Below are 115,343 nucleotides of genomic sequence, written 5' to 3' on the forward strand. Positions count from 1 at the left end.
CACGAAACAGCGACATCGCGGCATGTGTGTGGGTATTGATCAGGCCTGGAATGATGACTTTGCCGGTCGCATCGATAATGCGTTTAGGCCGCGTATTTTGCTCGACGATCCGCCGAGTACCGATGAGATCGATCTTGCCGTTCGTGATCGCGATCGCCCCGTTCTCAATAACCTCACGCTCGGCGTTCATCTTAACGATCGTGCCGCCCACGATCAAAATATCAACGACAACCGCCCGCGACTTTTCAGAAGCGGTAACCGCCAAACCGGAAATTGGTATCGAAATGAGAAGGAGAATCGAGAAGAAAACTTTCAGCTTATCCATAGCTGAGGTTACTACAAATTCGTAAGAATTTGCAAAATACCAGCTACTTTAAAAACTTAGAATCGAACGCTCTCGGCAGGAGCTCGCTCATCATTATCTTCTCGGTTTTTCCAGCTAGATTCGACAAGATGACAGGCACATCTCCGCAGAATTCCCAGATGATCTGGCGGCAGACTCCGCAGGGTGGGGTGAGGTCTTCGGTGTCGACGACGACGGCAATCTGAGCGAAGCGTTTTTCACCGCAGGAGATGCCTTTCCAGATGGCGACGCGTTCGGCGCAGACGGTCAGGCCGTAGCTGGCCGATTCGACATTGCAGCCGATGTAAATGTCGCCATTCTCAGATTCGACCGCGGCTCCGACCTGAAAATTCGAATATGGCGCGTATGCCCTTTCCCTTGCCATTGTGGCCGCGTCGATCAGTTTTTGTTCTTTGTCTTGCATTGTCATTTTGCCGCTGCGGTTTGATCAGCGAGCTTCTCGCGCACCAGGCTGCAGAGGAATGTGATGCCGATGTCCTGCTGGCCGCCTTCGGGAATGATGATGTCGGCGTGGCGCTTCGACGGCTCGACAAATTCGATATGCATCGGCCGTACCGAGCGGTAATATTGTGCTATGACCGACTCGGTCGTCCGTCCGCGTTCCGCGATATCTCGCTGAAGCCGCCGAATAAACCTGACATCGTCGGGCGTATCGACGTAAACTCTCACATCAAGCAGATCGAGAACGCGCGGCTCGGCGAATATCAGAATGCCTTCGACGATCACAACCGGCTTTGGCTCGATCAATTCGATCTTATCGCTGCGAGTATGCGATTTGAAATCATACAACGGCATCTCGACCGTCAAATTCTGCTTGAGCCGCCGCAGATGATTGACCAGCATGTCGCTATCGATCGAATCCGGATGGTCAAAGTTCGCCTGATGGCGCTCGTCAAGCGGCATGTCGGCAAGATTCCGATAGTACGAATCCTGCTCGACCAGCACCACCTTTTCCGCGCCAACCGCTCCAACGATCGCACGCGCTATCGTCGTCTTACCCGAACCAGTTCCGCCGCAAATTCCTATGATCATTTAATCCTCAAAATAATCCTGCTCAACAATTCCTTGAATACTTCGGCCACTTTTGCACCGGTTTCCATAACCTCTTCGTGGTTTATCGGATCGCTGCTCATGCCGGCGGCGAGGTTGGTGATGCAGGAAATGCCAAGGACGCGAAGTCCCATGTGTTTTGCGGCGATCGCTTCCGGGACAGTCGACATTCCGACGGCGTCGGCGCCGAGTTGGCGGTACATATGTATCTCAGCCGGCGTTTCGTAGGTCGGGCCTGAAAGCGCACAATAGACGCCGGCGTTGAGAAAATCTATCGGCTTTTCGTCGACTCCTTTTTCAAAACGCTCGTGCGATATCGCGGCCGCTTCTTCGAGAGCGATCGCACGGAATTCGCGGTCGTAAACTTCCGTCATATCCGGAAATCGCGGGCCGAATCTCTTATCGTTCGGTCCACGCAGCGGATTAACGCCTAGGCAGTTGAGATGATCGGCGATCAGCATCAGGCTCCCCGGAAGCATGTCAGAATTCAGGCTTCCGGCAGCGTTTGTGAGTATCACATTCTTGATCCCAAGCAGACCGAACGCACGCACGGGCACCATCACCTGCTGCATGTCGTAGCCTTCGTAATAATGAAACCGGCCTTGCTGAACCGCAACCGCGACCCCGCCGATCTTACCTAAAACGAGCTGCCCCGCGTGGCCCTCGACGGTTGAACGAGCAAATCCCGGAATCTCTTCGTACGGAATTCGAACCACATCCTGGAGATCGTCTGCAAAAGCACCTAGCCCGCTGCCGAGAACGATGGCCGTCTGCAATTCGCCCGGGTACTTAGATCTAATAAATTCAGCCGCCGTGGCGGCCTGTTCGTATGACATAAATGGACTGACAGGTTATCACAAACCACCCGTATTCCGTCGAACCGTGATTTTAAAATTGGCACGATCCGGACTCTTGAAGCCTGATCATTTGTTGGATTAGTTTTCCTTGCGGTACGGAATTCCGAGTGCTTTTGGAGCTCGAGACAATCCGATAAACCCGGCGAGTACGATGATCGTCAGGACGTACGGGATCATTTGGATGAACTGTACGGGAACGTCTTCGCCCGACGGCATCTTGATGACGCCCTGCATCTGGATCGACAGCGCCTCGGTGAATCCAAAGAAAAGGCATGCAAAAAGAACGGGGATCGGCTTCCATTTGGCGAGGATAAGTGCGGCGAGAGCGATGTAGCCACGACCAGCGGTCATCCCGCGGGTAAAAAGCGATGATTGGCCGATCGAGAGATAGGCACCGCCCGCTGCGGCCAGGCAACCAGAAAGAACAACGGCGATGTAACGCAGGCCGAGAACATTTATTCCTGCGGCGTCAGCAGCTTCCGGATTTTCGCCTGCGGCCCTTATACGAAGCCCGAACGGAGTTTTATAAAGTACGTACCAACAAACTGGAACCAACGCGAAAGCGAGGAGCGATGCGAGCGAAATGCGGTTGAAATAGTCGGGAAGCAAGAATTCCTTAGCGATCTGCTGCGTCGAACCCGCCGAATCATAGATGCGCGAGCTGATCACCGCCGGGAGCCCGAGCATCAGCAAACTAACCGCAAATCCCGTCACAACCTGATCCGCTTCGAATTTAATGACCGCGACTGCGAAGATCAGAGCCACAAATCCGCCGACCGCAACACCGCTCAAAAAACCGATGTAAGGATTCTGCATCTCGTAGGTAACGACCGCTGCGGTGAACGCACCCGCGAGCATCAGCCCTTCGAGCGCGATATTGATCACACCCGATCGCTCCGAAAACATTCCGCCGAGTGCCGCAAATATAAGCGGTGTCGCCGAACGTATCATCGAGAAGAACAGGATGAGTAAAAATGATGTTGTGAATATCTCGCTCATTCTATTTCTTGATAAATCGCTGGAACGAAGCCACAAAGATGATAATGATCGCCTGCAAAACTTCTACAAGGTCTTTTGAAACGTATTTGGTTTCGATATCAACAAAGATCTCGCCGCGTTTCAGCACAGCGAAGAAGATCGCGGCAATAAAAATACCCAACGGATGGTTTCGTCCAAGCAAAGCGACTGCGATGCCGAGGAAACCCCAACCATCTGAGAAACCGTCGTAATAACGATACCTGTAACCCAGAACCTCGCCGATCGCGACCATTCCGGCTAAGCCGCCTGAAATGCTCATGGCGATGATGATCTGTTTTTTCGGCGAGATGCCGCCGTATTCTGCGGCTGATGGATTCTCGCCAACTGCTCGCAGTTCATAGCCCCATTTCGTTTTCCAGAGGAAAACGTACACGAGCACGCACATTAATATCGCGAGCAAAAATGCCACACTCAGCGGCACGAAATCCGGCATTCCCGGGATGTACTGGCTAATGCGCGGAATGTGTGCATTCTTGCCGATCTCAGCAGTTTGCAGGATCGGATCGCCCGGGATTTTGAAATAATATTGTGTGAAATAGCTGACAAGCGATATGCCAATGAAGTTCAGCATGATCGTGTTGATCACTTCATGTGAACCAAATCTTGCCTTCAGTATTCCCGGGATCGCACCCCAAATGCCGCCCCCGACGACCGCCGTTACCACGCAGACCAGAACCAATAAAACCGCCGGCAAACTGAACCACGACCAATTTTCTTCCTTACCGAAGATATTGACCATCGTCCCGCCAAATTTGATGCCCACCCACGCGGTCGCAAAAGCGGCGACGTAAAGCTGGCCTTCCGCACCAATATTCAGCAGTCCGCAGCGGAATGCGACCGCAACCGCGAGACCGGTAAAGATCAGCGGAGTCGCTATAAAAAGCGTGTAGCCGAGATCATTCAGCGAGCCGAACGAGTTCCCGATCAACTGATAAAAGGTTTGGAATGGGTTGTCGCCGATCAGCAGGACAATTATCCCGCCAACGACAAATGCCGCAAAAACTGCTGCCAGCGGCCATAGAACTTCACGAAAAATCTTCATTCTCAGTTTGCGGCGCGTAAATCCAGGGATTCGCGAAGCATATTCGACAGTTCAACTTATGAGGAAAGGTGCGTCAACAAATATAACCGACAACCCGAAGAGTGTCACCTGAAAAGGGCCAAAAATACGAGAAAAATAATTTGCGTGGAAATATGAAAGATACTTGACAATACTACACTCATATTTTATTATCCTTTTAGACTAACTAATTAGTCATTAACCTAAGATCTTTGGAGGAATGTGATTATGAACGTAGTTAAATATGACCCATTTCGCGAATTACGCAGCCTGCAGGATGAGATGACACGCCTTTTCACCGGTGTCGTTCCGGCAAATGTCAGCCGCGAGGATATGTTGAACGGCTCATGGAGTCCGAGAGTGGATATCTTTGAGAACAAGGATCATCTTGTGCTCGAAGCCGAACTCCCGGGCATGAATAAGGATGATTTCGAACTCTCGTTCGAAAATAACGTACTCACTCTTAGCGGCGAACGTAAGTTTGAGAAAAAAACGGAAGGCGAGAATTATCATCGTGTCGAGCGTGCATACGGTTCATTCACCCGTTCGTTCACACTACCGCAGACCCTAACCGCCGAGGGCGCACAGGCGGAGTTCAACAACGGAATTTTGAGCGTTAGCCTGCCGAAGCGCGAGGATACAAAAGCAAGAAAGATCGAGGTGATCGGCTCGGCCGGTACGCCAAAAACGATCGACACCGACAATAAAGCAAAGACCGCGGGTGCATGATTTGCACGTCGGTTACACTCAAGCGGTGGATGGTGAGCATTCGCCATCCACCGCTTATCATTTAGGAAGGGAATATGAGATTCGACAGATTTACGATCCGCGGCCAGGAGGCCGTGCAGGAAGCGATCACGATCGCGGAAAAGGGCCAAAATCAGCAGGTCGAGCCGGAACACATTCTGGCCGCAATGCTCGAGCAGAAAGAGGGTGTTGTAAAACCGATCTTAGGCAAGATCGGAGCGACCGCCCAGACGATAACCAGCGAGATCGAAGCGGCGATCGCTAAATTCCCAAAGGTTAGCGGCGGGCAGCAGTATTTCAGCTCGCGAACCAATACGCTTTTCCAGAATGCTCAGAAAGAAGCGGAAAAGATGCAGGACGAATACCTTTCGACCGAGCATCTGCTGATGTCGATCGCTGATGAAAAAGAGGGCGACGCCGGCCGCATCCTGCGTTCGAACGGCATCACTCGCGAGGACCTTGAAAAAGTGATCACCGACATGCGCGGCGGTTCACGCATCACTGACAAGAATGCCGAGGAAAACTTTCAAGCCCTCGACAAATACGCTCAGGATCTGACCGAGCTTGCCCGCAAAGGCAAACTCGATCCGGTGATCGGCCGCGACGATGAGATCCGCCGTGCGATCCAGATACTGTCGCGTCGAACCAAGAACAATCCTGTACTGATCGGTGAACCGGGCGTTGGCAAAACCGCAATTGTCGAAGGTTTGGCCCAGCGCATCGTCTCGGGCGATGTTCCGGAAGGCTTAAAGAACAAACGTCTCGTCTCACTCGACCTCGGGGCAATGCTCGCCGGTGCGAAATACCGAGGCGAGTTCGAAGATCGCTTGAAAGCTGTACTCAATGAGATCGAAAAAGCGGAAGGGCAAATAATTCTGTTTATCGACGAGCTGCACACGCTCGTCGGAGCCGGAGCAAGCGAAGGCGCGATCGATGCATCGAACATGCTCAAACCGGCACTCGCACGCGGAACTCTGCGTTCGGTCGGCGCGACTACGCTTGCGGAATATCAGAAATATATCGAGAAGGACAAGGCACTGGAGCGGCGTTTCCAGCAGGTTTACGTCGGTGAGCCTAACGTTGAGGACACGATCGCGATCCTGCGCGGTTTGAAAGAAAGATACGAAGTTCACCACGGTGTCCGCATCAAGGATGCCGCGATCGTGGCGGCGGCGACGCTGTCGAATCGGTATATCACCGACAGGTTTTTGCCGGACAAGGCGATCGATCTGATCGATGAAGCTGCTTCGAGAATTCGTATCGAGATCGATTCCCTGCCGCAGGAGATCGACGTTTTGGAGCGTGAAATTCTCCAGCTCGAGATCGAGCGCCAGGCTCTGACGCGTGAAACTGACGACAAATCCAAAGCCCGGCTCGAAGACATCGAAAAACGTATCGCCGATCTCAACGAAAAATCTTCCGCGATGAAAGCCCAGTGGCAGTCTGAGAAAGACGAGATCCAGAAAATGCGTGAGGGCAAAGAGCAACTCGAACAGGCTAAGCTCGAACTCGAACAAGCTCGCCAGGCTGGCGACCTTAACAAAGCCGCAGAGATCCAGTACGGGCGAATTCCGCAGCTTGAAAAATCGCTTGAAACCGAACAGGCACGTCTCGGCGAACTGCAAAAAGAAGGTGTTTTTCTAAAGGAAGAGGTCGATGAAGAGGACGTTGCCGAGATCGTCGCCAAATGGACGGGCGTTCCGGTCTCGAAAATGCTCGAAGGCGAGATGCAAAAGCTCGTCAATATGGAAGCGGGCCTCCGTAAACGCGTCATCGGCCAGGACGAAGCCCTTGAAGCCGTGGCTAATGCCGTTCGTCGTGCCCGTGCCGGCCTTCAGGATCCGAATCGCCCGGTCGGTTCATTCATTTTCCTCGGACCGACAGGTGTCGGTAAGACCGAGACAGCTAGGGCTCTCGCCGAATTTATGTTCGACGACGAACGTGCGATGGTTCGGCTCGACATGTCCGAGTACATGGAAAAACATGCCGTCGCCCGTATGATCGGAGCTCCTCCGGGATATGTCGGCTATGACGAAGGCGGGCAGTTGACCGAGGCAGTTCGTCGGCGACCTTATTCAGTGATCCTTTTCGACGAGATCGAAAAAGCTCATCCGGACGTTTTTAACGTTTTGCTGCAGATCCTCGACGACGGACGTCTGACCGACAGCAAAGGGCGCGTGGTCGATTTTAAGAACACGGTCCTGATCATGACCTCGAATCTCGGTTCGCGTGAGATCCAGACGGCGGCGGAAAATCCATTGGCCGACCGCGATATCAAGACGGACGTTTTGCAGGTGCTGCGTGATCATTTCAAGCCGGAATTCCTGAATCGTATCGATGACATCGTCGTCTTCGGACAGCTCGGACGCGATCAGATCGCGACTATCATTGACGTGCAGCTTGAGAAACTTCGCAAGAATCTCGAGGAACGCGGCATCACGATCGAACTAGACGACACTGCGAGAGAACTTATTATCGAAGAGGGTTACGATCCGGTTTACGGAGCAAGACCGCTTAGACGTGCGATCCAGAATCTGGTCCAGAACCCACTGGCAGTCAGTCTGCTCAAGGGCGAGATCGCCAGCGGGAATACGGTTCGGGTTTCGGCGGTCGATGGAGCGATGAGGTTTACGCCGGTTGAGACGAGTGCAGAAGCTCGGGCTTAAGGGGCGGAACCGGGAACTGTAGCGACTGGGTTCTTCGCCTCGTCGTTTGCGAACCGAGTCGCTATTGCTCCCGGTTATGACTCGGCCGCTTCCGCAAGATATGCGAAAAGGCTTACAATTGAGTTACACATGTTTGGAAAAAAGAAAATGAACGAGAAAGAAGTGGAAATTGAGGAATTTGACGATCTTAACGGCGAAAAAATACCGGTCTTTGACAAACGCCGGTTCAACGCCGACGGCGAAGCTAAAGCCGATGAAGGCCCGAAAGAACCGGTGAGATCGCCAAAGGAGATCGCCCTCGAAGCAGATCTAAAGGCCGAGATCGAACGCCGTGAGGCCGCCGAATCGAAACTCGTCGGCGTTCAGGCGAAATTTGAGGAGGCAAAAAGCAATCTCGAACGCGAAACCGCCGAGATGCGGACGCGGCTGATGAAAACGCTCGAGGATCGCAGCAAACAGGCCCAGTTCAGCTTTTTAACAACTCTACTCCCGGTACTCGATAACTTAAATCTCGCCGTTTCAGCCAGCGAAAACGATGCTTCGATCGATAACCTTCGCAGCGGCGTTATCGGCACTGCTCGAAGTTTTGAGAGGGCGTTGATCGATGTAGGCGTTGAATCGATTGCGGCAGTTGGAGTCGCTTTCGACCCGGAGGTACATCAGGCGATCGACATGAAGGAAGTCGATGCCGAACTAGATGGAACGATCACTGCGGAATATTCACGCGGATACAAATTTGGCAACCAGCTCTTGAGGCCGGCGAAGGTTCAGGTTGGAAGAGCAGGGGCGGCTTCGGTCGGAGAGTGATTTCCGCTTGAGACTACTGTCGCGTTCGCCCGGAAAAAACTTTCGGGCGAACGCGACAAAGTGTTATTATTTAGGGGTAGGTAACAAGCTTCCTTCCGGCTGCATCCTAGTCTTCAGGTTTTACAGGTTTTATTTATGGCAGACATCGACGCATACAAGGATAAATTCAGCGAAAGCGGGCAGCGGATATTAGAGACAGCTCTGAGCGAATCCAAAAAACGCGATCAAAATTACGTTTCGATCGAGCATATTTTGCACGCGATCGCATTCGAAGAGGACGATCTTTTCTCCTCCACGATGCGCGACCTTTCGGTCGACCCGCGTTCGGTCAAAATGCTGATCGAAAAACGGATGGAAGACGGCCGTCAGCATAGCGGCAAAGGCTTTCGCATCGCTCCGGAAACGACCGAGCTGTTCAAACGGGCGATGGACCGGGCACGTTCTCAAGGCCGGCGGGTGATCGATGGAAGTGACATTTTTTACGTTCTCTCAAATGACGAACGCAGCATCCTGAACGAGGTTTTGCAGAATCTGGGTGTACCTTCGGACGAAGTCGCAACGACCGCACGCACACGAATTCGTAAGAGAGAAAAAGAAGAGGAAAGAACGCGGCAGAAATATGAGTTGCCATCATTCCTTCGCCATTTCGGCGTCTCAATGAACAAGCTTGCCCGACAGGACAAGATCGCCCCGACGATCGGCCGCGAACGCGAGATACTCCAGATGATCGAGATCTTGTCCCATCGCGAAAGGTCCAATTCTCCGATGCTGGTCGGTGAACCCGGTGTCGGCAAAACCGCCGTTGTCGAGGGTCTCGCAAGAATGATCGAGCTCGAGCCGGAAAAGGTTCCGGCGAGACTCAGAGATGCACATATAGTCCAGCTTCAGATGGGCGGTCTCGTGGCCGGAACGATGCTCCGCGGAATGTTCGAGGAGCGGATCAAGGGCATTATCGACGAGGTCAAAGAAAAAGATCACATCATCCTTTTCATTGACGAAGCACACTCGATCATCGGCGCAGGAGCCGCCATGGGAACGACCTCTGACGCGGCAAATATGTTCAAATCGGCTCTCGCCCGGGGCGAACTGCGAATCATCGGAGCGACAACGATCACCGAATATAAAGAGTACATTGCCGACGACGAAGCTCTCGCCCGCCGGTTCCGCCTCGTTAAGGTTGACGAGCCAAGCATTGCCGAGACCAAGGAGATACTTCTCGGCGTTCGTCCGCGTCTCGAAAAGAATTATTCGGTCACGATTTCGGACGAAGCCATCAATATGGCTCTCGAAATGTCACCGAAATACATTCGCAATCTACACTTGCCGGACAAAGCGATCGGCTGGCTCGACACGGCCTCGGTCAAAGTCGAGATCAACGAGCCGACTGAGATGATAGTTCGGCCCGAGCATATTATCGATGTAATTTCGCAGGAATCCCGGATTCCCAAGGACATGATCTACCGAGACACGTCCGATCGTTTTTCCGCAATGGAAGCCGATCTCGCGGGTCGCGTCATCGGCCAGAAAGACGCGGTTCGTGCTGTCGCTGAGCGTTTACGCCTCAACAAAGGCCCGCTGAAGGAGAATCATTACGCACCGGATGGTGTGTTGCTCTTTCTCGGACCGACCGGAGTTGGAAAGACCGAACTTGCCAAGGCGGTCGCCGAATTCATGTTCGGTGACGAAAGCAAAATGGTTCGCATCGACATGAGCGAGTATGGCGACGGAACCGTCGGCATCGAAAAACTCATCGGCATGCCGCGAGGCATCGTCGGTTCGGAACGCGGTGGTTTGCTTACCGAACAGCTTCGCGACAATCCTTACACCGTTTTGCTGCTCGACGAAGTCGAAAAAGCCTCGCCGTATCTGATGAACATCTTTCTCCAGGCTTTTGACGAAGGCTGGATCACAGATGGCCGCGGCAAGAAGGTTTATCTGTCGGATGCTATCGTCATCATGACGTCGAATCTGGGCTCCGAGAACTTTAAGAAGTACGAAAAGCCGCTCGGATTTGGTCAGAAATCGCAGGGCGAGATGAAGAACATTCGTCAGGATGTGATGAAGGCGGCGGAAACTCGCTTTACGCCGGAATTTCGCAACAGAATTGACGAGATCGTCATCTTTTCGCCTCTCGTAATGGACGAAGTTCGCGAGATCGCTAAGCTTTATCTTGCCAAGATCCAGAAGAATATGGAACGTCAGGGAAAGAAGGTCGAGATCACCGAGGCTGCTCTTAACCTGTTGACAGAAAAAGGATTTAGTCCAGCCTATGGGGCTCGTTTCCTAAAGCGTCACATTGACCAGAAAGTCAAGCTTCCGATCACTAACGAATGGAAGATGGCGATCAAGTTTACTGTCGATGCCGTCGATGGTGAGATCACCGTTGTTCCCGGCGAAGTTTTCAGCCTGAACTAAACCCGGATATTATTTCCCGCATCAAAGGCTTCGATGATAGTATTTTCATCGAAGCCTTTTGCTATAACCGCATGAAAAAAAGCTCCATTTCCCTACTGTTCGTTCTGTTCCTAACCGTTATCGCGGTTGGTCAGGATACACGTCTAAAAATAATCGAGCAGCCCCGCCCTGAACTGCCAGTTAAGCACGGCACGCTTGATATTCAGGGCACGATCGTTCTAAGGGTCCAGTTTCTTGAATTTGGTGAAATCGGCGAGGTGCTCCCCGTCAAAGAACTCCCTGCAGGCCTGACGCAAAATGCTATAGCCGCCGCACGGCGGATCAAGTTTGAGCCCGAGAGAAAGGATGGAAAGCCGGTGACGGTCTATCGTGAGGTCCAGTATTCATATAGCTGGAACGGTGGTTGGCTGGATGCCCAGAACAAAAGTAGCGATGCTTCAACGACCGTAAACGATCCGGTGAAAGCCGCCGGGATCATCGCCAAAGCAGTTGAAAATCTGGGCGGTGATCGTTACCTGCAGGTAAAAACACAGGTCGGCAAGGGCAAGTTTAGTGTTCTGAGAGAATCAACGGTCGCGTCTTTTCAGGCGTTTTTCGACGTCATTGTATTTCCTGATAAGGAACGCACCGAGTTCAAAGGCAGCGGTTCGCGGACGGTCCAAGTTAATACCGGTTCGACCGGCTGGATCTTCGATGGCGACCAGGAGCTAATTAAGATCCAGAATGCGGGCCAGATCGACAATTTCAAACAGGGCATTCGCACGAGCCTGGATAACCTGCTTCGCGGCGGTTGGAAGGGTGAGGCCGAACTCGCTTATGTCGGACGACGCCCGGCGACTCTTGGCAAGCGGAATGATGTTGTAAAACTTACCTACAAGGACGGCTTCGCCGTCGAATTCGAGTTTGCAGCCGATGATGGAATGCCACAAAAAGCTGTTTACAAGCGAACGAACGATGACGGAGAAGAGATCAAAGAAGAGGACCGCTATGCTCAATTCATAGATGTGAACGGGATCAAGGCTCCATTTATCATCGACCGGTTCACAAACGGTAAAGCCACATCCCGGATCAATTTCGAGACGATCGATTTCAATAAAACGATCCCGGATTCTATCTTTGCCAAGCCGGCAACGCCGAAAGAGGCAAAAAAAGACATTAAGCTATAAAACAATTCCGCCACTCTTTCGAGCCTGAAAGAGTGGCGGAACAATTTCTCAAAACAACCTTCGCTATTTAACCCAATCTGCAAGGAAAACGTTCGTATCGCCTTCCTTAGCGGAATTACGGTTCGATGCGAACACCAACTTCTTACCATCCGGGGAAAACATCGGAAAACCGTCGAACGTCTCGTTGTAAGTCACACGCTCGATCCCCGTGCCGTCAAGATTGATCAGTGCGAGGTCAAAGTTGCGCTTACGCGGATCGCTCGCGAAGTAATTTGTACAAAAAATTATCTTCTTTCCATCCGGCGTAAAATATGGTGCGAAACTGCCTGCACCGAGATTCGTGACCTGACGCTTATTCGACCCGTCTACGTTCATCACCCAGATCTCGAATGTTGTAGGAACGATCAAATGCCGGGCTAGCAGGCTTTTGTACCGCTCGGTCTCAGCGGCATCTTTTGGAGTAGAACGTCGATAGACAATGGTCTTGCTGTCCGGCGAGAAAAATGCGCCGCCGTCGTAGCCGACCGCATCAGTAAGACGCTTAACATTCTTTCCGTCAAGGTCCATTGAATAGAGGTCAAGATCGCCGTCCCGTTCGCTGGTGAAGATTATCTTCTTACCATCGGGCGAGATCGTCGCTTCGGCGTCGTAGCCGGGTGTATTCGTCAGTTTCTTTATATCCTTTCCGTCGGGTGTTGAGGTGTAGATATCGTAATCGGAATAGACCGCCCAGACATATCCCTGCGTAAAATCCGGATTTGGCGGACATTCCTTTGCTCCGCCGTGGGTCGACGCATACAGAACGCGTTTGCCGCCTTTAAAAAAGTACGAGCATGTCGTCCGCCCCTCGCCGTTCGAAACCTGCTTCACATTCGAGCCGTCGATATTCATGCGGTAGATCCGGTCGCATGCATGGCCGTCGCGCTTTGACTGAAAGATCAATTGCTTTCCATCAGATGAGAAGTAGGCTTCGGCATTCTCGCCGCCGAAAGTCAATTGTTTGATGTTCTTCAGACGCCTCTCTCCGTCGAAGGCGAGAGGCTTCTGCTGCGCAAATGAGGTTGACAATAGGGTTATAATTACGACAACAGCAAAATACAACTTTTTCATATTTTCGATTATATTATCAAGACGCCAGTTTTGCGTATCCGACTATAGCGGTTTTTGGTAAGAATGGGTTAGAGACAACTTTAAGCGCTCGCAAGTTTTGCAGGTTTATTCGGTATATGAACTTTGAGACAAATAAAGATGTACTTGATTGGTACGAGCGGCAGGAACGGTCGCTAACTCCCGAATTTATCAACGCTATTCCGTGGAATGAAGTCAAAGACCATTCGCTCGACGAAAGATTTGTGCCCGTTCTTCTTTATATGCGGGACGTCGAAACGCTCACTGACATGTATCATCGAGAGTTACTTCGAACGCCGACCGGCAAAGATCCCCATATCAGCAAATTCATGGAACGCTGGGGAATCGAGGAGATCACGCACGGTGAAGTCCTGAACAGATTCCTTAACGAGGCCGGCTACGAAACCGATCACAACTGGCAGGAGCAGGTCCGCCGCGATGTTTCAGCGAGTTATAACGCGACCGCCTATTTGATGACAATAATCACGAATCTGGTAGGGAAAAAGTTTACGGCAACGCACATGGCCTTTGGTACGATCCATGAACTGGAAGCTGCTCAGGGCTATCGAAGACTAATTGCGTTGGCAGATCATCCTATTTTGACGCACATCGTAAACGGCATCGTCCGAGAAGAAGCGATCCACGCTCAATTCTACCGGAGCGTCGCCCGTATCGAACTGCGGAAAAATGAGTTTTCTCAGAAAATGGCTCGCTGGATAATCGATAGGTTCTGGGCTCCGGTTGGGCAGGGCTCGCTTGCGAAAAGCCGAACGAAATATACAATCGAGACATTATTCGGCTGCGAGGATGCCATCGAGGGCCTCGACAAGACCGTAACCCAACGTGTCCGCGGCCTGCCCGGCTTTGACGGCATTACAAAAATAACGGATGTGATCGCAGACATGGCAGAAAAGCCGAAGATGAAAATGGAGACGGCTTGATGGCGAGCGGAATTTATTAGGCCAACCCTCGATAATATTCAACACCACCGCTAAACTCGACCGCGACCTTACCGTGAGATTCGGCGTAGTCTAGATGTGCGATCGCCTCAGAGATCGCAAGGAAGCGATGCACATCATGATCGAACGATGAAGGGAATAGCTGCCGTGCAACTTCGAAAGCCGTCGTCCCACTGCCTTTCGCCAGAGCGATGACGCGGTTTTGCCTTTCATCTATCGCTCGCACATAGCGGTGAAAGATCTCCTCGAAATCGGTAACAGGCTCACCGTGCCCGCCATAAGCTAATGTCGGTGCAAGGCTCCTTAGCCTCGCGAGACTTACAAGGTACTCGGCAAGCGATCTGAACCTCTTGCCGGGATCTACCGGATCAGGCGCCAGCATCGGATTTGGTGTAATTCTCTTGAGAACGCAGTCGCCGCATATTAGAGTTCGGTTTGCTTCGCGATGAAAGGAGCACGATCCTGGCGTATGGCCCGGCGTATGAAGTACGCGTAAAGACCCGTTCTCAAACTCAAGTTCCATCTCATCTCGCAAAGAACTGAATTCACCGTCCTCCAGTGAATCTGTCAACAAACTCACTTCTTCATAAAGCTGGTGCATGTCTAAAACCACGCTGTCCGGAACACCAGAGCGAAGTAGGAGCTGCCGATGTTCATCGTTCGCAAGCCTGCCAAAAAGATGGCCGGTCTCCCAATCATGGATCAACACTTCCGCATTTTTCGCTTCATCTCGAACCTGTTTTGCCAGTCCGCAATGATCTTCGTGTGCATGGGTTAGAACGATACGCTTGATGTCAGAAAATTGGAGTCCGTTCGCCGACAGCTGCTGGCGAAGTGACGCCGCTGCCTCTCTGGTTTTCGGGCCTATATCTATTAGCGTGATCGGATCTTCCTTTATGAGGTAGACATTCACATCGCCAACATAGAATGGGGTCGGAATTGATAGTTGTACGATGTTCATAAATAACGTTGACGCGAATCCTTATCTTAGCAAATCGAGTCCTTTTGCTACGCGAACTAAGGCAGCTTTTGGGGTGAATTCAGTAGGAAAAGATCCATGGATTTAGCCTGATAACAATTTTTAATTGGTAAACCCAATTTCATAACCTTAGAAAATGTAAAATTGCTGTGTTTTTGCTTGCCTTAATCCTAAATTTGGGTTACAAAATTCAAAGCAATTCAATTCTGTTTAAATATCTGTCGGATAAATACCTTAGGTTTTCTTTAGCTATCAAAATTCGCGCGAAAACGCTTAGAAACGTTTCCAGGCCCCGAATGGATTTCCGGGTACGCGAGTGGTATCGACAGGACAGTGCTTTCCAACGTATCCAAGGAGAACGAAAAATGAAATTTATTTTTACTGAAGTGCCCGCCAGGGCCGCAAAGCTGGCAATGTTCCTGATAGTGCTGATGAGCCTCGCGGGCGCTGCGATCGCACAGTCACAAGCCGCAGCAGCCGACCTTAGCGGCACGGTAACGGACCCGACTGGAGCCGTTGTCGCAGGAGCAACCGTTTCCGCAAAAGGTGTCGGAACCGGCATAAACCGCACGGTTACCAGCGATGCCGAGGGGAATTTCAAATTCATCAGCCTGCCTCCGGGCGACTATGAAGTCACCGCTGATGCTAAGAATTTCAAGAAGAGCGTTCTCTCGGGCATCAAACTCACCGTCGGCCAGACCGCTCAGCTTACTATCAAGCTCGAGATTGGTGCTGAAGGCGCCGTTGTCAACGTAACGGGCGACGATGTTCAGCTCATCGAAACAACCAAAACGAACATCTCAACCACGATCGAGCAGGTCCGCATCAATAGCCTGCCGATCAACGAAAGAAGTGCGACCGGATTTGCCTTGACAATATCGACCGTTGGACGTGACAACGGTCGACCGGTGGGCCCTGCACCTACATCAGGACTCAACATCGGCGGCCAGCGTGGACGTTCGACTCTCGTTCAGGTGGATGGAGCGGATTTTACCGATAACTCGATCAATGCCGCCCGCTCGACCGTTTCGCAGGAAGCTGTGCAGGAATATCAGGTGACGACCAACTCGTACATGCCGGAATTCGGCCGTGCGACCGGCGGTATAGTTAACGTCGTGACCAAGCGTGGTACGGACAACTTCAACGGAAATATGTTCGGCTTCATTCGCCACAAGAGTATTCAGTCGCGAAACGCCTTCGCTCCGATCATTGACGGTGACCCCAACAAAAAACCCGGCTATACCCGTGCCCAGTACGGTATGACCCTCGGCGGACCGATCAAAAAAGACAAAACATTCTTTTTCGGCTCGTTCGAACAGCGTCGTCGTCAGGAATCAGGATTTTTTACCGGTGACATCATCGGCGGAGCAACGTCGAGCGTTACGATCCCGGTAATCGCGGGCCTCAATCCGACCGCCCGTACCTTTACCGGTTTGACGGCCGCTCAGGCAACTTATGTAAACACTCTGCTCGGTGCAGGAACCGCCGCAGCCGTATGTACGGCTCGTACCTATGCTTTCTTTGCATCCAGCGGCACACAGACGGCACTGAACGGCACGAATACGCTGTTCAGCCCGAATGACGGCAGCGGCTGCCCGGCGATATCACCGATCCTGCCGAGCGCAAGCCCGATCGGCCCGCGATTCATTCTTTCCGGAGCTCCGGTTCCGCTGACGCGTCGTTCGGATGGCCAATATGTTGCGTTCCGTCCGCTCAATGAGCTCGCACGAATTTACCCGATCGCGGACGCTACTACATACTTTTCGTTCCGCGTGGATCATACATTCAACTCGAATAATCAATTCAGTGTTCGATTTGGTTACAACCCAAGCAAAATCAACGGTATCCAGGACGAATCGCAGAACCAGACACTGGGCCAGAACGATTATTCACGAACGGGCATCCAGGACCTGAAAGATACGTCCTTCGGCACGTCGCTCACGAGCATTCTGCCGCGTAATATGGTCAACGAGATCTATTACAACTTCGGCCGCCGCAAAGCGAAATTTGATTCGCAGGTTCCGAGCGTTGCTCACCAGATCGCAGGTACCGGCTTTATCGGATCGAATCCATTCTCGCCGGTCGACCGCCTTGAGAATCGCCACCAGCTTCGCGACAATTTGAGCTGGGTCAAGGGCGATCATACGATGAAATTCGGCGTCGACCTTAACTCGGTCAGCGGAAACGCAAGCTTTGAGTTGAACTTCCCTGCCCTTTTCAATTTCAGCCAGCAGTCCTGCAGTTCACTTATCACTGGCTGCACGGGTCCGGCTTTCACGGCGATCCAGACCTATGGACTGGGCTTCCCGAGCGTTTTCATTCAGGGCTTTGGCGAACCGAACAGTACGCTCAAAAATAAGCCAATTGCCTTCTTTGGACAGGACACCTGGAAGATCAACAAACGCTTCACGCTTAACTTTGGCGTCCGTTACGACTATGAGTTTACTGAAGAGTTTGCCCCTTCATCCTTCCGCGACCCGCTGACGGGTATTACGTTGAGCGCATCGGACGTGCAAACCGCCCAGGATGCGTTGAACGTTACGCAGGGCTTCCCGCGTGATAAAAACAACATTGCTCCGCGACTCGGTTTTGCATGGGATCTAGCCGGCGACGGTAAAACAGTGATAAGAGCAGCGGTTGGACGCTTCTTCGATCACCCGCTTCTCGTTGTTTCTTTCAACTCGAATATCGCTGACGGCTCACAGCAGCAGCAGGCGACCCTTTTGCCGATCGGCGGCCCTTCGCCAACTGGTCTGTTCAATGCCTTCCAGGTTTTCCATGGAACTATCTGCGGTGTTGGCGGTTCAAGCTCGGCTATCTGCGGATCAGCAGTAACGCCGGGGATCGCGGCAAGCTCGCAGTATCAGTTTGGATACCAGCGGTTCAATTCGGCTAACTTCACCGGTTTCGGCCCGATCCTTCCGTTCACGCTGCACGTTTCGAAGGATTTCCAATATCCGGATGCCATGCAGGCAAACCTGTCGGTCGAACGCATGATCGGTAAGAACATGTCGCTCTCGGCCAGCTATATCGCGGTAAACGCAAAACATCTCGGCCACCCGCAAGATGTCAACACGGTAAATCTGACGTCTCTTGTAGACAACTTCAGGCGCTACACCGCAAATAACCCACAAGCATGCGGAGCAGTAGCCTGCGGCCCCACAGGACGTGCCCCGACAAGCCTCAGCGAAGCCGCGTTCTTCTCGATGCCGACAACCAGCAATGCACTTTACACGGTGGTGGTACCGGGCTTCATCGCTGTGAACAACACGACCGGGCAAAAAATAGTCAGCCCGATCGCTGCTGATTTCTTCCGTAAACTTGGACCTAACTACTTCTTCGTGCAGGCTCTTACCGGCCTCAATAAGACAACCTTTGACTCATTGTTATCCGGCACCTTACGTGCACCCGGCCCGATCAACCCGTATGCGGATGTGAACGCACAGATGTCGGACGGTAACTCGTACTACAACGCCTTGAACCTCGAACTGAAAAAACGCTTCTCAAACAGCGTTCAGTTCTTTGCGACCTATACTTGGTCACATTCGATCGATGATTCGTCTGACCTTCAGACGCTTCTGAAACCACAGGACAACCTGAACTTCCGTGCTGAAAAATCGGATTCGTTGTTTGACCAGCGACACCGTTTCGTTTTCAGCGGCGTGCTCGGCTCGCCGGATTCCTGGAAATCAGGCAGCGGACTGCAGAAGTTCATGTCCGGATTCACTTTCTCTCCGATCGTTGAGATCAGCTCGGGCCGTCCGTTCAACATTCTTGCAGTTGGCGATAACAATGGTGACTTCCAGAGCACGAATGAACGTCCTTCGGTTCGCTCGGATGGATCGCTCTGTGCTACCGGCGTCGATACGAACTGCTTCCAGGGGATCTTCCCACTGAGTGGCAATCTGGGACGTAATATGGGTATGACCCATAGTTATGTCTCGCTTGATGCTCGTCTTACTCGCCGGATCGACATTGGTGAGAGGTTCAAGATCGACCTGATCGCCGAAGGCTTTAATCTTTTCAACCGATTCAACGAAGCCGCCGGCAATCCGTTCTATCAGGTTGTGAACTCATTCGGCCAGCGGTCAGGCGGCAAGTACTACAGCCAGCCAACGTCGGCATTTGATCCGAGACAGTTCCAGTTTGGTGCCAAGATCACCTTCTAAGGCTATCCTGGAACACGTAACTAAAGCCGGATGGTTTAGCCATCCGGCTTTTTTATTGGATAATGTATCGATGTCGTCGCTCTCGCAGAATATAAAACAGAAGGCCGCATTGATCGGATTTTCCGGGGTTGGGATCGTCCGGGCCGACGCGCTGGATGACGAAGCAAAGCATTTCCGCGAATGGCTCGCGAATGGCTATCACGGCACGATGGCATGGCTCGAACGCGAACCTGAGAAGCGCAGCGACCCGCGGATTCTTTTTCCCGGGGCCAGATCCGTCATCGTCCTGATGCTGAATTACTACACTGATCACGAACATGCCGATGACCCCGAACGCGGTAAGATCTCCCGTTACGCTTGGGGCGACGATTACCACGATGTGATGCGGGAAAAGTTAAACGAGCTTCTCGTCTGGATAAAAACCGAAGTTCCCGAAGCCGAAGGTAAGGTATGCGTCGACACAGCTCCGATGATGGATAAGGCTTGGGCCGTCCGTGCCGGACTCGGTTGGCTTGGAAAACATTCAAATCTGATCACGACAGAAGTCGGCTCCTGGGTATTCATAGGCGAGATCATTCTTAACGTCGAGCTCGAATACGATTCCGAGGTCGTCGCGGATCACTGCGGCAGTTGCAGCGCCTGCCTCGACGCGTGTCCGACAAATGCGATCGTCGAGCCGTATGTGGTCGATGCCCGCAAATGCATTTCGTACGCAACGATCGAACTCCGCGACGAAAATTTGCCCGCAGAAATATCAGAAAATCTCGAAGGCTGGTTCTACGGTTGCGACATCTGTCAGGACGTGTGCCCGTGGAATCGTTTCGAGAAGGCAACCGAAGAAACCCGGTTCGAACCACGAAAGGGCGAGAGTTCGTTGAATATTGACGGTATCATCTCTATGACAAACGACGAATATATCGAAAGATTTCGCCGCTCGGCTATAAAACGGGCGAAAATCGGCGGTCTCAAGCGTAATGCAAGCGCTCTAAAATAGTACGTTCTAGTGATAGACAAAATGAGATCAAACAAGTCATATCTGGTAACAATATTATTGAGTACGGTATCGACTCTCCTTCTGATCGGCAACGGCACCGCTCAGAGTTCGCCATCGGCCGCTGCGGCTAAGGAGTATAAACGTCTTGTGAATCTGCAGACAGCCTTGGTTAAGATCCCGATGGCTAGGCAGGACAAGGAGCCACACCGGTCTTTTCTCAAACGGAACGACAGAGACATCGTTTACAGCGATCCTGCGGGTGAATGGTATGTCCGCTCAAGGCGATTTTGGGATCTTGCTGCCAAGTATCGCGAACTTCCCATCGCAGACAAGATCGCGTGGAGCGCTGCGGAGAATCAACTGCCGGGCGAATGTGAGGGCTATGTCCCGTGTTACCTCTCGGTGATCCGAATCACCTATGGCGAGTATCTGACACGCTTTCCTAAAGGAGCGTACAGAAAACGCGCGATGCAGGAAATGACAATTTCTTTTACCCGCATTGCTGATGATGCCGCTTCTACTAAAAGAAACTACGACGGGCCGACCGAAAGCGGCGACCAGGCAGAATTTCTAAAAGCAGTTCGCGAACTTCGGAACATCCTCACCAAGGTTCCCAAACCTGATGCCGCAAAAGCTCTTTCTAAGCTAAAGCTGCTCGAAGGCTCTTACAGATAGCCCGAAAACGCGGAGTTTCTTGTATCATTAGATAATGCTACGCGATGCTCACAACCGGACAATCCGTGATCTGCGAATATCGCTGACCGATCGCTGTAATTTCCGCTGTTTCTACTGCCTGCCCAACGGCGAGCCGCCGCTCGCCCGAAAAGACACGATCCTGACATTCGAGGAGATCGCCTATCTCGCTGACATCTTTGTCGGACTCGGCATCGAGAAGATCCGTCTGACGGGCGGTGAGCCCTTGATCAGAAAAGACGTTCCGAAACTCGTCGAAAAGCTCGCAACCCTAAAACCACGGCTTCATGATCTCGCTCTGACCACCAACGGCTTCGATTTCCCGCGTCACGCAAAATCTCTAAAAGACGCCGGCCTCGACCGCGTCACGCTCAGCCTTGACAGCCTCGACCGCGAGAAATTTGTCGACATCACCGGCGTAGATGCCCTCGACAAAGTCTACGCATCGATCGAAGCGGCAAAAGAATTTGGTTTTGAGCCGGTGAAGGTCAATGCATGTATCGTTCGCGGCCGTAACGATGACGAGCTGGTCGATTTCGCCCGATTCGCCCGCGAGACCGATGTGAGTTTCAGATTTATCGAGTTCATGCCGCTCGACAGCGGTCACGAATGGAGCCGCGAGATGGTGGTTTCGGGCAAGGAAATTCATGCCGCCATTAACGACGCCTATCCGCTCAAACTAAAGGAAACCTCACGCGGCAGCGAAACGTCGTGGAAATACTCATTTGCCGACGGTTCACCCGGCGAGATCGGCATCATCGCTCCGGTCACCGAAATGTTCTGCGGCGCCTGCTCCCGCATCCGCCTAACCGCCGACGGCCAGATCCGCACGTGTCTGTTTTCAACGACCGAGCACAACCTACGTGATTTACTCCGCAGCGGAGCCAGCCGCGAAGAGATAGTCCAGTTCATCGAGGACGTCGTCATGAAAAAAGAACCGCGTCACTACATCAATGACGCGGAGTTCAAGCCTGCGAGTAGGACGATGAGTTTTATCGGGGGCTAGCCTTAGCTTTGTTTCCTTCCCATCATATCTAGCCCAACTGCCGCGACGAGGATCGAGCCCTTGATGATGTCCTGCATAAAATCGCGGACATTGAGCAGGGACATTCCGTTGTCGAGGCTCGCCATGATCAATGCTCCGAGGCAGGCTCCGAAGATGGTGCCGCGGCCGCCCATCAGGCTCGCTCCGCCGATGACGCAGGCGGCGATGGCGTCGAGTTCCTTGAGAACGCCGGCGTCCGGTGCGGCACTGCCAACGCGGGCCGTGAAGATGAGCGAAGCAACGCCGGTTAAAGCCCCGAGAAGAGCGTAGACCTTCAAGATATTGCGTTTGTTATTGATGCCGGAGAGCCGGGCTGCATCCGCGTTTCCGCCGATCGCATAGAGATAGCGGCCAAATGTCGTGGAGTTTGTTAGGAACGCTCCAAAAAGAGCGACGATGACCAGGATCAAGACCGGGATCGGTACGCCTTGATAAGCGTTCATCACGATAATGAACGCGATGATGCCGCCGATCGGAATGATCGATTTGAGTAATTCGCCAGTGTAATTAGCTTCGCCGAGCCCGTAATCTTTGACCGAGCGGGCATTTCGATAGGCCATGAATAGGACAAATGCAATGGCCACTGCTGCGAGAATCCAGCCGAAGGTCATCGGCAGATTTTCATTGCCTATCGCCTTAAAAGTCTCGTTCGATATCGGAATAGTGTTCCCGCCGAGCAGCCATTTCACCGCTCCCCGCCACGCTAAGAGGCCTCCGAGCGTGACAATAAAAGCCGGAATATTCAGGTACGCCGTCAAGGCTCCGTGAAAGATCCCGATCGCAACACCAACGGTTATCGACGCAATGATCGCTACCGGCAGTCCGTATTCCATTACCGTCACAGCGTAGGCCGCGATGCCGCCGGCGAAGCCAAGCACCGAACCGACCGATAGATCGATGTTCCCCGAAACGATCAGCATGAGCATGCCGACCGCGAGTATCGCGGTAACAGACATCTGCGTCATCAGGTTTGAAAGATTCCTCGGCGTAAGAAAGATCGAGTCGGTCGCATAGTGAAAATACGCCCAGATCATGCCGAGAACGGCGATCATTATGTACGCTCTGAGCGTGGTAGCATTAAATCGTGAAGTTTTCGGTTCGTCCATTTTGTTTAATGATTGCCGGTCGCTGCCGCCATAACTTTTTCAGGAGTCGCTTCGTCGCGGGTAAATTCGCCGGTCACTTTGCCCTCATGCAGCACGATCACGCGATCGGATAGGCCGAGCACCTCGGGAAGTTCCGACGAGACGAGTACGATCGCGAGACCGGTTTTGGCGAGCTTATTGATCTCAGCGTAGATTTCCTGTTTCGCTCCGACATCAATGCCGCGGGTTGGCTCGTCGAGGAAAAGCACCTTCGGATTGGTCAGGAGCCATTTGCCGAGCACGACCTTTTGCTGATTGCCGCCCGAGAGTGTGCCAGTGACGGTAAGCGGTGAATTCGCTTTGATATGCAGCGACTGCATAGGGCCTTTCGCCGCCTTGGTTTCGCGGGTTCGGTTCGTTACAAATTTGCCTGAGATCGACCGCAGCCCCGCGAGCGTCATGTTATCGAGAATTGTCTGGTCGAGGATCAGGCCGAAACGTTTGCGATCCTCGGTAACAAACCCGACGCCTTTCGCGATCGCATCGCCCGGCGAATCGATCGTACTCGGTTTACCCTCGATCTCGATCTCACGGCTGAGCTGTCCCTGCCACGCTCCGAAGATCGACATCAGCAGCTCAGTTCGTCCTGCTCCCATCAGCCCCGCGATGCCGAGAACCTCGCCCTTTCGAACGTGGAAGGAAACGCCGTCAACCAACTTCTTGCCCGGAATATCTGGCGAATAAGTTGTCAAATTCTTGATACTGAGCGCAACCTCACCGTAATTGTGATCAGGCGTCGGAAAAATATCCCCGACCTCACGCCCGACCATCGCCGCGATGACGCCATTCTTGTCGATCTCAGCCGCGGTATGCGTCGAGACGGTCTTGCCATCGCGCAAGACCGTGATCCGGTCGCTCATTTCAAATACTTCATCGAGCTTGTGCGAAATGTAGATCATTCCGACGCCGCGAGCTAGCAGGTCTCTGAGAATACCGAAGAGCGTTTTTACTTCCGACTCGGTCAATGCTGCGGTCGGTTCATCGAGCACTAAGATCTTGGCGTCCTGCGACAAAGCTTTCGCGATCTCGACAAGCTGCTGCTGGCCAATGCCGAGACTCCCGACCTTTACCCGCGGATCGATCGGAAGCCGCAGCTCGCGGAGCAGATTTGAGGCTTTGTGATAAAGTTCGGACCAATTGATAACGCCGAATCGTGACGGTTCCTTGCCCAGAAAGATGTTCTCGCCGACCGTTAATTCTTTAACGAGCGAGAGTTCCTGAAAGATGATCGCGATGCCCGCCGCTTCCGAATCGCGGATCCCTTTGAAATGCCGCGGCTGATCCTCAACCAGAATATCGCCCTCGAACGTGCCCTCCGGATAAACACCCGATAGAACTTTCATCAGCGTTGATTTTCCCGCACCGTTCTCGCCAACGAGCGAGTGAAATCCCCCGGCCTCAAGCGTAAAACTCACGCCATCGAGCGCACGGACACCCGGGAATTCCTTGACGATGTTTTTCATCTCAAGCAGCGGCATAATTATCGTTTCTCGTCTAAAAAAAGCTTGTGGTGACTATAATTTAGCACATTTATGGTCAGGAAATATATGCCTGGGCCATTGCCCTTCGGATCTCGTCATTCTGCATGAACCAGTACCAAACTTTGCCGCTTCGCAGGTTTTCGATGCTTAGCAGAGTAATGCCGAGGTCGATGCCTAAAACATCTTTGTCAACCCAGCCATTGTGCGGGTTAAAGGCATCGACGAAACCATATTTTCCGTAAATATCCTTACCGTAAACGGCCTTCATTTCTTTCAAAGCAGGCAGTGTGATGTCCGGTGTGAACATCAGCGAACCCGCCGCCGCACACGGCACCACCGAGCCGTCGGTGTCGGGATGACGCGGCGGTCCGCCCCACGCGGTGTAGCCCTTCTTGAAGTCCGACGCCGTCATTCCCCACATATTCGGGCCGTATTTTGGAAATTCTTTGCTCAGGTCTTTAATAAAAAACTCGTGTTGGGCCCGCGTTGCCTGCACCGAATTTTCAAAATAATCCACAAAAGGCGTCCGTTTCTCGCGTTTGCCGCGAAAATCTACCCAGGCATGCGAGAACTGATGTATGAAAAGCGGTGATACCGCTGCGAGATATCGATAATTCCCGTATTCCTGCCACGTTCGCTCACGCGCGTACCAAGCCTGCGCCGGGATCGGTTTCGTTTTTGACCCGATCGCCAATAAATAAAGCGAGGAATCCTCGCTATAATCTCGCCAACGGCTTTGTATCCAGCCCGACTCCGGCCGCCAACCGTGAGAAAGCAAATAGGGATCACCGTTCAGCATCCATTGAAAATCCACCCGGTCATAGATCTTGTCCGCAAGAGCAACGATCTCCTTGTCCTCTGCAAAACACTTGCGGGCCGTCAGCACGCCGCCCAGCAAAAGTGCCGTATCTATCGACGAAACCTCGGTTCGCCAACGTCGCTCGCCCGTTTTCTGATCGACAAAATGATAGAACCAGCCATTCTTGTTCTCCTGTCTATTGGCAAAAAAATCGAGCGTGTTCCGCGTGCGTTCCATCGCCTGATCCTTCGTCACCCAGCCGCGATCCGCGGCGATGCAGTAACCGCTGAGAGCAAACCCCGTTGCCGCGATCGTCGCGACATTATAGTGGCTTGTACCTTCAGCGGGCGGCGTGCCGTCGGTTCGCGTTCGGTCAAGAGTGAGGCCGGTCTTGGGGTCGGAATGATCCCAGAAATACTGAAACGTCCGCTTTTGCAGATCTTCGAGGAAAGCTTCGTCTTCCTTACTGACCGGTGCGGTCGGTATCGGTGCAGCCGGTGCCGGAGCGACAGTCTCGTTATCGCTCGCCGCGACCCCCGCAGGCTTTGCTGATATCTTGTCCACGACAGAGAATGTCGTCTGCAGATTGTTTTCGCTGCTCGTTCCGACATAAACGATAAATTCGCCCGGCTCGAGCACTGGTTTTAGATCCCGGCCCAGGAATTCAAGCTCTTTCTTGCCGAGCGTGAATTCGACGATCTGTTTCTGCCCGGCCTTTAAGTTGATCCGCTTAAAGCCTTTCAGCTCCTTGATCGGACGTGTCACGCTCGCCGCGACGTCGCTGATGTAAAGCTGGACGACCTCGTCGCCATCCATCTTGCCCGTGTTTTCGACCTCGACACTGGCTTTGACGGCACCGTTCGGCAGAATTTCCGGTTTATCAACCCGCAGATCGCGGTAGCGAAACGTCGTATAGCTCAGTCCATAACCAAACGGATACAGCGGCGTGTTCGGGATATCGAGGTATTTCGAAGTGTATTTATTCTCGGCCTGGAAAGGACGGCCCGTGCGTTTCTGGTTGTAGAATAGCGGGATCTGGCCAACCGAACGCGGAAATGTTACCGGCAGTTTTCCACCCGGATTCGAATCGCCGAACAACGTGTCAATTATCGCGGGGCCAGCCATCGTTCCCGGGAACCACGCCTCGAGGATCGCGGGCGAATTTTCTGCAAGCCAATTTATAGTCAACGGACGCCCGTTGATCAGGACGACTGCGTAGGGTTTGCCTGTCGCATGAACGGCCTTGATCAGATCGAGCTGTTTGCCCGGCAGATCGATGTTACTCCGCGACGAAGCCTCACCGCTCATCGCTCCGGATTCGCCGACAACGAGAATGCTAAAATCCGAATCTTTCGCCGCATCAACGGCTTTCGAGAAACCTGTATCGGTCTCACATTTCGGATCGCAGCCCGGCTCGTAGCGTAATTTTTTGTTCGGGAATTTAGCCTTGAATGCCTCGACAACCGAGATCGGATCCTGAGCCCGCCCGTCGCCTGCCCAATTGCTGTTCATCTCAGCTTTGTCGTTTGCGAGCGAACCGATGATCGCGACCTTTTCGACGTTCTTATTGATCGGCAGCGTTTTGTTCTCGTTTCTCAGCAGTACGAATGAACGCTCAGCGGCGCGTTTGGCGGCGTCAAGATTCGCCTGTTTGAAAACCTCGCGTTTTTCGAGTTCTTCGCTTGCAAAGGGATTGTCGAAAAGCCCGAGACGGAACTTAACCCGCAGAATGTTCCGCACAGAATTATCGATCGTCGCCATCGAGATCTTTTTGTCTTTGAGCAGTTTTTCGCCGTGCTTGTTGTACAGCTTGCTGACCATTTCCATGTCGGTTCCAGCGTTGAGGGCGTACATTGCTGCGTCAGCTTCGTCCTTAGCAAGGCCGTGGAACATCAACTCCATCACCGCCGTGTAATCGCTGACGACGAGGCCGTCGAATTTCCATTCGTCTCGCAGGATCTTCTTAAGCACAAACGGATTCGCCGTTGCCGGAATGCCGTCAATGTCATTGAACGAGGTCATGAACGAACCGACGCCGGCATCAACAGCTGATTTGAATGGCGGAAAATACGTCTCTCGAAGCGAGCGTTCCGAGAGGTCCGTGGTGTTGTAATCACGGCCGCCCTGGGCTGCTCCGTAGCCTACCCAATGCTTTGCCGTCGCGAGTATTTTATTATTCGCACTGTAATCTGTTCCCTGAAAGCCGCGAACGCGGGCATCCGCGACGAGCGAGCCAAGAAAAACATCCTCGCCCGCACCTTCGATTATCCTGCCCCAACGCGGATCGTGGGCAATATCGACCATCGGGGCAAACGTCCAGTGAACTCCGGCTGCCCGCGATTCTGCCGCCGCGATCGAAGCACTCTGCTCCATCAGCGCCAGATCCCAGCTCGCTGTTTCACCGAGCGGCACAGGAAATATCGTGCGATAGCCGTGAATAACGTCAAAGCCCAACAGGATCGGGATCTTGAGCCGCGATTCGAGTGCAGCTCGCTGCAGTTCGTTCGTCATCGCTGCGCCGCGAACGTTGAGCGTCGAACCGAGCAGACCCTTTCGTGCCATTTCCAGATGTTCGGGGCGGAATTTGCCGTTGGCCTCGCCGTCGAGCTGCTGGAGTTGGCCGAGTTTTTCGGCGAGCGTCATCTTTGCAATGAGCTGATTTATCCGCCGCTCGACCTCCGGGCCGCTTCGCTGAGCAAGCGAGAACGACGTGAGCATTAGCAGAACTGCGAAACCTGAAATTAAACGTTTTATAGAAGATCGCATGATTATTTAGGGAATAAGTATCTCAGCCAGCACAGGCAGATGGTCTGACGCCCACAGCCCGTCCCAGCGGTCAGAAAGTGCTGCGTGCTCAAAAACCTTAATGCCGTCGCGAACAAAAATGTAGTCGATGGTGCGGCCGGGCTCGAGTTCCTTAAAGGCGTTGAAGGTCGAATTGCCGCCAAAATGCCCGTTGATGCTGGCGTAGCGCGTGTCCGCGACCTTGATCACCGACGTTCCCGCCATGATCGTTTTATATGCGCCGCTGTCTTGCGTCACGTTAAAATCGCCGGTCACGACGAACGGCCCCTTGCCGTGGATCTCGCCCGCCTTTTTCAGAATAAGCGACGAGCTCTCGGCCCTCGCTTTTTCACCTACGTGGTCAAAATGTGTGTTGAAATGTACGAATGTCTTGCCCGAAACGCGGTCTTTGAACTTAGCCCACGTGACAATGCGTGGGAGAGCCGCGTCCCAGCCCTTCTCTCCGACCTTGCCGGTCTCGTTGAGCCAGAATGTATCGGTTTGGATGAGCTGAAACCGTAATTTCTTATAAAGGATCGCCGAATATTCGCCGCTTTCCTTGCCATCCGTTCGGCCGACACCGCACCAGGCAAGATCGGGCAGCAGCTTTTCGAGATCACGCAACTGCGACAGCAACGCTTCCTGTACGCCGACGAGGTCAGCCTTGTGAAAGCGAATGACATCCGCAACCTTCTGCTTACGGTTCGGCCACGCGTTGACGCCGTCGCGGGGTTCGTCGTAGCGGATGTTGAAGGTCATTACCCGCAGGCTTCCCTTTGGAGCTTGAGCCGCGGCACTATCGGTTATGAACGCCGCCGCGATGAGCAGAAACAGAACCGAGTACAACTGCCGAAATTTGAGGGGTTTTAGCATTTGAACCTAAAGAAAAGCTCGATAAAAAAGGCGTGGAAAGTAACCACGATCCACGCCCATTCCAGTTTTCATAAACTAGCTCAGCTAGAAGCTGAATCTCGCCTGGAATTCTCCAACCCGACCGGCCAAAGCCGCCGTCGGAACACCAAACTGAGCGTTATCCGCACGCGTGCTGTTCGTATTGTAGTTGAAGCTCGCGAAGTTCAGGTTGTTCAAAAGGTTAAAGAAGTTGAAACGAATGTCGAGTTTCGCTCTCTCGCCGAGGATGCTGTTGACAGCAGCCAGGCTCGAGATGTTAAAGCTCTTTGCGATCGACATATCGACGTTAAAGTAACGCGGCCCGCGGAACACGTTTCGGCCAATTCCCGGACGGTTATCCGCCGGGTTCGTGCCGTTTACTGTCGTCAGAAAGTAACGGCTGCATCCGGCCGGCGTCGTTGTAATATTATTACAAGCCGCTCCGGGAATGAGGCCGCCCGGGAACTGTCCACCGGCTTCGAAATCGGAGTTCGAATTACCGAGTGGTGCCGTTCCAAACCATTGACGCGGACGGATCACACCGATCGAGGTCGTTTCAGTCGACAGACGAATACCGCCGTTGATGACCGGAGTCCACGGGAAACCACCGCGCCACGTTACGATCGGGCTAAACGACCAGCCTGAAAGCAGATCGCCGAAAATATCCTTGCGACCTTTGAAGAACGACGGCTCCCACGTACCCGACGCGTTGAAATAATGGGTCACGTCAAAGTCTGACGGCCCTTTCTCCTCACCGTTGTCGTAAGAGTAGGTCTGGTTCGTACAAGCACACGGAGCTTCGACCGAGACGGTATCAAGACTCTTCGAGAACTTGTAATTGATGTTCACGTTGAACGACTTGCTGAAATTACGCCGCAGTCCCGTGACAAGAGCATTGTACGACGTGTTTACATCCGGGCTCGCAAAATAGACGAGGCGGAATGTCGGAGCTGCGGTCGATGACAATATCTGGTGAAGCGGCAGGATACGAACAAATCTGCTGCCTTTACTTCCCTGATAACCAGCGGTCGCAACAAACTTCCACGGCAGTTCATACTGAATTTCCGTCGAGTAGCGTGCAACCCACGCGGTTGGCAGATCAGCATACGTGCTGTAGATCTCGACCTGACCAAAGTTCGGACCGCCGTTCGCCGCAAAACCACCGCCGAGCGTTGGATTACGGGGATAGCCGGTGATCGTTCCATCGGCACTGCGGACGAACTGGATCGTTCCTGTTGTAGCACCAGTTACTCCGTTGTTACCGCTGTTACCGCAGCAAATGCTGTAACGAGCTGCATTCGGCGGAGCGAATCGAGCGTTGCTAAAGAGAGCACTTGCGAGACGGTCATAACCAACACCGCCGCCGCCCCGGATCACCATTTTCTCAGCAAACTTCTTCGGGCTCCAGGCAAAGCCTAGCTGCGGGGCGAAGTTGTTGTAATCGGGGTCAGTAAAGGTCGTGACCTTCTCGATGACCGCGTCGTTCAAACCATTCGTACCCAACTTAAGCCGCCCAAGCTGATTACCGCCGGTAACCTTGATCGGGGCGAGGTATTCCCAGCGAAGGCCGAGATTCAATGTCAGGTTTGGGCGGAATTTCCAGTTATCCTGGAAAAAAGCACCGATGTTCGACGTGTTGAACGGAACTTCATTAGCCCTAGGTGTGCCGGTCGCGTCGGCATTGATAGCTTCAAATACCGGCGTGCCGTTGGCGAAATTCCACATTCTCGTGAACGAATAGAGTGGACGTGCACCGCCCGGGGCCGCCGAGTTGTTGACCTCACGGCGGTATTCACCACCGATCTTGAACGTGTGGTTCGAGTAGATCTTGGTCAGGATATCGCGGAAATCGTATTGACGCTGGTTGAAAACACCCGGCGTCGTTTCCGCACGGGGAGCTCCATATCGAAGGCGGTCGCCGAAGACAGCCTCGATCTCGACTCTCGGCAGGCCAAAATCGACGTTTGGATTCGCAGCGACCTCATTGTATCCCCACTTGGTCGTGTTAAAGCGGAATTCGTTGATCATCGTGCTCGAGATCGTACGCGTGTAGATACCGCCGAGAAGGTACGTAAGCCGGTCAGACGTAAGGTCAGCCTGCGGACGGTTTTGTGCTGCCCCGTTGGTACCGAACGATATCAGCGGTGTCGCATTCGACATGAAAGTGATGCGATCCTTGTCAGAAGCCTGATAGTCGAGACGGAAAGTATACTGGTTACCCTTAAATGTGCTGTAGTTGTTGAGCGTAACGTACTGCAGATCAGCAATGCCATCGAGTCCGCCGCCAATTGTGTTGGTCGCATCTGGAACGTATGTGCCATATGTGCCGGTGATCGAGCCGACATCGAGGCCCGTTCCAACGACCTGGCAGTTCGGGCCGCCTGCATTGTATGGCGAATTCAAAAGACTGCACACCGGCGTCAGGATCTGAGCGATCCGCGGTTCGGCTGAGGCACCGCTTACGAGTGCGGCCGGAATGGTACCGGCCCTAAGCGAACCGATCTGCTGTCTGAATGTTGAGGTATCGACCCAGGTCGGGCCCGAGATGCTGTTGGTCGAGTTTTTGGTACCCTCGTACGAGAAGAAATAGAACAGCTTGTCGCGAACGATCTTGCCGCCGAAGCTGCCGCCGTACGTTTTGAAGCGATCATTGACTCGCGTCGGGTTAAGGCCCGTCAGGCCCGTGACACCCGCGATACCGCGAAAACCGTTATAAGCATTGAGCCCAGGATTGTTGATCTTAACGAAAGCGCTGCCGCTGTAGGAGTTCGTGCCGTATTTGGTGATGACCTTGACCTGAGCTCCCGAGTTGCGGCCGTCTTCTGCCGAGTAGGTGCTCGACGTGACCTGAACTTCCGAGATGCTTTCCTGGGAAGGTGTGATAACTGCGGCTCCGCCCCATGTCTGGCTGTTGACGCTGACGCCATCAATCTCAAAATTGTTCGAGGTCACACGCTGGCCGTTGGCCGAGACCTGAACCTGATTCTCGACCGCGAAGATACCATTGTTCGATCCGCCCGGGCCGGTTTGGCTCGAGTTACCGAGACGAGCTGCTCCGCCGCTTGCCGAACGAGCGCCGTCGCCAAAAACACCCGGTGCAAGCCGCACCAGATTGTAAGGATCGCGGCCAACCATCGGCAGTTCGAGGATCTCTTTATTTGTGATATTGCGGCTGAGGTTTGGAGATTCCGTTTCAAGCGTTACCGCGCTCGAACCATCAACGGTCACTTCAGCGGAAACATCTCCGGGTTCGAGAGCAACGTCGTAACGTGCGCTTGATTCGGCTGCGAGCGCAGCATTCTCAACGAGCTTTTTCTTGAAACCGCTTTTGGAAACCGTTATCCGATAGTTTCCCGGCGGCAGATTGTTAAAGCGGTAGAGCCCGCTGTCGTTCGTCTGCGTCTCGAGAGTCGCATTCGTCGCCGGATTTACCAGCGTGACACTTGCTCCCGGAACAACTGATCCGGTACTGTCCACCACGATCCCGGAAATTCCGGATCCAAATTGTGCATTCGCAATAGTTGCAAAAATGGCAACAACCGCAAACAGACAAAAACTCTTCAAAAGGCTGAACATTGCTCGCCGCATAGATTCCCTCCAAACTTAAACAACTCTGATTAGTTACTATTTTTTGATTTCCCGTAACGATTTGAAAGATAATAGCTTACCCACTATCAGGCATCACAATTTGCTCGATTTTCTGTAAGTAAATCGTTTTACTAAATCGTTTTAGTATAAATCTTATAGCATCCGTCAAAATTGATTGTCAAGAGATAATAAGAGGGCTTAATAGATTTTTATGCCGCGATCTACGGTCAAATTGGACTGACCAATTTCGCAGGCGTTTTAGGATCATTTGGATGGTTGCCGGGAAGGAGCAAACGAGCTCCTTCCCCTACGAACTCTATCTAACTTCCCCGTTAAAAACTCAACCGGATCTGAAACTCACCCGTACGGCCCGCAAGGGCTGAAGTTGCCTTACCGAATGTAGAGAGAGCGATACGGGTCGGATCTGAGTTTGAGTTGAACGGGGCGAGATTCAGCGTGTTCAAGATGTTGAAAAAATTGAACCGCAGATCGACTTTCGCATTTTCGCCGAGCACGCGTATCGACGGCAGCCCAAATGATTTTGCGAACGCCATATCGAGCGAGGTATATCGCGGACCACGAAACACGTTACGTCCGATCCCCGGTTTGTTAGCGAACGGCGGAGCATTAAATGGGATCACCGTATTGAAGTAGCGGTTGCACCCGGGAGCAACGTTGCAATCGGCACCGGGAATATATGCGTTCGGGAAAATGCCGCCAGCCGAGAGGAAGTTCGCGTTTGTATTAGCCAAAGGCTGCTGTCCTGTGTAACTCAGCGGCCGCGGATCGCAGAAATTATTAGTTGTCGTTCCGAGCAAACAGCCAAACGCTTTCGGCGTCCACGGGAAACCCGTGTGATGCGTGATGATCGCATTTATCTGGAAGCCGCCCAGGAGTTTGCCTTTCCAGTCCGTGCGGTTGTTGAAGAATGGCAGTTCCCACAACGCCGAACCTGTAATATTGTGCTTTACGTCAAAATCCGACGGCCCGCGTTCTTCGCCTTGATCGACGGGAAAACTCTGGTTCGTAGCACCGGTCGGTCCTTCGAACGAGACGGTGTCGATGCTCTTGCTGAAGCGATAATTGACGTCAAAGCTTACCTGTTTCATGAATCGGCCTTGAATGCGGGCGATCATCGCGTTGTAATTCGCGTTTACGTCCGGACTGGCATAATAGGCAGCAAAAATAGCCGGATTTGTTGATGGCCCGGTAATATGGAGCGGCAGGATCCTGACAAAGTGCCGGCTGGCACTTCCCTGATAGCCAAGCGTCGCCACCATATTCAATGGCAGTTCATACTGTGCCTCAAGTGAGTAGCGATAGACATATGCTGTCGGCAGGCTCTGCGGCGACGCATAAATTTCGATCGAGCCATTATTCGGCAAACCGTTCGTCGCATTTATACCGCCGCCGAGGACAGGATTTCTCGGATAACCTGTGATCGACCCGTTCGTGCTCGCAACATACGTGATCTGGCCGCCAACGAACGGTGTACCAAAATCGCTGGTGGACGTACCGCAGCAGATGCCGAAGTTGAAGCCATTCGGTGGATTGCGACGAGCGTTTGCGAGCAGTGCGTTAGGCAAACGGTCATAGCCGATACCGCCGCCGCCGCGAAACACGAGCTTATTTGCAAAATACTGCGGGCTCCACGCAAATCCGATCTGCGGGCCGAAATTGTTCAGGTCTTTCTTGTAGAAGAGCTTAGCGGTCGAGATCTTAGCGCCTGCAAGGCCGCCGTTCGCATCCGGGATCAAATTGCCGAGCACGCCGTCGCTCGCGGTGATCGGCGAATAGTAGGACCAGCGAAGTCCCAGATTCAGCGTGAGATTTGGACGTAGCTTCCAGTCGTCCTGGGCAAAAAATGCCAATTCGCTGGTGGTGAATTTGGTGTTATTCGCCGCCGGAGTTCCGGTCTGATCGGCAGTGATCTGTTCGAAGATCGGCGTGCCGTTGGCAAAGTTCCACGGGCGAACGAATGAATATAGCGGACGTGCTCCGCCCGGTTCTCCGTTGTTGTTAAGATCGCGGCGATATTCCGCTCCAAATTTGGAAACGTGATTTCCCCAGATCTTCGTTAAGTTGTCTCTGAAATCGAACTGTTTTTCGGTGATCACTCCCGGAGTATTCGGGCTTCGAGGTGCTCCATATCGAAGCCGGTCGCCGAAGATACCTTCGATCTCCACTCTTGGCAGGCCGAAATCTGCCTGTGGATTAGACGCCGTCTCGTCGAATCCCCAACGGGTCATGTTAAAGCGTGCTTCGTTGACCATCGTCGACGAAATAGCCCGGGTGTAGATGAACGCCAGAGCGTAGCTCAGACGCTTGGAATTGATATCCGCCATCGGACGTGTCTGGGCACTTGCGTCTGAAGTAAACGCCGTGGTCGGCACGATGAATGACGAGAATGCGAGCTTATCCTTCTGCGAAACCTGGTAATCGAGCCGCGTGAAATACTGATTTCCGCTAAACGTTTTCGGAGCCGTAAGCTGGGCAAACTGCAGATCTGCGATGCCGTCAAATCCACCGCCTGAATTCAAGCCGAGCGGAACATAAGTCCCGTACGTGCCCGTGATCGAACCAATATCAAATCCATTTCCGACAACCTGACATGGAATAAAAATTCCTGCGGTCGCACAGGTGCGGCTCAAAATGTTAGCTACTCGAGGCCTCGCTCCAACACCGGTCAGGAGGCGGGCTGTGACGGTATTTGGCCTGGCTGCAATTATGCCGCTTCTGAACGAATCCGTATCGATGAGAGCATCGAACGTGTTCGAACTGTTTTCCTTTAAGCCTTCGTATGAGAAGAAAAAGAAGAGCTTGTCCTTGACGATCGGGCCGCCGAAGCTGCCGCCAAATGTTTTGAATTTTCTCTCGACGCGTGTCGGAAGCGTCGGCGATCCGGCGGCTCCGTAGAATTTGTTAAATGAGTTGAGCGACGGATCGTTGATCTTGTAAAAACCGCTGCCGTGCCACTGGTTCGTGCCGTTTTGTGAAACGACCCGGATCTGAGCACCGCTGTTGCGGCCATCCTCAGCGGAATATGTGCTGGAGGTCACCTGAACCTCTTTTACGCTCTCCTGGCTTGGCGTGATCACGGCCGCGCCGCCCCACGTCTGGCTGTTGACGCTGGTTCCGTCGATCTGGTAGTTATTTGCCGAAACTCGCTGCCCGTTCGCCGAGATCGGCTGCGCATTCTCGGTCTGAAAGATCGAGTTGTCCGATCCCCCGGGGCCACTTGTGTTTGGCAAACGAACAGATTCGCCCCCCGCACCGCGGGCACCCGCACCGAATACGCCCGGAGCAAGCCGCGCCAGTTCGTACGGATCGCGTCCGGCTTGCGGCAGCCTCAGAACTTCTTCCGTGCTGATCGTTTTCCTGATGTTTGCATCCTCTGTCTGCAATCCCAGATCTTCCGCCTGAACCGTTACCGTCTCGCTGATCACGCCTGCCTCGAGCGTTACGTCCTGGCCTTTGATCGATTCCGCATCGACCTGAAGATTCTCAACCACACGCTTCTTAAATCCCGGCTGCTCGACCGAAACTGTATAAGCTCCGGGAGCAAGATTGGAGAACCGGTAGAAGCCGTCCTCGCTGGTCTGCGTTTTCTGAGCCTGGTTGGTCTCTTTATTCAAGAGCGTGACAGTTGCGCCCGAGACGGTACCGCCGCTGCTGTCAGTGACTGTTCCCTGTACACCGGCTCTGAACTGAGCGTGGCCGACAACGGTCATTATCACTACTAAAAGCAGTCCGGCAAACACATTGATAGGTCTGAAATGAGATCGAAACATGAGATCCTCCTTGTTCTGCGGCCCCTGGGGTCTGGGTCTGCTGGGGTGCCGGAACTCGCCGGCATCGAATGCAAACCCATCGGGCGTAGCTAGATGGGCAAACGGGTATTTTAGGTAAATCGTTTTACTACTGAACAGTAAGCACCTTGTAGATTTGTAAGTCAAGACAAATCTTCCATAACAACCACTTATTATTGGTATGACCAATTACGATGGCTTATTATGAGTCGTTTTTTGGAAGCATGTGACAGGCCATCTTGAATTCGTTGCCGGATGTATGACAATATCTGAGGCAATGCCTAAGAACGCAGAAAAAGAGGCTCCCAAAAGTGGTTCGGGCCGCAACGGCGACCCGGTAAGCCTGAAAGATCTGGCTCTCCACCTAGGCCTTTCGCCGACGACGCTTTCGCTCGTGCTGAATGATTCGCCGCAGGCAGCATCGATCCCCGCGGAGACAAAAAAACGCATTTTCGACGGCGCTCGTGAATTAAATTACCGGCCGAATTACCTTGCTCGCTCACTCCGCGTACAGAAGACCAACACCATCGGCGTCATCGTCCCTGAACTGAGCGACGGATACTCGGCGATGGTCTTGAACGGCGTCGAGTCGGCTCTTTCGACTGCCGATTATTTTTATTTGACGGCGAGCCACCTGCACCGGGAAGATCTGCTCGAAAAGCTGCCGCGGCTACTGATCGAACGCCAGGTCGAGGGAATTATCGCGGTTGACACGCCCATCCGGTTTACGCCAACAATACCGATCGTCAATGTTTCAGGGCACGAGGAGATCGCCGGCGTGACCAACGTCGTACTAAATCACCAGCACGCAGCCGAACTCGGCATCGGCCATCTCTACAATCTCGGCCACCGTCGCATAGCCGCCATTAAGGGCCAGGATTTCAGCTCGGACACTAAGGTTCGTTGGAAAACAATGAACGAAGCAGCGAATAAACGAGGCATCTCGCTCGATCCGGCATTGACCGTCCAGCTCCAGGGCGATACGCCATCGCCCGAGGTTGGTTACACCGCAATGAAATCACTGCTCGCGAGCGGCGAGAGATTTACGGCCGTGCTGGCGTTCAATGATATTTCGGCGATCGGTGCGATCAGGGCTTTGGAGGAAATGGGTTTACGTGTCCCGGCTGACGTTTCGGTACTGGGATTTGACGATATTTACGCTGCCGCATTCCATAATCCGGCGTTGACGACGATTCGCCAACCGCTCTTCGAAATGGGAAATCTCGCCGCCCGTACGCTGCTCGAACGTCTCGCCAACCGCGGTGAAAGCAGCGTCGCCAAGACCGTCGGTGTCGAACCGACCATTATCGTGAGGCAATCGACCTCGCGCGTATCGCAATCATGAAGAAATTTGTTCTAACCGTTCTGTTCTTTGTTATAGCCGCGGTTTCAGCCGCGGGTCAAGCTCTGTACACCCGCGAAAAAGAGTGGGCGAATGAGATCAATGCCTTCCTCGAGATCGATAAAAAACAAAATCCGCCAAAAGATCCGATAGTTTTCACCGGTAGTTCCACCATCAGGATGTGGACGAGCCTGCGGCAGGATTTTCCGACGGTAAATGTGATGAATCGCGGCTTCGGCGGCTCGCGGCTCGATGATCTCGTTTTCTTCGCACCAAAGATCGTCGCTCCGTACAAACCGAAGATGATCGTCGTCTATTCAGGCGAAAATGACATTGAGGCAAAAGACCCTGCGGAGAACGCCCTTGAGGATTTCAAAGCGTTTGTCGCCTTTCGCGACAAGGCTTTGCCAAAAACACCGGTCATCTATATATCGATGAAACCCAGCATCCTACGCTGGAGTCTCTGGCCCGAAATGAAACGCGGCAACGACCTCATCCGCAACGAGATCGCCAAACACAAAAACGTCCGCTACGTCGACATCTCCGTCCCAATGCTCGGCCCGAACGGCGAAAAACCGCCGGCTGACATCTTCGTCGCCGACGGCCTACACCTTAATGCAAAAGGCTACGCAATAATAACCAAAGCCCTAAAGCCTTTCCTGAAATAACCACTGGAGCGCAAGCGAGACGCTAGCGAACCATCGTTATCTCACTCACGCCATCGGGAATTTCCGCCTTTACTCGCTTGGTCGCCGTGTCATAAGTAAATTTGATCTCACGCCCATCCGCCGCCATTTGCTTCGGCTGAGCAGCTACGCCGATGACCTCGATAAATTTCAAAGTTTGACCTTTGAACTCACCCGATCGACTGATCTTTATCGATCCCGGACGATGCTCAAAATTCAGGGTTCTCCACCCATTCTTCTGATACCCATAGCCATCTCCCGCGTCCTGATAAAGTGTCGCCGTACCAACCTTTTCCGGCGTAATTCCTGCGATGACCGTCAACGTCACAGGCTGCAAGGGCATTTCACCGGTATTCTGGATCACGCCCTGCGTCGGTATCATCGCTCCAGCACGGCCAAAAATAAGCAGCCGATCGAGCGGCGTGTCAACGGTGTATTCGGCTCCGCCCGCGAGCTTTTCGCCGGTCCACCAATTGACCCAATCCGTTCCCGCCGGTAAATAAACTCTCCGCGAACGCAAGCCTTCTTTCACGACCGGAGCAACCAGCAGATCGCTGCCGACGAGGTATTCATCCGAGACGAGGTACGTCTTTTTATCCGCCGGAAATTCGTACCACAACGGCCGCATGATCGGCGCTCCGGTGTTTTCATGCTCTTTGAAAAGCGTGTAAAGATAGGGTAGAGATTTGTATCGCAGTTCGACCGTCGAACGGTTTATCGCGGTAAATTCATCCCCGTATTCCCAAGGCTCTTTGTTCCCTGCCCAGCCAACTGAATGTGAACGGAAAAACGGCGTCAATGCCGCCGCCTGCATCCATCGGGCATATAGTTCGCCGCTCGGACGGTCATTAAATCCGCCGACATCGCCGCCAACGAATGGAACGCCCGAGACGCTCATGTTCGTCAGCATCGGGATCGTCATCGCAAGGTGATCCCAGCTCGCATAATTATCACCCGTCCATACCGCCGAGAACCGCTGAATTCCGGCAAAACCCGCGCGAGTCAGCACAAATGGCCGTTTTTCCGGAGCGAGTTTCTTAACGCCTTCAAAACTCGAGCGTGCCATCTGCATTCCAAAAACGTTGTGATAGCGCTTGTGCGTGTCCGGCAATCCGTCGCCTTTGTGCGGCGTGTCGTACGGGAAAGTCTTCGCCGGATGATGCAAAACCTCGGGCTTTTCGGTCTTGTCGTTCATGAAAACTCCGGGCTCGTTCATATCATTCCAAAACCCGGCAATACCTTCCGCGATGTGCCCTTTATACTGCTTGCCGAACCAATCGCGCGCCTTCGCATCCGTAAAATCCGGAAAGGCGCTCGCCTGAGGCCAGACATCGCGGTTCAGTTCGGTTCCGTCGGGATTCTTCACGAAAATCCCTTCCTTTTTACCGTCGCTGTAAACGTCGTATTTATCGACGACCTTGATGCCCGGATCGATGATCAAAACCGTCTGGATACCGTCTTTTTTCAGGTCCGCAACCAGCTTCGGCGGGTCAGGAAACCGTTTTTTATCCCAGGTAAAAACGCGATAGCCGTCCATGTAGTCGATATCGAGATACAGTACATCAAGCGGGATCTTGCGACTGCGAAAGCCATCCGCGATCTCGCGAACGCGCGATTCAGGAAAATACGACCACCGCGATTGCTGATTCCCCAGAGCCCAGATCGGCGGCAGGGGTGTTTTGCCGGTCAGGGTTGCGTAATCGGCGAGAACTTCCTTCGGCGACTTGTCCTTTGATCCGGTGAAAACGAAATAATCGAGTTCTCCGCCGTCTGCTCCGAATGAGTATTTACCGGGCGATCTCGCCCCCATATCGAACCAAGTGCGAAACGTATTATTAAAAAATAACCCATACGCCCGCCCTTCATGGAGTGCTGTAAAAAACGGGATCGACTGATATATCGGGTCGGTACCGATCGGATACGAGAACGTGTCCGTGTTCCAGTTGACGATAAATTTCCCGTTCCTCGACATCTCAGCAAACGCCTTTTCGCCGAAGCCGTAATAGGTCTCGACCTCGCTCCGCCGCATCATCGTGGTTTTGATCTCGCCGGTCGCTAAGTTGAATGCGGTCGGGTCGGATCCGTCGTTTTGAATCACGGTATTCCCTTTGTCGTCGATAACGCTGACCGAGAACGATCCTTTTTGGATCACGGCCTTCGTACCGTCAGCTTTGGTGAGCGTGATCGTGGACGCAGTTTGCGAAACGGTGATTTTCGTATCTGCAAACTTCGCGGCAGGATCGATCGCGAAAGAAAAATCGCCTTCGAATTTCCCGCTCGGGGCAACTCTAACCCGGATCACATTCGCCCCGAAAAATTCGACCAGAACTTTCGCCTTGCTTGATGTGTCGAGTACCACGCCGTTGGCTTTAGAATTCGTGACCTTAGTCACGCGGCCGACGGTTTCCCACGCGGCAAAAACGCTGCTGCAAAGAAACAAAATAAGGAGAAAAGTTGACGCTATTCCTTGGTTTATCCGATGGGTTTTCTGCTTGCTCATATTGTTCGAGTTGGTTTTATTTTAAATCGCTCGCTCGAATAACTTATACTTGATTTCTATGTCCGAATCCATTGCCATCGAATCAACTTTAAGTGAAAGCCGTCTTTTTCCGCCACCGCCTGAGTTTGCGGAAAACGCTCATATCAAAAGCTTTGCGGACTACGAAGCCCTGTATGCAGAGGCGGCGGCGGACGTTCCGGCTTTCTGGGCTAAGCAGGCGGAAAGTCTCGATTGGTTCAAAAAATGGGACACGGTCCTCGAGTGGAACGAGCCGTTTGCAAAATGGTTTGTCGGCGGCAAGATCAACATTTCCTACAACTGCCTCGACCGGCATCTCGCGACCTCGCGTAAGAATAAGGCCGCGATCATCTGGGAAGGCGAGACCGGCGAGATCAAGACAATCACATATCTCCAACTTCATCAGGAAGTCTCACGGTTTGCCAATGTCCTGAAAAAACTCGGTGTCAAAGCCGGCGACCGCGTCGCATTGTACATGCCGCTCCTTCCCGCCCTCTCGGTCGCGATGCTGGCGTGTGCGCGGATCGGTGCGGCTCATACGGTCATTTTCGGCGGATTTTCGGCGGATGCGATTCGCGACCGCGTCAATGACTGCGGCTGCAAACTCATCGTTACCGCCGATGGAGGCTATCGCCGCGGAGCTGAGATCAAACTCAAAGACGTCGTCGACGAAGCAGTCGTGGGATGTCCCGGCGTCGAAAACGTCGTCGTGTTCCAGCGAACAAACTCCAAAGTCTCTATGACGCCCGGCCGCGATCACTGGTGGCACGAACTGACCAAGATCGTCGGTGCCGATTGCCCTGCCGAGGAACTCGACAGCGAACATCCGCTCTTTATTCTTTACACTTCGGGCACGACCGGCAAGCCAAAAGGCATCCTGCACACGACCGGCGGCTACCTGACGCAAACAGCATACACCTCGAAGATCGTTTTCGACCTGAAGGACGACGATATTTTCTGGTGCACGGCCGACATCGGCTGGGTCACGGGCCACAGCTACGTCGTTTACGGGCCGCTGGCGAATGGAGCGACGGTTTTCATGTACGAGGGAGCTCCGAACTATCCCGATCTCGACCGATTCTGGGACATTATCGAGCGGCACAAGATCAATATCTTTTACACCGCACCGACCGCGATCCGCGCGTTCATTAAATGGGGCGAGCAATATCCGCTCAAACACGATCTGTCGTCATTAAGACTTCTCGGAACTGTCGGCGAGCCGATCAATCCGGAAGCCTGGATGTGGTATCACGCGATCATCGGCAAACGAAAATGCCCTATCGTCGACACCTGGTGGCAGACCGAAACAGGTTCGATAATGATCAGCCCGCTCCCCGGAGCAACTCCGACCACGCCGGGAACCGCGACGCGTCCGATCCCGGGAATTATGCTCGACATAGTCACAAAAACAGGCAAACCGGTCGGCCCGAACGAGGGCGGCTACCTTGTCGCGACACATCCATGGCCCTCGATGCTTCGCACGCTCTGGGGCGATGACGAACGCTACAAGCAGGCATATTGGTCCGAAATTCCGGGTTTCTATTTCGCCGGCGACGGAGCACGCCGCGACCAGCACGGCTATTACTGGATCATGGGCCGAGTCGATGACGTGATCAACGTCAGCGGCCACCGCCTCGGCACCGCCGAGATCGAATCAGCGCTCGTCTCGCACGAATCCGTCGCCGAAGCCGCCGTCGTAGGCCGTCCCGACGATCTCAAAGGCCAGGCGATCGCCGCATTTGTGACACTCGAAGGTACTCACGTCGGCAGCGACGAGCTCAAAGAAACCCTGCGAGCCCACGTCGCCCACGAGATCGGCTCACTCGCCAAACCCGACGACATCCGCTTCACCGACATGCTGCCAAAGACGCGCTCCGGCAAGATCATGCGGCGCCTATTGCGCGAACTTGCCGCCGGAGGAAAGGTCGCGGGCGACGTAACGACGCTCGAAGATCTGTCTGTTTTAGAGAAATTGCGGCAGGATGAGGAGTGAAGGTGATCAAATACCTTCCCGAACTCTTATTCGATTTTCCTCAACTATCCAGAGCCGTCCCTGTAAAGGTTCTTCATCGAGTAGAGGAATCAGCCTTGTAACGTAGTCGATCACCGTAGCTTTGTCCTGTTGGCGGCTTCTAATTACAATGAGACCAAAATGTCTGTCAGGTGGATATGCTCGAATATCACTGAAATCCAGATCAAGCGTGATGAGGGCACGAGACTCCGCGGAGCAAACGGACAATAGGCGGTTATCCTCCTCGCCGACCATGTTCTGCTCGAAAACAGTCATCGCCTCATGGCCCGCTGATCTCAGAATAGAAGCCACTTCAACCGGCAGATTCTCATCGATCTTAAATCTCATGCGGCGGCCTGATCCGGAAAGAGAATTACCCTTTCCTTTGACAGCTCTGCTGCATACGCAAAAACTGCCTGGATATCCAGAGGCTGTAGGGAGGGATAGCTGGCGAGGATCTCAGATGTCGATACATTCGAAGCAAGATTGTCGAGTATTACCGAAACCATCACCCGGGTGCCTTTGATGCAAGCCTGCCCGTGGCAAACCGTCGCATCTGTCGAAATTCTGTCTCGCCAATTCATACCGTATTTCCTCCTGACCGAGATTATATCATCTCGAATTGTTCGCCCGATCATCGCGGCCAAACATTTGGTAGAATTTATAAATGAGTGAAAATCCTCCGCAATCACCCACTACCGAACTCGCCGAAACTGGCCGCGAATTTTACCGTCGCGGCTGGGCGCGTGGGGCGAGTGGGAATTTCAGCATTCTGCTGGCGCGCAAGCCGCTTCGGCTTTGCATCACGGCTGCCGGCAATGAAAAAGGCGCTCTTGATGAGACGAATTTTCTTGAGATAGATGACGATGCCGAGATCCTTCAAGGCTTTGGGCGGCCTTCGGATGAGACAGTTTTGCACCTTTCGATCTATCGATTGAGGCCGAAGGCACGCTGCATTCTCTATTCCCAGACCGTCTGGGGAATGCTGCTCGCTGACAAATATTTCGTTGACGGCTCTATAGTGATGCAGGGCTACGAAGCCCTGAAGGGCCTCTCTGGCCGTACCACTCACGACGAGATCGAACGCATCCCGATCGTCGAAAACGCCCAGGATCAGATCGCCCTCTCGCACGTCATCGAAAACGTTCTGCTCGAAAACCCCACGATCCACGGCATCTACATCCGCCGTCACGGCCTCTACACCTGGGGCGAAACCGTCGAAGACGCGAGGAAGAATGTGGATATATTTGAATTTATGTTCGAGGTTTTAGGACGCGGCACTCGGTAACATAAGTCAGAACCGCCTGCGTAAGCGGGCGGAAGCAACGCGATCATTTAGAACGATTTGTTCAACACGCGAAGCTTACTCCCCAACGTCGTTCCGCCCGCTTACGCAGGCGGTTTTGACCCGGTCGACAATTCAATCAAAATACAGCCAATAATGCTTTGCGCATCCGGGATTAAACCCGCTCCTGCACTGCGGGCAAATCGAATCACATTCAAAATAATCGGTGATCCTCAGCTGCTTCCCGCATTTACCGCATAAGATCGCCTTTGCGTCGCGTTCGCCAATCGGCCAAACCGCCGGCTCGTGATTGGCAACTGCGGCGTGACACTCAAAACACGGAAACCAACGGCCGCAGCATTTGAATTTGATCGCGATGATGTCGAGCTCGCTATGCCAGTGAGCGCAGCGAGTCTCGGCGTCAAGATCGACCCCATAAATTATCTCACCGAAGATCTCCGTTTGGCTCAACATTCTTAGATAGTAAATTGTAAATTGGTCGATTGTTAATTGGGCTATCTATTACCAATTAACAATCCCCCAATTTACAGATGACAATTGATTTAACACTGTACTGCGTTAAAGACGACCAGTTATCTGTTAAAATAACGTTATGGCAAATCTTGAAACAGCAACACTCGCGGCAGGATGTTTTTGGTGTGTCGAGGCAGTTTTTGACTCACTTATTGGTGTCGAAGATGTCGTTTCGGGCTATTCCGGCGGCCACACGGAGAATCCTACGTATCAACAAGTTTGCAGCGAAACCACCGGCCACGCTGAAGTGGTTCAGATCAAATTCGACCCCGAACAGCTCTCGTTCGCTAATCTGCTCCGAGTCTATTTCACCGTCCATGACCCGACCACGCTCAACCGTCAGGGCAACGATATCGGTTCGTCATACCGCTCCGCCATTTTCTACCACAGCGAAGCCCAGCGCGAAACCGCCGATCAGATTATCGCCGAGATCACGGCCGAAAGCATCTACGACAACCCGATCGTCACCGAGGTCACCGCCTTCGACAAATTCTGGCCTGCTGAGGATTACCACCAGGAATACTTCGCCAATAACCCCAACCAACCATACTGCGCCGCGGTCGTCGCACCAAAAGTAGCGAAGTTCCGCCAGAAATTCGTCAGCCGCCTAAAGAAATGACTGGAGCGCAAGCGTCCCGCTTGCCAACACTGCGGCTTCCGTAGTGTTCGGTCTCTCGATATTTCTCATCATCGTTTAACACGAAACTCTTAACACCGAGGAAGCCTCGGTGTTGGCGAGCTCGACGCTTGCGCTCCAGTCCCACTAGAGCTTTCCAAGCAACATCAGCACGCCGATCACAATAAAAGCGACAGCGACGATCCGCTGGAGCCATTCGGTCGGAACATACTGACTTAAAACGCCGCCTACTAAAACGCCAAGCAGCGTAACCACGACCAGAGCCAGCGCTGCGCCGAGAAAGACAGAGACCTTCGATTCCGTACTCGACGTCATCGTTATCACCGCGAGCTGCGTTTTATCGCCGAGTTCCGCCAAAAATAGAGTTAAGAAGGCCGTTCCAAATATTTTCCAATCCATACAGAATAGCTTACAAAAAGTTGGCTTAAGTTGGCGAAGTTGGAAGCGGAAAGAAGCGGCCCATCGCCAGCGGCGGAGAGCGGAAGCGGCCGGCGGCGGTGGAGCGGGCGGCGATGCCGGAGGAGACTGAACTGGCGATCCCGCTCACCTAGATCAAGAACCTCCGCGAACGGTCCCCAAAACCGCCTAAAACGACCTTTGACCAATCTCCTAAATACCTCTACCAAACTACCGTTCTATGGCCCACCAAGGGCAAAAACCGTTTTACCTATCTCGCCTTTCTGCATTCGGGTAATCACCAAGATTCTATTTGCTTGCATCTTTCGCTGATATGGTTCAAAATTCGCTAAAACAAAACCAAAGAGCTATCTTCACCAGAATTTTTCGTCCGATCTTTTTGTCGTTAAGAAATCTATGTCAAGTTCAATTTTCCGCACAAAATCCATCTCTCAGATCCAGGCCGACGCGGCCGCGGGACTGTTGGAACACGCCCAAGACTCCAAAGAACCCGGTACGCTTCGCCGTACGCTGGGTGTTTTCGACCTAACCATGATGGGCATAGCCGCGATCATCGGCGCAGGCATCTTCGCAATGGTCGGCAAAGCCTCGTACAACGGCGGCCCGGCGGTGGCTCTATTGTTTGTGTTTACAGCATTTGCGTGCGGTTTTTCGGCTCTGTGTTACGCTGAGTTTGCTTCTCGAATTCCGGTTGCCGGCTCAGCATATACCTACGCATACGCCTCGATGGGCGAGTTTATCGCGTGGATAATCGGTTGGGATCTGATCGTCGAATACGCCATCGGCAACATTGCGGTCGCGATCTCGTGGAGCGACTATTTTACAGGCCTTTTGAAAGGTTACGGCATTGATATACCGCTGCATTTTACGATGGATTTCCTCACCGCGAGGCGTGGCCATGCCGCCGTGATGGACGCGATATCCAGCGGCACCACGATCGACGTGTTAACAAAGGCGTGTGATGCAAAGGACGCAGTGGTCAGCTGCGGCCAGATCGACGGCTACCTCGCAACCTTGAGTGCTCCAAAACTAGGTTCGATCCCGATCGTCGCCGACCTTCCGGCCTTGCTCATAACCGTCGCGATCACAACACTTGTGTTCATAGGCATTCGAGAATCCAAGTTCGCGTCGAACATAATGACGGTTCTCAAGATCGGGATTATCCTGCTCGTTATCTTCCTCGGCTTGAATTACGTGCAGCCGGCAAACTGGTCGCCGTTCGCACCAAACGGATTTGAAGGGGTTTTAAAGGGAGTTTCGGCCGTATTCTTTGCGTACATTGGCTTTGACGCTCTTTCGACGACCGCTGAGGAATGTGTTAATCCGCGGCGTGACCTGCCGATCGCGATGATTGCTTCGCTGGTCATCTGCACTATTTTATATATAGCAGTTGCCCTCGTGCTGACCGGAATGGTGAGCTATACAAAGCTCGACGTAGGTGATCCGCTTGCCTTTGTTTTTGGACCTGAAGGTGCAAATATCCCCTGGGTTGCCGGTATCATTGCTGTCAGTGCCGTGATCGCTCTCGCAACCGTTTTCCTGGTGTTTCAGATCGGGCAACCGCGTCTCTGGATGGCGATGAGCCGCGACGGCCTGCTTCCCAAAATCTTCTCGTCGATTCATCCGAAGTTCAATACGCCATGGTTCGCAACCCTCGTAACGGGCTTTGTTGTCGCGATCCCCGCCTTATTCATGAACCTGACCGAGGTCACGGACCTTGCGAGTATTGGGACGCTTTTTGCGTTCGTCGTCGTCTGCGCAGGCGTTTTGTTTAAGGACAAGGAGTTCAGGGAAAGCGGAACGCGTTACGTTCCCTACATAAATTCGCAGTTCCTGCTGCCCGCCATTCTGATCGTACTTTTTGCCGCGATCTACTACTTCAACCCGACCGTTGTCAGCGATTTCTTAAAACTCGAACCGAAGGATGGCGAAACTATGCTCGGGGCTTTTTCGCACAAGATCCCGATGATCTTTTTCATCATCGTCGCGGTGTTGCTTTTTGTATTGAGTCTGACAAAAAAGCTTTCGCTGATACCGATCTTAGGATTGCTATCGTGCCTCTATCTGATGACAGAATTGGGGGTTACGAACTGGATCCGGTTCACCCTATGGTTGCTTGTAGGCCTTATAATTTATGCCTTATATGGTTTTCGTAACAGCAAACTTTCGACCGCAGAATCAGAAGCTGCTCAAAGCTAGCGAGAGTTTACAAATCTTTACAACAAAGGCAAAACTAATTGAGCTAGAATTGCGTCATACAAGCGGTTAACGAATCTAAATTAGGACAGGAGCACTATATCTCTATGAAGAAGAACTTTGTTTTGGCAGCAGCTATTGCGATGCTCGCAATGGCATTCACCGCGTCGGCACAAAAAGCCCCCGCAGACTTCAGCGGCAAATGGAACCTCGACCTCGCAAAATCGAAATTGACCGACCGTGAGAAAACATCGATCGAGTCGCAAACTGTAACGATCACGCAGACTGCAGCAGACATTAAGATCGAAACCGATACCAAACGTATGGCACCGGCAGGTGGAGCACCACCTGCTGGTGGCCCTCCAGGAGGTGGTGGTGTACGTATGGGTGGTGGCGGTGGTGCTCAGGGTCCGCAGACTTTTACCCTTGGCAAAGAAACAACCACCGATCAGCAGATGGGCCAGAATACGGTTCCTGTCACAGCAGGCTCGAAATGGGAAGGTTCGAAGCTTGTCACTTCACGTTCGTTCACAATGAACGGACCAAACGGTGAGATGAAGAGCTCAACCAAACAGACACTTGAGCTTGGAGCTGATGGCAAATCGTTGACGATCACGGTTGAATCGACTGGAATGCAGGGTGCGACGACCTCGACCCGTGTTTACACGAAAGGCTAATAACTAACTTCTGTTATTAGAAAGGCGGGCTTTCGAGCCCGCCTTTTTTAGTCTTCAAATCGAATTTCTTCGATTATCTCTTTCATGTATTTCTTTCCCTGTTCAAGATCTTCTCGTTTCAGCGATACAGCTCCGACAACGGCGTGTCCGCCGCCACCGTATCTTTCGCAGATCTCGGCGATGTTATGGGTTCGCGGCCGAGGAGCCCAAGGGTTGGAGCCGACCGAGATCTTAGTGCGGAAATCGCTTCGCGTGAGCGAAACCGTATAGGTGGTTTCGGGATAAAAATAATACGGAATGAACTTGTTGTAGCCGTCAATCCCTGTATCTGTCAGATCAAATCGCACCACGCCGCGTTCGTAAACAGCACGCTCCTTGATCAATTTCACGGTATTCCAATGGCGTTCGAGGATCGGTTCGAGTTTTTCCTGGATCTCGTTGCTCTCGACGATCTCGTCCAGCGTCCGAGCTGTTAAAGAGCGGATAATTTTCTCGACAAATGCAACATCTTTTTCTCCCTCGATGACCTGCATTAGTTTTAAAGCGGACGACCGTAGCTCGACGCATTGGGCCGGCGATTCGTATAGTGCTCCGTCAATTATGTGCGCCCATTCGATCAGTTCGGCGAGCGATTCGTCTTCGAAACCGTACTTCTCTTTGGTGACTCGAGCAATGAACTCAGCGCACGATTTACTGGTCGTATCGAGGAATTTCTGACCCGAAGTATCCGCCAGAAAGTGCTGTTCGTCCTCCTTCGTAAGAAACGCGGATTGATGATGGTCGAACCACCACGTCAGCCGTTCGTCGGGACAATATTTGAAATCGACGATGGCATTTTCATCGCCGTCGAACTGATCGCGGTCAAACGCATTTCCCGCCCTATGCATTGTCGGCGTGTATGCTACCTCGGCATTTGGATCTATTTTTGCGTGAAAAAACTTGGTAAAGATGGCAGCCGATGACACGCCATCGAAACAATTGCCGTGATAAAGTATTCTTAGTTTCATGGATAAATGCAGCCGCCGAGCGGCAAAACATTTTAGGCTAGAGTAAGGAAAATGGTTAGTCAAGGGATGTGGGTATCAAATGGAGTCCCTGGATGCGAAAATATGCGTCCCTGCGTATGACCAGAAAGACATTCGCATGACCAGGGACGTATCGTTCCTGACCGCTTGGGGCACAACTCGATCATGGCCATCATGCTTTTAGGAACACGCATTCACTCCCAGCATCAGGTCGCCCATTAAATATGTCATCAAAGACCCGGCGCTATCGCATTTGCCTCGCGAGTGATCCTCGACTTATTCTTTGAGATTGCGGAACAAAAATAAACGGATGAACGATACAAATTTCAGGATCAGGATCGCTGCACCAGACGATGCAGCGCCACTGATAAGTTTCAACCAGGCGATGGCCCTCGAAACGGAAGGTAAGCAGTTGGAGGCGAAAAAGATCACTTCCGGGGTCGAGGCTGTTTTTGCCGACGAGAAGAAAGGTTTTTATGTGGTCGCTGAATTTGAGGACAAGATCGTCGGCGGCCTGATGGTCACTTATGAATGGAGTGATTGGCGTAACAAATGGTTCTGGTGGATCCAAAGCGTTTACATTCTGCCCGAAACTCGAGGACAGAAGCTGTATAGCCGCATGTACGAGTTCGTTAAACAGCAGGCTGCCGCGGCCGGAAACGTTTGCGGTTTCAGGTTGTATGTCGAGACCGAAAACGCCCACGCACAAAAGGTCTATGAGGCTCTCGGAATGGCATCGTCGCATTATCTGATGTACGAAGAAGAGGTATGACAAAGATCACCGAAGCCGAATTTAAACGGATCTGTGACGGGATATACGAGGATCGCGTCAGCATTATCAAACATAACCCGATCGGCCCAGGCGAGGAGATCCTGCTATGGATGCTGTTGAGCTGTTTGATCAGTTATCTCAATCTCTCGGACATCGAAACGCCATGTTTTACGGGAAAGCCTGACGCAAATACTTACCGCGAGGCTATAAACTTCGTATTAAGAGATCGGCGTACCGGGGATTTTGAGATCACGAAGTTTTTTGACCTATTTTCCGATGCTAGTTGAGAAATTTATAATAACGCCGTTTCAGCAAAATACGCGAGTTATAGTTTGCGAGGAAACAAGAAAGGCGATCTGCGTCGATCCGGGTGAACCGTGTGAAGAGATCGTTGATTTTCTAAATAAAAACAAGTTTGAGCTTCAGGCAGTGACACTGACCCACGGCCATCTCGATCATGTCGGCGGCACGAGTTATCTTGCCAAGATGTTTCCAAAGGCGGAGATAATTCTGCATAGCGCAGACGAAGGCCTGTATTACAGCTTACCTCAGCAGCCATTACTTATGGGCGTCCAACCGCATCAATTGGCGGCTCTTGGTTTAGATTACGACGATCCGCCAAAACTGACGCGTAATTGGCAGGACGGTGAGATCTATGAGGTAGGATCGTTGAGATTTTCTGTTCGACACTGCCCCGGACATACGCCCGGTCATGTCGTTTTTGCCGAAGAAAGTCAGAAACGCGTATTCGTCGGCGATTGCCTGTTTCTCGGCTCGGTCGGCCGCACCGATCTGCCCGGCGGCGATCACGATCAACTTATCGATTCGATAACAACAAATATCTTGTCACTTGACGACGAAACAGTAGTTTATTCAGGCCACGGGCCGGAAACAACGGTCGGCCACGAGAGGCAGACAAATCCGTTTCTAACCGGAGCGTACCAGATCGGCAAAGGCCGTTATTATTAATTAGGAGCATGAGTATGAAGAGAATTTTTGCATTCGCTGTTATCACGTCGCTATTGAGCCTATCGGTTTTCGCTCATGGCGATAACAGCCATTTCTCAAACAAACAAGAAGTGACCGTCAAGACTCAAAAGGTCGGCGGCAATGTTTATATGCTGCAGGGACGTGGCGGCAACATTGGCGCCGTTGCCGGGCCGGAAGGCATCCTGATCGTCGATGACGATTACAAAGCCGTTTCTCAGAAGTTAAGCGACGCCCTCAAGGAGCTTGGATCACCAGTACCCAAATTCATCCTAAATACGCACTGGCACGGAGATCACACGGAAGGCAACGACTTTTTCGGCAAGCAGCAATCGATCATAATTGCTCACGCAAACGTAAGAAAACGCCTGCTCGATCCGCCGGTTATCTTCGGCCAAAAGACGGCTCCGTACGCCTCTCACGCGCTGCCGATGCTTACTTACACGGAATCGATGACGATACATCTGAACGGCGAAGAGATCACGCTTCGGTATTACCCGAATGGCCATACGGACGGCGATTCAGTGGTGTTTTTTAAGAATGCGAACGTCGTCCACCTGGGAGACGATTTTTTTGTCGGGCGTTTTCCGTTCGTCGATATCGACAGCGGCGGCAGCGTTCAGGGAATGATAAATAACGTTTCGTCATTGCTCAAGACGATCCCGTCCGATGCGAAATTGATCCCGGGCCATGGAGCTCTCGCTACAACGGCCGACCTGCAAACGTATCGCGATGCACTCGCGGACACAGCAAAGATCGTGCAGGATGCGATGAAAAAGAAGAAAACGCTCGACGAGATCAAAAAAGCCGGATTACCGGCAAAGTTCGACTCGTTCGGTAGCGGATTTATTAAGACGCCGCAGTGGATAGAAACGATCTATCGCAGCTATTCGAAGAAATAAAAAAGAGCAGGCCACTCGGCCTGCTCTTTTACTTGCTCATTGGCGATTTAACCAGTTCTTACGCGACGGTAACGTCTTTGTTTAGATAAACGTCCTGAATTGCATTCAGGAGTTCGACGCCTTCGGCCATTGGGCGTTGGAATGCCTTTCTGCCGGAGATCAGGCCCGTGCCGCCGCCGCGCTTATTGATCACGGCTGTGCGAACTGCATCGGCGAGATCGCCCGCCCCCTTTGATTCTCCGCCTGAATTGATCAAGCCGCAGCGTCCCATGTAGCAATTGGCAACCTGATAGCGAACAAGATCGATCGGGTTGTCGCTGGTCAGCTCGGTATAGATCTTAGGATTTGTCTTGCCGTAGCTGCTCTCGGTGTTGAGCATGTTATAGCCGCCGTTTCGCTCCGGCAGTTTCTGCTTGATGATGTCAGCCTGGATCGTGACGCCTAGGTGGTTTGCCTGGCCGGTAAGGTCGGCAGCCGTGTGCATATCACCTTCAGGGCCTTTGAACTTCGGATTGCGAAGATAGCACCAGAGGATCGTCGCCATTCCGAGTTCGTGGGCGTAGGCAAAAGCCTCCGCTACCTCAGTTATCTGGCGTGTTGATTGGTCGGAACCAAAGTAGATCGTCGCTCCAACGGCAACGGCTCCCATATTTTTCGCCTGCTCGATCGTACCGAACATGACCTGATCAAATTGGTTTGGGTAGGTCAGCAGTTCGTTGTGGTTGATCTTCACAACGAACGGTATCTTGTGAGCATATTTGCGAGCGACTGTCCCGAGCACGCCGTAGGTCGATGCGACGGCATTACAACCGCCCTCGATCGCGAGTTTTACGATGTTCTCGGGGTCGAAATACATCGGGTTCGGTGCAAAGCTCGCCCCCGCCGAATGCTCGATCCCTTGATCGACGGGCAGGATCGACAAGTAACCCGTACCGCGTAGCCGACCGTTGTCATTCAACGTTTGAATGCTGCGCAAAACACTCGGATTGCGGTCCGAGTTCGCCCAAATGCGGTCGACGAAATCACTGCCGGGAAGGTGAATGTTTTCCTTTGGAATGGTTGTGGAAACGTGGTTCAAAAGCGAGTCGGCATCGGCACCGAGTAATTCCTGAATTTTGGCTAGATCGACGGACATTAAGTTCTCCTTACAAAATTAGTTGGTGAATTTCTATCTAATAATATACAACGCATTGCCCGGCATGTTAACCGTCGAAAAACTCAGGGTAGAATTTTCATGAACTTTTACCCTACTCGCGGTCTTCTCAAGTCAAATAAAAAACCGTCCGGCACTACCAACGTACCGGACGGCCTTTTGCTTTTTTTACATCAGCAACCTACTTGCCTGCTGGATTTCCATCGGTGTCGAGGATCGAGATAGTTTGGCCGAGTTCCTTTAGGCCGGGCTCGATGACCTTGCGGTCGCCGACGATGACGATAGCCATTTTCGACGGGTCGAGGTATTTGTTGGAGACGCGTTCTACGTCGGCCAGCGTGACCGCACCGATCTTTTGGATGTATTCGTTAAAGTAAGAATCCGGCAGGCCGTAAACGACAAGTGCGGCGAGCTGGTTCGAGATGCCGCCGACCGTTTCGAATGCGCTCGGGAAACGGCGGATGAACGATTGCTTGTTAACATCAAGCTCAGCTTGAGTGACAGGGCGTGCACCGCGCATTCCGTTGATCTCCTTAAGAAATTCCTGAACCGCTTCCTTGGTAGAGATCGTCTGGATCTCACCCGAAGCCGAGAACGGCCCCGCACCGCGACGCGGCGAGAAGCGGCTGTAAGCTCCATAAGTGTAACCCTTATCTTCGCGAAGGTTCATGAAAAGTCGGGCTGTACCGCCGCCGCCGAGAATGGAGTTCATCACCTGAACGGCGAAGAAATCGGGATTGCTGCGTTCGATACCGACGGTACCGATCGAGACCGACGATTGAGCTGCACCCGGTTTGTCGACAATGTAGATCCCGGGTTTTGCCATCATTTGCTGTTCGGCAATGCTCGAAGCCGAAACATCGCCTGGCTTCCAGTCAGCAAAGGCCTTTTCGAGCCGCGCTTTGACTTCGGCTGCCTGAACGTCACCGACGACGATCAAGGTCGAGTTATTCGGACGGTAATTCGCTCTGAAGAAATTGGCGAGGTCGTCACGGGTCATCGCGGCAACGGTCTTTTCATCACCCGTCAACTGACGGCCATATACCTGGTTGCCATAGAGCACCTTGTCGTAAACCACGCCGGCAACTGCTGTCGCGCTCGCCTTTCGCTGACGGAACGAATTCAAGAGGCGTCCTTTCGTTGATTTGAATTCAGCTTCCGGGAAAGCCGCATTCATGATCTGATCGGAGAAATAGCCAAGTGCGGTGTCGAGGTTTTTTGTGAGCGTTTGCATTGAAACCGTCGAGGTATCGAATGACGAACCTGCATTCACTGACGCTCCGATCGCCTGCAGCCCATTGGCGATATCCAGTGCCGAACGGGTCTTCGTACCTTGGTTTAGCATCGAGGCCGTCATTGACGCAACGCCAGATTTATCTGCGCTTTCGAGAGCACCGCCCGCATTGACGACGAGATTCATCGAAACTATCGGCAGTTCGTTCTGCTTGACGATCCAAACGTTGAGGCCGTTCGAGAGCTTTGTTTTCTCTATCGCCGGCAGGCTAAGCTTCGGATCCGGTCCGGGTTTGGGAAGCATCGCTTCCTGCTTGGCGATCAGAGCGGTGTCCTTTTTCTTGGTCTCCGTCGAAGCGGGCTTGTCAGCTTTGGCCGGCGGCGGAGGTGTCTTAGACGGTACTGCGGACAGAACGAGATGGTTTGCAGTGAGGTACTTGTTCGCGACGCGTTTTACGTCCTCAGAAGTGACCTTTCTGTAGCGGTCGAGATTTGACTGAAAATAGTTCGGCTGGCCCAGATATCCGGCATAGTTGGTGAGGGCACTTCCTTTGCCGAAAACTGTCTGCAGGCCATAAATCGCCTGCGCCTCACGCTGCGTTACCGAACGTGTGATCTCGTCAGCCGTCGGGCCGTCTTTCTTGATCCGCTCAAGTTCCGTGTTGATCGCGGCCTCGATCTCGTCCAGAGTTTTACCCGGACGGGCGGTCGCGGAGACCTGGAAAAGCCCTGCGATCTCGTTGGTGTTGTTACTGGCGAAGACGTTAGCGACAAGCTCATTCTTGTAAAGCAAATTGCTCTGGAGCCGGGAACCGCGTCCGCCGGACAGTATGTTGGAAAGCACATCGAGTGGAGCTTCGTCCGCTGCGTAGGCCGGAACTGAGGCCCATGTGAGCGAGATTCGTGACGCGTTTGCGAAAGGATCTTCGTACGACTTTCGCACCACGCTCGAGAGTTGAGGCACCGGAAGGTTGGGCCGGACGATCGGCTGGCCGGCTTTCATGCCGCCAAAGTACTTCTCGATCCAGGCCATGGTCTGCTTCTCGTCGAAATCGCCCGAGATCGCCATGACCGTATTATTAGGCACGTAATAGGTTCGGAAAAAAGACTTTACATCTTCGAGCGACGCGGCAGAGAGGTCTGCCATTGAGCCGATCACGTCCCAACGGTAAGGATGGCCCTCGGGGTACATTACCTCATAGGTCATCTCCGACATTGCTCCGTAAGGTACGTTATCGACGCGTTGGCGACGCTCATTTTTAACGACATCGCGCTGATTATCGAGCTTTGCCTGGTCCATCGCGGCGAGCAAGTTGCCCATGCGGTCGGCTTCCATGTAGAGCGTTCGTTCGAGCATGTTAGACGGTACGGTTTCGTAATAGAAGGTGCGGTCCTGATCGGTCGTACCGTTGACGCTGCCGCCCATCTCATCAACCGCACGCCAGCCGTCGATAAAATTCCCTGAGCCCTGAAACATCATGTGCTCGAAAAGGTGGGCAAAACCGGTGCGGCCATTCGCTTCGTTCTTTGAGCCGACGTGATAGAACATGTTCACAGAAACGATCGGTGTCGAACGGTCCTGATGCATCACAACGGTCATCCCGTTTTTCAGCTTGTACTGTTTAACGTTGATCGGGGGCAGCTTATCGCCCTGGCCGAAAACGGGTGCCGTCGATGTAATGGCAAATATCAGAAAGAAAAGAGACAGGAAAGTGCGTCGCATGTTTAACTCCTTAAAGACTCGGGCGATATGCCGAAAAAAGCCAAAGGACACCTGCCTTTAAGACAGATGCCCGCTAACTAAATTTTGAGATTCCAGATTGTGTTACGGAGACTAGCTTGTCTTGGTTTCAACCGTTGCGAGAGCGGCGATCTTTTCGCGTTTCGAGACCACCACGCCGCCTGGCTTCTCGACGGTGATGGCGAACATTCCTGGCTCGACCGCCTTCAGCTTGGCATCGATCGGGATGATAACCTCGCCATTTTCGGCAACGTCGAAGGTTCCGCCGTCGATTGGCGTGGCCTTATCCTGCGTCTTGTCGAAGATCCACAGTTGATAGGTCTCTTTGGCCTTGTCGTTTGCCGGCAAGCCCTTGAAACGCATGTAGCCCTGCTGCTTTTCATCGCTCCAGACTACGTCACCTGAGAGATCTTTCAGCTCTTTAACGTTTCCTGCAGCCCAATTCGCCTTGATAAGGCCGGCGGTCGACTTCAAAAGCTCTTCCCGCAATTCGCCCGGTGTTTTAACTTTTGGTGTTTCGACCGTGACAGGATTAACAGCCAACTGCTGCGGCTTAGAATTCGTTATATAAATGTTTACGGCAAGGGCGATACAGGCCGCGAGAGCCGCCGTCCAGCCAAGCCACCCGAACCATCCGGAGGCTGGCCGCTCGTTCTCGTCGGTCTTGTAGACCGGAGGCCACGGAGATTCCTGACCAACTAATTTTTCGGCGTTCGCAGAGATCTTGGCAAATAGATGATCAGGCATCGGCACGACCTCGCCAAAATCGATCATGCTGATCGCAGCGGCTGTCATCTCGAGCGATCGAAACTCAGCATCAGCCGTTCCGGGATCGATCTGACCGAGCTGCATTTCCTCTGCTTCATCCAGCCCGTATATCGCCTTCTTGGTAAGAAGATCGAAGAGTAGTTCATTCTTTTCTTCGCTCATGCTCTCACCTCCTGAGACACGCTCGACCCACCGAGCCCTAAATATTCCCTGACCTGCAAGATTCCACGCCGTGCGTGCGTTTTGACGGTGCCCAGCGGCATTCCCGTTGCATCTGATATCTCTTGGTGGGACATCCCCTGAACTATTGATAATCTAAGCACCTGCTGCTGCTCCGGCCGAAGCGTACGCATCGCCTCCGCCGCCTGCTGTGCTTCAAGACTGACCTGCATATCTTTGTCGGCTCTCGTGAAAGGTTCGAGCAGAACATCGTCCAGAGAATCTGCAGAAATACGGCGGGAAGAAAATCTGATCTTGTCGATCAGGCGGCGGCGAGCGATCATCGCGATGAATGTCGTTTCCGACGATTTCGTCTCGTCGAACCGTTCGGCATTTTTCCAAATATCAACGAAAATTTCCTGCACAGCGTCCTCCGCGTCATCAGGATTTCGAAGCATTTTACGCGCGATGGACCATACGAGTCCGCCGTACTTTTTCAGGCAGTCCTGAACAGCGCTTCTGTCTCCCTCTGCTATGCGTTGTAAGATCGCTTGGGTCACAAATTATTCTTGAGAATCATTTATCTTCCTAAAGCTACCTTATTTTATCCGCAGTTGCCAACCGCTGTGTGAATCACAGTCTCGGCGTCAACGTAATAGATTTCGCAGACAAAATAAGATTGGATTCAGGCCATCGAACCAGCCTCTTTCCGCGTCGAAAAGATAGAAATAACAAACAGTGTCAAAAGAACGAACGACGTAAGTGCTGACAATAGGCAGAACTGGCAAAACGCCCCTATCAACGCTCCCTGCACATAAACCAGGTAAGCGGACGTAACCGCCATTATCGCAACCTGCACACCGAAAAGCTTCCACATGCGTCCATCACCAAACGCCGTCAACAGAGCCAGCGAGAACGCTGCAAAGTACGCGGCCGCTCCGAATGCTGCAAGCGGAATTCCGCCGATCTCGGCCCATTGACTGTTCAACACCTGTTCACAGCCTTCGATGATGCTGCATGGAACGGGTTCGGCTGTGTAATGGTGGACCGTGAGATATATAGAATCAGCAATTCCAACAAGCGCAACGACCGCGGCTGCAACGGGCAGTTTAGCGATCGAAGTCGACGGTGATGTATCCGGAATATCTGGATCCATTATTTACCGGTATTGGCCGCGTTAGCTGCAGGTGCCGCACCAGGCTCTTCCTTTGGCGCGGTTCCTTTCTGAAGTTCTCCATCAATGATCACTTTCAACTTCGGAACGGACATCTCGGCATATGGAACCGAGATCCCATTGATATAGAGTGTCGGGGTAGAATTCACACCGATCGCCTTGCCGCGAGCAAGGTCGGCATCAACCCGCCCTTTGGCAGCGATACCTGCCATATCGGATTCCCATTTAGCGACGTCGATACCGATCTTCTCCGCATAGCCCTTCCACATTTGCTTATAGGTGGGTGCGGCGGTCCAGGCTTGCTGATTGGTAAAGAGAAGATTCTGCAGGTCCCAGAATTTACCCTGCAGCCCCGCAGCCTCGGCAGCAACAGAAGCCTCGTATGCTTTGTCATGAGCAGGTATCGATAACGGATAATTACGATATACGAATTTGATACGTGAGCCGTAAAGAGACTTTATCTCGTTCATTACCGGGTGAGCGGCAGCGCACGACCCGCACTGAAAATCTGCAAACTCCTCAAGCGTAACGGTCGCAGCCTGCGAACCGACCATGTTCGGCGGAGAAGCTCCCGGAGGAGCGTTAGGCGGAATTTTATCTTTATCTTTAGGGGCCGTATTCGAATTAGTATTTTTAGCCACGTTGCTATTTGCTGTGCCTGATTTCGATGTGCTGTACAAATACCATGCCCCGATCAACGCAACGACTAGTACTCCGCCAATAATAAGAAACGGTGTATTGCTTTTAGGCTCTTTGCCTTTGCTCTTAATTTCTTGTGTCATAGGAAAATAAAATCTACTTCACCGCCCTGATGCGCTTATTGCCAAGGCGTTTCTCTTCCATTTCGTGGAGCGTTTCGACCACTTTTTCGTAAATACCGTCAGCGTCGAGCCCGTAATGTGCCATCAGCAGCTTAGGGTCACCGTGCGTAACGATCTCATCAGGTACGCCCATTCGAACAACCTTTATTTTATCGGAAAAATCATTTTCTTCAAGCATCTCGAGAACGGCAGAACCGAAACCACCTGCGAGATACGCGTCCTCGACCGTAACGATCAGGCCCGATCTTTTGGCTATGCTGAGGATCAATTCGTCATCGAGCGGCTTAACGAACCTAGCGTTAATGACCGTGGCGTCAATGCCGTCTTTCGCTAAATTATTCGCAGCTTCGACTGCCGGATAGACCATCGCACCATAAGCAATTATCGCGACGTCGTCTCCGTCTCGGAGGATCTCGCCCTTGCCGATCTCCATTTTCTTAGGGGCAGCACTGATATCAACGCCAAAACCGTTGCCGCGTGGATACCTAATTGCCGCCGGTCCGGGATGATCGATCGCGGTGAGCATCATGTCACGCAACTCGGCCTCGTCCTTCGGAGCCATCAGAACGATGTTGGGATAGCCGCGAAGGTAAGTGATATCAAGCAATCCGTGATGGGTCGGTCCATCGGCACCGACGATGCCCGCACGGTCCATCGCTATCGTGACGTTCAGATCCTGCAGGCAGACGTCGTGGATCACCTGATCGAATGCCCGCTGCAAGAACGTCGAATATATCGCCGCGACCGGCTTTAATCCCTCGCACGCCATACCGGCGCAGAACGTGATCGCATGCTGCTCGGCAATCCCAACATCGTAGGAACGCTCGGCAAATTTCTCAAGAACCTTATCGACCCCAGTTCCGTCGGGCATCGCGGCGGTGAGGGCGACGATCGTTTCGTCTTTCGCCATCAACTCGCACATCGTGTCGCCGAAGACCTGTGTATAAGTAGGAGCGGCAACCTTGCTCGATTTGTACGGCAAGCCTGTTTTCGGATCGAACGGGCCGGTCGCGTGGTATGCGTAGTAGTTTTTCTCGGGGTTAGGGAATCCTTTTCCTTTGGTCGTCAAAGCATGAACGATGACGGGGCCGTCATCAATTTTCTTGGCGTCTTCCAACGCTCGTACCAACGCCGCGACGTTGTGGCCGTCGACATAGCCGATGTACTTGAAGCCAAGCTCATTAACCAAGGCTCCGGGCAGAACGGCGGCTGCGATAGCGTCCTTGAATGATTTCGCCGCCCGGCGAAGCGATCCGCCGATGCCCGGCACACTTCCGAGTGCGTCGCCGATCTCTTCTTTAAGGTGTTGATAACTCTGGGCTTCCTTTATTCTGCCGAGATAGCCGCTCAGGCTGCCGACGGCCGGGGCGATCGACATGCCGTTGTCGTTCAGTATAACGATCAGGCGTGATTTCAGATGGCCGGCCTGGTTGATCGCCTCCATAGCCATTCCGCCCTGCAAAGACGAATCGCCGATCATCGCACATACGTGAAAATCCTTTTTCTTAACGTCACGAGCGACCGCCATTCCAAGCGCCGCCGAGATAGAGGTCGAGGCGTGGCCCGCGCCGAATGCATCGTATTCCGATTCATCACGGCGAAGAAAGCCCGAAAGCCCGCCATACGTTTTTATCGTGTGCAGTTGGTCTCGGCGGCCGGTAAGTATCTTGTGCGCGTATGCCTGATGGCCGACATCCCAAACGAGCTTGTCATTCGGCGTGTCGAACACGTAATGCATCGCAACAGCCAATTCGACTGCACCCAGGCTCGCACCTGTATGACCGCCGACACGCGAACACGTGTCGATAATAAATTGACGAACCTCATCCGCGACCTCCTGAAGGTCATCGACCTTTAATTGGCGCAAATCGGCGGGTGAATTAATCTCTGATAAAAATCTCATCTAAAAGAACCACTTCAATTACTTTCAAATGTCGCATTTTAGCTAGCCAAAAGGCAAATCAAACAGAGCTTGAATCTTTACATTTCTTTACCCCGATCGGCTAAAAAACCTCAACCAAAGGCTATCGGCGCGCGTCAAAGTAGGGACAGGCGAAAGCTTAATATTAATTATCGAGGTAAAAACAATGTCATTAAGATCTAAATTTCTTCCCGTACTTTCATTAACATTTGCGGTAGCTATGTTCGCAACCTTCTCTTTCGCACAGGATACAACTCCGTCTGCTCCTGTTCCTTCGAAAGCAGATAAGGTTTTCAAGGGCGGTCGCGACAAAATGGCCCAAAGGGCTTTCGGCGGCCGGCACGGCAAACGCGGTGCGCGAGCATTTCTTCGCGGGATCAACCTTACCGACGATCAGAAGGCAAAGATCAAGTCGATCCGCGAGGCCAATAAGCCGGATCAGGCAGTGATCACGGAACTTCGCACCATCCGGGAAGCACGTAAAAGCGGCACTGCTGTAACACCCGAGCAGAAAGCCCGGATGCGGGAATTCCGCGAGCAGTCAATGACGAAAATGAAGTCGGCTCACGAGCAGGTCCTCGCCATTCTGACACCTGAGCAGAAAGCGCAGATCGAAACCCGCAAGACTGAAATGCGTCAGCGTTTCGAAGATCGCAAAGCTAACCGGAAAGGCCGTCCGGCTCCGCCTGCGGTTGAAAAGCCCAAGGACAACTAATTGATCCCCAATGATCGGCTAAAAAGGCGTGAAGCGAATAGCTTCACGTCTTTTCTGCTTTGCGAAACGAAAAAAAAGGCTGACCTCGCGATCAGCCTTTTTCCATTTGCCCTTGTTTCAGACTAAATGTCGTCATCATCATCGAGTTCGACCTTCATCGCTTCATCGATGTCGAAAACCTCTTCGGTTTCGGTCTCCTCGACATCCAGATCGATATCGTCTTCAACCTCATCGACGAAAGGTTCGTCATCCACTTCAGCGAGAGCTGCCGGTAAAGGCAGGTCAATACCGCCGCGGATGTAATCACCCATTTCGTCGAATTCATCCTCCTGCTTCCGGTTCTCGGTAGCATCGTACGCGACTTTGACGTTGCGGTAATACTTCATACCGGTTCCGGCTGGAATGAGGCGTCCCATGATGACGTTCTCCTTCAGACCGCGGAGGTAATCTATACGTCCCGAGATCGCAGCTTCGGTAAGGACACGAGTCGTTTCCTGGAAGCTGGCCGCCGAGATGAACGAGTCGGTCGAAAGCGAGGCTTTCGTGATACCGAGCAAGAGCGGTTCGCCGACCGATGTCTGGCCGCCTTCGTCACGAACGCGAGCATTCTCGTCCTCGTAACGGAAACGGTCGACCTGTTCCTCAAGCAGGAATTCGGTATCGCCGACTTCTTTGATCTTGACCCAACGCAGCATCTGACGAACTATGACCTCGATATGCTTGTCGTTGATGTTCACACCCTGAAGGCGATAAACTTCTTGGATCTCGTTCACGATGTAGTTCTGCAACGCTTCCATACCGAGAACACGCAGAATATCGTGCGGGTTGAGCGGTCCGTCCATGAGCGGTTCGCCCGAACGTACACGATCTTCTTCCTGCACGTTGATGTGCGTACCGCGCGGAATGTCGTATTCACGTTCGCTGCCGTCATCACCGGTGATGATGAGTTTGCGTTTACCCTTTGAGATCGGGCCGAACCTGACCACACCATTGATCTCAGACATGACAGCCGTTTCGCCGGGACGCCGTGCTTCGAAAAGCTCAACGACACGCGGCAGACCGCCGACGATATCTTTCGTCTTGGTGGTTTCACGCGGGATCTTCGCAATCACGTCGCCGGGCTCGACTTCCTGAGCGTCTTCAACGATCAGATTGGCCGTGATCGGCATCTGATAGGTCTTCTGGACCTTATTACCGCTGCGGATCTCGAGACGCGGCTGATTTTTCTCATCCGAGTCTTTGACCACGAGACGTTTCTGACCGGTGACCTTATCGATCTCTTCTTCGACCGTCTTGCCTTCCTTGAGGTCCTGATATTTTACAACACCCTTGACCTCGGTGAGGATGGCGAAGGTGAACGGATCCCACGTTACGAGAACGTCGTCTTCCTTGACCTTCTGACCGTCTTTGACGTGAAGCTCGGCACCATAAACTACCTTGTAGTGAGCGACTTCGCGGCCGCGTTCGTCAACGAGAGCGATCTCGGACTGACGACGCATCGAAACCATTTCGCCCACACGGTTCTTAATTACCTTAAGATCGCCGAGGAATCTGACGGTTCCGTCCATCGCAGCAACGTGCTTGGTTTCCTGCTCGAGACGGGCCGTACCACCGACGTGGAAGGTTCTCATCGTAAGCTGCGTTCCCGGTTCGCCGATCGACTGTGCGGCGATAACGCCGACAGCCTCACCGATCTCGACCGTGTTGCCGGTCGCGAGGTTGCGGCCGTAGCATTTGACGCAGATACCGCGACGCGTTTCACAGGTCAAGGCCGAGCGTATCTTTACTTTCTGTAAGCCCGAAAGCTGTACTGCGGACCCGAGATCTTCGTCGATCTCGGTGCTTGCCTCGACAATGACCGTGCCGTCGACCGGATCGATTATGTCATCAAGCGATGTGCAGCCGACGATGCGGTCACGGAGCGATTCAACCTCTTCACCGTTACGGATGATAGCCTCGGCCCAAACGCCGCGCATCGTTCCGCAGTCCTGTTCCGAGACAATAACGTCCTGAGCAACGTCCACCAAGCGGCGTGTCAGGTAACCTGAGTCAGCCGTTTTGAGTGCCGTATCGGCGAGACCCTTACGGGCACCGTGCGTCGAGATGAAGTACTGGAGAACGTCCAAACCTTCGCGGAAGTTAGCGAGAATTGGATTCTCGATAATTTCGCCCGACGGCTTGGCCATCAGGCCTCGCATACCGGCGAGCTGACGGATCTGAGCTTCAGAACCTCGGGCTCCGGAATCCGCCATGACGAGGATCGGATTAAGTTCTTTACGTTCTTTTTCGCGAGTGTTCATCGCCTTGAACATCTCTTTCGCAACGCGATCGGTCACGTCGGACCAGATGGCCGTAACCTTGTTGGTACGTTCCATGTCGGTCATGGTCGCGTCTTCGTACTGTTTGCGAAGCTTCTCGACCTCGATCTGAGCTTCAGCAATGATCGCTTTCTTGCTCGACGGCGTGACCATATCGTCAATACCGATCGAAACACCGGCACGAGTTGCCGCCATGAAGCCCATCGTCTTCAGATCGTCGAGTAACGCAACTGTATGCGCGTGGCCGAGTTTGAAGTGGCAGAACGTCACCAAAGACTGCAAACCTTTCTTCTTAAGAACACCGTTGACGTACGGCAAACCGTCACGCGTCAGGCGTTCGTTAAATACTGCCCGTCCCGCGGTCGTGTCGAGGATCAGATCGACTTTCTCACGAGCGGTCGCACGCATAACGTCCTGCATGTTGTGCTCGAGCGTGAGATCGATCAGATCGCCTCTCCATCTTAGCTTGATCTTCGTCTGCGTTTCGATAACGCCCGCGTCGAGAGCGAGCAGCACGTCTTCGATCGAGCCAAAAACCTTGTTGTGGCCCTTCATATCGTCGCGAGCGAGCGTCAGGTAATAGCAGCCAAGAACGATATCCTGTGAAGGAACCGCGATCGGCTGGCCCGATGCCGGCGAAAGCAGATTGTTCGATGCGAGCATCAAAACGCTGGCTTCGATCTGTGCTTCGGCAGACAGAGGAATGTGAACGGCCATCTGGTCACCGTCGAAGTCGGCGTTGAAAGCCGAACAGACGAGCGGGTGAATTTTGATAGCTTTACCTTCGACCAGAACCGGTTCGAAAGCCTGAATACCGAGACGGTGAAGCGTCGGAGCACGGTTCAGCAGAACCGGATGCTCGCGAATGACTTCCTCGAGGATATCCCACACGATCGGTTCCTGGCGTTCAACCATTTCGCGTGCCTGCTTGATGGTAGCGGCGTGCTGGTCTTTCTCCAATTTGTTATAGATAAATGGCTTAAAGAGTTCAAGAGCCATTTTCTTCGGCAAACCGCACTGGTGCAGTTTCAGCTCCGGACCGACCACAATAACCGAACGTCCCGAGTAATCCACACGTTTTCCGAGCAGATTCTGACGGAAACGTCCCTGTTTCCCCTTGAGCGTGCCCGACAGCGATTTGAGCGGGCGGTTGTTCGCACCACGCAGCACGCGGCCGCGGCGTCCGTTATCGAAGAGAGCATCAACAGCTTCCTGAAGCATGCGTTTTTCGTTACGAACGATAACCTCAGGTGCTCTCAATTCGATCAGCTTCTTCAGACGGTTATTGCGGTTGATAACGCGGCGGTACAGATCATTAAGATCCGAGGTCGCGAAACGGCCGCCGTCTAGGGGCACGAGCGGGCGGAGCTCAGGCGGGATGACCGGAATGACATCCAGGATCATCCACTGCGGATCGTTGCCCGAGCGAAGGAACGAGTTCGAAACCTTCAAACGCTTAGAATACTTGAGCTTTTTCTGCTGCGATGTCTCTTCACGCATTTTGACGCGAAGTTCATCGACGAGTTCGGCAATGTTGATCTGCCCAAGCAGATCCTTGATCGCTTCGGCGCCCATTTTCGCAATGAACTGATTCGGGTAATCACGCGTCAATTCACGAAAACGCTCGTCCGTGAGCAGGTCTTTCTGCTTGAGATCAGGAACGTCACCTTCATCAACGACGATGTACGTCTCGAAGTAAAGTATCTTCTCAAGATCGCGGAGCGTGATGTCGAGCAGATGGCCGATACGCGATGGCAGTCCTTTAAAGAACCACACGTGCGAACATGGCGAAGCCAGCTCGATGTGGCCGAGACGCTCACGGCGAACTTTCGACTGTGTGACCTCGACGCCGCACTTGTCGCAGATGACGCCGCGATGCTTCATCCGCTTGTATTTTCCGCAGAGACATTCCCAGTCAGAGACCGGTCCGAAAATGCGTGCGCAGAACAGGCCGTCACGTTCCGGTTTGAACGTTCTGTAGTTGATCGTTTCCGGCTTGGTTACCTCACCGTGCGACCATGAACGTATCTTATCCGGCGACGCGAGGCTGATGCGGATCGCTTCGTAATTTGTCGTCAGTTGCGTTTTGCTTTCGTTATTAAATCGAAACATTTTTTCTCCTAAAACTCAGCGTCCTGTATAAATAGGACTTATAGGTCATATGGGACGTATAGGTCCTATTTTTAGTCGACGCCAACCAGTGCATCCACACCAGCCACGACCTCATCCGGATCGATCTCGTGCTCCTGAATCAGCTCGACATCGAGACACAAGGATTGCAGCTCGCGGACCAGAACGTTGAACGATTCCGGAATGCCCGGTTCGAAGTTCGAAACACCCTTGACGATCGTTTCGTAGATCTTCGAACGTCCGGCCACGTCGTCGGATTTGCATGTGAGCAATTCCTGCAGAATGTGAGCCGCACCGTAGGCTTCGAGCGCCCAAACCTCCATCTCTCCGAAACGCTGTCCGCCGAACTGTGCTTTACCGCCCAGAGGCTGCTGCGTAATGAGTGAGTATGGTCCGATCGAGCGGGCGTGGATCTTGTCGTCCACAAGGTGTGAGAGTTTCAACATATAGATGTAACCCACACAAACCTTCTGCTCGAACTGCTCGCCTGTCATACCGTCATAGAGACGAGTCTTGCCCGATGGGCCGACCGATGCCGGAATACCGAGTTCGTCGTACTTCTCGTTTGCCTTGACGATGTAACCCTTGATCTCTTCTTCGCTTGCTCCGTCAAAAACGGGAGTTGCAAAGTGAAGTCCAAGGATGCGGGCAGCCCATCCGAGATGCGTCTCGAGGATCTGTCCGACGTTCATACGCGATGGCACGCCGAGCGGGTTTAGCACGATCTCGACCGGTGTTCCATCCGGCAAGTACGGCATATCTTCCTCAGGCAGAATGCGGGCGATAACACCCTTGTTACCGTGGCGTCCAGCCATTTTGTCGCCGACCGAAAGCTTACGCTTCATGGCAACAAAGACTTTGACCATCTTGATGACTCCCGGAGGCAATTCGTCGCCCTGCTTGAGCTTAGTGATCTTTTCGTCGTAGATGTCGCGAAGAATGTTGATCTGGCGTTCGGTACGCTGTTCGTATTCTTTGACTTCACCAGCGATGTCGATCGAACCGGCAGCGACCTCAGCCTTGCGGAGGAACTTGGTGTCGACCTCTTTGAGAATTTCACGCGTCAGCGTTTCGCCCTTCTTGATCAGCACGTCCTTGCCGTCAACGAGGTCTTTCGTCAGCTTGCGGCCGTCGAAAAGCTCGTAGATGCGCTCGTCACGCTGTTCCTGCAGGATACGAATTTCGTCGTCGAGATCGCGGTGGAAATCGTCCTCTTCCATTCCCTCGATATCGAGTGAACGCTCGTCCTTGTCCTGGCCCTTGCGGGTAAAGATCTGAACGTCAACGACTGTACCGTCGATTCCCGGAGGGCAGGTGAGCGAAGCGTCTTTAACGTCGCCGGCCTTTTCACCAAAGATCGCACGGAGAAGTTTTTCTTCCGCCGTCAGCTGCGTTTCGCCTTTCGGCGTAACTTTACCAACGAGAACCGAACCCGGTTTGACGTGAGCACCGATACGGATGATCCCCGACTCGTCGAGATCGCGGAGCATATTCTCACCGATATTCGGAATGTCACGCGTGATCTCCTCAGGTCCGAGCTTGGTATCGCGGGCCTCGATCTCGAGTTCCTCGATGTGGATCGAAGTGTAGTAATCGTCCTTCACCATCTTCTCAGACACCAAAATGGCATCCTCAAAGTTGTATCCGCGCCAAGGCATAAATGCCACGAGCACGTTTCGACCGAGAGCAAGTTCGCCGCGGTCCGTACAGGGACCGTCGGCAATGACCTGGCCCTTTGTGACGCGTTCGCCAACCTCGACGATGGGACGCTGGTTGATACATGTGTTCTGGTTAGATCGCTTAAATTTGACGAGCGAATAAATATCCGCCGTCACCTCACGCGAGATCGTGCCGTCGACCTGATGGTCGGCTTTGACGATGATGCGTTCCGAGTCAACGAAATCGACCACGCCGTCACGTTTGGCAATAACAACCGCACCCGAATCGCGAGCGGCGATCTTCTCCATACCCGTTCCCACATACGGCGAATCGGCACGCAGAAGCGGAACTGACTGACGCTGCATGTTCGAACCCATAAGAGCACGGTTAGCATCGTCGTTCTCAAGGAACGGTATGAGCGACGCAGCGACCGAAACGAGCTGTTTCGGCGAGACGTCCATGTACTGGATGTCCTGACGGTCAGCGGTAATGAATTCACCTTTCTGCCGGGCCGCATTTCGCTCATTGACGAAATTACCCTTTTCATCGAGTTCGATATTTGCCTGGCCGATGATCCATTTATCTTCTTCCCAAGCGGTCAGATAGAACGGCCATGGTTCGAACACTGCCTGCTGCTGGTCTTTTTTCAGCTTGGCGTTCGCTGCCTCGACATCCTCAAGCGGCACGTGATCACCCGGCTTGAAGCTGGTATCACCACCGTTTTTCAGGCGGACGTATTCAATAACGCGACCGTCAACGACACGCCGATACGGCGATTCGATAAAACCGAACTCATTAATTCGAGCAAAGCATGACAGCGACGAGATAAGGCCGATGTTCGGGCCTTCAGGCGTCTCGATCGGGCAGATACGGCCGTAGTGGGTCGGGTGAACGTCACGAACCTCAAATCCGGCACGTTCACGCGAAAGACCGCCTGGTCCGAGCGCCGATAGACGGCGTTTGTGCGTAATTTCCGACAGCGGATTCGTCTGGTCCATGAACTGCGAAAGCTGCGACGAACCGAAGAACTCACGAACCGCAGCCGTCACCGGCTTCGCATTCACGAGGTCTCGCGGCATCGTGGTGAACATGTCCTGTTGAATGGACATCTTCTCCTTGATCGCACGCTCCATACGCTCGAGGCCGATGCGGAATTGATTTTCGAGCAGCTCACCGACCGCGCGAACGCGGCGGTTGCCGAGATGATCGATATCGTCCTGGCTGTAATGCTCACTGTCCTTCTTCATCTTGAGAAGGTAATTAACGACCTCAACGAAATCACCAGCCTGTAAAAGCGGGTCAGTGATCCGGTCACGCTCAGGGCGGCCCATTTTGATGTTGAATTTCAAACGTCCGACACGCGACAGATCAAAACGGCGTGTGTCGAAGAACATGCCTTCGAGCAGACGATATGCCGTTGGAACCGTTGGCGGATCGCCCGGACGCATCTTGCGGTAGATCTCGAGCAATGCATCGACCGGTTTCGAAATTGGATCTTTTCTGATAGTCGCCGAAATGATCTCGCCGATAACGTCGCGTTTCGGGAAAAAGACGGTCAGATTTGAAACGCCTTCTTCGATGATCTGCGAAAGCTTACCGGCAACGATCTCGGTGTTCGCCTCAACGACGACCTCACCAGTTTCGGTATTGACAATGTCGTCGAGTGCAAAAGCTCCTTCGAAATCAGCGGCCGCGACCTCGATCTTATCTCTGCCCATTCGCCGAAGGTCGGCGAGAGCGGATTTGGTAACTTTTTTCCCTTTGCGGGTAACGTCCTCTTTTTTGTCCTTAATGTCTTCTTCTGCCCGCATTCCGACAAGATGGGTTTCACCTTCCGGTTTGACGTTGAGGCAAAGCCTGCCTTTTTCAATCGTAACGTCGTCGGTGACGTAGAAAAGTTTTAGAATGCTCGCGTTTGAATAATCCGCACTCTTTACAACCTCTTCGAGGATGTTGTCCGAAACCGTCTTCATGTCGATCTGCGGATTCAGCCACAGGCCGAGGGCACGAAGGAAAACGGTGGCAATGATCTTTCGCTTACCCAGACGAGCGTGAAGAATACCCTTCTGATCGTATTCGAATTCAACCCACGAACCTCTATACGGAATGATCTTCGCCAGGTATTCGTCGCGGTCGCCCTTGAAGAAAACACCCGGCGAGCGATGGAGCTGTGAAACGATGACTCGCTCAGTACCGTTGATAATGAAGGTACCGTTGTCCGTCATCAGCGGAATTTCGCCGAAGAAAACATCCTCTTCTTTAATATCGCGGATCGTCGATACCCCAGTATCAGGATCTTTGTCATAGACAGTCAGACGAATCTTGACCTTGAGCGGAACGCTGTATGACATTCCGCGTTCCTGACATTCCTGCTGATCGTGTTTGTGTTTGAGGCCGACCGGCTCACCGCAGTTGTTGCAGAGATTCGGGCGGACCGCATTGAACGTGCCGCAGTTGTTACAAAGCACTTCGGCAGGATTGAACGGATCGACCTTGATCTTAGCCGAGCAATTCTTACAATTTGCACGTAAGTGCTCCAGGCCCTCGAGGTTTCCGCATTTGCACTGCCAGTTACCGATCTGATATTCAACGTATTCAAGAGTTGCCGTCTCACGAAAATCCGAAACCGGGAAGATCGACGCGAACACGGACTGAAGGCCGATATAGTCGCGCTCCTCCGGGATAAGGTCCATCTGCAGGAATCGATTGTAAGATTCGCGCTGGACCTCAATGAGATTCGGGATCTGCGCCGACGTGTAGATCTTTGAGAAATCTACTCTCTGCGGCGATTGGCTAGTTCGTCGTCCTAGGCCGTTCGGGCTGCTTTGTAGAGGATTGTTGATCATATGATTAATGCGGGCGATAAAAAATACGTTGATTTTTGGAAACGTTGCTGATACGATGCCCCTAGCAAAGTTCCTTTTAAACTCTCTCGCGGTAAAGACGGCAAATGCGGCCCTAGGTAAAGTTTACCCAGACCGCTTCTTTAAGCAGCATTTGCTTGAAATAAATTTTCCGAGCGTGTCAGAAAGGACACCGACTCTCCACGTGTGTGCGGCTCATGAGCCGCGTCCAAAACCACCGAAGGCGTAAACGCCGTTGGCTTACTAAACCTACTTATCGCACGGCGAAAATAAAATAGCGGTGCGAACCTCTTAGCTTAGCAACAAATCATCGAAAAGGCAAGGCCTTTTTTTTGAACAAAGATGCGCCGGGAAGGCGGGCTGCAAATTACAGCTGACCCGCTTTCCCGGCGATCATTTCCCAAGTCGAAAACTATTTGAGCTCGACAGTTGCACCAGCTTCCGTGAGCTTGGCAGAGATCTCGTCTGCTTCTGCCTTCGAAACGCCTTCTTTGAGGGCTTTCGGAGCTGCATCGACGAGGTCTTTCGCTTCCTTGAGGCCAAGGCCTGCAACGACTTCGCGAACAACTTTGATGACCGCGATCTTGTTGCCGCCGGCCGAGGTGAGAACGACATCAAACGAATCTTTCTCTTCTGCAGCCGGAGCGTCACCGCCGCCAGCCGGAGCTGCCATCATCATCGGAGCTGCTGCTGCCGCTGCCGAAACACCGAAAACTTCTTCGAGTTCCTTGACCAATTCCGACGCTTCGAGAAGCGTCATGCCTTTCAAAAATTCGACTACATCTGCTTTTGTGGTTGCCATAACTTTAATATTTCTCCTATTTAGGGTTCTGTTAATTTAGTAGGTAGTTAATAGAGACTTTTCGATCTGCTACTAACCGCTTCTTGCCGCTAGAACCCAGGGACAAATTCGGTCGGGGTTGCATCACCTTTCCTCGCCTGTCCGAAGCCGCCGGTGACCTGACAAATCACTTGGGCTCGTTTTCCTTGAGCACGGCTGTTGCGAACGTTACCGCCCGCTATCTCAAATTTGAAATCTTAAATTTCAAATCTTGAATGATCGGGAACCAAGTCTCGCAACTTAGTTCCCGAAACAAAATCGTTTATGCTGCCGGTTCTTCCGCCGGAGCTTCTTCAGCAGCCGGTTCAGCTTCAGGCTCTGCGGCCGGAGCTTCTTCAGATGGAGCAGCCTCGACCGGAGCTTCAGCGGTTTCCACAGCTGGAGCCTCTTCTTCCGGAGCAGCTTCGACCTCAGCCGCCGGAGCCGGCTCTTCAGCCTTAGCTTCGGCTGCCGGAGCTGCACCTGCCGGTTTGTTCTCACCGATCTGCTTGATCACAACAGCAAGGTCACGCGGTACGGCGTTGATAACCGTAACGATACCCTGAGCCTGTGCGTTAATGACCCACAGAAGTTTGGAAATAAGCTCTTCTTTCGACGGCAGATTCGCGATCGTGGTGAGCTGGTCGAGGTTCACGAGTTTGCCGTCAACTACACCCGTTTTAAAGGTGTAGATGGCCGCATTTTCCTTCATGAACTTCGAAACTGCTTTCGAAAGAATGACCGGATCTCCGTCGGTCCACGCAATTGCGGTTACGCCTTTGAAAGCCTCAGCGGCATCTTCAAACTGCGTTCCTTTTACCGCGATGCGGGCCAGAGTGTTTTTTACAACCTGGTATTTAGCACCGGCCTCGCGAAGCTGGCTTCTGAATTCCTGATCCTTGGTAACCGTTAGCTTCGAAAAGCTGACGACCATTGCCGAGGTAGAATTCTGCAGCGACTCACTGAGGGCGTTCAGATCTGTTTGTTTTGTTTCTCTTGATTTCATTTCTCTTTCTCGCTCCTCAATTAAACGTACGCCAGCTCATCGAGCAGAACGCCCGGGCTCATCGTCGCGGCCAAATTAATTTTTTTCAGGTAACGTCCTTTAGCGGTCGTCGGCTTTGCCTTGATGACCGCGCTGATCAAAACTCGCGTGTTTTCCTGCAATTTTGCAGGGTCGAACGACACCTTTCCGACCGGCGAGTGAATAACGCCCGTTTTATCAACGCGATATTCGACCTTACCAGCCTTGGTTTCTTCGATTGCCGTTTTCACGTCCATCGTGACCGTTCCCGTTTTTGGATTTGGCATCAGGCCTCGAGGACCGAGAACCTTACCGAGCTGTCCGACCTTGCCCATCATATCGGGCGTCGCAATGAGTGCGTCGAAGTCGAGCCAGCCGCCTTTGATCTTGTCAACGATGTCGTCGCCGCCGGCAAAATCTGCTCCGGCTTCCTCAGCCTCGCGGATCTTATCGCTCTGAGCAATTACGACAATGCGTTTCGCCGTACCGCCCAAGCCGTGCGGCAGGACGATGGTTCCGCGGACGAGCTGATCCGCTTTTCGCGGGTCAACGCCGAGCCACATGGTGAGTTCGACGGTCTCGTCAAACTTAGCAAATGCGATCTCTTTTAATTTTGAGACCGCCTCTTCAAGCGTGTGCTTCTTGCCTGCCTCGATCTTTTCGGCAGCCGCAAGATATTTCTTGCCTCTTTTCATTTTACCTCCAGGTAGTAGCGGACAACTTAGTTGTCCTCCCTAATGAGACCTATATGACTTATCCGTCCTATAGGACCTATTTTATTCGATGGTCAAACCCATCGATTTCGCCGTTCCCTCGATAGTCCGCATGGCGGCCGCGAGGTCAGACGTATTGAGATCGACCATTTTTAATTTGGCTATCTCTTCGATCTTTGCTTTAGAGATCGAGCCTACTTTTTCCTTATTGGACTTGCTCGAACCCTTTGCGATGCCCGACGCTTTTCTCAAAAGATCGGCCGCTGGCGGAGTTTTAGTCACGAACGTGAACGAACGATCCGCATAAACTGTGATCACGACCGGCACCTTCATATCCGGATCGTCGTTTTGCGTTTTGGCGTTGAACGCCTTGCAAAACTCCATGATGTTAACGCCGTGCTGACCCAATGCAGGGCCGATCGGCGGAGCCGGATTGGCTTTGCCAGCCGGGATCTGTAACTTAATGTAACCTTCTATCTTCTTTGCCATACTTGTCGGACCGCAGGCTGCCAGCCTGCCAGTCTCTCCTTTCGATTAACGATGCCGTTTGCCGGCAATGTCCTCTTCCTGATCTTCAAACACGCAGGCTGGCAGCCTGCGTTCCGTCTACTCTTCCTCAGCAAACGTAACTTTTTCAACTTCTAAAAATGTCAATTCATACGGCGTCGAACGTCCGAAGATGGTGATCGAGACCTTGAGTGTCGATTTATCTTCATTGATCTCCTCAACCTTACCGGTGAAGCTCGCGAATGGGCCGGATTTGATCCTGACGACCTCGCCTACATCGTAGGTGAACTTCGGTTTCGGCTTCTCTGTCGCGACCTCGATGTTGCTGATGATCTGATCGACCTCGGCCTGAGTGAGCGGCGTTGGCTGTTTTCCACCAAGAAAGCCGGTCACCTTAGGCGTCGATTTGATCGCGTGAAACACGTTATCGGGAATCTTGCCCTTTTCGTCACAATCGATCTCAACGAGCACGTATCCGGGATAGAACATCCGCTCGGAGACATACTCTTTATTGCCGCGCATTTCGACGACTTTTTCCTTCGGAAGCAGAACTTCAGTGATCTGCTCGGCCAGCTCCATATCGCGGATGCGTGCCCCGAGGCTCTCGACCACCTTATTCTCATGCCCCGAATAGGTGTGGATAAAATACCACTGCTTCATCGTGAATTCCTTATGCTCCGGCGAGCTTATTGATGACCCATGTTAGGCCCTGGATAACGTAAACCCATCCCTGATCGATCAAGAACAAAAAAGCCGCAAAGAAAAAAACATTCAGGATCACGATGATAGTCGTGTTCTTCACATCTTCCGATGACGGGAATGTTGTCTTATCAAGCTCGGAACGCGTTTTTTGAATAAACTCGCCGATACCTTCTTTATGTTTCCCTTCGGCCTGTGCAACTGCTTCTGACACGTTTTTCTCCTACAAAATCTTCGTTAATGGCAGGGGTAGCAGGACTCGAACCCGCACCTTAGGTTTTGGAGACCCGCATGCTAACCATTGACACCATACCCCTTTGTAATGAGTCAAGAGTAGCGAGCCTGGAGTCGTGAGCCGGAACTTAATTCCAGCTCACGACTCCAGACTCATGACTCCAGACTATTTATTTTCTCTGTGTACACGGTGGCAACGGCAACGATTGCAAAACTTTTTAAGCTCAAGCCTGTTAGGCGTGTTCTTTTTGTTCTTTGTCGTAACGTAGTTGCGCTCTTTGCACTCAGTGCACTGCAAAATAATATTATCTCTTGGCATATTTCCTCTGGAACAGCATTCAGCAGCTTTCTTCGAGCGGTCTTACCGCAGATGCCGGCATTCCAACTTACAAAACTACTTCTGAAACCGTACCGGCTCCGACTGTTCTGCCGCCTTCGCGGATAGCGAAACGGAGTCCTTTTTCCATGGCGATCGGAGCGATGAGCTCGATCTCCATCTGGATGTTGTCGCCCGGCATAACCATCTCAACTCCGGCCGGAAGGTGTGCAACGCCGGTCACGTCCGTTGTTCTGAAGTAGAACTGCGGGCGATATCCCGTAAAGAACGGGGTGTGGCGTCCGCCTTCTTCTTTCGTGAGGACGTATGCCTCAGCCTTGAACTTCGTGTGCGGTGTGATCGAACCCGGTTTCGCGATAACCTGTCCGCGTTCGATCTCTTTACGCTCGACGCCTCTCAGCAGAAGTCCGACGTTGTCGCCTGCCATTCCTGAATCGAGAAGCTTCTTGAACATTTCGACGCCCGTTACGACCGAGTTGCGTGTGTCTTTGATTCCGACGATCTCGACCGGTTCGTTGACGTTGATAACGCCGCGTTCGATTCTTCCGGTTGCGACTGTTCCGCGGCCCTGGATCGTGAAGATATCTTCGACCGGCATCAGGAACGGCTTGTCAGTCTCACGAGCAGGGGTCGGGATGAAATCATCCACCGTCTGCATCAGCTCATCGATCTTTACTTCCCATGCAGGATCGCCTTCGAGTGCTCTCAGTGCCGAGCCCTGGGTGATCGGTGTATCGTCACCAGGGAATTCGTATGAGCTAAGGAGTTCGCGGATCTCCATGTCGACCAGTTCGAGCAGCTCTGCGTCATCGACCATGTCTGCCTTGTTCATGAAGACGACCATCGAAGGTACGCCAACCTGACGGGCAAGCAGGATGTGCTCGCGGGTCTGCGGCATCGGGCCGTCCGTTGCTGCCACGACGAGGATCGCTCCGTCCATCTGGGCAGCTCCCGTGATCATGTTCTTGACATAGTCAGCGTGGCCCGGGCAATCGACGTGGGCGTAGTGACGATTAGCCGTCTCATACTCAACGTGCGCTCGTCGCAATTGTAATACCACGAGCCTTTTCTTCAGGTGCATTGTCGATCGAATCAAACGATCGAAACGTCATCTTCGCGTTGTGCTTCGACATCACTTTCGTGATCGCTGCCGTCAATGTCGTCTTGCCGTGGTCTACGTGCCCGATCGTTCCAATGTTCACGTGCGGCTTACTTCGGTCGAATTTCTCTTTACTCATTTCTCTTACTCTTCCTATTAATTGATCAACTAACGCTCTAAATAAACTGGAGCCCAAGCCGGGATTTGAACCCGGGACCTCATCCTTACCAAGGATGCGCTCTACCCCTGAGCTACTTGGGCAGCTCCAACTTTGTTCGCTGACAGCGAAAAAAATTGATGGAGCGGGAGACGAGATTCGAACTCGCGACATTCAGCTTGGAAGGCTGACGCTCTACCAACTGAGCTACTCCCGCAAACCATGATGAATATTGAATCAAAAATTCAACATTCATTTAATTATCAAAAATGGTGCATGGGGTAGGATTTGAACCTACGTAGGAAATTAATCCGACGGGTTTACAGCCCGTTGCCTTTGACCGCTCGACCACCCATGCGTGATCTAATTGATGCCTAAACCGACTTTTTGAGCCAATTAGCAAATTTCCAATAATAGCGAAGACTTTAAAGGCTTGCAAGCGCGGAAAGGCAGAAAATTGGCGCCTGTTAAGGCTTATCTCGAACGCGGGTGAAACTTCTCGTAGTTGCGCTTCAACTGCGTGTTCGTAATATGAGTATAGACCTGTGTGGTCGAAATGTCAGCATGGCCGAGCATTTGCTGCACCGACCGGATATCTGCACTATTCTGAACCAGGTGTGTTGCGAACGAGTGCCGCAGCGTGTGCGGTGAAACGCCTGTGAAGCCGCATTTATCAGCGTATTCCGTGATCGAGACGTAGATCGACTGACGGTTGACGGGTCTGCCGTTCGAGTTTACGAACATGTTCTCGATCTCGATATTTTCTTTTTTTCGACGCAGAACCAGGTAACTTTTTATCCACTCTATCGCACTTGAACCCACTGGCACACGGCGTGTCTTGCTGCCTTTTCCGGTTGTAGTGACGATGCCCGAGTCGAGATCGACGTTATTAATTTTTAAATTCACCGCTTCAGAAACGCGTAATCCCGACGCATACATCAGTTCCAGTATCGCCCTATCGCGAAGTCCCGATTCGGTCGCAGTATCGGGCGTAGCAAGCAAGGTCTCGATCTCGTGCCGATTAAGAAATCGCGGTAAATAGGCACTTTTCTGCGGAGCAACCAGATCCTCGGCCGGGTTTTTGGTCACGTGGCCGTCGAACATCAAAAACTTATAAAACCCTCGAACGGCACTGATAATACGGCGTTTCGAGTTCTCAGAAAGCTTCTCACCACCAAGGTCGATCAGCCATTCGCGAAGGTCCGTGCGGCCAAGCGTCAGCAGATCGAGGCCGTTTTTCGCGGACCACACTGACAACCGCCCGAGGTCGGTACCGTAGCTCTCGATCGAGTTAGCGGCAAGCCCTTTTTCGACGCGGCAGTATCTGAGGTATTCCCTGATGAGGTCGCGTTTGGGTCGATCCATATTATTTGCATCACGATCCGGATGCGTCGGGATGATCTTCAGTCCTAATTCTATGCAATCGGCGACCCCGAAAGCAACAAAATTAAAACAGCCACATTGGTAATGCACTTTGAGGAGATTGTTAGAGTAGTTTGCCGAGATTGGTAGAGGTATTTTGGAGATTGGTCGAAGGTCGTTTTTCGTTGAATTTGATGAAAATGTGCGGGAAACGGATCCCGCACATTCTTCTTTCTCATCGACTACCGCAAGAACGTCCGCTATTTTCACGAGTTCCGTTATCGTCGATAACATCAATCATTTTCATTATCACCATCTCTTTCGCCGCCGCAGTCAGGGCCGACGGTTTCGCCCATTCTGTTGTAGCGGTGAGATCTGAGAGCGTTGATGGCTTCCATCTCTCTGACTAGGTCAGGGTTCGACGTCAGCATCTTTTGCGTTCGCGAACGCGACAGGTTCCAGCTGCGCAGGTCGCCTTCGCATTTGGATTCCTGATAGCGTTCAGCGAATCGGCGTACCACGGTTTCTTGTGCCTTTGGGTTTAGATCCTCGAAGGCCGACATGAGGACCGGCATAGCGTCATCGCTGAGCCGCGAATTGTAATATGCGTCAAAATCGCGTCCCTGCTGCATGAGCGCGACATTCGTTTTGGCAATGAAGGCATCCGGGTCAAGCAGATGCGTCGCACCGAGGATCAGAAACGCAGACCACAAAGCTCCCCACGCGAAATGGTTTCTCGCACCACGCAACACCGTCGCGGCAAACCACACAAACACGATCGCGAGCCACGACATAAAGATCAGCGGGTAAAGCCTGATCGTCGTCATGCCGTAACCGAGTTCGCCCGTGAGCAGGACGAGCCGCTGGACAGCGGACGCCATGATGACGAAAAGCAGAGCGATCTGAATTCCCGCGAGGACGCGGAAAAGGATCGTCGCGACGCGCGATTCTTTGCGGATCAACCAGTGCGACGCTAGAAGGATCGGCAAGACGAGGCCGGCGACCGTGACGAGTTCACCAAAACCGCGGCGGGCGTACGCGGCCAGTTTGAAATCCGGTGTATTCTGCACCAGCTCCATTCCGCCGAACAGATACGGCACCTGCACGATCACAAAACTGAGAAACAACAAGTTCATCAGCCCCAAAACCACCGCGATCTCAACCGAACCAAGCGTCAGCCCGCCTGGCATGACCGTGTTGTCAAACTTAGCCCAATCCCATCTCGCGGGCTCAGCTTTTGGCGGAGCTTCGGCTTTCGGCGGTTGAGGTTGGTTGGGAGGGTCGGACAGGTTTATGTGTTCGAGAACCGTGAGGTTGTTGGGCAGGTGTGGTGAAGAGGTTTCGGATGCTGTCGTTGTCTCGACAACCGAAGCGACCGGTTCGACGGCGGGTATCGGCGAGGAAAATGTATCGTCATCCTGCATCAGCACGCCGCGGAGGTATCCGGCCGAAAGCCAGGCAAACAGTGCCGTTAGGACCACGTGCGTGACAATGATCTCTGGTTTGATATTAAAAACCCGCTGCACCCAGCCGGCATAGACCGCATCCGCCGCCACGAACAGCCCGCCGAATATCAGCAGCAGCGGAGTCACGATCGCGACGCCTCGCAGCACCGAGACGATGTGACGCGTCGCTCCGGTCCGAGGGATCTTTGCCCATTGGATGTCCATCGTCATGAGCATGATGGGTGCGAAAAGTGCGTTAAATCCGGACCATAAAAATGCAACGCCGTACTGAAAGACGCCGGCGATCTGCGTCGCGATCTTCATCCGCGGGATAAATATTATTGAGAGAATTGCGACAATCGCGATCGTATCCGCGACCCGCAGTTCGATCGCATCACGCCACGTGAACATCGATGCGAAGAAAATGAGTGCCCCAAACAGAGCGATCGTCGGCCGCGTCAGAAATTGCGGAGCGTTTCGCCACAAAAGCGTTATCATCGCAGCCGCGAACGCGATGTTAAACAGCGTCACGTTCAGTCCCCAAGGCGTCGCCCGCAAAAGCACATCGCCCAGCAACCCGATCACGGCCGCAAACTGCAAGATCTCTAAACCTGTCTTCGTACGTGCGTTCATATTTTTATTAAAAACCGAAGAAACTTTCACTTCTCGAAACGATCGGAAACGTCGCATTGGCTATCCATGGAAACGTGAATCCCGCAAGACTGCTCAAAACTGTGACGAAGTTTAGAGTGCTCGACTCAAGTGCTCGGCAGCGACGCGACGAGATCGAAATGCGTTCCGTAAAAACACGATGGCGGTAAAAAATGGTGTGAATCCGAGGAAACCGATAATGAATATCGACCCGATCAGGCTTAGGGGAAAGAGAGCTATTCCGATCATCGCGGCCAAAATTCCTGATGTGAAGAAAAGTCCAGCAAGTGGAGCAGTCAGAGCCTTAAGCTGTTCACCCCACAGCAGCCACGCGGCCATCGCCATGATCGCCGTTCCGCTAAGCAAATACGCAAAGATCCTATATTTTGCGAGCATTCCATCCCCTTCATCCCAACCGCGAAAAACGACTGGATCAAAAAAGAAACAGATCGCCGGCATAATGACGCCGAAAAACCAATCAAACTTCTGTTGCCGCCGGGTCACAACTCGCCCAAACTGCCTTCGCCAGAATTTCGCCTCGATTTGACCCTCGTTATATTTCTCTACGGTTGAAAGCGGCTGTGCTTCCGCTTTTACTACAGGCATCGGCCCAACAAAATCAGGCTCTTCGAATGCGTAATATGTCCGACCACTAACTTCCAGATAATTCGCGTTCATATGGTTATTTCAAATTTGGTTTTAACGCCTGTCGAAAGAAATAACGGCTCAGTGCCGCAAGGACTATACATCCCGTCGGCAATCCGACCATCAGGATCTGAACTTCCCTCGGCCACGAGTTGCCTCCGCTTGTAAAGATCAAATGGATTAGCATTATGGCTAGGTAGCCAAAATAGATCGATGGAACCGCGAAAAATACTCCACAAAATGCTGAGAGTATTCTTTCTGTTGTGGGGCTCACGGTTTTCATAGAACTATTGAAATGCATCTTCTTTTGCGGTCTATTTATAAAGCTGATCCTGACCCAAGCGACCAGCTCTTCTTAAAAAACCACCTACTGATCAACCCAAAAACTATCGTCGCCAGCGGAAATGCGATCGCTCCGATGAGCATTCCGAAGTTACGGTGCGCCGCCGCCTCTTCGGGCCTGGCGGTGACGTTTTTGTAGATGAGCATTACCGTGTAGAGAGCGAAAAAAAGGCAAGGCGGTATGAAAGCAATGCCGCAAAGTGTGAATAGGATCCGCTGTATCTTTGGTGAAAGTATCTCCATCTTAACCTCGAGTGGAAACCGCCGGAACCGATGCTTTATTTGACGCCCGCAGTCTCCTTTTGTTCCCGAATTTTCGCGTCTTCACATCCCCATGATCTGCCCAATGACATGCAGCATCGAAAATGCAATAAACACACAGATCGCCGTGTCCGTCCGCCGCACCTCGCGTCGCCAACGCGGCACGCGGCTGCGGTGCCAGAGCGTCCAGGCGAGAGCCGTCAGAAGCAGAAGCGAGAATAACGTCGGAGCCAACGTCGGCGGAAAAGCGAGTTTCAGGATCACCTCCGACGCAAACCCGAACCAATAAGCCACACCGCACCACATCAGGATGACCGGAGCCATCAAAAGCATCTGCACTGTCCAATATGTTCGGCGGTTGTGTGAGTTGGAATATCGCATGTTCGTCTTCGCCGCATAGCGGCGGTTGAATGTAGCCGTGGGTGAAAACCCACGGTTTCGGTCGTTTATTTTTCGCGTCGCGTTAGCGACGGTTCAATCTCAATCGTCGCTGACGCGACGGCGGCCCTTTCTCCATCTTTTCCGTGGGTTTTCACCCACGGCTACAATCAGTTGTCGCTACGCGACAGAAAAACTGGCTACTCTTTCCGTGGGTTTCACCCACGGCTAAATTCAGTTGTCGCTCCGCGACAAAGAAAAACTGGCTACTGATTACTTACTGCTGGCCACTGTCTACCGACCCTTCATCGCCTTGATCAAGGCCTCCATGTGGTCGAGATACCGCGTCAACGCTTCCCTTCCGGCCTTAGTGATCTTGTATTCGGTCAGTGGCATTCGTCCTTTGAAAGACTTTTCGAGGGTCACGTAACCGGCATCTTCGAGCTTTCTCGCGTGGACGCTGATGTTGCCGTCGGTGGTATTGAGTAGCGTTTTGAGTTCCGTGAAGCTGAGCTTAGCGTTCGCCGCGAGCGCTGAGATTATGCCGAGACGCATGCGTTCGTGTATGACCTTGTCGAGGTCGTTCGAGACATTCTCGGCCGCCTTTTCGACACGCAGGCCGTGGCCGATGGATTCGTCGTTATTTTTTAATGCTAGATTCTTTGCCATTTGTTTTTTGCCCGCGAAATACGCGAAAGCACGCGAAATTATAAATTCTCGTTCGATCAACTTCCCGCAAGCGGCGTTCCGATGATGCCGACGGCGAGTTCTGCCCAGACGACCGCGAGGGCGAGCAGGATCGCTACGCATGCCGCGATTCGGTACTCAAACCTCTTAACCAAACGGAGTGCGATCTCGATCGCGAGGCCGGCTCCGAACAGCATCACTGCCGCCGCGGCGAAATCGATAGCGGTCCATTTCACGCCGTCGACGCCGAGTTTCATGGCGGCGAAGGGGATGAGCAGCAAGATTGCTGCGGTCGAGAGTATTCCGATGAGTCTGATGTTTTTCATATATTTCCCGGGAACGCAGGCGCCCTCGCCTGCAACGCCGGTTCCTCCGGCGTGATGTCGGTTAATATTTTCAACTTGAACACATGTCGCGTTCGTCAGCGTCCCGAAGCGGAACGCTTGCAGGCGAGGGCGCCTGCGTTCCCGGCGGCGTTCCAGATTAGCCGCCGTATTTTTTGGCGATGATCGCTCCAAAGATGATGTGCAGCATCCCAAAGCTTGCGCCCATCATCATGTTTCCGTAATGGGCCGGGATGGCAAAGGCGATAGCTCCGAGCGCCATGAAGAACCAGCCCATCACCGGGATCACGCGTACGGAAAACGCTCCTCCGCAAACGACCGCCGCTCCGTAGGAGAGCATGCAGATCGGAGCCATGACGTAAAAATAGCCGTTCTTCGCAAGGCCGAGCACGACGATCACGCCGACGATGAGCGGCGGGGCGAAGCCGAGGGCGAATTTGCGGGCGGGGGCTGAGACGAGCGATTGCCCGCCGATCTTCGATTTTTGCCACATGGCAAGCATTCCTATGGCGAAAGCCAAAGCCCCCTCGATCAGCCACGTCACCAGCGAATCGCGCAGCAGCACCTGCGTGTTCGCGATGTACGCGGCAACCAGAGCAGTTACGCCCATCAGCATTCCGCCATAGCCCGGCACGGCCGTGAAATGCGTCGAGCGTTCCATCGTCTCGCGGATAAATTGCAGGTTATCGATCGCCCGATCGCCAATATTCACCGGCTCATCCGCCACACGTTCATCCGCTCTGACAGCTTTGAGTATCGCCATAGTAAGGACAAATTACATCAAGTATTTTTATATGTCAAGTACTTTATATTGTAAAGTGAAAATAATTCTCAAAAAAATGACGGCCCGTTTGGGCCGTCAAAGTTTCTCGAGGAGGAGAAATAAACTAGTGCGGCTCATCGACCGCGACCTTTCCCTTGAATGTGCGGAAAAGGAACGCAAAGTAGCCGAGAGCTATGACGATGCCGATTGGCCACCAGATGAGGCCCGCTGTCAGGCCGTACGAGCCGGCCTTGGCATTTTGAATGGTTAGACTGAATGCCGGGTCGAGGGCCGGAAGAACATTGGGATAAAGTCCGTAAACAGCTCCGCCGAGCATCATCGCGAGATACACGGATGAGCCGATGAAGGCTAATTTATCATTGCCTTTGGAGTTAAAATATTTGATGGCTCCAAGCGATGCGGCAACGAAAAGGGGTATTAGCCAACCGACTGGCAGGTAATAGTAATTCTCAAGGATCTGCGGCCTGACGACCATGACCGCGACGAGGCTGAGGATAGTTACCAGCACAAGTGCGTACCAACCAACGCTCACGACCTTACGGGCACGTAGGTTCATATCGCCTTCGGTCTTGTGGGCGAGGTAGTTCGCTCCGTGGATGGACAGAGCAACCAGGCTGACGACGCCGGAAAGCACAGTGAACCAATCCAGAATGCCGGTCGCACCGCTGGTCGTCCAATCCGTGAACAGCGGCTCAAAAAAGTAACCGGTCGCATCGAGCGGAACGCCGCGAATGACGTTTCCGAGGGCCGCCCCAAAAAATATCGCCAGCAAAATGCTCGCCCCGGCAAAGACGAAATCCCAAAAGCTCGTCCACATCGGATTGTCGAGCTGATGCCGCAGTTCAATGCCCGCGGCTCGCAGGATCAACAGCCAGAGAACCATAATGAGCGGCAGATAAAATCCTGAGAATCCGGCGGCGTAAAGAGCGGGGAAAGCGAAATAAAGCGTTCCTCCGGTCGCGAGCAGCCAAACCTCATTGCCATCCCAAACCGGGCCGATCGCACGGATCACAACGTCGCGCTCCTTGTCCGAGCGGCCGACGAAATAATGCACAATGCCCGCACCGATGTCGAAGCCATCGAGGACAACGTAGCAAACCAACATAAAAGCAACTATTCCAAACCAAATTGTTTCCATTTCGTCCTCCTTAATTGGCTTCTGCCAAAGTTTCTAAACCGAGTTCCTCGACACCCTGATCGATCCGCCGTAGCATCAGAAATATGTAGAGCAGCGAAAGTACGGTGTACATCCCCAAAAATCCGAGCAGCGTGAACAGGACGTTGCCGCCCGATACCATCGGCGAATGCCCGTGTTCGGTGCGGAAAAGCCCATAGACGAGCCACGGCTGGCGGCCGAGTTCCGCAACCATCCAACCGACAGTGTTTGCAATGAACGGCAGAGGAAAGCTGAGCATTATGATCCATAGGAGCCAGTTGGCTGTAAATAGCCAGCCTCGCCACAACCAGATCGCGGCAAACACCATGATCCCGATGAAGATCGTGCCCAGGCCGACCATTATATGAAAGCTGTAATAGAGAAGCGGAACATTGGTCGGGTGGTCTTCTTTTGGAAATTCGTTGAGGCCTCTCACCTTCGCGTCCCAACGCTGATAGGTAATGAAGCTGAGCATGTTCGGGATATGAATGGCGTTGTCTAGCCGCTGCTTTTCCATATCCGGCTGACCGATGAGAACCATCGGTGCACCTTCTTTCGTATCGTACAGCCCTTCCATCGCGGCGAGCGTGACGGGCTGATGCTGGGCGATCATCCGGCCCTGCAGGTCACCGGACGGAAACAACATCCAGATGCTCGCGATACAGCCGACGATGACGCCGACCTTCATGAACATCCGTGCGTACTCAACCTTTCTGTTCGACAAAATGTAGAACGCACCGAGTGCCGATACGGCAAATGAGCCTACTACGACAGCTCCGCCCATGTTGTGCATGTATTCGTAAATAGCCCATTTATTCAGGACGAGAGCCCAGAAGCTGGTGAGCTGAACAGACCCGTCAGGGCCGACCTCGTAACCGACCGGATGCTGCATCCAGGCGTTGGTCGCAATAATAAACCAGCCCGAAAGCCACGTTCCCAGAAACAGCATGATCGACGCAAAATAATGCACCTTTTGCCCGAGCCGCTTCTCGCCGAACAGAAAGATGCCGATAAATGCACTTTCAAGAAAGAACGCGAAGGTTCCTTCCATTGCGAGAGTTTGTCCGATCACGCCGCCGGCGTACTTAGAAAACGCCGCCCAGTTCGTACCGAACTGAAACTCCATCGGGATCCCGGTGACGACGCCAAAAAGAAACGTGATTCCGAGGATCTTGCCCCAAAACCGTGCGATCTCGTTCCACCGCTCGTCCTTCTGATAGATCGCAAGCGTCTTAAAGATGACAATGATCGGTGCTAACCCCATTGTCAGCATCGGAAATAGATAGTGGTATGTAATTGTAAATGCGAATTGTATTCGATCGAGAGTATTGGCTTCCATTTGCCCTCCAAACCGTCGTAGATGCAACCCTTGTGCCGCATCGACGGCAGCACTGAGATCAGGAAAAGTGGAGTATTTTGTCCGCATTCTATATTCACCGGCCTTTGTTGCGCAATATAACTGCGGCGCGAAGCGCGAATTTCTTAGCAGTTTGCGGGCGGAGTTTCGCACATCGCTCCGGAAGCGAAAATTGTTTGAACCAGAAAGCGGTTTCGACCGTCTTATAACCAACATGAAAAAATTGGCCCTGCTGTGTCTTGGTTTTTTGGCAATGAGCGTTGCTCTGCTGAGCAGCTTTTCTGTTCGAGCGCAGGAAACAGAAACGATCAAGGTGGACACGCGGCTCGTCAGCGTACCCGTCATCGTGAGCGATCGTAACGGACGCTACGTGCCGAATCTGACTGCGGCGGATTTCACGATCCTGCAGGACGGAAAAGAACAGGATATAGAGTTTTTCGCTGCCGTCGAGGAACCGCTCACGATCGCTTTGCTCATCGATACGAGCCAGAGCACGCGCCCGGTTCTGGGCGATATCAAGGACTCGGCAAAGTCGTTCATCAAGCTACTCACGCCAAAAGACCGGGCGATGGTCGTCACATTCGACTACGCAACACACATACTGAGCGGCCTGACATCGGATCAAAAACAGCTCGAAAGGGCGATAAAGGATGCCGAGATACCAGACCGAATGTTCGGCACGACGATGCGCGACGCTGTCTATCAAACGGTTGCTGATTCGTTTCGAGGGATCACGGGAAGAAAAGCTATCATTCTGCTGACAGATGGCAAAGACGCCGGCAGCCGCATGAACGCGACCAATCTGCTCTACCGGTTAGAAGAGAGCGACACGCTCATTTACACCGTGATGTTCAAGACCGGCGACACCCCGCGGCAGGCTCCGATGATCTTTGGACGCGGTCGACGGGATTCTATCTTGTTCCCGCCCATGCCGCGCCGCGATCCACGACGAGAGGCACGCGTCGAGCGAAACAACGAGATGGCTGAGGAATTCCTTCAGGAACTATCGGACACGACAGCTGGACGGTTTTATTCAAGCAAGGACGGGAAGCTGAAAAAGACTTTCGCAACGATCGTCGAAGAACTCCGATTCCAATACCGTCTCGGCTTTTACCCGCCGGAGGAAACCGCCGGAACCATTTCGCACACCCTGAAAGTGAAAGTCTCAAAACCAGATACCGTCGTCAGGTCGCGTTCGGGTTACAGGACTACGACGAAATAGAATTTTTCAGTACCGGCAACTCAGATTCGGCATTAAGAATTTTGCCCGCGAAACACGCGAAAGGACGCGAAATAGCGAAATCCTCGGAGCAATGGTGATCAAACATCCGATCTTCTTATTTCGCGCTTTTTCGCGTGTTTCGCGGGCAAAAAATCTTTCAGCGCTCGCTTTCTATTTCTTGGACTTCGCGGGGGCGTTGACCTTGTCTCCAAGATTTTCTTCGGGCGCGGCGTTCGGGTTGGCTAGCGGAAAAGTAAGGCGTTTACCCTGCATTACGTACGAACTGCCGTTCCATTTATAGCGGGTGCGGGTAAAGTATGTCGGGCAGCAGAGCTGCTCCTCGTCGCCCGTGATACGTCCGGTCTCAACCGGCCCGAGCAGAAAGCGGTCCTGGCCGTAGAGCTCGACGACCAACTCGCCGGCATCGGCACGAATGTCCTTCAAACCGCCGTCGGAACGGTCACCCGTGCGGAAAAACCACATTAGCTCGGGCTTCCCGCCTTCCCATTCGTATATGTAAGCCACCTGCGGGATCGCAGCTCCGCCGGTCTCGATCTTTAGAACGACGACCGCTTCGTCCTCACCGTCGCTGTTTACATCAAGATACTTGACCGTGACAAAAGACAATCCGATGCGCCGGGCCGCCTTACGATCGGCCTTTTCTTCCGGGGTCATATCGTCCTTAACGTCGACCGAAACCGGCGGAACGCGGCCATTGACCAGCTTGATCTCGCTTCCATCCGGATTTTCCCAACCGCGGGGCAGCTCGTATGAGAAGTTCTTAAAATCGAACTTTCCGATCGGCGAATTTGTGGTCTTACCGCTGTCGCTGAGCAGTTCTTTTTGCAAATTCGGAATAGCGGACGAGGGCGTTGCCGCAGGCTCAGGTGATGGAGCCGGCGGAACGGCGGCGACGGGAGCCTCGACGTTCTTAGGCGTTTCGACCTTGGCCGTGCAGGAATTGCTCGCAATGCACGCGCCGAGGAACAGGATCGAGATACTGCTTCGAAAAATAAATCCCATTGAAAATCTCTAGTGCCCGCTCTCCGGTTATGCTCGGGTCAAACTGCGATACTTGATCCGATGCGGCTGGTCGGCGTCGTGGCCGAGACGGCGTTTGCGGTCTGCCTCGTATTCGCTATAGTTGCCGTCAAAATACTCGACATGGCTGTCGCCCTCGAACGCCAGGATGTGCGTCGCGATGCGATCCAAAAACCAGCGATCGTGCGATATTACGACAGCGCAGCCGCCAAAGTTTTCGAGCGATTCTTCGAGTGCACGCATCGTATTGACGTCGATATCGTTGGTCGGCTCATCAAGCAGAATGACATTCGCACCCGATTTCAGCATCTTGGCGAGGTGAACGCGGTTGCGCTCGCCGCCCGAAAGTTGGCCGACAAATTTTTGCTGATCGGCACCGGAGAAATTGAATTTCGAGACGTAAGTTCTCGCATTCATCTCGCGCTTGCCGAGCATGACAAAATCGAGCCCGTCGGCGATCTCATCGAACACCGTCTTTTCATCATTCAGGCTGTCACGCGACTGATCGACGTAACCAAGCTTTACCGTCTCGCCCACTTTGAACGTTCCCGAATCAGGTTGATCCTGACCGGTGATAAGGCGGAAAAGCGTAGTTTTACCTGCACCATTCGGGCCGATGACGCCGACGATACCGCCCTTCGGCAGCGAGAATTCAAGATTTTCGAAAAGCACCTTGTCGTCATAACCTTTTGAGACGCCGTGAGCCTCAATGACGATATCACCTAGCCGCGGACCGGGCGGGATGTAGATCTCGAGCGTGTCGGCACGCTCCTCGGATTTGGTAGCGACGAGTTCTTCGTAATCTTTGATACGCGCCTTTGATTTAGCGTGGCGGCCCTTCGTGCCCATTCTTATCCACTCGAGTTCGCGGTCGAGCGTTTTCTGCAGTTTGTCTTCGCTGCGTGATTCTTGAGCAAGCCGGGCACTCTTTTGTTCGAGCCACGAGGTGTAATTGCCCTCGTACGGGATGCCGCGGCCGTGGTCGAGTTCGAGGATCCAGCCGGCGACGTTGTCGAGGAAGTAGCGATCGTGTGTGACGGCGATGATCGTGCCCTCGTACTTCTGCAAATGAAGCTCAAGCCAGCCGACAGTCTCAGCATCAAGGTGGTTCGTCGGCTCATCGAGCAGCAGAACGTCTGGCTTTTGCAGCAAAAGACGGCATAACGCGACGCGGCGTTTTTCACCACCTGAAAGGTTCTTAATGACCGTATTTGGCGGCGGGCAGCGAAGTGCATCCATCGCCATCTCAAGCCGTGAATCGAGATCCCAAGCGTCGGCGTGATCGAGCTTTTCCTGCACTTCGCCCTGGCGTTCGATGAGTTTTGTCATCTCATCATCGTCCATCGGTTCGGCAAATTTGGCGTTGATCTCTTCGTATTCTTTCAACAGATCGACGGTCGACTGTACCGCTTCCTCAACGATCTGCTGCACGGTCTTGGTCTCGTCAAGCTTCGGCTCCTGCTCAAGATAGCCGACCGAATAGCCCTTAGAAAAAACGACCTCGCCATTAAAATCCGTGTCCGTCCCTGCAATAATGCGAAGCAAACTAGATTTACCCGCGCCATTGAGGCCCAGCACACCGATCTTCGCACCGTAAAAGAACGACATATAAATGTCCTTCAGGACAGGCTTTTTGTCGTAAAACTTTGATAAATTGACCATCGAAAAGATGATCTTATTTGGTTCTGCCATAATTATTTTTTCCCGCGAAATACGCGAAAAGACGCGAATGGAAGCGGATTCGGAATCTTTTGATTAAAGCCCGAGTCGGTCTAGAAGTTCATCTCGCCCGATCTCGTGATGACGGGCAATGTCAGCAAGTATGCCCGAAAGCGTGCCTATTTTGATCGGATCGTGGGCTGGAACAGTTACATGATGTTCGCCATTCACGATGGTCGTAAGACGAATGTGGCTGCCCGACTGCCGCGATATTTCGTAACCGAGCGCATTTAACGCTCGGGCAAGCGAGACACCGCTGATGTCCCGAGGCAATTTCATGCAGCGAGCACTTCCTCGCTGACGAAATGAAGCCTGATCATCTTCGGCTTACTTGCCGGCTCGAAATGACAATCGACAGCGTCGCGTATATTTGCCCTTAATTCTTCGACAGTTTCACCTTGAGTGAAAATTGACTCACCCAGGGCCTTAGCGTTGTAGCCGCCTTCAATGTCTTCTTCAACTAGAAATATGATCTCGTTCATTGATATATCAAATTATAGACTATTGACACTGGAAAACGGTTTTTGCCGTCACCCTGCTCATTTCTTTTTCTTCTGGAACCAGTCTTTCCACCAGTTCTGAAGTTGGTGCCGATTCTTTTGTTCTGAGACGTAGTTGAAGTAGGCATAAATACCGTTAGTTTCCCACTCCTTCTCCGCCTTTGGTGGAAGCATCTCCAACATCAGTTTTACCCATTCCAAGTCGTCATTCGAGGCGATGTCAAGAAGTGTAATTATTGCAGTATCTCCAACTGCGTAATGCTGCCACGTCGGAACCGAATATCTCGGATCTGAAATTTTTCTGCTGTCCGTTATTTTGTTAATAAGACACGGAATTGCCTCGTCTCCCTTCAAGATAAGCGATTCGTAGATCGGATCAGTTTCCTCGGGCACCCGATTTGGAATGACCTTGATATCTTCCAACTTATTACATAATTGATCTGCTTTTAAACTGCTTATTTCAATCGGAATAGGTGGTTTTATCTTTTCCGGAACTGGCGTTTTAAAAGTTGGAGCAGGACCCATCTCCCTACTCAACTCTTTCTGAGAACCACATCCAATCAGTAAACAAATACCAAGAGAGAACGCGATTAATCTAGTTAAACGCCTCCGGAAAAACAAGTTAGCGGGTGGTGATTCGGTCATTTCGTTCCGGGTTCGTGGGTTTCACCCATGACTAAATTTTAAAGTCCCTACGCGGTGATTTTGACAGTTCTAATAGAACATTTTTCAATCCGATTCCGCTTCACCTCAAACCCAATTCCCGGCCCTTCCGGTGCGGTGATCGTTCCCTGGGGCGAAACCTCGACCGCTGGTTCGATGATGTCTTCGTGCCAGTATCTTTTCGAGGGCGGAGACGTCGCCGGGCATGGTGTAGCCGGCAAGGGTTGAGATTGCGATGTTGTGGGCACGGCCGATACCGGATTCGAGCATGCCGCCGCACCAGACTGGCATTCCGTTTTCGCGGCAGACTTTTTCTACTAGTTTGGATTGAGTGTGGCCGCCGACGCGGCCATTCTTCAAATTAATAATTTTGCCGGACTTTAGCTCTATGGCCTTGCGGGCGTCTTCGGGAGATTTTATCGGTTCGTCGAGGCAGATCGGGGTATTGATCTGGGCCTGGAGCTTCGCGTGGTCGATGATGTCGTCGTACGGCAGCGGCTGTTCGAGCATCATGAGGTTAAATTCGTCGAGGCTCTTGAGCAGGTCAATATCGGCAAGCGTATAGGCGGAATTCGCGTCGCCCATAAGCAGAATATCGCCAAATTCTGCCCGGACCGCTTTTATCACATCGTAATCCCACGATGGCGAGATCTTTATCTTGATGCGTTTGTAACCGGCTTCGACCTCGACACGGATCTTTTCCAGCAGTTGAGCGACATTGTCCTGAATACCGATCGAAACGCCGCATTCGATCGTTTGATTGACGCCGCCGAGGTGCCGCCAGAGCGGGACGCCGAGCTTTTTGGCTTCGAGATCCCAGCAGGCAGTTTCGATCCCGGCCTTTGCCATGCGGTGGCCGCGTGCCCATTTCATCGCGCCCCAAACGTCCGCCGCCGTGTTAAACTCCTTACCAACGACCATCGGAGCCAGAATTCGCTCCGCCGTCACCCACGCCGAATCGGTCCACTCGTCGGAATACCCTGGCGATTCCCCACAGGTGATCTCACCCCAGCCTTCGCCGCCATCCTCATCCTCGACACGCACCAAAATGATGCGGCGTTCATACGTCCGGCCAAAGCTGGTTTCGAAAAAATGGACTAACGGGAGATTTATCTCAGTGAGTTCTACAGATTTGATCTTACGCATGGCGGCAAAAGGATTAGGTTAGTGTTTGCGAGAGGAAAATGCAATTTGCTCACCAGATAATGCATTCGTTCGCGTTCAGCCCACGATCTCAAATTGCAGTGCCTGCGTTGATGTCTTCGGCTTTTTAGGATCCGATTCGTCGGTGACGATGACCTGCAGGATGTAATCGCCGGGAATCATTTTGCTGCCCAGCGAGATCGCCCGCGTCGCTCGCAGGTGTTGAAGATCTGTTTGCCCAAGCAATTCTATTGGCGTTGTTTTACCGTCGAGAACGAGCTTGCCGTCACTGAAAACGCGAATGCGCGTCGTTAGTCTCGGCTGCTTTGCCTGGTCGAGTTTGGCATTATACACCTCGAAACCGAACCGCATCACCGAGCCGATCTTTACGCGGCGAAGCGCGGTGTCGGTCATCGGATTCGACTCGTATGTTGCCGTGTTTGAGGATGTGGCGTTTCGCCAAGCTTCTTCGCTAAGATTTTCGATCACAACGCTCGATATCGTGAGCCGCTTTTTCTTCAGATCGGGAACCTCGATAAATTGGCTCGCTGAACCCAGCTTTCCGCCCTGCGTGTCGCGGATCGCGACGCGGTATTGATAGGCTCCGGGCTTTTTGACCGGAAAGAGAAAATGATAAACAAATCCCTCGCTCAGCATTCGCTTATAAGCGTCGGGTTTGACCGTCAGCGTGTAGGATTTGCCGAGCTGATCGACCGGTTGGCCATTGTCGCCGAAGCTCATCGCCAGCACCTCGAAAACAGCCTTCTTTTGTCCGTTGTCGGCGTCGGTGAATTTCAGATCGGCAGCGTTCACGTGAAGCAGCGAACGAACATAGGAAACGCCTTTTGTATCATTGCCGAACAGCGCGTTCAGCCGCAGATTGATCCCGCTGACTGAAAACGGCGAGACAAGCGCGTATTCGAGCTGGCCGAGCGTCGGGTTCGCGTTCGCCGGCGGCGGCGGCTTTTCGCGATCGGCTACGTTGAAGAAGCCGCTGCGGTAACGCGCCTTTGCTCCCGCGCGAAGAACCTTGACGTCGATCTTGTTAAATCGCAATTTCGCCGCGTCAAAGGTATCGGTATCCGGCTCATAGGTAACGAGATAGTAGCTTTGATCCTCTAAAACCTTGCCGATGCCGCCGGTGATATCGTTGTTGTTAACGAGAGCAAACCCGCCCGTTTCCTCTGAAATATATCTGAGCGACGCCTGCGTATCGTTAAGCTTTGTCCTCCGTTCGGACATTGCCGCATCTACGTCCTGCGCCGTACGGCCGCTTGTGTCATCGGCCGCGGTCAAGCCCGTGTAGACGAGGCCTCGCGGGTCGATCGAATAGACGATGACTGAGGCCCGATTAGCGTTCTCGATCAGCCGCTGGATCGGGTCGAGCGAACGCGAGCCTTCGGCAAAACCTTCGGCGTTTGTATTCGTAAGGGCAAAGCCCTCGGAAAAGAAAACGACCGATTTTCTTCCCGGCAATTCGCTCATGCCGTTGACGACATATTCCAGAGCCCCAAGCGCCCCGGTAGCAAAATAGCTCTCGCGAAAATCGTTGAATTCCCGCTCGACGCCTTCGGCAGTGCGTTCACCGGCTTCAGGCTCGGGTGCATCGGGATCGGCGGGCAGTACGGACTGAAGCGGAGCGAAAGCGCTGATGCCGCCATTTCCGAGCGGATTCCACTTGACCTTTTCGATCGCCGCGTAAAGGATGCGTTTGTCAGATGTAAATTGCTGAAGGGCTCCGATGCCTGCCCCGGTTCGGATTATCGCGACGAGGTCGCCATCCACCATTTGTTCATCGACGAATTTCTTGAGTGCCCGGCGTGTTTGATACGCACTTTCGAAGGAAAGCGTGAGGTCATCGACCACCAGGGCGAACGTCCGGCGAACCTGCTCAGCCTTTAGCTGCGTTGGCGGCGGAGCGATCGCACCTTTATCGATCTGTTCAGGTTTAACGGCTGGCTGGCGGGCGGCACCAGAGATGAAGGTCAATCCCGTGATCTTTTGCTTTTGGCCGTTCTCGTAAAGCTCGATCTCGTCCGGCCGCAGATCGGCGATGGGTTTGCCCCTTGCATCGAGCACCGTAACGTCGAGGCGTATCAGGTTGGTGGATATCTTGACGACGTCACTGTCATTCGGCTTGGGGCTCGGCGTTGGTGTTTGTCCAAACGTTTGAGTGGCGGCCGCCAGAAAAAGCAGCAAAAAAACAACACAACTTTTCATTTAGGCCTTTGTCTCCGGGAACTATTCTACTATCTCAAATTGGATGAACTGCGTCACCGTCCGTACGTTCGCGCCGCCATCTATCACGTCTACCTGAAGGATGTAGTCACCCGGCGTGAGGCTTTCCCCAAGCTTTATGCCGCCGACGGCCGAGATCATCTTCGGAGATTCGGCATTCAGCCTTGTGATCGGCTTTTTGCCGGTCTCAAAAACGACATCGCGGCCGCTGTACAGCTTTAAATTATAGTTCAGAGCTGCCTTCGATCCCGCCATCTTGGCATTGTGGATCTGATACGCGAACCGCAGTACCGAGCCCGCCTTGAAGCGGCGAGCCGAGGTATCCCACAATGAATCTCCCGCCCCGGCAGTGTCAGCATCGGGCAGCGAAGCGATCTTTACCCACGTGTCGAACGGAACGTTTTCGAGTGCCATTCCCGAGAGTGTCAGGTTATTTTTCTTTAGGTCCGGAACCTCGATAAACTGGTTAGCCGAGCCGACGCGTTCGGTCGCAACGTCACGGACTGCAAGACGCACGGAATACGCTCCCGGTTTTTTAATAGGCAGCGAAAATGTGGTGACGAGGCCGCGTTCGATGAATTTCTTGTACTGCTCGTCGTCGAATGTCAGCACGAAATTCTTCGGGCGTTCGTCCATGATCTTGCCAACGTCATTGAGCGTGATCGCAACGATATCAAAATCCGTTCGAAGCCTTCCGTCGGGAAGTTTTTTGAATGTCAGGTCGTTCGCATCTACGTTGATCACGGTGCGAACGAAGGCGGCCTGTTTCGCGTCACCGGCAAAGATGGCGTTCATCTTCACATCGATGTCGTTGACCGCAAAGGGCGATGTCAGTGCACCGATCATCGCATCCGTTACGGACAGCTTCGGCTTTACGATCTGCTCTTCGCTTATCCCAAAGAAACCACTGCGAAAACGCACCTGAGCACCTTCGCGTTTAACCTTGACGTCAAACTTATTGTAGCGACTCTGTTTGTCGTTAAAGGTGTCGCTATCCGGCTCGTAGCCGATAAGATAATAGGACTGATCATTTAGTACACGTCTAATGCCCGTGTTGATGTCGTTTTGATTAAAATAAGCGAGTCCGCCTGTCTCATCCGCTAGATATCGAAGCCCCTGCTGCGAGTCGTCGATCTTGTTCAACCGCTCGTTCAGCAAGATCGTCGAGGCCTGCACACCGGTTTGACGGCCGAGCTTGCCGAGGTCATCTTCCGCATCGAAACCGGGAGCGATGAGGCCCGGAGCGTGAATCGTATAAAACACTACCGAAGCTCGATTCGCAAAATCGATCAGATGCTGCATAGCGGTATAGATGCGAGAAGATTCCGGGCGGCCACTTCCATCCCGGGTTACAAGGCTTAGGCCGTCTGAAAGCAAGATCACGGACTTACGTCCGGGTAGCTCCCTCATTCCCCGCACAATGAAGTTGAGGGCCCCAAGCGTACCGCTGGCAAAGATATTTTCACGAAATTCGTTGAAATTTCTCGCGGCGGAGTCATCGCTTCTCAGACCTTCGGGGGGATCGGGATCGATGGTAAGGCTGAACCGTGGGTCGGCATTTACAACAGTCTCGCTCATGCTGGTGCTGAGCGGGTTGAAAAAAGCCAGCGAACCAAGCCCGCCCGAATTGAACTTCACGCGGTTGATAGCGGCCTGTAGCTGTCGCTTATCTGCGGTAAATTGCTGGAGAGCTCCGACGCCCGCTCCAGTTCGAATGATCGCGACCAGATCGCCCTCCTGCATCTGTTCGTCAACAAACTTTTTCAAAGCCTCGCGAACCCATACAGTGCTGCCGAAGGATAAAGTCAGATCGTCAACGACTAACGCGATCGTCCGCCGAACCTGCTCAGGCCGTATCGGGGCAGACGGAAGCACCACTACAGGGGTTCCGGCCGAGTCTTTTTTCGGATTCTTGCTATCCACCGTCCGCATTCCTGGAGTAAACGCAAAATTCGAGATCCTTTGCAGTTTTCCGTTCTCATAGATCTCAACCTCTTCCGGTTTTAGATCGGTGATCGGATTTCCCTTTTTGTCGGTGACGCTTACGTCGAGCTGAATGAGGTTAGTTGAGATACGGACGACATCCTTATCATCTTGCGGAGTAGGGCGCACCGTGATCTGGTTGTTTTGGGCAGAAACGCCGATGGCGAAAAAAAACAGGAGCCCGAATCCTGACAAACGCTTGAACATACGACAAAACTCCAAAACGGCAAGATTTGTTTGCTATCATAGTATGAATCGCTCTGATTGGGAAGTAATTTTCCGCAGGCATAACAGGTTAAACTCACCGCATCCAAAGGTTTCCGTACGAAATATGTTTCAAACTTTTGTAAAACTTAACGTCGCTATTTTGCTGGTCTCGGTCCTATTCATCGTCGGGTGCTCAGCCCAGCAGACCGAGGAGCAGGCTCTGCAGTCGCTGCGGCAGATGACCAGCACGGGAAAGCTGCCGCCCGAGGATTTTGTTTCAAACCTGGAATCGCGGTTCGCGGGCAAGCACACCGGCGCTCTTGCTAAGCTCCTTCGGGCGCGGATCAAGCTCGAACAAAACGATTTCGGCGGAGCCGCCGCAGTCTTGAACTCGGACGTTTTTAAGAAACAAACCAAGCTCGCCGACTACGCCCTTTGGCTCCGCGGCAAGGCTTTACAGTCTGCCGGCAATAATGGTGAAGCTGCGGCCGCATTTGGCGAACTGATCCGAGATCATCCTGACTCAATACGTTTTCGTGACGCAAAATTGTTGTGGGCGATGTCAGCCATGGCCTCGGGCAAAGCGGTCGAGATCCCGCCAATGCTGATCGATCTGAGTGAAAAAAATGACGGCGACGCGTTGCTCGCCACGGCGAAAGCATACGAGGCTCAGAATTCACAGTCAGAGGCTATCAAGTATTTTCGCCGAACGTTCTTCTTCGCCGCCGGAAGTCCCGCCGCGAAGGAAGCCGAAGCGAAGTTGTCCTCAATGGGCCAGCCGCTGACCCCGCAGAACGCCGAGGAACAGCTCGCCCGGGCCGATAAACTGCTTGCGGCAAAGTCTTTTGCTGAAGCCGCGGCCGCATACGCGAGTCTCGCATCCGCATTTCCGCAAGCCGTGACGCCGGAGGTTCAGGTCAGGCGAATTACCGCGGTTTCGAATACGCCGGGAATCGCAGACGGCCTCAATATTCTAAACTCGATTCCAGCATCAGCCGCATCGGAACGGGAGCAGGCATATCGGCAGCTGGTGCTCGGTTACGCTAAAACCAAACAATGGGTCAAGCTGCGTTCGACCGTCGACGCAATGCGGGCGGCGTTTCCGACCGGCACGCTCGTCGCAAAAACGATGATCGACGCCGGTATGGCGGCTCGCGACGGCAAGAATCGCACGGATGAAGCGTACTTTTTCAACACAGCGGTCGCCGCCTATCCAAATGCGGTCGAGGTTGCGGTTGCTCAGTTCGAGGCCGGTTGGGTTCAGCATGAGAATAATAATTTCGCGTTGTCATCGCAGATGATGGTCGATCACCTCGCGCGTTTTGCTGACAAAGATACGAGTAATCGCGGCAAAGCCGGCTACTGGGCGGCACGCGATTCCGAACGTGCCGGAAAGACTGCGGACGCCTGTGCTCTTTATGACGGTGTCATTTATCGCTATTCCGCAAATTGGTATGGCTATCTGGCGATGAGCAGGCTCTCGGCGATGAAATCACAGGGCAATTGCCGCGACACGACCCCGCCAAATCCAACCGTCGCGAAGGCGGTCGCGAACCTCAAAACGGTCACCGTCGCCCCTGAAACCGCCGGCAGCAAGGAGCTTGCTCGGGCCGAGAAAAGCGATGAACTTTCGATAATCGGGCTATTCGATTGGGCGATCGACGAGCTGAATGAGGCCAAAAAGACCGCCGGCAATAGCCCAAAGATCAATCTCGCCCTTGCCCGCTACTATCGCTGGAAAGGCGACAACACTTCAGCCCTGGTCGCGATGCAGAAGAGTTATCCCGATTACGCACAGATGTTCCCAGAGGAAATGGATCGCGAAACATGGGCTTTCTTTTACCCGCTGATCAACTGGAACGAGATCAAATACTGGGCAGGCGAACGCCGTCTTGATCCGTACCAAGTCGCGGGATTGATCCGGCAGGAATCGGTCTTCACGCCGTCTGCCAAATCAGGTGCCAACGCTCACGGGCTGATGCAGCTGCTCGTTCCGACCGCTCAATCGATGGCGCGCAAATACGTTTCGAAAACGTCGATGGTCACCGCAACCGCACTTTATCAGCCGCCTCTCAATATCGAGCTCGGGACGGCGTACATGCGAGATCAATTAGATAAATTTGGACGCATCGAATACGTTGCCGTCGCCTACAACGCTGGCCCGGGCCGCGTGCCGCAATGGCGTGCGACGCTGCCCGCTGAAATGGACGAATTCGTCGAGGAGATACCGTTCAAGGAAACAAAAGCCTACGTCCAGGGCGTCATCCGCAACTCCGCCCAATACCGCCGCCTGTATGACGAGAATGGCAACTTCAAGTCCAATGTCGGAGCGCGGCCGTTGAGGGGTGAGCTTGAATCCAAACCGCGTGACCAGTTTTTGGCAGAAAATCCTGACGCGGTGATCGAGGCGGACTCGAATTAAGGACCATGGCCGAATGGGATGGCTACATTCTCACCGATTACCGGTTTGAGTTTTTACCGGGTTCGGTGATCCTGGACGTTGGCTGCGGCTCAGGCCATCAACTCAGCGAGCTGCAGAACACGGAAGCAAATGCTTTCGGCGTTGATATTGACCAAGATTCTCTGAATGTATGCCGCGAGCGCGGATTAAACATCGCCGCAGGCGAGGCTGAAAGACTTCCATACCAAGATGAGGCTTTCGACGGGATCCTGTGCAAAGTGGTTCTCTCCTATACTGACGATCGCAAGGCGGTCGCAGAAATAGCCCGCACGCTCCGGCCCGGGGCCACTGCCTACATTGTTACGCATGGAGCGGGGTATTACCTGACCTATTTCCTAAAGAACCGCTCCCTCGCAACCCGCTTTTATGGGCTGCGCTCGCTGGTCAATACGATGTTTTTCTCGTTAACGGGCAAACGTCTGCCCGGCTTCCTGGGCGATACTATTTATCAGTCGGAAAGGCTCTTGTCGCAGCTCTACACAGCCAACGGGCTCGAGCTAACATCCACTAGTTCGAGCAAAGGCCCGTTCGGATATCCGGTTTTCATTTATCACAAAATAATCCGGAAACGCTAAGCTCCCAACTGTCCGCTTAGCGGGGGAAAAAGGGCAGAGTTCGCACTCGATTCCCGGTCAGCCGAAAATACGCGTTTGCGATCGCCGGAGCGATGCAGGGAACGCCCGGCTCGCCAATTCCTCCGATGGGCGCATTTGGGTCTGTCGGAATCAGCTCGATAGTCAGGTTTGGCATCTCTCGCAGTTTTATCTTCCGGGTGTTGTTGAAGTTCCGAACATTTGAGCGGCCTGCCGTAAATGTCACACGCTCCCATAAAGCCGCGTTCAATCCGTGCACGATTCCCCCCTCGATCTGCGCTTTTACGGCATCGGGGTTTATCGCCCGGCCGCAATCGACCACGCACCAGATGTTATGCAGCTTGATCTGGCCGCTGACAACCGATAGTTCAACCACCTGGGCAACGATGCTTCCGAAACATTGCGAGAATGCGATGCCTCGAGCCCGGCCATTCGGGACTGGGCCGCCCCAATTCGAAATAGCAGCAACCCGATCAAGCACGGCGAGGCCGCGCGGAGTATTCAGCAAATGCTGCCGGCGGAATTGATACGGATCCACACCCGCTGCCGCAGCAAGCTCGTCCATCATGCTCTCGACCGCAAAGGCATTTATCGAATGCCCGACCGAACGCCAGTAGCCGACCGGGATAGGCGCCGGATGAATGAGGTGCTTAACCAGCCGGGAATTGAATGAATAGGTAAGGCCGGTAGCGGTCGTCGCCCCCTCGATCGCCTGGCCGTCAACCGATGTAGAGGTTGGGCGGCGTTGAAGCGAGATAGACGGAGAACAGTTTTGGTAGTACCAGTTCTTTACCATGTTGTGCTGGTCTAGCCCGGCAGTGATACGTATCGCCGCCATGGGCCGATACTGGTCTCGGGAGTAATCTTCTTCACGGGACCACATAAACTTGACCGGCCGATTGATAGCAAGGGCAACCTGTATCGCCTGACTGATGAAATCCTGCTCAAATTTACGTCCCAGCCCACCGCCGAGGAAAGTCGTGTAAACGTCGATCTGCGAGATCGGCAATCCCGTAAGGGCTATCGCTGTGTTAACGCAAAGCGACTGGCTCTGCGTCGGTGCCCATATCTCGCATCGCCGCGAGCTTCCCTCTCCCGTGATCCTTACCGTACAATTTAGAACCTCCATCGCCGCGTGAGCTTGATAAGGCAGATAATACGTCGCGGTCGTGCGATGAAGAGAGTACAGTGCATCTCTTTTAACATTACCGACCACCTCTGCGATACGTGTGTCCGCCGTACCATTCGTAAGCATATCTTCAGCCTGAGCGAAGATGGTGTCCGTATTTAGCTGTTGCGACGAGGGCGGAATATTCCAGGTCGCAGTCACCCGACTAGCGGCCTGCAAAGCGCTCCACGTATCTCCTGCAACTGCCGCCACTGCATTGACCATTCCCGTGGCCTCAGTTCCGCGGCCTGTTCCGGTTATAACCCGCAGCGGAACAACGGCGATCGCCCCAGAAGGAGTCGATGGAGTATTGGCAAGAGTCCCGCCAAAAGTAGGACAATGCTTGACTGCGGCATAGACCATATCCGGCAGACGAACGTCCATGCCGTAGATCGCACTGCCATCGATCTTCGCAGGAATATCAAATCGAGGTGCGTCGTTGCCGATGTACCGCAATGCGTTATCAGGTACGAGCGTTGGATTTACCGGAACCGGCATCTGCGCTGCGAGCGAAGCTAATTGACCGTAGGTCAGGACCTGACTATTGACCGTATTCGAAACTTTTCCGTTTGCAGCACTACAGATCGCGGGCGACAGATTCCACATTTGAGCGGCCGCCGCGATCAACATGTCACGGGCGGTAGCTCCTGCCTTTCTAAGGGGCAGATAATACCCGCGGATGCTGCCGCTTCCAACTGTCATCTGGGAATTGTAAAGCGGATTGCCATAGGCTGGAGAAGCCCGGTTTGATTCCACCTTGACCTTTGCCCAATCAACCATCAGATCTTCGGCAAGCAGCATGGCGAGGCCCGTCATAGTGCCCTGACCCATTTCCGATATTCCGATGGCCATCGTTACCGATTCATCAGTCCCGATCCGCAGCCATGTACCTAATTGGGCGGCTTCAGGGGCCTCTTTTGGGTTATCGTCCGCAACCTGGGCTTTGGCTGTCTCGCCAAACTTTGTCGTTAGTATAAACGCACCTGCGACCGAAGAAGCAATAAAGCGTCGGCGGCTGATCAACTGCTGCGAATCATCTTTTTTCGCCATGCCAACCTCCGTGAACTAGTCGAGACTTAAGATCGCCGCACGAATTCGCTGAAACGTGCCGCAGGAACAAATGTTGCTGACCTCGTTTATGATCTCCGATTTCGGGCGGCCGTCATGCAGTTCTCCAACGATCTCCATTATCATTCCGGGCTGACAAAAGCCGCATTGCGGGACCTGATGTTCGATCCACGCTTGTTGGACCGGATGCGACCGGTCGGCCGACAGCCCTTCGATAGTCGTGATCGTCTTGCCGACTGCCTCTCCGACATCATAATCGCACGACTTCTGTGCGCGGCCATTGACAAGGACCGTGCAAGCTCCGCAGATCTCACGGCCGCAGCCGTATTTAGTACCGGTTAGGCCGATAATATCGCGTATAACCCACAGTAATGGCATATCAGAACTAACATTTACCTGATACATCGTGCCGTTAATATTTAAGGTGGCCATCTTTACTCCTTTTTTCTCAAAGCACAAACAAATGTGAGGGACGACGGTCTTGAAAATAGCTGATAAGCTCGGACTGACTAGCTAGAAAGCCTGGTCCGACACATCGTAAGCGTGAGAGGGCTCGTTGTTGAACCGCGTTGAACGATTGACTGAGATATTCATCGTAGCACTAGAGCTGCCAGAAATTCAATCTTAATTTTTGGGAAAGAAAGCTCGACTTCTTATCGTGCTTTCTTTTCTTTCTTCAACACTCGAAGAGAGAACTTGATCTGACGCTGGATCTCTTTTCTTTTGAAATTCGAGTGGTATACTAACAGCTATATACAGTTACTATCCTTTTGTTTTGATATTCGATCTCTGGAGGAGATTCAAATGGCCAAGCTCAGCGTAAATCGTAAGCAATACGAGGTCGACGCAGATCCAAGCACGCTAATGCTCTGGGTCCTGCGGGACGAGATCGGACTGACGGGGACAAAGTTCGGCTGCGGGATCGCACAATGCGGTGCCTGCACTATTCACGTGGACGGTGAGGCAAAACGCTCGTGTGTGACGCCGTTGAGCTCTGTAATTGGCAAAGAGATCACTACGATCGAAGGCCTCTCGACCGACCTGAGCCATCCGCTGCAGAAAGCCTGGATCGCCGAGGACGTTCCGCAGTGCGGCTATTGCCAATCGGGCCAGATAATGGCTGCGGCGGTCCTTCTCAAGAACAATAAAAAGCCGACCGACGCCGATATCGAACAGGCAATGGCGGGCATCATCTGCCGCTGCGGCACCTATAACCGTATCAAAGAGGCAATTAAACAGGCCGCTATTAATGGAGGTAAATGAGATGACAAGCAAAACTGATCTCGACAGACGCTCATTCCTCAAAGCATCCATAATTGCAGGCGGTGCAGCCGTTTTCGGCTTTAACCTGCCGGTTGGAATACGCGCGGCGGAGCGGCTCGGTTTGACGAATGAACCCATCGCCGATTTCCAGCCCAACGCCTTTATCAAGATCGCCAAGGACGGCCGCGTGACAGTCGTCGTCGGCCAGGCGGAAATGGGCCAGGGCGTTTTCACTTCCCTGCCGCAGATCGTTGCCGATGAACTCGAGGTCGACTGGGCAAACGTTTCATACGAATCAGCGCCCGCAGACAAGGCATTCATTAACCCGGCGATGGGAATGCAGGGCACGGGCGGCAGTTCGAGCGTGAAAGGCCTCTTCGCACCGCTCAGAAAATCCGCCGCAACGGTCCGCGAAATGCTGGTTGCGGCTGCGGCCCAAACATGGAATGTCGCTCCCGAGACCTGCAAAGCCGAATCCGGCAAGATCATGCACTCCGCGTCCGGACGTTCTGCCGCTTACGGAGATCTGCTTGAAGCGGCCGCAAAGATCACACCGCCAGCCAACCCGAAGCTTAAGGATCCTAAGGACTTCAAGTACATCGGCAAAGGTGTAAAACGGCTCGATTCACCCGACAAGGTCAACGGAAAAGCGATCTACGGGATCGATGTAAAAGTGCCGGGAATGCTGACCGCCACGATCCTGCGTTCGCCCGTGATCGGCGGCAAGGTCAAAGCCGTCGATGACGCCGCGGCAAAAGCCATCAAAGGCGTTACGAACGTAATTTCACTTGAGTACGGCGTCGCCGTCGTCGCCGAGAATTTTTCGGCCGCAAGAAAAGGCCGAAGTGCTCTCAAGGTTACTTGGGATGAAGGTGCGATGGCCGCAGTTTCGAGCGAATCGATCTATTCAACTTTCGCCGCAGCGGCTGACAAGGACAAAGGCCTCGTCGCGAAGAAAACCGGTGACGTCGCCGACGGAAAAACGAAAGCGGCTAAAACGGTCGAGGCAGTTTACTGGTCACCTTTTGTCGCCCACGCGACGATGGAACCGATGACCTTCACGGCAGACGTCCGCAAGGACGGTGCCGAGGTTTGGGGCGGCGTGCAGGCACAAATGCTCGTACAGCAGACGGTCGCAGCGACGGCGGGCGTTCCTGTAGATAAGATCAAGGTCAACACGACTCTGCTCGGCGGCGGTTTTGGCCGCCGGTTTGAAATGGACTATGTCATCGACGCGACGCTGCTGTCGAAGGCTGTCGGCAAACCGGTCAAGGTCATATGGACGCGCGAGGACGATATGCAGAACGACGTCTATCGCCCGGCGACCTACAACAAGATGTCAGCCGGCATCGACGCGAGCGGCAATCCCATTTTCTGGCATCACCGCGTCGTAAATGACGCGATCATGGCCCGTGCGGGCAAGGCTTTCGGCTTTATCCTGAAGGACGACCAGCTCGACGAGTCATCCTTCGAGGGCGCACATAATCTGCCGTACGCGTTCCCGAATTTTCAGTGTGATTGGGTTCGCAAAGATACCGGCGTTCCGGTCGGATTCTGGCGATCAGTAGGAAGTTCGCACACCGCATTCTCGACCGAGTGCTTTCTGGATGAGGTCGCGTTCGCGGCCGGCAAAGATCCGGTTTCCTTCCGTCTCTCGATGCTCGAAAAACACCCGCGCCACGCGGCCGTATTAAAGCTCGCGGCCGAAAAAGCCGGATGGGGCAAACCTGCGGAAGCCGGAATTTTCCGCGGCGTCGCCGTTCACGAGAGTTTTGGCAGCTACGTCGCACAGATCGCCGAGGTTTCGGTCGCGAAGGATGGCAAGGTTCGTGTTCATCGCGTCGTCTGTGCGGTAGATTGCGGCCAGGTCGTCAATCCGAATACCGTCGCAGCCCAGATGGAAGGCGGCATCGTTTATGGGCTGACTGCGGCACTTTACGGCGAGATCACGATCAAAGACGGCCGCGTCCAGCAAAAGAACTTTACGGACCAAAAAGTGCTTCGCATGAACGAAATGCCAAAGGTCGAGGTCTACATTGTGGAGAGCACAGAGAAACACGGCGGCGTTGGCGAACCCGGTACCCCGCCGATCGCTCCGGCAGTGGTAAATGCAATATTTGCCGCGACTGGCAAGCGTATTAGAACCTTGCCGATCAGGACGGCTGATCTGGCAGCAAAAGCGTGATGATGAATAGAAGCAGTATCTTAAAACTTATCGTCGTAGCGGCAGCATTTGCGGCTGCGGGCTTGGCTCTGTATTCAAGCCGAACCGGAGCAGTCGAGCGTGTCGAAGCCTCGACCATCAACGAGACCACCATCGCCGCTGATCCTGATCCGGCAAAGTCGCGTGCGGCTTTCAGCGAGGCGGTAAAGGTTTTCTTTTCGGCGCGGTGCTCTAATTGTCATCCTGGCGGCGACGCTCCAACGCAAGGCGACACAATGACCCCGCATCCGATGGAGGTCAAACGCGGCCCGGACGGTCGCGGTCTCGGCGAGCTAAAATGTACGACCTGCCACCAGGACATCAATCTCGACGGCGATAATTTACCGCCCGGAGCCCCAAATTGGCACATGCCCCCAGAGGCGAACAAAATGGCGTTTCAAGGCCTGACCGCCGGCCAACTTTGCCGCAATCTGAAAGACCCGTTGAAAAATGGCGGCCGCAAATCGGCCAAAGACGCCGTGCACCACATCGCGACCGATCCGCTCGTTTTGTGGGCGTGGACACCGGGCAACGGTCGCACTACACCGCCGATGTCGCATGCCGATTTCATGAAAAAGATGAACGAATGGGTAGACAGCGGTGCGGCTTGTCCTGAATAGTCTATGACCTTTAAGAATGCATGGGGCTATAAAGGCGACGCAATGAACCTGCCCGTCGCCGACATTGATAATGCCCTATCGTTCTATACGGACATCATGGGGTTTCAAGTCGTCGAGCGAACCGAAACTCCGCACCGTTCAGCGATTCTTGCCCGTGCTGATATTCAAATGAGGCTCGTCGAAAACGGCGGCGATCCGACGCAGGATGGCTGTGCATTTGAGGTAACCGACGTCGAGGCCGTTTTGAATGAGTTCAGAGGCAACGGACTTGCGAAAGAGCTATCGGATATTAGTATCGAAAAGAACGAGAGCGGCATTTGGCGAGTGTTTTACGTGATCGCTCCTGACGGCCTTTGCTACTGGCTCGGTGAAAAGCAGCCTGCATAATTTCCAACCTTGAAAGAAATAAAAGAGATCCTAAAACACGTATCAGCCCTCGCGGACGGCGAAAAGGCCATACTCGCGACCGTCGTTGACGTCCGCGGCTCGGGCTATCGTCTGCCCGGAGCTCGAATGCTGATGCTTGAGAACGGCGACACTTTCGGCACCGTTTCCGGCGGATGTCTCGAGGCAGATGTACTCGAGCGGGCGAAAAAGATCCTTAAGAGCGGCGAGTCCGAGGTTTTCACATACGACACGACCGGCGACGAAAACTCGATCTTCAGCATGAACATGGGCTGCCGCGGTGTGATCGAGATCCTGCTCGAACCCATCGGCAAAGACAGCGAGATCATTGCGAAGATGCGTTCCGCGTACGAAGACCGCGAGCCGTCCGACGAATTTGAAACGCCGATCGCGGTCATGCTTTTCGGTGCGGGAGCCGACGCGGTTCCCTTCGTCCGCATCGCGAGCGAACTCGGCTGGCAGGTCACCGTTCACGACCATCGCCCGGCGTTTTTGACCGAAGAAAGATTCCCCAACGCACAAAAGCTCGTTCACCAAACCGTCGACGAACCGCCGCAAATTCACGCGGACCATCGCACCGCCGGAGTTATAATGACGCACAATTACTCCCGCGACCGATTCGTTTTGCCGGAGCTGCTTGCGTCCGATGCATTCTACGTCGGAGCCCTCGGCCCGAAACGTCGTACCGAACAGCTTCTCGAAGAGATAGCCGCCCACGGCCGCATATTCGCGGAAGAAAAACTCGCCCGCCTCTTCGCCCCCGTCGGCCTCGACATTGGCGCCGACACTCCCGAAAGCATCGCTCTCTCAATAATCGGCGAGATCCAAAGCGTCCTAAAAAACCGCCAGGGCACCAGCCTGCGATACCGCGAAGGCTCGATCTATGACCGCAAATAACCCACCCAAAATCGGCGGAATATTACTAGCCGCCGGCGGCTCAACCCGCTTCGGCTCCCCCAAACAACTAGCCATCTACCACGGCAAATCCCTAATCCGCCGCGCCGCCGAAACCCTCGTTTCCTCCGGCTGCGATCTGAACGTAGTCGTTCTAGGTGCCGAAATAGAAGCCTCAACCGAAGAACTACAAGGCCTTCCAATCAGTATTTGTTTAAATGAGAACTGGAAATCAGGAATGAGTTCGTCCATTAAAGCCGGACTCGAATACCTACTGAATCTCGAACCCAAACTCGACGCGGTACTGATAACGCTCTGCGACCAACCGCACGTCACAACAGATGCGCTCCAACTCTTGCTCTCAGAATTTCAAGCAAATTCAGCTCTAGTCGTCGCCGCGAAGTACGGCAAAACCATCGGCGTTCCGGCGGTATTCTCACGCGAACTATTCGATCAACTCATTCATCTCGAAGGCGATAAAGGTGCCCGCAACCTGATAAGAAGCCGTAACGACCTCGTCACGATTGAGATAGATGCGGCCGCCATAGACATTGATACGCCTTCCGACGTCGATCAATTGTAGGCGGCGGGTCGCGGTCGATCATAGGTTTTTAAGCACATAATCCGTCATCATCGTGTACCAGTGTTTGACCAGGGCGGGTTCGGCGACGCCGTGGCGTTGGTTGGGGTAGAGCATGAGATCGAACTGTTTGTCGGCTTGCTGCAGGGCGTAGGTCAGTTTGGTGACATTCTGCATGTGGACGTTGTCGTCCATCACACCGTGGATGAGCAGCAGGCGGCCTGAGAGGTTTTTGGCGGCTTTGACCACGTTAGATTTTTCGTAGCCTTCGCGGTTGTTGAGCGGCGTTTTCATGTAACGCTCGGTGTAGATCGAATCGTAGAGCGTCCAATCCGAGACGGTTCCGCCCGCCATTCCGATCTTGAACGATCCGCTGTGCGTCAGAGCGTAGCTCGTCATAAACCCGCCAAAGCTCCAGCCGTGCAGCCCGATGCGGTTCATATCGACGTAGCCCGTGGATCTCAGATAATTCAGCCCGTCCTCGATGTCGCGAAGCTCGAGCTCGCCAAAGCCTTTGTAGGCGTAAAGCGGCCAGACGGATTCCTCGCCTTTGCCGCTCGCGGTGCGGTTGTCGCAAACCCAGATGATGTAGCCTTTTTGGGCCAGCATCTGAAACCACATCCCGCGATTGCCACCCCAGCGGTTCGCCACTGACGGAGCATGCGGCCCGGCGTAGGTGAACTGCAGCACGGGATATTTACGCGAAGGGTCAAAATCAGGCGGCTTGATCATCATCGCCTCCATATTAAATCCGTCGCGGGTTTTTACGTTGAGGAATTCGGGCGTGCTGAGGCGGTAATTGCGAAGGACATCGACGCGATTTTCGTTGATAACACGTTCGAGCGAACCGTCGGCACGGAAAAGCCGCGTTTGAGTCGGAGTGACGACATTGCTCCAGTTTTCGACGTAGTGCGAAAAGGTTTTGTTAAACGCGGCCGCGTGCCAGCCGTCGCCCTTCGAAACGCGTTCGACCTCGCCGCCGGTCAGGCGAACGCGGTAGATATTCTCGGCAATGTGGCTGTCTTTGGTAGCCGAAAAATAGACCCAGCCGCCCTGATTATCAACGCCGTAAAGCGTGCGGACTTCCCATTTCCCGCTGGTGAGCTGACGGACGAGTTGGCCGGTGCTGTCGTATAGGTAGAGGTGTTTCCAACCGTTGCGTGCCGACTGCCAGACCATCATCCCGTTCGCGGCTGACGTATCGGTGAAAACCGGATTGTCATAAACCTCGACCCATGCGGGAGTGGTTTCGGTAATGACCTTGCTGATCTTGCCGGTGGCAACACTTCCGAAATTCAGGTCAAGCGTGGTCTGTTCGCGGTTCAGGGCCTGAAACAGGACATTCTTGCTATCCGGAGCCCATGCGACGCGGGCGATCAGCAGATCTTCGGGTTTGTAGATCGAGGTGTCGATGAATTTCACCGCGTCGCCCACACGCAGAAGCGTCGGCGGCAGACGCTCGCCGATCTTTGGGATGCGGCCGGGATTCGGCACGATCGACGTTTTGCCGACGTCGGCGATGCCGAGTTTTACGATCGGATTTCCGTCGCCTGCCTGCGGATAATTGGTTCGCTCGATCAATTGGTCAGTAGGAAGATCGTTTACGAGAACGAATTTGGGAACCGGCGATTCATCAGTACGCAGAAAGGCGATAAACCGCGAATCAGGCGACCACCAGTACCCGCGTTTCTGCCCGCGGCCGTAAAGCTCTTCCTCGTAGACCCAATCGAGATAGCCGTTATAGATCGCATTGTCGCCCTCTTTGCCATCGCGGGTCAGCTGCTTTTCATTACCTTTCGCATCGACCACATAAAGGTTGTTACTGCGAACAAAGCTCACGAGTTTACCATCCGGGCTGAAACCAGCTTCGAGTTCCGCTTCGCGATTATTCGTCAGCCGCTTGATCGAACGCGTCGCCGTTTCGTAAAGCCAAAGGTCATTCGCGTTGCTGAGAACGATCGCCGTCTCGTCTGCGTTGAACTCAAGGAAAGGCGAATTCGCAAGCTCCGCCGCATCCGCAGCCTTTACACCGACACGCTGCAACGCCGCCGACAACGAGTCCGTATCCAAATACGGCACCGCCTGCGAAGTAACCGCATCGACCCGCATCAACTTCCCGCCGATCACCTGCTTGAACGACTTCCCATCCGGCGACCACTGCACCGAAACCGGCGTTCCGCTAAACCGCACGCGTTTCGCAGCGTCGGGGTTGAAGATGTCGTCGAGGGTGAGGGGTTTGTCTTGGGCAAGAACAGCGCTCGAAAGCGCGAAAACGATGATCGCAAGTGACTGAAGCTTTTTCATATTTATGGCTATTAGCGAGGAAAAGATCTTTTGAATGATAAGCGATAACGGTCTTGTTTTTCAAAGAAGAAACTATACACGGATAAACACAGATGGAACTGATCAACACAGATATTGAAAGTTATTGATCCGACAAAAATCCGCGTACCATCCGTGTAATCCGTGAAAATCTGTGTCTAATTTCCTACGCTTTAGGATGTGCCCGGTCATAAACCTCGATCATCTTTTCCATCGAGACCTGAGTGTAGATCTGCGTCGTAGTCAGCCGGGCGTGGCCGAGCAGTTCCTGGATGTCGCGAAGGTCGGCTCCTTGATCGAGCAGATGCGTGGCGAACGTGTGTCGTAAGCTGTGGGGCGAGATGTCGTGGATGTCGGCGCAGAGCTTGATGTATTTGTCGATCATGCGACCGACGGATCGGGTAGTGATGCGTGTGCCTTGGTAGTTTAGGAACAGGGCATTCGGCTCGCGTTTAGCTTCGGGGCAATTGTCGAGAAACTTGCCGCGTGTCTGGTCCATATAGAGCAACACTGCCTGCATCGCCGGTTCGCCAAATGGCACGATCCGCTGTTTTTTACGTTTACCGGTCACCCAAACCAGCTTCTCGCGAAAATCAACGTCCGGTATATTTATCCCGACCAATTCGCCCACACGAATCCCCGTCGCATACAAAAACTCAATTATCGCCCGGTCACGCCTCCCAAGATCGGTGTTGATGTCCGGTGTCTCGATGAACCTAACGGCGTCCTCGATCGAGAGGTGATTGGGCAGTTTACGTTCGATCTTTGGTGTCGCGACCTGTTTCGCCGGGTTCGCCTCGAGCTTGCCTTCGCGCACCAGAAACTGGAAAAACGTGCGAAGACTGGCGAGTTTGCGGGCAACCGACGTTTTCTTATGATCAGCGTGAAGTTCAGCCATCCATTCGCGGATCGTCAACCGGTCGATCTCAGCCACCGGCATATCCGCACGCTTTTCAACGCGAAACAGATGTAGTTTGAACTGCTCCAGATCACTCGCGTAATTCCGCAACGTGTGCTCGCTAAGATTGCGTTCGTATTTCAGGTGTTGAAGAAACTGTGTGAGGTGATCGTTGAGCATTATTTCCTGCCAACATAATACCCTTTTCGCGTCCGAATAGTCATATTCGGCTTGGCTTTGACCGTGAGCGAGATCGTGCGGAATTCGCCGGGCTTCAGTGCCTCGTCCTCGGGGTAATAGCTGAGGATGTATTGCTGCGAAAGCTCAGCCGAGATGCGGTCAAAGGCCTGTTTCATTTCGTCTTCGTCGATCGGCGAATAGACGGCTCCGCCGGTTTGTTCGGCGAGTTCGATCATGCGGCGTTCGGCTGTGAGGGCTCGAATATTGGCATTTCCGCCGCGAACACCGGTCCGTTTGAAATTCTCGAAGTCCTTTGTCTTCACCACATAGACCTGACAGTCGTTGATTTGAAGCGATTTCACAACTCCCTCGAGCGTGGTTTTGAGATCGCTGTACGTGTCCTCGCCGTCAGAGACGATAACGACGACGCGGCGGCCATTGGCGGCTCTGAGGTACTCGGCGACCTCGATGATCCCGTCGAGCAGTGCAGTCGCACCTTTTGGCTCTTGAAACATTTCGATCGCCTGCGTCAATTGCGCGACGTCGGATGTGAGCGATTGTTCGAGCCGTGTGTAATCGGCGACCGAGAACAACGCGGCTTTGTCCTTATCAGGCCTGACAACGCGGCGAAAAAACCTGACGGCAGCGTCCTTTTCAAACTCACGAGCGATCAGCACGCTCGACGAATTATCAAACAGCATCGCAAGCCGTATCGGCGTATCGCTCCGGGCGAGTTCGCCGATCTCGACCACTTTGCCATCGATCTTTAGTTCAAAATCCTTGAGTTGGAGCGTTGAAACGGCCTTTCCGTTTTGATCCAGCACGGAGACCGGGATCGGGATAAGTACGGAATCAACCTTGATGACATCGTCACCGCTGTTGGGTTTTGGGGTCGGTGTTGGGGTCGGTTTTCCAACCGGATTCACCGTTTCGGTCGGCATGTAGACAACCGACGGTCCAACGATCTGACGGGGTGTGGGCGTCGGGCTCGGCTTCTGACGGCCCGATTGAGCCGAGGCGATCGATGTAAACAGCGTCGCCGTGAAAATGAGAGTGAAAAACCTCATAAATGCGGTGGATAGAGTCCGCAAGTTGGATTAACAATAACGCTTGCCAGTTGCCCGCCCGACTGGAGCGGCAAGCATCCCTGCTTGCCACACCGCAGCTTCTGCGGTGTTGAAATCCCCAACTACAAACAATCCTTGATTAACCCGAGCTCCTTAGCGGTCTTCGACCGCTGGCAAGCAGGGATGCTTGCCGCTCCAGTCATCGTCACACCAGGATAAGCTTAACACCCGCGAATAGCAGCACGACCGCCAAAACCCGCCGCAACGTCATCGAATCGAACTTCTTGCTTCCCAACGTCGAACCGATCAGGCCGCCGACAACTGCAACGGCTATCCAGATCCAAACCTGGCTTGGCAGGTCGAGAATATGCGTGCTTCTGCCAAATAGATAATTACCGAGCAGCCCGGCAAACGAATTTACGAGAATGAACAAGACGGAAACGGCCGCTGCGGTCTTGGTAGAAGACCATCTCGCGAGCAGCAGCAGCGGCGTCAGGAAGATGCCGCCGCCAACGCCGATCATTCCCGAAACCAAACCGATGGCAGCACCGATCAGGATCCCGGCGAGGACAGGTGGATCGGTGGTTTGATCATCATTTCTTAGTTTTACCGCAAGCCGCATCGCCGCGAGACAAAGCACAACGCCTAATACGATCTTGTAAACATCGGTGGGAAGCTGAACGATCCCGCCATAAAAGGCAAATGGAATGGAGCCCAAAGCAAATGGCCAAAACACGCGCCACTGAAAGTAACCTGCTCGCCAGAATTGATACGTCCCGATCGACGCCACGAATAGATTCAAAACCAACGCAGTCGGCCGCGTCACCTCAGGAGCCACCGCCAAAAACGCCATCACCGCCAAATACCCCGACGCCCCGCCATGTCCAACCGAGGAGTAAAGTATCGCAACGGCGAATACGGCAAAAATTATCAGGACAGATGTAGATTCCACAAGGTACGGCCGCTCTTTCGCATTCCCGGCAAGATATTACGTTCTAATAGATCTGCGAGCAGGTCAAGCCCACGAAAGCCTATTCGAGGCCAACGAAATCGATGTTTGTCAGGTTGCCGCTCGCGTTCAGATCCTGGCCCGTAAACCGGTACCGTTTCGAAACCGGATTGATGAAGTAGTTCGTTTGTGCAAGAACATTGGTGAACGAGTAAAAGCCGAACGAACTCGTCGTTGCGGTACGAACAAGATTTGATTGCAGATCTGTCATTCTAACGACTGCATTTCTCAGGCCCAGCCCTCCCGGCGTTGTGACCCGCCCGGAAATAGTGACGAGCCCGGAGAACGGCTCAAATCTGACGATCCCCCGCTTTACGCTGCCGTTGACCGCAGTAAAGTTTCCACTAACTATCAACTTGCCGCTTTCCTGCTGGACCATGCTTATCACTGGGATCCCGGAAGGGTTTGTGCTGCCGGTCACGGTTGCGATAAAGGTCGGGTCAACGTTCCCGTTGGGGAGCAGCCGGCCGAGATTCGCCGTCTGAATACCATCGATCGACGGAAATTCCCCGCCGATCATGACGCGCCCGTCGATAAGCTGTAACACCGAATTTATCGTCGAGAATGGGCTTCCCAGGTTTGGCGGAATGAATGTCTGATCAACCTCGCCATTCGGCTTGATCCGCGCGATCTGTGGCGCATCGACATTGTTTACCTTTCCGAGTCTGCCCGAGACCAAAAGATTTCCGTCGCTCAAAAGTGTTAGGTTTGTAATGTACGCTCCAAGCACGACCGGGTCGACACGGCACTGCCAGACCACCGCTCCATTTTGATCCAGCTCATAGACCGCTGCCCAGTTGATATTCGCCTGCGGCCGAACGGCAATAAAGATCCGTCCCTGCGGAGAGACGATCACTTTTGTGATGTCCAGCGAGACGATATTGGTCGAGAAGGATTGATCGACAGATCCATCGATATTTAGTCGGACGATATCGCGTCGGGTCACGCCGTTTATAGTGTCGAAATCACCGACCGCGATCAACTTACCATCAGCCTGGCGTGCAAGCTCAAGCACATTCCCGGTTGCCGAGGAACTATATGTGCCCGACGCGAAAAGTAAATCAGATACTGTACCATCAGTGCTGACCTGACGAAATGGAAACGGGCCCTGACTTCTCGAGCGGGTCCCTGCAACTATTCCACTGCCGTCGGGGTTCAGCGAGACGGCGGCAAAGTTGTCAACTACCGGTGCGAACTGGATATCAGGGATCCCTTCGTGCGAAAGGCGGGCAAGTCTCGGCCGCCAATAGAATCCGCCGCCCCACGACATCATCCTTCCGTCGGCGAGGTTGAATAGCGATAAAGCTCCGCTCGAGATCGCGGCCGTGCGGGTTAGAAACGACAGAATCCTATCGCCACTTGGATCGATCTTTATAACAGCCGTCGGTGCCGCACTATCTATGCGGCCCATTTCGTTCATCAGGCCGCCGAAGACCGCGTTACCGTCAGGCCCGATCGCGACACTCCACGCCTGCGCGCCGTTTGGAAAAGAGAAGACCCCCAGATAACTTTGGTCTTCAGTTCCGGCCGAGCTGAGCCGAGCCATCGGATAAGCATGTCCTTCGGCATCGCGGAGTTCGCCGCAAACGAGCATTCTGCCGTCAGAGAGGACCGT

92 protein-coding genes, 4 tRNA genes and 2 pseudogenes (2 of these 98 cut by a window edge) are annotated in these 115,343 nt (G+C 53.2%); 31 read left to right on the top strand and 67 right to left on the bottom strand.

Annotation, left to right across the window (positions count from 1 at the left end):
* The 6 genes from IPG22_03065 to IPG22_03090 form a co-directional block, all read right to left on the bottom strand.
* Positions 1 to 325: the 5' portion of an amidohydrolase gene (locus IPG22_03065; protein ID MBK6587287.1), read on the bottom strand. It extends 1,091 nt beyond the left edge of the window; only the first 325 of its 1,416 coding nucleotides appear in the window; its start codon is at positions 323 to 325; its stop codon lies off the left edge, out of view.
* A 43-nt stretch (positions 326 to 368) separates the two neighbouring features.
* On the bottom strand, positions 369 to 767 hold the full coding sequence (locus IPG22_03070) for a cytidine deaminase (protein MBK6587288.1): 399 nt from the start codon (positions 765 to 767) through the stop codon (positions 369 to 371).
* Between the two features lie 2 nt (positions 768 to 769).
* Complete coding sequence (udk, locus tag IPG22_03075) at positions 770 to 1,396, bottom strand: uridine kinase (protein ID MBK6587289.1); 627 nt, start codon at positions 1,394 to 1,396, stop codon at positions 770 to 772.
* A complete protein-coding gene (locus IPG22_03080; GenBank protein MBK6587290.1) occupies positions 1,393 to 2,250 on the bottom strand; it encodes a purine-nucleoside phosphorylase in 858 nt (285 codons plus the stop codon). Before IPG22_03080 ends, udk begins: the two co-directional genes overlap by 4 nt.
* 99 nt (positions 2,251 to 2,349) lie before the next feature.
* Positions 2,350 to 3,270 carry an ABC transporter permease gene (locus IPG22_03085; protein MBK6587291.1) on the bottom strand — a complete coding sequence of 307 codons (921 nt, stop codon included), beginning with the start codon at positions 3,268 to 3,270 and terminating at the stop codon, positions 2,350 to 2,352.
* Position 3,271: 1 nt separating this feature from the next.
* Positions 3,272 to 4,351: an ABC transporter permease gene (locus tag IPG22_03090; protein MBK6587292.1), complete on the bottom strand. Its 1,080-nt coding sequence runs from the start codon at positions 4,349 to 4,351 to the stop codon at positions 3,272 to 3,274.
* A gap of 243 nt (positions 4,352 to 4,594) precedes the next feature.
* On the opposite strand from IPG22_03090, the gene IPG22_03095 reads away from it, so the two are divergent.
* From IPG22_03095 to IPG22_03115, 5 genes are all read left to right on the top strand, one after another.
* Positions 4,595 to 5,098, top strand: a complete 504-nt coding sequence (locus tag IPG22_03095; protein ID MBK6587293.1) for an Hsp20/alpha crystallin family protein — start codon at positions 4,595 to 4,597, stop codon at positions 5,096 to 5,098.
* A gap of 74 nt (positions 5,099 to 5,172) precedes the next feature.
* Positions 5,173 to 7,782 (top strand): ATP-dependent chaperone ClpB, encoded by a 2,610-nt coding sequence (gene clpB / locus IPG22_03100; protein ID MBK6587294.1) that lies wholly within the window; start codon positions 5,173 to 5,175, stop codon positions 7,780 to 7,782.
* Positions 7,783 to 7,929: 147 nt separating this feature from the next.
* Complete coding sequence (locus tag IPG22_03105) at positions 7,930 to 8,589, top strand: nucleotide exchange factor GrpE (protein MBK6587295.1); 660 nt, start codon at positions 7,930 to 7,932, stop codon at positions 8,587 to 8,589.
* 135 nt (positions 8,590 to 8,724) lie between these two features.
* Positions 8,725 to 11,004 (top strand): ATP-dependent Clp protease ATP-binding subunit, encoded by a 2,280-nt coding sequence (locus IPG22_03110; protein ID MBK6587296.1) that lies wholly within the window; start codon positions 8,725 to 8,727, stop codon positions 11,002 to 11,004.
* 71 nt (positions 11,005 to 11,075) lie between these two features.
* Positions 11,076 to 12,170 (top strand): energy transducer TonB, encoded by a 1,095-nt coding sequence (locus IPG22_03115; GenBank protein ID MBK6587297.1) that lies wholly within the window; start codon positions 11,076 to 11,078, stop codon positions 12,168 to 12,170.
* A 63-nt stretch (positions 12,171 to 12,233) separates the two neighbouring features.
* On the opposite strand, the gene IPG22_03120 is transcribed toward IPG22_03115, so the two are convergent.
* A complete protein-coding gene (locus tag IPG22_03120) occupies positions 12,234 to 13,280 on the bottom strand; it encodes a PD40 domain-containing protein (GenBank protein ID MBK6587298.1) in 1,047 nt (348 codons plus the stop codon).
* A gap of 116 nt (positions 13,281 to 13,396) precedes the next feature.
* Between IPG22_03120 and IPG22_03125 the strand changes: the two genes are divergently transcribed.
* Positions 13,397 to 14,239, top strand: a complete 843-nt coding sequence (locus IPG22_03125) for a ferritin-like domain-containing protein (GenBank protein MBK6587299.1) — start codon at positions 13,397 to 13,399, stop codon at positions 14,237 to 14,239.
* A gap of 16 nt (positions 14,240 to 14,255) precedes the next feature.
* Here the strand turns inward: IPG22_03125 and IPG22_03130 are convergent, their stop codons facing one another.
* Positions 14,256 to 15,218 carry an MBL fold metallo-hydrolase gene (locus IPG22_03130; protein ID MBK6587300.1) on the bottom strand — a complete coding sequence of 321 codons (963 nt, stop codon included), beginning with the start codon at positions 15,216 to 15,218 and terminating at the stop codon, positions 14,256 to 14,258.
* 383 nt (positions 15,219 to 15,601) lie between these two features.
* On the opposite strand from IPG22_03130, the gene IPG22_03135 reads away from it, so the two are divergent.
* The 4 genes from IPG22_03135 (at position 15,602) to moaA (ending at position 22,098) form a co-directional block, all read left to right on the top strand.
* Complete coding sequence (locus IPG22_03135; protein ID MBK6587301.1) at positions 15,602 to 19,405, top strand: TonB-dependent receptor; 3,804 nt, start codon at positions 15,602 to 15,604, stop codon at positions 19,403 to 19,405.
* Positions 19,406 to 19,475: 70 nt separating this feature from the next.
* Positions 19,476 to 20,399 (top strand): tRNA epoxyqueuosine(34) reductase QueG, encoded by a 924-nt coding sequence (queG, locus tag IPG22_03140; GenBank protein MBK6587302.1) that lies wholly within the window; start codon positions 19,476 to 19,478, stop codon positions 20,397 to 20,399.
* Between the two features lie 21 nt (positions 20,400 to 20,420).
* Positions 20,421 to 21,074, top strand: coding sequence for a hypothetical protein (locus IPG22_03145; protein ID MBK6587303.1), 654 nt, complete (start codon positions 20,421 to 20,423; stop codon positions 21,072 to 21,074).
* Positions 21,075 to 21,108: 34 nt separating this feature from the next.
* Positions 21,109 to 22,098, top strand: a complete 990-nt coding sequence (gene moaA / locus IPG22_03150) for a GTP 3',8-cyclase MoaA (protein MBK6587304.1) — start codon at positions 21,109 to 21,111, stop codon at positions 22,096 to 22,098.
* Positions 22,099 to 22,100: 2 nt separating this feature from the next.
* Here the strand turns inward: moaA and IPG22_03155 are convergent, their stop codons facing one another.
* From IPG22_03155 to IPG22_03180, 6 genes are all read right to left on the bottom strand, one after another.
* Positions 22,101 to 23,243, bottom strand: a complete 1,143-nt coding sequence (locus tag IPG22_03155) for a sugar ABC transporter permease (GenBank protein ID MBK6587305.1) — start codon at positions 23,241 to 23,243, stop codon at positions 22,101 to 22,103.
* Positions 23,244 to 23,248: 5 nt separating this feature from the next.
* Entirely contained in the window at positions 23,249 to 24,766 is a 1,518-nt protein-coding gene (locus IPG22_03160; GenBank protein ID MBK6587306.1) for a xylose ABC transporter ATP-binding protein, read from the bottom strand.
* A 52-nt stretch (positions 24,767 to 24,818) separates the two neighbouring features.
* Positions 24,819 to 28,328 carry a glycoside hydrolase family 3 C-terminal domain-containing protein gene (locus tag IPG22_03165; GenBank protein ID MBK6587307.1) on the bottom strand — a complete coding sequence of 1,170 codons (3,510 nt, stop codon included), beginning with the start codon at positions 28,326 to 28,328 and terminating at the stop codon, positions 24,819 to 24,821.
* Positions 28,329 to 28,334: 6 nt separating this feature from the next.
* Entirely contained in the window at positions 28,335 to 29,219 is an 885-nt protein-coding gene (locus IPG22_03170; protein ID MBK6587308.1) for an endonuclease/exonuclease/phosphatase family protein, read from the bottom strand.
* Between the two features lie 84 nt (positions 29,220 to 29,303).
* Positions 29,304 to 32,825, bottom strand: coding sequence for a TonB-dependent receptor (locus IPG22_03175; protein MBK6587309.1), 3,522 nt, complete (start codon positions 32,823 to 32,825; stop codon positions 29,304 to 29,306).
* Between the two features lie 332 nt (positions 32,826 to 33,157).
* Positions 33,158 to 36,616, bottom strand: a complete 3,459-nt coding sequence (locus tag IPG22_03180) for a TonB-dependent receptor (GenBank protein MBK6587310.1) — start codon at positions 36,614 to 36,616, stop codon at positions 33,158 to 33,160.
* Positions 36,617 to 36,911: 295 nt separating this feature from the next.
* Between IPG22_03180 and IPG22_03185 the strand changes: the two genes are divergently transcribed.
* Both IPG22_03185 and IPG22_03190 read left to right on the top strand, forming a co-directional pair.
* Positions 36,912 to 37,979: a LacI family DNA-binding transcriptional regulator gene (locus tag IPG22_03185; protein MBK6587311.1), complete on the top strand. Its 1,068-nt coding sequence runs from the start codon at positions 36,912 to 36,914 to the stop codon at positions 37,977 to 37,979.
* Complete coding sequence (locus tag IPG22_03190; GenBank protein MBK6587312.1) at positions 37,976 to 38,644, top strand: hypothetical protein; 669 nt, start codon at positions 37,976 to 37,978, stop codon at positions 38,642 to 38,644. Before IPG22_03185 ends, IPG22_03190 begins: the two co-directional genes overlap by 4 nt.
* 22 nt (positions 38,645 to 38,666) lie before the next feature.
* On the opposite strand, the gene IPG22_03195 is transcribed toward IPG22_03190, so the two are convergent.
* A complete protein-coding gene (locus IPG22_03195; GenBank protein MBK6587313.1) occupies positions 38,667 to 41,162 on the bottom strand; it encodes a DUF4968 domain-containing protein in 2,496 nt (831 codons plus the stop codon).
* Positions 41,163 to 41,220: 58 nt separating this feature from the next.
* On the opposite strand from IPG22_03195, the gene acs reads away from it, so the two are divergent.
* Positions 41,221 to 43,173 carry an acetate--CoA ligase gene (gene acs, locus IPG22_03200; protein MBK6587314.1) on the top strand — a complete coding sequence of 651 codons (1,953 nt, stop codon included), beginning with the start codon at positions 41,221 to 41,223 and terminating at the stop codon, positions 43,171 to 43,173.
* A gap of 6 nt (positions 43,174 to 43,179) precedes the next feature.
* On the opposite strand, the gene IPG22_03205 is transcribed toward acs, so the two are convergent.
* The gene (locus IPG22_03205) at positions 43,180 to 43,539 is read right to left on the bottom strand and encodes a DUF5615 family PIN-like protein (GenBank protein MBK6587315.1); all 360 of its coding nucleotides are present in this window, start codon (positions 43,537 to 43,539) and stop codon (positions 43,180 to 43,182) included.
* Positions 43,536 to 43,775, bottom strand: coding sequence for a DUF433 domain-containing protein (locus IPG22_03210; protein MBK6587316.1), 240 nt, complete (start codon positions 43,773 to 43,775; stop codon positions 43,536 to 43,538). The genes IPG22_03205 and IPG22_03210 overlap by 4 nt, the downstream gene beginning before the upstream one ends.
* A gap of 83 nt (positions 43,776 to 43,858) precedes the next feature.
* Here IPG22_03210 and mtnB point away from each other — a divergent pair, with 83 nt between their 5' ends.
* Complete coding sequence (gene mtnB, locus IPG22_03215; protein ID MBK6587317.1) at positions 43,859 to 44,479, top strand: methylthioribulose 1-phosphate dehydratase; 621 nt, start codon at positions 43,859 to 43,861, stop codon at positions 44,477 to 44,479.
* Between the two features lie 132 nt (positions 44,480 to 44,611).
* On the opposite strand, the gene IPG22_03220 is transcribed toward mtnB, so the two are convergent.
* Positions 44,612 to 44,950 (bottom strand): hypothetical protein, encoded by a 339-nt coding sequence (locus IPG22_03220; protein MBK6587318.1) that lies wholly within the window; start codon positions 44,948 to 44,950, stop codon positions 44,612 to 44,614.
* A 139-nt stretch (positions 44,951 to 45,089) separates the two neighbouring features.
* Here IPG22_03220 and msrA point away from each other — a divergent pair, with 139 nt between their 5' ends.
* Positions 45,090 to 45,629, top strand: coding sequence for a peptide-methionine (S)-S-oxide reductase MsrA (gene msrA / locus IPG22_03225; protein ID MBK6587319.1), 540 nt, complete (start codon positions 45,090 to 45,092; stop codon positions 45,627 to 45,629).
* A 144-nt stretch (positions 45,630 to 45,773) separates the two neighbouring features.
* On the opposite strand, the gene IPG22_03230 is transcribed toward msrA, so the two are convergent.
* Positions 45,774 to 46,046 (bottom strand): TMEM165/GDT1 family protein, encoded by a 273-nt coding sequence (locus tag IPG22_03230; protein MBK6587320.1) that lies wholly within the window; start codon positions 46,044 to 46,046, stop codon positions 45,774 to 45,776.
* A gap of 414 nt (positions 46,047 to 46,460) precedes the next feature.
* Between IPG22_03230 and IPG22_03235 the strand changes: the two genes are divergently transcribed.
* On the top strand, positions 46,461 to 48,263 hold the full coding sequence (locus IPG22_03235) for an amino acid permease (protein MBK6587321.1): 1,803 nt from the start codon (positions 46,461 to 46,463) through the stop codon (positions 48,261 to 48,263).
* A 104-nt stretch (positions 48,264 to 48,367) separates the two neighbouring features.
* The gene (locus tag IPG22_03240) at positions 48,368 to 48,937 is read left to right on the top strand and encodes a hypothetical protein (protein ID MBK6587322.1); all 570 of its coding nucleotides are present in this window, start codon (positions 48,368 to 48,370) and stop codon (positions 48,935 to 48,937) included.
* Between the two features lie 47 nt (positions 48,938 to 48,984).
* Here the strand turns inward: IPG22_03240 and IPG22_03245 are convergent, their stop codons facing one another.
* The gene (locus tag IPG22_03245) at positions 48,985 to 49,944 is read right to left on the bottom strand and encodes a phosphoesterase (GenBank protein ID MBK6587323.1); all 960 of its coding nucleotides are present in this window, start codon (positions 49,942 to 49,944) and stop codon (positions 48,985 to 48,987) included.
* Between the two features lie 328 nt (positions 49,945 to 50,272).
* On the opposite strand from IPG22_03245, the gene IPG22_03250 reads away from it, so the two are divergent.
* Genes IPG22_03250 through IPG22_03265 form a run of 4 tightly spaced genes read left to right on the top strand, consistent with a single transcriptional unit; the run spans position 50,273 to position 52,623 of the window.
* Positions 50,273 to 50,734: a GNAT family N-acetyltransferase gene (locus IPG22_03250; GenBank protein ID MBK6587324.1), complete on the top strand. Its 462-nt coding sequence runs from the start codon at positions 50,273 to 50,275 to the stop codon at positions 50,732 to 50,734.
* Positions 50,731 to 51,021, top strand: a complete 291-nt coding sequence (locus IPG22_03255; GenBank protein MBK6587325.1) for a hypothetical protein — start codon at positions 50,731 to 50,733, stop codon at positions 51,019 to 51,021. Before IPG22_03250 ends, IPG22_03255 begins: the two co-directional genes overlap by 4 nt.
* The gene (locus tag IPG22_03260) at positions 51,011 to 51,703 is read left to right on the top strand and encodes an MBL fold metallo-hydrolase (GenBank protein ID MBK6587326.1); all 693 of its coding nucleotides are present in this window, start codon (positions 51,011 to 51,013) and stop codon (positions 51,701 to 51,703) included. Before IPG22_03255 ends, IPG22_03260 begins: the two co-directional genes overlap by 11 nt.
* A gap of 14 nt (positions 51,704 to 51,717) precedes the next feature.
* On the top strand, positions 51,718 to 52,623 hold the full coding sequence (locus tag IPG22_03265; GenBank protein MBK6587327.1) for an MBL fold metallo-hydrolase: 906 nt from the start codon (positions 51,718 to 51,720) through the stop codon (positions 52,621 to 52,623).
* A 58-nt stretch (positions 52,624 to 52,681) separates the two neighbouring features.
* Here the strand turns inward: IPG22_03265 and IPG22_03270 are convergent, their stop codons facing one another.
* The 7 genes from IPG22_03270 to IPG22_03300 all read right to left on the bottom strand — a co-directional run bounded on the left by IPG22_03270 (position 52,682) and on the right by IPG22_03300 (position 61,575).
* A complete protein-coding gene (locus IPG22_03270; protein MBK6587328.1) occupies positions 52,682 to 53,758 on the bottom strand; it encodes a class I fructose-bisphosphate aldolase in 1,077 nt (358 codons plus the stop codon).
* Between the two features lie 199 nt (positions 53,759 to 53,957).
* Positions 53,958 to 56,732: an insulinase family protein gene (locus IPG22_03275; protein MBK6587329.1), complete on the bottom strand. Its 2,775-nt coding sequence runs from the start codon at positions 56,730 to 56,732 to the stop codon at positions 53,958 to 53,960.
* 111 nt (positions 56,733 to 56,843) lie between these two features.
* Positions 56,844 to 57,680, bottom strand: a complete 837-nt coding sequence (locus IPG22_03280) for an anti-sigma factor (GenBank protein MBK6587330.1) — start codon at positions 57,678 to 57,680, stop codon at positions 56,844 to 56,846.
* Positions 57,677 to 58,237 carry a sigma-70 family RNA polymerase sigma factor gene (locus IPG22_03285; protein MBK6587331.1) on the bottom strand — a complete coding sequence of 187 codons (561 nt, stop codon included), beginning with the start codon at positions 58,235 to 58,237 and terminating at the stop codon, positions 57,677 to 57,679. The genes IPG22_03280 and IPG22_03285 overlap by 4 nt, the downstream gene beginning before the upstream one ends.
* A gap of 125 nt (positions 58,238 to 58,362) precedes the next feature.
* The gene (locus tag IPG22_03290; protein ID MBK6587332.1) at positions 58,363 to 58,833 is read right to left on the bottom strand and encodes a vitamin K epoxide reductase family protein; all 471 of its coding nucleotides are present in this window, start codon (positions 58,831 to 58,833) and stop codon (positions 58,363 to 58,365) included.
* Complete coding sequence (locus IPG22_03295) at positions 58,833 to 59,633, bottom strand: thioredoxin domain-containing protein (protein ID MBK6587333.1); 801 nt, start codon at positions 59,631 to 59,633, stop codon at positions 58,833 to 58,835. Before IPG22_03295 ends, IPG22_03290 begins: the two co-directional genes overlap by 1 nt.
* A 13-nt stretch (positions 59,634 to 59,646) precedes the next feature.
* Entirely contained in the window at positions 59,647 to 61,575 is a 1,929-nt protein-coding gene (locus tag IPG22_03300; protein ID MBK6587334.1) for a 1-deoxy-D-xylulose-5-phosphate synthase, read from the bottom strand.
* A 184-nt stretch (positions 61,576 to 61,759) separates the two neighbouring features.
* Between IPG22_03300 and IPG22_03305 the strand changes: the two genes are divergently transcribed.
* Positions 61,760 to 62,308, top strand: a complete 549-nt coding sequence (locus IPG22_03305; GenBank protein MBK6587335.1) for a Spy/CpxP family protein refolding chaperone — start codon at positions 61,760 to 61,762, stop codon at positions 62,306 to 62,308.
* Positions 62,309 to 62,430: 122 nt separating this feature from the next.
* Here the strand turns inward: IPG22_03305 and rpoC are convergent, their stop codons facing one another.
* From rpoC to IPG22_03430, 25 genes and pseudogenes are all read right to left on the bottom strand, one after another.
* On the bottom strand, positions 62,431 to 66,738 hold the full coding sequence (rpoC, locus tag IPG22_03310) for a DNA-directed RNA polymerase subunit beta' (GenBank protein MBK6587336.1): 4,308 nt from the start codon (positions 66,736 to 66,738) through the stop codon (positions 62,431 to 62,433).
* A gap of 71 nt (positions 66,739 to 66,809) precedes the next feature.
* On the bottom strand, positions 66,810 to 71,261 hold the full coding sequence (gene rpoB, locus IPG22_03315; protein MBK6587337.1) for a DNA-directed RNA polymerase subunit beta: 4,452 nt from the start codon (positions 71,259 to 71,261) through the stop codon (positions 66,810 to 66,812).
* Positions 71,262 to 71,691: 430 nt separating this feature from the next.
* Positions 71,692 to 72,081: a 50S ribosomal protein L7/L12 gene (rplL, locus tag IPG22_03320; GenBank protein ID MBK6587338.1), complete on the bottom strand. Its 390-nt coding sequence runs from the start codon at positions 72,079 to 72,081 to the stop codon at positions 71,692 to 71,694.
* 301 nt (positions 72,082 to 72,382) lie between these two features.
* On the bottom strand, positions 72,383 to 73,105 hold the full coding sequence (locus tag IPG22_03325) for a 50S ribosomal protein L10 (GenBank protein ID MBK6587339.1): 723 nt from the start codon (positions 73,103 to 73,105) through the stop codon (positions 72,383 to 72,385).
* A gap of 20 nt (positions 73,106 to 73,125) precedes the next feature.
* Positions 73,126 to 73,818, bottom strand: coding sequence for a 50S ribosomal protein L1 (locus IPG22_03330; protein ID MBK6587340.1), 693 nt, complete (start codon positions 73,816 to 73,818; stop codon positions 73,126 to 73,128).
* Between the two features lie 81 nt (positions 73,819 to 73,899).
* Positions 73,900 to 74,325 carry a 50S ribosomal protein L11 gene (gene rplK, locus IPG22_03335; protein MBK6587341.1) on the bottom strand — a complete coding sequence of 142 codons (426 nt, stop codon included), beginning with the start codon at positions 74,323 to 74,325 and terminating at the stop codon, positions 73,900 to 73,902.
* A 117-nt stretch (positions 74,326 to 74,442) separates the two neighbouring features.
* Positions 74,443 to 75,003 carry a transcription termination/antitermination protein NusG gene (gene nusG / locus IPG22_03340; GenBank protein MBK6587342.1) on the bottom strand — a complete coding sequence of 187 codons (561 nt, stop codon included), beginning with the start codon at positions 75,001 to 75,003 and terminating at the stop codon, positions 74,443 to 74,445.
* Positions 75,004 to 75,013: 10 nt separating this feature from the next.
* On the bottom strand, positions 75,014 to 75,256 hold the full coding sequence (secE, locus tag IPG22_03345) for a preprotein translocase subunit SecE (protein ID MBK6587343.1): 243 nt from the start codon (positions 75,254 to 75,256) through the stop codon (positions 75,014 to 75,016).
* A 27-nt stretch (positions 75,257 to 75,283) separates the two neighbouring features.
* A tRNA-Trp gene (locus IPG22_03350) sits at positions 75,284 to 75,359 on the bottom strand.
* Positions 75,360 to 75,442: 83 nt separating this feature from the next.
* Positions 75,443 to 75,595, bottom strand: a complete 153-nt coding sequence (rpmG, locus tag IPG22_03355) for a 50S ribosomal protein L33 (protein ID MBK6587344.1) — start codon at positions 75,593 to 75,595, stop codon at positions 75,443 to 75,445.
* A gap of 67 nt (positions 75,596 to 75,662) precedes the next feature.
* Positions 75,663 to 76,851 (bottom strand): annotated as a pseudogene (gene tuf, locus IPG22_03360) (elongation factor Tu).
* A gap of 47 nt (positions 76,852 to 76,898) precedes the next feature.
* A tRNA-Thr gene (locus IPG22_03365) sits at positions 76,899 to 76,973 on the bottom strand.
* A gap of 37 nt (positions 76,974 to 77,010) precedes the next feature.
* Positions 77,011 to 77,086, bottom strand: a tRNA-Gly gene (locus IPG22_03370).
* 53 nt (positions 77,087 to 77,139) lie between these two features.
* A tRNA-Tyr gene (locus IPG22_03375) sits at positions 77,140 to 77,227 on the bottom strand.
* A 116-nt stretch (positions 77,228 to 77,343) separates the two neighbouring features.
* Entirely contained in the window at positions 77,344 to 78,234 is an 891-nt protein-coding gene (gene xerD, locus IPG22_03380; protein ID MBK6587345.1) for a site-specific tyrosine recombinase XerD, read from the bottom strand.
* A 290-nt stretch (positions 78,235 to 78,524) separates the two neighbouring features.
* Positions 78,525 to 80,309: a DUF4173 domain-containing protein gene (locus IPG22_03385; protein ID MBK6587346.1), complete on the bottom strand. Its 1,785-nt coding sequence runs from the start codon at positions 80,307 to 80,309 to the stop codon at positions 78,525 to 78,527.
* 111 nt (positions 80,310 to 80,420) lie between these two features.
* Positions 80,421 to 81,005, bottom strand: coding sequence for a hypothetical protein (locus tag IPG22_03390; GenBank protein ID MBK6587347.1), 585 nt, complete (start codon positions 81,003 to 81,005; stop codon positions 80,421 to 80,423).
* A 4-nt stretch (positions 81,006 to 81,009) separates the two neighbouring features.
* Positions 81,010 to 81,159 (bottom strand): hypothetical protein, encoded by a 150-nt coding sequence (locus tag IPG22_03395; protein MBK6587348.1) that lies wholly within the window; start codon positions 81,157 to 81,159, stop codon positions 81,010 to 81,012.
* Between the two features lie 131 nt (positions 81,160 to 81,290).
* Positions 81,291 to 81,557 (bottom strand): hypothetical protein, encoded by a 267-nt coding sequence (locus IPG22_03400; protein ID MBK6587349.1) that lies wholly within the window; start codon positions 81,555 to 81,557, stop codon positions 81,291 to 81,293.
* Positions 81,558 to 81,638: 81 nt separating this feature from the next.
* Positions 81,639 to 81,956 (bottom strand): hypothetical protein, encoded by a 318-nt coding sequence (locus tag IPG22_03405; GenBank protein MBK6587350.1) that lies wholly within the window; start codon positions 81,954 to 81,956, stop codon positions 81,639 to 81,641.
* 291 nt (positions 81,957 to 82,247) lie between these two features.
* Positions 82,248 to 82,622 carry a transcriptional regulator gene (locus IPG22_03410; GenBank protein ID MBK6587351.1) on the bottom strand — a complete coding sequence of 125 codons (375 nt, stop codon included), beginning with the start codon at positions 82,620 to 82,622 and terminating at the stop codon, positions 82,248 to 82,250.
* A gap of 56 nt (positions 82,623 to 82,678) precedes the next feature.
* The gene (locus IPG22_03415) at positions 82,679 to 82,966 is read right to left on the bottom strand and encodes a hypothetical protein (protein ID MBK6587352.1); all 288 of its coding nucleotides are present in this window, start codon (positions 82,964 to 82,966) and stop codon (positions 82,679 to 82,681) included.
* A gap of 157 nt (positions 82,967 to 83,123) precedes the next feature.
* Positions 83,124 to 83,747 carry a hypothetical protein gene (locus IPG22_03420; protein ID MBK6587353.1) on the bottom strand — a complete coding sequence of 208 codons (624 nt, stop codon included), beginning with the start codon at positions 83,745 to 83,747 and terminating at the stop codon, positions 83,124 to 83,126.
* 124 nt (positions 83,748 to 83,871) lie between these two features.
* On the bottom strand, positions 83,872 to 84,906 hold the full coding sequence (gene cydB, locus IPG22_03425) for a cytochrome d ubiquinol oxidase subunit II (GenBank protein ID MBK6587354.1): 1,035 nt from the start codon (positions 84,904 to 84,906) through the stop codon (positions 83,872 to 83,874).
* 10 nt (positions 84,907 to 84,916) lie between these two features.
* Positions 84,917 to 86,263 carry a cytochrome ubiquinol oxidase subunit I gene (locus IPG22_03430; GenBank protein ID MBK6587355.1) on the bottom strand — a complete coding sequence of 449 codons (1,347 nt, stop codon included), beginning with the start codon at positions 86,261 to 86,263 and terminating at the stop codon, positions 84,917 to 84,919.
* A gap of 232 nt (positions 86,264 to 86,495) precedes the next feature.
* Between IPG22_03430 and IPG22_03435 the strand changes: the two genes are divergently transcribed.
* Positions 86,496 to 87,503 (top strand): VWA domain-containing protein, encoded by a 1,008-nt coding sequence (locus tag IPG22_03435; protein ID MBK6587356.1) that lies wholly within the window; start codon positions 86,496 to 86,498, stop codon positions 87,501 to 87,503.
* A gap of 171 nt (positions 87,504 to 87,674) precedes the next feature.
* Here IPG22_03435 and IPG22_03440 read toward each other — a convergent pair whose 3' ends face one another.
* From IPG22_03440 to IPG22_03475, 8 genes and pseudogenes are all read right to left on the bottom strand, one after another.
* Positions 87,675 to 88,526 carry a hypothetical protein gene (locus IPG22_03440; protein MBK6587357.1) on the bottom strand — a complete coding sequence of 284 codons (852 nt, stop codon included), beginning with the start codon at positions 88,524 to 88,526 and terminating at the stop codon, positions 87,675 to 87,677.
* Positions 88,527 to 88,553: 27 nt separating this feature from the next.
* On the bottom strand, positions 88,554 to 90,239 hold the full coding sequence (gene ettA / locus IPG22_03445) for an energy-dependent translational throttle protein EttA (GenBank protein ID MBK6587358.1): 1,686 nt from the start codon (positions 90,237 to 90,239) through the stop codon (positions 88,554 to 88,556).
* A 60-nt stretch (positions 90,240 to 90,299) separates the two neighbouring features.
* A complete protein-coding gene (locus IPG22_03450) occupies positions 90,300 to 90,542 on the bottom strand; it encodes a type II toxin-antitoxin system HicA family toxin (protein MBK6587359.1) in 243 nt (80 codons plus the stop codon).
* The gene (locus IPG22_03455) at positions 90,539 to 90,745 is read right to left on the bottom strand and encodes a 2-oxoisovalerate dehydrogenase (GenBank protein ID MBK6587360.1); all 207 of its coding nucleotides are present in this window, start codon (positions 90,743 to 90,745) and stop codon (positions 90,539 to 90,541) included. The genes IPG22_03450 and IPG22_03455 overlap by 4 nt, the downstream gene beginning before the upstream one ends.
* A 57-nt stretch (positions 90,746 to 90,802) precedes the next feature.
* Complete coding sequence (locus IPG22_03460) at positions 90,803 to 91,408, bottom strand: hypothetical protein (protein MBK6587361.1); 606 nt, start codon at positions 91,406 to 91,408, stop codon at positions 90,803 to 90,805.
* 47 nt (positions 91,409 to 91,455) lie between these two features.
* Positions 91,456 to 92,572: pseudogene (gene menC, locus IPG22_03465) on the bottom strand (o-succinylbenzoate synthase).
* Positions 92,573 to 92,647: 75 nt separating this feature from the next.
* Complete coding sequence (locus IPG22_03470) at positions 92,648 to 94,789, bottom strand: VWA domain-containing protein (GenBank protein ID MBK6587362.1); 2,142 nt, start codon at positions 94,787 to 94,789, stop codon at positions 92,648 to 92,650.
* A 21-nt stretch (positions 94,790 to 94,810) separates the two neighbouring features.
* A complete protein-coding gene (locus tag IPG22_03475; GenBank protein MBK6587363.1) occupies positions 94,811 to 96,997 on the bottom strand; it encodes a VWA domain-containing protein in 2,187 nt (728 codons plus the stop codon).
* Positions 96,998 to 97,121: 124 nt separating this feature from the next.
* Between IPG22_03475 and IPG22_03480 the strand changes: the two genes are divergently transcribed.
* Both IPG22_03480 and IPG22_03485 read left to right on the top strand, forming a co-directional pair.
* Complete coding sequence (locus tag IPG22_03480; protein MBK6587364.1) at positions 97,122 to 99,419, top strand: lytic transglycosylase domain-containing protein; 2,298 nt, start codon at positions 97,122 to 97,124, stop codon at positions 99,417 to 99,419.
* A 5-nt stretch (positions 99,420 to 99,424) separates the two neighbouring features.
* On the top strand, positions 99,425 to 100,033 hold the full coding sequence (locus IPG22_03485; protein MBK6587365.1) for a class I SAM-dependent methyltransferase: 609 nt from the start codon (positions 99,425 to 99,427) through the stop codon (positions 100,031 to 100,033).
* 16 nt (positions 100,034 to 100,049) lie between these two features.
* On the opposite strand, the gene IPG22_03490 is transcribed toward IPG22_03485, so the two are convergent.
* The gene (locus IPG22_03490; protein MBK6587366.1) at positions 100,050 to 102,269 is read right to left on the bottom strand and encodes a xanthine dehydrogenase family protein molybdopterin-binding subunit; all 2,220 of its coding nucleotides are present in this window, start codon (positions 102,267 to 102,269) and stop codon (positions 100,050 to 100,052) included.
* Between the two features lie 15 nt (positions 102,270 to 102,284).
* Entirely contained in the window at positions 102,285 to 102,719 is a 435-nt protein-coding gene (locus IPG22_03495; protein ID MBK6587367.1) for a (2Fe-2S)-binding protein, read from the bottom strand.
* 372 nt (positions 102,720 to 103,091) lie between these two features.
* On the opposite strand from IPG22_03495, the gene IPG22_03500 reads away from it, so the two are divergent.
* The 6 genes from IPG22_03500 to IPG22_03525 are packed head-to-tail and all read left to right on the top strand — an operon-like array spanning position 103,092 to position 108,255.
* The gene (locus IPG22_03500; GenBank protein MBK6587368.1) at positions 103,092 to 103,550 is read left to right on the top strand and encodes a (2Fe-2S)-binding protein; all 459 of its coding nucleotides are present in this window, start codon (positions 103,092 to 103,094) and stop codon (positions 103,548 to 103,550) included.
* A gap of 1 nt (position 103,551) precedes the next feature.
* Positions 103,552 to 105,735: a xanthine dehydrogenase family protein molybdopterin-binding subunit gene (locus tag IPG22_03505; GenBank protein ID MBK6587369.1), complete on the top strand. Its 2,184-nt coding sequence runs from the start codon at positions 103,552 to 103,554 to the stop codon at positions 105,733 to 105,735.
* Between the two features lie 2 nt (positions 105,736 to 105,737).
* Positions 105,738 to 106,373, top strand: coding sequence for a hypothetical protein (locus IPG22_03510; GenBank protein MBK6587370.1), 636 nt, complete (start codon positions 105,738 to 105,740; stop codon positions 106,371 to 106,373).
* A 3-nt stretch (positions 106,374 to 106,376) separates the two neighbouring features.
* Positions 106,377 to 106,760, top strand: a complete 384-nt coding sequence (locus IPG22_03515; GenBank protein MBK6587371.1) for a VOC family protein — start codon at positions 106,377 to 106,379, stop codon at positions 106,758 to 106,760.
* Positions 106,761 to 106,769: 9 nt separating this feature from the next.
* Positions 106,770 to 107,675: an XdhC family protein gene (locus tag IPG22_03520; protein ID MBK6587372.1), complete on the top strand. Its 906-nt coding sequence runs from the start codon at positions 106,770 to 106,772 to the stop codon at positions 107,673 to 107,675.
* The gene (locus tag IPG22_03525; protein ID MBK6587373.1) at positions 107,662 to 108,255 is read left to right on the top strand and encodes a nucleotidyltransferase family protein; all 594 of its coding nucleotides are present in this window, start codon (positions 107,662 to 107,664) and stop codon (positions 108,253 to 108,255) included. Before IPG22_03520 ends, IPG22_03525 begins: the two co-directional genes overlap by 14 nt.
* A gap of 18 nt (positions 108,256 to 108,273) precedes the next feature.
* On the opposite strand, the gene IPG22_03530 is transcribed toward IPG22_03525, so the two are convergent.
* From IPG22_03530 to IPG22_03550, 5 genes are all read right to left on the bottom strand, one after another.
* Positions 108,274 to 110,556, bottom strand: a complete 2,283-nt coding sequence (locus IPG22_03530; protein MBK6587374.1) for a S9 family peptidase — start codon at positions 110,554 to 110,556, stop codon at positions 108,274 to 108,276.
* A gap of 184 nt (positions 110,557 to 110,740) precedes the next feature.
* Complete coding sequence (locus IPG22_03535; GenBank protein MBK6587375.1) at positions 110,741 to 111,652, bottom strand: tyrosine recombinase XerC; 912 nt, start codon at positions 111,650 to 111,652, stop codon at positions 110,741 to 110,743.
* Positions 111,652 to 112,719 (bottom strand): VWA domain-containing protein, encoded by a 1,068-nt coding sequence (locus tag IPG22_03540; protein ID MBK6587376.1) that lies wholly within the window; start codon positions 112,717 to 112,719, stop codon positions 111,652 to 111,654. The genes IPG22_03535 and IPG22_03540 overlap by 1 nt, the downstream gene beginning before the upstream one ends.
* Before the next feature lie 205 nt (positions 112,720 to 112,924).
* Positions 112,925 to 113,671, bottom strand: a complete 747-nt coding sequence (locus tag IPG22_03545; GenBank protein ID MBK6587377.1) for a sulfite exporter TauE/SafE family protein — start codon at positions 113,669 to 113,671, stop codon at positions 112,925 to 112,927.
* A gap of 79 nt (positions 113,672 to 113,750) precedes the next feature.
* A protein-coding gene (locus IPG22_03550) for a hypothetical protein (protein MBK6587378.1) crosses the window boundary here: on the bottom strand, positions 113,751 to 115,343 show its 3' portion. The gene runs 885 nt beyond the window's last position; 1,593 of the gene's 2,478 nt are visible here — the last part of the coding sequence; its start codon lies off the right edge, out of view; it ends in the stop codon at positions 113,751 to 113,753.

This window comes from Acidobacteriota bacterium (genome assembly GCA_016703965.1).
In the GTDB taxonomy this organism is placed as follows: Bacteria; Acidobacteriota; Blastocatellia; order Pyrinomonadales; family Pyrinomonadaceae; genus OLB17.

What these genes read in the sequence shown, in the direction of transcription:
- IPG22_03505 (MBK6587369.1), top strand. Translation starts at nt 103,552, where the DNA reads ATGACAAGCAAAACTGATCTCGACAGACGCTCATTCCTCAAAGCATCC.
- rplL (MBK6587338.1), bottom strand. Translation starts at nt 72,081, where the DNA reads ATGGCAACCACAAAAGCAGATGTAGTCGAATTTTTGAAAGGCATGACG.
- IPG22_03195 (MBK6587313.1), bottom strand. Translation starts at nt 41,162, where the DNA reads ATGAGCAAGCAGAAAACCCATCGGATAAACCAAGGAATAGCGTCAACT.
- IPG22_03205 (MBK6587315.1), bottom strand. Translation starts at nt 43,539, where the DNA reads ATGAGATTTAAGATCGATGAGAATCTGCCGGTTGAAGTGGCTTCTATT.
- xerD (MBK6587345.1), bottom strand. Translation starts at nt 78,234, where the DNA reads ATGGATCGACCCAAACGCGACCTCATCAGGGAATACCTCAGATACTGC.
- IPG22_03400 (MBK6587349.1), bottom strand. Translation starts at nt 81,557, where the DNA reads ATGGAGATACTTTCACCAAAGATACAGCGGATCCTATTCACACTTTGC.
- IPG22_03480 (MBK6587364.1), top strand. Translation starts at nt 97,122, where the DNA reads ATGTTTCAAACTTTTGTAAAACTTAACGTCGCTATTTTGCTGGTCTCG.
- queG (MBK6587302.1), top strand. Translation starts at nt 19,476, where the DNA reads ATGTCGTCGCTCTCGCAGAATATAAAACAGAAGGCCGCATTGATCGGA.
- IPG22_03435 (MBK6587356.1), top strand. Translation starts at nt 86,496, where the DNA reads ATGAAAAAATTGGCCCTGCTGTGTCTTGGTTTTTTGGCAATGAGCGTT.
- IPG22_03180 (MBK6587310.1), bottom strand. Translation starts at nt 36,616, where the DNA reads ATGTTTCGATCTCATTTCAGACCTATCAATGTGTTTGCCGGACTGCTT.
- cydB (MBK6587354.1), bottom strand. Translation starts at nt 84,906, where the DNA reads ATGGAAACAATTTGGTTTGGAATAGTTGCTTTTATGTTGGTTTGCTAC.
- IPG22_03535 (MBK6587375.1), bottom strand. Translation starts at nt 111,652, where the DNA reads ATGCTCAACGATCACCTCACACAGTTTCTTCAACACCTGAAATACGAA.
- acs (MBK6587314.1), top strand. Translation starts at nt 41,221, where the DNA reads ATGTCCGAATCCATTGCCATCGAATCAACTTTAAGTGAAAGCCGTCTT.
- IPG22_03475 (MBK6587363.1), bottom strand. Translation starts at nt 96,997, where the DNA reads ATGTTCAAGCGTTTGTCAGGATTCGGGCTCCTGTTTTTTTTCGCCATC.
- IPG22_03510 (MBK6587370.1), top strand. Translation starts at nt 105,738, where the DNA reads ATGAATAGAAGCAGTATCTTAAAACTTATCGTCGTAGCGGCAGCATTT.
- IPG22_03145 (MBK6587303.1), top strand. Translation starts at nt 20,421, where the DNA reads ATGAGATCAAACAAGTCATATCTGGTAACAATATTATTGAGTACGGTA.
- IPG22_03270 (MBK6587328.1), bottom strand. Translation starts at nt 53,758, where the DNA reads ATGTCCGTCGATCTAGCCAAAATTCAGGAATTACTCGGTGCCGATGCC.
- IPG22_03470 (MBK6587362.1), bottom strand. Translation starts at nt 94,789, where the DNA reads ATGAAAAGTTGTGTTGTTTTTTTGCTGCTTTTTCTGGCGGCCGCCACT.
- IPG22_03390 (MBK6587347.1), bottom strand. Translation starts at nt 81,005, where the DNA reads ATGAACGCGAATTATCTGGAAGTTAGTGGTCGGACATATTACGCATTC.
- mtnB (MBK6587317.1), top strand. Translation starts at nt 43,859, where the DNA reads ATGAGTGAAAATCCTCCGCAATCACCCACTACCGAACTCGCCGAAACT.
- IPG22_03250 (MBK6587324.1), top strand. Translation starts at nt 50,273, where the DNA reads ATGAACGATACAAATTTCAGGATCAGGATCGCTGCACCAGACGATGCA.
- IPG22_03130 (MBK6587300.1), bottom strand. Translation starts at nt 15,218, where the DNA reads ATGAACATCGTACAACTATCAATTCCGACCCCATTCTATGTTGGCGAT.
- IPG22_03455 (MBK6587360.1), bottom strand. Translation starts at nt 90,745, where the DNA reads ATGAACGAGATCATATTTCTAGTTGAAGAAGACATTGAAGGCGGCTAC.
- IPG22_03265 (MBK6587327.1), top strand. Translation starts at nt 51,718, where the DNA reads ATGAAGAGAATTTTTGCATTCGCTGTTATCACGTCGCTATTGAGCCTA.
- IPG22_03175 (MBK6587309.1), bottom strand. Translation starts at nt 32,825, where the DNA reads ATGCGGCGAGCAATGTTCAGCCTTTTGAAGAGTTTTTGTCTGTTTGCG.
- IPG22_03220 (MBK6587318.1), bottom strand. Translation starts at nt 44,950, where the DNA reads ATGTTGAGCCAAACGGAGATCTTCGGTGAGATAATTTATGGGGTCGAT.
- IPG22_03395 (MBK6587348.1), bottom strand. Translation starts at nt 81,159, where the DNA reads ATGCTAATCCATTTGATCTTTACAAGCGGAGGCAACTCGTGGCCGAGG.
- IPG22_03255 (MBK6587325.1), top strand. Translation starts at nt 50,731, where the DNA reads ATGACAAAGATCACCGAAGCCGAATTTAAACGGATCTGTGACGGGATA.
- IPG22_03070 (MBK6587288.1), bottom strand. Translation starts at nt 767, where the DNA reads ATGCAAGACAAAGAACAAAAACTGATCGACGCGGCCACAATGGCAAGG.
- IPG22_03275 (MBK6587329.1), bottom strand. Translation starts at nt 56,732, where the DNA reads ATGCGACGCACTTTCCTGTCTCTTTTCTTTCTGATATTTGCCATTACA.
- IPG22_03090 (MBK6587292.1), bottom strand. Translation starts at nt 4,351, where the DNA reads ATGAAGATTTTTCGTGAAGTTCTATGGCCGCTGGCAGCAGTTTTTGCG.
- msrA (MBK6587319.1), top strand. Translation starts at nt 45,090, where the DNA reads ATGGCAAATCTTGAAACAGCAACACTCGCGGCAGGATGTTTTTGGTGT.
- IPG22_03490 (MBK6587366.1), bottom strand. Translation starts at nt 102,269, where the DNA reads ATGGCGAAAAAAGATGATTCGCAGCAGTTGATCAGCCGCCGACGCTTT.
- IPG22_03515 (MBK6587371.1), top strand. Translation starts at nt 106,377, where the DNA reads ATGACCTTTAAGAATGCATGGGGCTATAAAGGCGACGCAATGAACCTG.
- IPG22_03460 (MBK6587361.1), bottom strand. Translation starts at nt 91,408, where the DNA reads ATGACCGAATCACCACCCGCTAACTTGTTTTTCCGGAGGCGTTTAACT.
- IPG22_03300 (MBK6587334.1), bottom strand. Translation starts at nt 61,575, where the DNA reads ATGAGATTTTTATCAGAGATTAATTCACCCGCCGATTTGCGCCAATTA.
- IPG22_03210 (MBK6587316.1), bottom strand. Translation starts at nt 43,775, where the DNA reads ATGAATTGGCGAGACAGAATTTCGACAGATGCGACGGTTTGCCACGGG.
- IPG22_03185 (MBK6587311.1), top strand. Translation starts at nt 36,912, where the DNA reads ATGCCTAAGAACGCAGAAAAAGAGGCTCCCAAAAGTGGTTCGGGCCGC.
- IPG22_03330 (MBK6587340.1), bottom strand. Translation starts at nt 73,818, where the DNA reads ATGAAAAGAGGCAAGAAATATCTTGCGGCTGCCGAAAAGATCGAGGCA.
- moaA (MBK6587304.1), top strand. Translation starts at nt 21,109, where the DNA reads ATGCTACGCGATGCTCACAACCGGACAATCCGTGATCTGCGAATATCG.
- IPG22_03110 (MBK6587296.1), top strand. Translation starts at nt 8,725, where the DNA reads ATGGCAGACATCGACGCATACAAGGATAAATTCAGCGAAAGCGGGCAG.
- IPG22_03430 (MBK6587355.1), bottom strand. Translation starts at nt 86,263, where the DNA reads ATGGAAGCCAATACTCTCGATCGAATACAATTCGCATTTACAATTACA.
- IPG22_03440 (MBK6587357.1), bottom strand. Translation starts at nt 88,526, where the DNA reads ATGGGATTTATTTTTCGAAGCAGTATCTCGATCCTGTTCCTCGGCGCG.
- IPG22_03105 (MBK6587295.1), top strand. Translation starts at nt 7,930, where the DNA reads ATGAACGAGAAAGAAGTGGAAATTGAGGAATTTGACGATCTTAACGGC.
- nusG (MBK6587342.1), bottom strand. Translation starts at nt 75,003, where the DNA reads ATGAAGCAGTGGTATTTTATCCACACCTATTCGGGGCATGAGAATAAG.
- IPG22_03085 (MBK6587291.1), bottom strand. Translation starts at nt 3,270, where the DNA reads ATGAGCGAGATATTCACAACATCATTTTTACTCATCCTGTTCTTCTCG.
- IPG22_03135 (MBK6587301.1), top strand. Translation starts at nt 15,602, where the DNA reads ATGAAATTTATTTTTACTGAAGTGCCCGCCAGGGCCGCAAAGCTGGCA.
- IPG22_03190 (MBK6587312.1), top strand. Translation starts at nt 37,976, where the DNA reads ATGAAGAAATTTGTTCTAACCGTTCTGTTCTTTGTTATAGCCGCGGTT.
- IPG22_03500 (MBK6587368.1), top strand. Translation starts at nt 103,092, where the DNA reads ATGGCCAAGCTCAGCGTAAATCGTAAGCAATACGAGGTCGACGCAGAT.
- IPG22_03415 (MBK6587352.1), bottom strand. Translation starts at nt 82,966, where the DNA reads ATGAAAAACATCAGACTCATCGGAATACTCTCGACCGCAGCAATCTTG.
- rpmG (MBK6587344.1), bottom strand. Translation starts at nt 75,595, where the DNA reads ATGCCAAGAGATAATATTATTTTGCAGTGCACTGAGTGCAAAGAGCGC.
- IPG22_03305 (MBK6587335.1), top strand. Translation starts at nt 61,760, where the DNA reads ATGTCATTAAGATCTAAATTTCTTCCCGTACTTTCATTAACATTTGCG.
- IPG22_03485 (MBK6587365.1), top strand. Translation starts at nt 99,425, where the DNA reads ATGGCCGAATGGGATGGCTACATTCTCACCGATTACCGGTTTGAGTTT.
- IPG22_03450 (MBK6587359.1), bottom strand. Translation starts at nt 90,542, where the DNA reads ATGAAATTGCCTCGGGACATCAGCGGTGTCTCGCTTGCCCGAGCGTTA.
- IPG22_03165 (MBK6587307.1), bottom strand. Translation starts at nt 28,328, where the DNA reads ATGCGATCTTCTATAAAACGTTTAATTTCAGGTTTCGCAGTTCTGCTA.
- IPG22_03170 (MBK6587308.1), bottom strand. Translation starts at nt 29,219, where the DNA reads ATGCTAAAACCCCTCAAATTTCGGCAGTTGTACTCGGTTCTGTTTCTG.
- IPG22_03240 (MBK6587322.1), top strand. Translation starts at nt 48,368, where the DNA reads ATGAAGAAGAACTTTGTTTTGGCAGCAGCTATTGCGATGCTCGCAATG.
- IPG22_03245 (MBK6587323.1), bottom strand. Translation starts at nt 49,944, where the DNA reads ATGAAACTAAGAATACTTTATCACGGCAATTGTTTCGATGGCGTGTCA.
- IPG22_03295 (MBK6587333.1), bottom strand. Translation starts at nt 59,633, where the DNA reads ATGACACAAGAAATTAAGAGCAAAGGCAAAGAGCCTAAAAGCAATACA.
- IPG22_03280 (MBK6587330.1), bottom strand. Translation starts at nt 57,680, where the DNA reads ATGAGCGAAGAAAAGAATGAACTACTCTTCGATCTTCTTACCAAGAAG.
- IPG22_03235 (MBK6587321.1), top strand. Translation starts at nt 46,461, where the DNA reads ATGTCAAGTTCAATTTTCCGCACAAAATCCATCTCTCAGATCCAGGCC.
- IPG22_03385 (MBK6587346.1), bottom strand. Translation starts at nt 80,309, where the DNA reads ATGAACGCACGTACGAAGACAGGTTTAGAGATCTTGCAGTTTGCGGCC.
- rplK (MBK6587341.1), bottom strand. Translation starts at nt 74,325, where the DNA reads ATGGCAAAGAAGATAGAAGGTTACATTAAGTTACAGATCCCGGCTGGC.
- IPG22_03495 (MBK6587367.1), bottom strand. Translation starts at nt 102,719, where the DNA reads ATGGCCACCTTAAATATTAACGGCACGATGTATCAGGTAAATGTTAGT.
- IPG22_03410 (MBK6587351.1), bottom strand. Translation starts at nt 82,622, where the DNA reads ATGGCAAAGAATCTAGCATTAAAAAATAACGACGAATCCATCGGCCAC.
- IPG22_03155 (MBK6587305.1), bottom strand. Translation starts at nt 23,243, where the DNA reads ATGGACGAACCGAAAACTTCACGATTTAATGCTACCACGCTCAGAGCG.
- IPG22_03540 (MBK6587376.1), bottom strand. Translation starts at nt 112,719, where the DNA reads ATGAGGTTTTTCACTCTCATTTTCACGGCGACGCTGTTTACATCGATC.
- IPG22_03405 (MBK6587350.1), bottom strand. Translation starts at nt 81,956, where the DNA reads ATGCGATATTCCAACTCACACAACCGCCGAACATATTGGACAGTGCAG.
- IPG22_03420 (MBK6587353.1), bottom strand. Translation starts at nt 83,747, where the DNA reads ATGGCGATACTCAAAGCTGTCAGAGCGGATGAACGTGTGGCGGATGAG.
- IPG22_03325 (MBK6587339.1), bottom strand. Translation starts at nt 73,105, where the DNA reads ATGAAATCAAGAGAAACAAAACAAACAGATCTGAACGCCCTCAGTGAG.
- IPG22_03120 (MBK6587298.1), bottom strand. Translation starts at nt 13,280, where the DNA reads ATGAAAAAGTTGTATTTTGCTGTTGTCGTAATTATAACCCTATTGTCA.
- IPG22_03125 (MBK6587299.1), top strand. Translation starts at nt 13,397, where the DNA reads ATGAACTTTGAGACAAATAAAGATGTACTTGATTGGTACGAGCGGCAG.
- IPG22_03260 (MBK6587326.1), top strand. Translation starts at nt 51,011, where the DNA reads ATGCTAGTTGAGAAATTTATAATAACGCCGTTTCAGCAAAATACGCGA.
- IPG22_03230 (MBK6587320.1), bottom strand. Translation starts at nt 46,046, where the DNA reads ATGGATTGGAAAATATTTGGAACGGCCTTCTTAACTCTATTTTTGGCG.
- IPG22_03530 (MBK6587374.1), bottom strand. Translation starts at nt 110,556, where the DNA reads ATGAAAAAGCTTCAGTCACTTGCGATCATCGTTTTCGCGCTTTCGAGC.
- IPG22_03080 (MBK6587290.1), bottom strand. Translation starts at nt 2,250, where the DNA reads ATGTCATACGAACAGGCCGCCACGGCGGCTGAATTTATTAGATCTAAG.
- IPG22_03115 (MBK6587297.1), top strand. Translation starts at nt 11,076, where the DNA reads ATGAAAAAAAGCTCCATTTCCCTACTGTTCGTTCTGTTCCTAACCGTT.
- clpB (MBK6587294.1), top strand. Translation starts at nt 5,173, where the DNA reads ATGAGATTCGACAGATTTACGATCCGCGGCCAGGAGGCCGTGCAGGAA.
- rpoB (MBK6587337.1), bottom strand. Translation starts at nt 71,261, where the DNA reads ATGATCAACAATCCTCTACAAAGCAGCCCGAACGGCCTAGGACGACGA.
- IPG22_03290 (MBK6587332.1), bottom strand. Translation starts at nt 58,833, where the DNA reads ATGGATCCAGATATTCCGGATACATCACCGTCGACTTCGATCGCTAAA.
- IPG22_03525 (MBK6587373.1), top strand. Translation starts at nt 107,662, where the DNA reads ATGACCGCAAATAACCCACCCAAAATCGGCGGAATATTACTAGCCGCC.
- rpoC (MBK6587336.1), bottom strand. Translation starts at nt 66,738, where the DNA reads ATGTTTCGATTTAATAACGAAAGCAAAACGCAACTGACGACAAATTAC.
- udk (MBK6587289.1), bottom strand. Translation starts at nt 1,396, where the DNA reads ATGATCATAGGAATTTGCGGCGGAACTGGTTCGGGTAAGACGACGATA.